This window comes from Vreelandella jeotgali Hwa (genome assembly GCF_000334215.1).
In the GTDB taxonomy this organism is placed as follows: domain Bacteria; phylum Pseudomonadota; class Gammaproteobacteria; order Pseudomonadales; family Halomonadaceae; genus Vreelandella; species Vreelandella jeotgali.
The window spans coordinates 1-113,901 of the sequence record NZ_AMQY01000014.1 but is presented as its reverse complement, the minus strand read 5'-3'; the positions used below and the strand labels follow the sequence as shown (position 1 = coordinate 113,901).

Genomic DNA, 113,901 nt, shown 5'->3' with positions numbered 1-113,901 from the left:
GACAGCGTGAGCATGTGCTCCAGGTGGATCGGCGAAAACGGGCTTTCTCGGGGGACCATGATCAGCTGCCGGCGCTCCTTGATCGCCACGTCGGCAGCGCGTTCGATCAGGTTATCGCTCGCGCCGGTAGCCACCGAAGATAGCGTGCCGGTGGAACACGGGCAGACAACCATCGCCGACGGCGCCCCCGAGCCCGACGCGACCGGCGCCATCCAGTCTTCCCGGCCGAAGCAGCGGATCTGGCCCTCGGCCGCGCCGCTGCGCTCCATCAACGCCCGGGCCAATCGCTCGGGGGCGGCGGGCAGAGTGACATCGGTCTCGGTGGCAATCACCATGTGCGCAGCCCGGGAGATCATCACCCAGACTTCGTGGCCGGCATCTACCAGCACGTCGACCAGACGCAGCGCATACTGCGCCCCCGACGCCCCGGTCAGCGCCACCGTCACCGGCGGCTTGAAAGTCGTCATCGCAGCTTACTCTCCGTACGTTGCGTCCTCGTGCGTTGCGTTCCCGTGCGTTACGTCACCATGCGTTGTGGCAAGGGCGTCGAGCAGGCGCTCGTGAATACCGCCAAAACTGCCGTTGGACATCACCACAATGCGATCTCCGGCGGCGGCTTCGCCAACGACCGCCGCGACCAGGGTTTCGATATCGCGGTGCAGGCTGGCCCCTGCGCCCTGGTCGGCCACCAGCGATTCAAGCGACCAGTCTAGCCCCGGCGGCTGATACCAGAAGGCGTAATCGGCGCTGGCAACGCTGTCATTCAGCCGCGCCTTGAGCGCGCCCAGCCGCATGGTGTTGGATCGCGGCTCGATCACCGCCAGCAGCCGACCCACAGGCGTTGCCGCCCGCAGCCCCTCCAGGGTGGCGGCAATCGCCGTGGGATGATGGGCAAAATCGTCGATCACCTGGATACCCGCCACCTCGCCGCGCACTTCCTGACGCCGCCGGGGGCTTTCAAAGCGGGACAGCGCCGCACAGCCCCGCGCCAGATCGACGCCGCAGGCGTGAGCCGCGGCGAGCGCGGCCAGGGCATTGCGGGCGTTGTATTCGCCGGTCAGCGACCATTCCACCACGGCGTCGGCGCCTGCATCGGTGGCGTGCGTTACGCGAAAACGGCTGGCATCGGCGTGTTCGAGCGCCAGCTGCCACTCGCCGGCGTTGGCTCCCGTGGCCCTGCCGAATCGCGCGACCGGCGTCCAGGCGCCCTGCTCCAGCACCCGTTCAAGCGCGGGCTGGCCGTCTGCTACCAGCAGCTTGCCGTTGCCCGGCACGGTACGCACCAGATGATGAAACTGCCGCTCGATCGCCGCCAGGTCGGGGAAAATATCCGCATGGTCATATTCGAGATTATTGAACACGGCGATGGTGGGCCGGTAGTGGACAAACTTGGAGCGCTTGTCGAAAAACGCCGTGTCGTATTCGTCGGCTTCTACCACAAAGGGCGCATCCGCGGCGCCGAGGCGCGCCGACACGCCGAAATTGCGCGGCACTCCGCCAATCAGGTAGCCGGGTTTCTGCCCCGCGCTTTCCAGCAGCCAGGCCAGCATGCTCGCGGTGGTGGTCTTGCCGTGGGTGCCCGCTACCGCCAGCACCTTTCGGCCGGCCAGCACATGCTCGCTGAGCCACTGGGCGCCGGAGGTATAGCGCAGCCCCCGATTGAGCAGCGCCTCGACTTCCGGGTTGCCCCGGGAAAGCGCGTTGCCCACGACGACAAGATCGGGCAGCGCCCCGGTGGCGGCATTCAGGTTGTCCGCCCCGTAGCCTTCCTGCAGCGCGATGCCGGCGGTTTCCAGCTGGGTGCTCATGGGCGGGTAGACGTTGGCGTCCGAGCCGCTGACCCGGTAGCCCATTTCCCGCGCCAGCAGCGCCAGGCTGCCCATGAAAGTGCCGCAAATCCCGATAATATGCATATGCATGCTGGTCACGCCCCCTGACAATGGCCGATGTGCGGCCGCTACCGCGCCGCGTATAAGCGACCCCAAAGCCTAGCACGACGCAGGCGCCGACTCACCCGGCTCATGTGACAAACGCCGCCGCCTGTTGCACGATGGCCGGCGTCCCGCTATTGGCAGCGTTTATTGACCGCCTCGACTTTTTCATCGATTTTTTTATCGACTTTTATCCGCTTTCAACAGCACCCAACACCCAACACCCAACACTCAAACCCAACGGCATCCAACAACACCGACTCAGGGAGTCCCATGCGCGTCATCATTCGTTATTTTTTCCGCGGCGTACGGCTTGTCCTCGCCCCCTTCATGATTCTTTCCGAAAAACTCTCCACGCCCGATGCGGTGAAGCGCACGGAAGCCGACCAGGCGGAAGTCGACAAGGCCTGCCAGCGGCTGGCGCTCTACCAGTTCCGCACCTGCCCGTTCTGCATCAAGGTACGCAAGGAAGTGGCCCGCCTGGGGCTGGACATCGAGCGCCGCGATACCCAGTTCGACCCGCAGCACAGGCAGGATCTTGAGGAAGGCGGCGGCCGGGTCAAGGTGCCCTGCCTGCGGATAGAAGGCGACGACGACAGCGTCGAGTGGCTATACGAATCCGACGATATCAATGCCTACCTGCACCGCCGTTTCGGCGCTGCCTGAGCCTCCACGGCCGGCAGACGCCGGCCGCCCTGCCGCGATCATTCAGCAGATGAATACCCCCTGTCATTATTTCGATTGTGCCCCTGTGGCCGACCGGCCAACAATCGACCTTCACCTCATCAGCATTCGCTGATGACGCGTCTTTACCCCAACGGGTATTGACCGCAAGCCAAAGCGACAATAACCAGTACCAACAATAACCCTCGGGGATCCTTGACCATGACTGTCATCCGCATGCCGCGCGTCAGGAAAACGCTGCTCGCCACGACCATTGCCGCTACCGTTGCCGGCGGTGGCCTGCTGGCCTCTACCGCTCAGGCCGACACAACCCTGCGCATGGCCTACGACGCCGATCCGGTCTCGCTGGATATTCACGAACAGCTGTCCGGCGGCATCATGCAGCTGTCGCATCTATTGTTTGACCCCCTGGTGCGCTGGGACCAGTCGCTCAATATCGAGCCGCGCCTGGCCAGCGACTGGGAGCAGGTGGACGACACCACCATGCACATGACGCTGCGCGACGATGTCACCTTTCACAGCGGTAACGCCTTTACCGCCAGGGACGTCGTCTGGACCATCGACCGCCTCAAGCGCAGCTCGGACTTCAAGGCCATTTTCGACCCCATCGAAAGCGCCAGCGTCGTCGACGAGCACACCGTCGAGATCAACACCGTCAAGCCCTACCCGCTGCTGCTGAACCTGGCGACCTACATCTTCCCCATGGACAGCGAGTTCTACTCGGGCGAGGCAAAAGACGGTGATCCGAAGGACGAAATCGTCAAGAACGGCAACTCCTGGGCCTCGACCCACGTCTCCGGTACCGGTCCCTACACCGTTACCGAACGCCAGCAGGGCGTACGCACCGAGTTTGCCCGCAACGCCGACTACTGGGACGAGGCCTCTCCGGGTAACGTCGACAAGCTGGTGCTCACGCCGATCAGCGAAAACGCGACCCGCGTCGCCGCGCTGCTTTCCGGCGATGTGGACTTCATCGCTCCGGTGCCGCCCAACGACCTGGAACGCGTGCGCGAAAGCGACGACGCCAAGCTGGTCACCATGTCCGGCACGCGCATCATCATGCTGCACATGAACCAGAAGCGCGTGGAAGCGTTTGAAGATCCCCGGGTGCGCAAGGCGTTCGCCTACGCGATCAACCAGGAAGGCATTGCCGACCGTCTGATGAAAGGCTTTGCCACACCGGCCGCGCAGATGTCGCCGGAAGGCTATGTGGGCCACGTCGACTCGCTCAATCCGCGTTACGACGTCGCCAAAGCCAAGGAGCTGATGGAAGAAGCCGGCTACGCCGACGGCTTCGAGATTTCCATGATGGCGCCCAACAACCGCTACGTGAACGACGCCCAGATCAGTCAGGCCGTGGCCGCCATGCTCGCACGCATCAACGTCGACGTGGACCTCAAGACGCTGCCCAAGGCGCAGTACTGGGGCGAATTTGACGACCGCGCGGCCGACATGATGCTGATTGGCTGGCACGCCGATACCGAGGACAGCGCCAACTTCCACGAGTACCTCACCGCCTGCCCGGATGCCGATACCGGCGCCGGCCAGTACAACGCCGGCAACTACTGCAACCCCGAGCTGGATAAGCTGGTCGCCGACGCCAACGAGGAAATCGACCTGGAAAAGCGCGCCGAGATGCTGCAGCAAGTCGAGCAGACGCTGTATGACGAGGCTGCTTTCGTGCCGCTGCACTGGCAGGACCTGGCCTGGGCATCCGCGCAGAACGCCGAGATCGAGCCGGTGCTCAACGTCATGAACTTCCCCTACCTGGGCGACCTGGTGGTCAACGACGACGCGGAGTAATCGCGCTCGCGCCCGACCGCCTACCGCTGCCACATACCGCTTGACGACGCGCCCAAACGGGCGCGTCGGTTCCCTGTTGCCGTTACAGGACACTTCCCATGATCGCTTTTCTGATCAAGCGTCTTTTTCACGCGCTGCTGGTGATGTTTGTCATCAGCATTATCGCCTTTGCCATTCAGGACAACCTCGGCGACCCGATCCAGCAGATGGTCGGCCAGTCGGTGCCCGAAAGCGAACGCGAGGCGCTGCGCGAGGAGCTGGGGCTGAACGACTCCTACCTCACCCAGTATCTCCGCTTTGCCGGCAATGCAGCGCGCTTTGACTTCGGCTACTCGTATATCTTCAACCAGCCCACCACCGAGGTTATCGCCCGCCACCTGCCGGCCACCCTGGAGCTGGTCGCGGCGTCGACCTTTCTGATCATTGCGCTGTCGATCCCCATCGGGGTGTACAGCGCGATCAAGCCCCGGGCCTGGCTGACGCGCTTTTTCATGAGCGTGTCCATCGTGGGCATATCGATCCCCGTGTTTCTCACCGCGATTGTGCTGATCCAGCTGTTTGCCATCGGCGTCAGCTGGGCGCCCTTCCCCGCGGATACCGGCTGGGGCGCCTGGCTCAACGACGTGGTTTCCACCGAGGGCGGCATGCCGGCCTACGGCCGCGGCGACCCGGTGCCCGTCTTCGGCACCTGGGAAACCAACTTTGCCAGCCTCGACGGCCTGACCTATCTGGTGCTGCCGGCAATTTCGCTGGCCTCGATCATGCTGCCGCTGTTCATCCGCCTGATCCGCGCGGAAATGCTCGAGGTATTGCAGTCCGAGTACGTCAAGTTTGCCCGGGCCAAGGGCATCTCCATGCGCCGCGTGTACTTTCTGCACGCGCTGAAAAACACCATGCTGCCGGTTATCACCGTCGGCGGGGTACAAATCGGCACCCTGGTGGCCTACACCATTCTCACCGAGAGGGTCTTTCAGTGGCCCGGCATGGGGCTGATGTTTCTGGACGCCATCCAGCGTTCCGACATCCCGCTGATCGTGACCTATCTGATGATCGTGGGCCTGATTTTCGTGATCACCAACACCCTGGTGGATCTGATTTACGGCCTGGTCAATCCCACCGTCAAACTCACAGGAAAGCCCGCATGAGCCAGCCGACTCCCGAGACTCAGGAAAGCGCCGTGCCGGCCCTGCCCGGCCGCTGGGAGCGCTTCCTCGACTCCTATCTGCTGTACAGCTTCAAGCGCGACGTGATTGCCCAGCTCAGCCTGCTGGTGTTCATCGCGCTGGTTGCCATTGCCGTCTTCGCGCCCTGGCTGGCGCCGATGAACCCCTACGATCTCGCCCAGATCGACATTCTCGCCTCGGAGCTGCCGCCCTTCTGGATCGACGGCAGCGACCCGGCCTACTGGCTGGGAACCGACGCCCAGGGCCGCGACATGCTCTCGACCATTCTCTACGGCGCCCGGGTATCGCTGGTGATCGGCTTTGGCGCCGTGGCGCTGCAGGCGATTCTCGGCGTCAGCTTCGGCCTCATGGCCGGCTACCTGGGCGGCCGCGTCGATGCCTTTCTCATGCGCCTGGCGGACATCCAGCTGTCGTTTTCCACGCTGATGGTGGCGATTATCGTCGGCGCGCTGGTCAAGGCGGTGTTCGGCGGCGCGGCCTTCAGCACCTACGCCGTACCGCTGCTGGTGATCATCATCGGCCTCGCCGAGTGGCCCCAGTATGCGCGCACCGTGCGCGCCTCGGTGCTCGCGGAGAAAAGCAAGGAATACGTCGACGCCGCCCGAGTCATGGGGCTCAGAAGCCGGCGCATCATGTTTCGTCATGTGCTGCCCAACACGCTGTCGCCGATTTTTGTCATCTCCACGGTGCAGATCGCCAACGCCATCATTTCCGAGGCCGCGCTGTCGTTTCTGGGGCTGGGCATGCCGGAAACCCACCCGTCGCTGGGCTCGCTGATCAAAGCCGGGTTCGACTACATCCAGTCCGGCTCCTGGTGGATCACGCTGATTCCCGGCGCGGTGCTGGTGGTGCTGGTGCTGTCGATCAACCTGCTGGGCGACTGGCTGCGCGATGTCATGAACCCGCGACTTTATAAAGGCTGAAAACACCATGGCACTGCTGGAAGTCAACCAACTGGATGTGCGCTTCGCCCTGCGCAAGGGCGATGTGCACGCCCTGCGCGACATCAACTTCACCCTGGAGCGCGGCGAACGCCTGGGTATCGTCGGCGAGTCCGGCGCGGGCAAGTCCGTGGCCGCCTTTTCGCTGTTGAACCTGATCGCCCAACCCGGATTTATCGCCGGCGGCGAGATCAATTTTGAAGGCAAAACGCTCAATACCATGAGCGAGCGCGGCCTGCGCAAGGTACGCGGCAACCGCATCTCGATGATCTTTCAGGATCCGATGATGACGCTCAACCCGGTGCTCTCGATTGGCGCCCAGATGGTAGAGTCGCTCAAGGCGCACCGGCGTATCAGCACACGCCGCGCCCGCGCCATCGCCCTGGAAAAGCTCCGCCAGGTGCAGATTCCCTCGCCGGAAACCCGGCTGGATCAGTACCCTCACGAGCTTTCCGGGGGCATGCGCCAGCGCATCATCATCGCCGTGGCGCTGCTGCTTGATCCGGATATCATCATTGCCGACGAGCCCACCACCGCGCTGGATGTGACCATCCAGGCGGAAATCATGTCGCTGCTGCTCAACCTCTGCGAGGAGCACAACGTGGGGCTGATTCTGATCACCCACGACCTCGGCGTGGTCAGCCAGGTCACCCAGCGCATGCTGGTGATGTACGCCGGCCGCGTGATCGAGCAGGGGCCCACCCGCGAGATCATCAACGATCCGCAGCACCCCTACACCCAGGGGCTGATCAATGCCCTGCCGCAGATGGCGACCCCGGGGGAAAAACTCAACCAGATTCGCGGCAGCATGCCGTCGTTGTCCAACCTGCCGGGCGGCTGCGCGTTCCACCCGCGCTGCGATTTCATCAAACGCGCCGACGGCCGTACCCGGCCGGCCTGCGTTGAGCAGGTGCCCGGATTTGTCAGCTCCGGCAACTGCCGGGTGGCCTGCCACATGGTGGCGGAAATGCAGGAAGATCGTCGCCTGAAGGAGGAAGAAAGCTCATGAATGCGCCGGCACAAAAAATCCCCGCGACAGACACCACGGATACCCTGCTGGAAATCCGCGATCTGGAAAAACGCTTTTCGCTGACCGGGGACTTTCTCGAACAGCTCAAGTTCAAGGGCGGCAAACTGGTGCGCCATCAGGAGCACGTCCACGCCATCAACGGCGTCAGCCTCGACATCCGGCGCGGCGAGGCGCTCTGTGTGGTGGGAGAATCCGGCTGCGGCAAGTCCACCGTGGCGCGGACGGTAATGGGATTGCTTTCGCCTTCCGCCGGCGAAATTCGCTACGACGGCACGCGCATCGACAACATGAGCACGCGTCAGCTGCTGTCGTATCGTCGCCGTATGCAAATGATCTTCCAGAACCCCTACGCCTCGCTCAACCCGCGCATGACCATCCAGCAAACGCTGGAAGAGCCGGTACGCCTGCACCATCCGGACTGGAACCGGCAGCAGGTCGTCGACCAGGTCGAACGCGTCATGGCCTCGGTGGGGATCGATCCGGACTGGGGCAAGCGCTTTGGCCACGAGTTTTCCGGCGGCCAACGCCAGCGTATCGCCATTGCCCGGGCGCTGGCGGTGGACCCCGAATTTATCGTCGCCGACGAGCCCATCTCGGCGCTGGACGTTTCCATCCAGGCGCAGGTGCTCAACCTGCTGACCGACGCCCAACAGGAACGCGGGCTGACGTATCTGTTCATCACCCACGACCTGGCCGTGGTCGAGCACTTCGGCACCCGGGTAGCGGTGATGTATCTGGGAACGGTATGCGAAGTCGCCGAAACCGCCACGCTGTTCGCCAATCCGCGTCATCCCTACACCCAGGCGCTGCTTTCGGCCATCCCCCGGCTCGACGACGACGGCCCCGACCATATCCGCCTCGATGGCGAAGTGCCCACGCCGGTCAACCTGCCCACGGGCTGCGTATTCCACGGCCGCTGCCCCTACGCCAACCAGCGCTGCAGGGAGGAAGTACCGACGCTGCAGACCCTGAATGACGGGGTGCGCGTGGCATGTCACGCTGTTGAAGAAGGCCGCCTGCCGGGGTAGCCGCCTCTCCGGGCGCACCCGGCAGGCAAGGGGCATCCCTGCCCCACACAAGGCACTTTCAACGGGCATACGCAAGGGGCATAACAGGCTATGGAAATTCGCTGGCTGGAAGACTTTATCGCTTTGGCCAGAACGCGACACTTCTCCCGCGCCGCTGACGAGCAGCATGTTACCCAGCCGACGTTTTCGCGGCGCATCAAGCTGCTGGAAGAAGAAATGGGCGTCACGCTGATCAATCGGCAAACGCTGCCGCTATCGCTGACGCCCGAAGGGGAGGAATTTCTCGCCCTGTGCGAAAAGATGACCGAAGGCGTGCGCCTGACCCGGGAGCGCATCCGCGATATCAGCAACGGCCGGGAACGCTGTATCAGCGTGGCCGCGCCGCAAAGCCTGCTGGCGCATTTTCTGCCCGACTGGCTTGCGGCGCTCGAGCAGGAAGGACACATACAGCCCTATCTGCGCGCCACCGGCTGGGCCGCCGCCGACTACTTCAAGGCGCTCAATCGCGGTGAATGCGACCTGGCGCTGTGCTACTGGCCGCTGGCGCGCTGCGACCTGGAGCTGGATAACAGCGCCTGTCGCTACCGCACCGTGGGCCACGAGCGCCTGATTCCGGTCGCCGCTCCCGGGCCCGACGGCCAGCCGCGCTTTGCGCTGCCGGCCAGCCGCCGGGCGCCGGTGCCGTGGTTTACCTACCCCCGGCGCGGGCTCTTGAGCACGGCTCTGGATGCCCACCTGGCACGCCTGCCCGAAGCGCCGGGGCTGGTCGCCAAAAGCGAGAGCCTGCATGCCGCCAGCATCAAGGAGCTGGTCACCCTGGGCTACGGCATCGGCTGGTTGCCCGAACGTACGGTGCGCCTGGCGCTGGACAGCGGCACCCTGACCCGGGCCGGTGATACGCGCTGGGACGTACCGCTGGCGCTACGCCTCTACCGCCACCAGCATCACTATCACGCCGAGATGGACAGACTCTGGAGCCAACTGTCCGAGCCTGTCACGCCGGCCTGAAACACCCCTGCAACCCCCAACGGAGCCCCTGATGCCCGATACGCTTCCCCGCCTCCAGCAGGCCCACCTCCAGCAGCTTCTGGCCGCTTACCGCGATCTCATGCAGCACCACGGGCTGGACGCCATCGCGCTGTACAGCGGCCACTCGCTGCCTCACTACGCTGACGACCAGCATCCCGAATTTCAGGCCGCCGGGCACTTCATCCACTGGGTACCGCTATGGGAAGCCCAGCACAGCTGGCTGATCATCACGGCGGACGCCAAACCGCGTCTGATGCTTCACGCGCCCACGGATTTCTGGCACCTGACGCCCGCGCTGCCCGACGAAGCCTGGGTCAGCGAACTGGATATCGAACTGGTCAACGAGCCGGCCACTCCCGCACTGACCGGCAACGTAGCGCTGGTGGGCAACGTCGAGGCCCTGGTCGAAAGCCCCGTGGCAGCGCCCCACGGCCACGCCAACCCGCCGGCGCTGGTGGCGGCGCTGGACGAGTTGCGGATGCACAAGAGCGCTTACGAAATCGCCTGCCTGCGCGAAGCCAACCGCCTTGCCGTGGCCGGCCACGAAGCCGCCCGCGCCGCCTTTGCCGGCGCCGGTGCCGAACTCGATGTGCAGCTGGCCTACCTCGGCGCCAGCCGCCAGCGGGAATCCCACGTGCCCTACGACAACATCGTCGGGCTCAATGAGCATGCCGGCGTGCTGCACTACCAGCATTATGACCTCGACGCCCCGGCCCAACGCCACAGCCTGCTGGTGGACGCCGGACGCCGCTATCGCGGCTACTGCGCCGACATCACCCGAACCGCCCCCGGCCCCGATGCGCCGGCCCCTTTCGCCGACCTGATCAGCGCCATGCACCAGCTCAAGGATTCGCTGGTCGCCGACATCGCCCCGGGCGTGGACTACCTTGAGCTGCACAGGGCGATGCACCACCGCCTGGGTGAGATCCTCGTCCGCCATGATCTCTATCGCGGCACTGCCGAAGACTGCGTGGAACGCGGCGTGACCCGGGCCTTCTGCCCGCACGGCCTGGGCCATTCACTGGGGCTTCAGGTGCACGACGTCGCCGGACTGAAACATCCCGACGGCACACCGGCGCCGGCGCCCGAAGACCACCCGGCGCTGCGTCTGACGCGCACGCTGACACCGGGCATGGTGGTGACCATCGAGCCGGGTCTGTACTTCATTCCCATGCTGCTCGATCCGCTGCGCGATACCCGGGCGCCGATCAACTGGACGCTGGTGGAACAGCTCCTGCCCTGCGGCGGTATTCGCATCGAAGACAACGTGGCGGTCACCGCTACCGGCTTTGATAACCTGACGCCCTGATGCGCGTCGATCCATTCATAAGGGCGCGAACTTTTTCCCTGGCCGCCTGTCACAAGAAGCGGTGCAGTACAACAAGGACGCCATGAGCGTTCCGTCCAGCTGCGACGAAGTCACCGTAACCCTCAAGCATGCCGGCGAAATGGACATCAGCGCCATGGGCCACAACTGGGTACTGGCCGACTCCGACGCCTACCAGGATATCGCCACCGCCGGCATGGGCGAAGGACTGGAAAACAACTACCTGCCCCAGGATGACGAGCGCATCATTGCCCACACCGACGTCGTCGGCGGCGGTGAAGAAAGCAGCGTGACGTTTTCCACCGAGGGTCTGGAAGATCGTGACCTGACCTTCTTCTGCACCTTCCCGGGTCACTACTCCGCGATGAACGGCAGCTTCACCGTCACGAAAGAAGACTAAAACGCCCTGGCGCTCGGGCCAGCCGCTCGAGCCAGCGTTTCAGCTACACGCCGGTCAGCCAACGCTGGCCGGCGTTTTTGTGTCACACGCCGCCGACTCAGGGTGCAGCCTGATATCGGACGTACGCGGCGTTACCCCTCCGCGCCCATCATCCGGCTTCCTGCATCACTTGAGGATAGCGCGCGGGCTTGAAGCGCAGCGTAATCAGCAGCATGGCGACAATGCCCGCGGCGAGCAGCGCCCAGGCGGGGATAAAGCTGCCGGTCATATCGCGCAGGGTTCCGCTGATCCACGGCGACATGGCGTTGAGCATAAAGCCGAAACCCTGCATGAACGCCGCCAGGCGCCCCGCCGCACGAGCATCGCGCAGGTGGTCCAGCGCCAGAATCAAGCCCAGCGAGAAGCACGCGCCCAGGCCAAAGCCACCGACGGCGTTCCACACCAGCGCCAGCGACTGCGGCATGAAGATAAAACCCAGATACCCTACCAGCTGAGCGGTCAGAGCCACTGCCAGCAAGCCGCGACGGTCAGCGGTTCCCTGACGCTGGGCGAGACTCGGCATCACCAGCGCGGCCAGCACCTGAAAAAGCGTCATCCATGCCAACAGCCGCCCACCGGCCAATTCACTCCAGCCCAGCTCGTGATAGTACTGGGGTAGCCAGGTCACCACGCTGGAATAGCCGGCATTGATCACCCCGAAGTAAAGCGCCAGCAGCCAGGCACGTTTGAGCCGCCGGGGGCGTACGCCGTCGATCGCCGCAGTATCCCGCTGCGGCGCGCTGTCACGGCGAAAAATAACCCACCACGCCACCAGGGTGATCAGCGCCGGCACCCACCAGATCCCCACGCCCAGCTGCCAGCCGCCGGATACGGCAAGCTGAGGGCTGATCCACGCCGACAGCCCGCCACCCGACATCAACGACGCCGAGTAGAGCCCCATCACCAGCGGCATGCGCGCCCCGAAGCGGCGCTTGACCAGCCCCGGCACCAGCGCCTGAATCAGGGCGATACCGGCACCGCCCAGCAGCGCGGTCGACAACAGCGTCATGCCCGTGCCGCTAACCTGACGCAGCGCGCAGGCTGCGCCAATAGCCACCAGAGACAGCATAATGCCCCGGCTTTCGCCCAGCAGACGCTGAAGCCGGCCGCTGGCCAGCGCCACGGCCCCCATGCACAAAAACGGCAGCGTGGTCAGCCAGGCGAGCACGCCGTAATCCAGCCCCGTCGAGGCACGAATGTTGTCCATCAGCGGGCTTGCCGAGGCCAGCAGCGGGCGCAGGTTCAACCCCAGCGCCATGATGAGCAACAGCCCGCCGATAAACTGCAGCGTCTCCGTATGGGCCGTTTTGTGGCTGACCGTGTTGTCCTCTGCCGTCATTATCGCCTCGTGGTGTCGTCGTTATGGTAGGAAAATGAAAGGGCTGGAAACCGAAGGGTGGAAACAGATGAGGTGGAAAAAGAAGGGATTGCAAAAAGAAGGGATCACAAAAAGGCCATACATTTAACACGCTAACGGGCGATATTGTATACAGAAACGGGCATCCACGACGCCGGGATAGCCCGTAATGCAACAAAAAAACGTGTCAGGCGGGCTTCAACAGCGCCAGGACGGCGTCGATATCCAGGTGCTGTTCAAGGCTAGCGGCCAGGCGATCCAACTCGCGCTCGGCGGCCTGGCCGCCGACAAGGCCATAATCGGCATCGCGCATCAGCCGCTGCAAATACGGCAGCGTGCCCAGCACCGGCTTTTGCGTATAGTCCTCCAGCCAGTCCAGCCCCGGGGTCAACAGGTCCATCGCTCCGCGAAAGCGGTTGACGATAAAGCCTCGGGTCCGGTTCCGCTCGGACTCGCTGAGCAGCGCCAGCGTCCCCACCAGCTGGGCAAATACCCCGCCGCGATCGATGTCGCCTACCAGCAGCACCGGACAGTCCACCGCTTCGGCAAAGCCCATGTTGGCGATATCGCCTTCGCGCAGGTTGATTTCCGCCGGGCTGCCGGCGCCTTCGACAATGATCACGTCAAAGCGCGCTGACAGCGCCCGCCAGGCGTCCATAACGCTTGCCCGAGCGGTACGTTTGAAGGCATCGCGGCGGGAGGAATGATAGCCCAGCGCGTCCATCTGCCCCTGGTCGCTACCGCGCAGGATCACCCGAGCACCCCGGTCGCTGGCGGGCTTCAACAGCACCGGGTTCATGTCGCTCTCGGGTTCAACGCCGGCAGCCAGCGCCTGTAGCGCCGTGGAGCGGCCGATTTCGCCGCCGTCTGCGATCGGGGTGCTGGTGCCGGCCATGTTCTGGGGTTTGAACGGCGCCACGGAGATGCCCCGCCGCCGGAGCACCCGGCAAAGCCCCGCCACCAGGGTGCTTTTTCCCGCATCCGAGGTGGTGCCCTGAATCATCAGTGTTGTCATGGCGCAGCGTTCCGGTTAACGGTCGAGAATTTCACGGATAATCCGATGAATCATGGCGTCTTCGGGATCGTCGTAGCCGCGGTTATCGTGGCCATCGTGGCGACGGCGCTCCTGACGATAGCGCGAGTCGCCGAGAATCTCGCGCAGGCGGGCTTTATGCTCGCGGGCAAGCTCGCGGTAGGCGCGACCGCGTTCCTTCTCCGATGCAAAGCGGCGTTCGTCGAAACGCCGATAATCGCGCTCCCGCCGGCGCTCGAAGCGTTCCAGCGAACGGCGCCGCTCGCGCTCCAGCTCACGGTCGTGATGCCTGTCGCGGTCATGGTGTCTGTTGTGGTCACGACGTCCCCGGTTGTCGTGGTGCCTTGCGCGGTTATGGTGCTGCCAGCCGCCGTCCTTGTCCGTCGCGCCGGAATAGCTGTCGGTCGCCCCGCTATAGCCGTCGTGATGATGACGATCGGCCTGCACGCCGGCGGCCCCCAGCATCAACACCAGCGACACCACGCTTGTCAGCTTCCACAGGGAATGTTGTTTCAGCATGATCAGGCTCTCCTTATGAACCACAGATTGACCATTGGAACCGCTGCCGGCTATTGCCACCTGCTGCGCAGGCTATCCGCCACAGCGACCCCCGACTACATTAAGCGATAGCGCTCACCAGCGGTGATCCCGGCCGCGAATTTCTCATTATCTGCGCAATAAGGGCGATGATGCCAGGCGCCTGGAGGCGACCCAGTGAAAACCTGAATTCAGGCACAGCACCATCTATTCACGACGCCTTTTCACGGCATCAGCATCTCGCAACAAAAAAGCGCCCCCGGGGGCGCTTTGGCGTTACATCAGCCGGCACTGCTCGATATATCGATCAGGCCTTGAGCACGTAGCGCAGGATTTCCACGACCTGGTCGGTGGTGGTGCACCAGGCCTGGGCGTCGGCGTCGACTTCCTTCAGCGGGTGGCCAATATCTTCGCTGTGCAGCGTGACATACGGCTTGGCCAGCGCGGCGCAGTAGCCGGCGTCAAAGGCGGCGTTCCACTGCTTGTACTGGTCGCCGAAGCGCACCACAACCAGATCGCTCTGCTCGATCATGGTGCGAGTGCGGATGGCGTTGATCTTGGACGACTGGTGGTCGCGCCAGAACTTCTTGTCTTCGGCGCCCAGATGGTCGCCGGCGGCGTCGCTGGCGTCGTGATCGGTAACCGGCGCGGTAAACACCACGTCCAGGTCGGCGGCTTCGGCGCCGCGCTGAATTTCATCGCGCCAGTCGGTATGAATCTCGCCGGAAAGATAAACGTAAAAGCTCATGGTGATCTCCTGCTGGTGGACACAAGCTGTGAGTCAGGTGACGCTCATCATAGCCTGGATTACCGTTATGGAAAATCCTTCCACAAATAACGACGGATCAAGACGTTCAGGCTCAGCCGTTCACCGGCACAAACACCGGCGCGCCGTCGACTTCCACTACCCTGAGCCGCTGGCGGTAGAGCGCCTCCAGCGCATCGGGCACCAGCATATCCCGCGCCTCGCCCCAGCAGGCCTCGCCGTCCGGATACAGCAGCAGCACGTGGCTGCACCAGCGGGCGGCCAGGTTCAAATCGTGCAGGCAGAGCATCAGCGCGCGCCCTGCCGCTGCCTGCTCGCGCATCAGCGCCATCACCGCGCTTTGGTGGTGCAGGTCCAGATGATTGGTGGGTTCATCCACCAGCCACAGCGCCGGATTTTGCGTCAGCAGCGTGGCCACGGCCACCCGCTGGCGCTCGCCGCCGGAGAGCGTGCTCACCAGTCGGTGCTTGAGATGTGCCACATCCAGTCGCTCCAGCGCGGCCCGCATGCGGCGTAAGTCCTCGGCGCTTTCCCGCTGCCAGTAGGATAAAAACGGATGCCGGCCAAGCATCGCGGTTTCTTCCACCGTTGCCGGAAAGCCGTCCACCCGCTCCTGAAACAAAAGCCCCAGCTTTTGCGCAATCCGGCGGCGGCGCAGCGTGTTGAGCGGCGTATCATCCAGAGCCACGCTGCCTGTACGGGGCGGATTCAGGCCGGCCAGGGTGTGCAACAGCGTGGTTTTCCCCGCACCGTTGGGGCCCAGCACGCCCCACACCTGCCCCGGCTGAACGCTTAAATTCAGCGGCCTGCCGCTCCGGCGGCCGGGCACGTCGATGACCAGATCGCGTGCATCAAGAACGCTCATTGCCCGCTCCGGTAGAGCAGAAAAAGAAACGTCGGCACGCCCAGCAGCGCGGTAATTACGCCCACCGGCAGCTGCTCGGGGGCGATCACCGTGCGCGCCAGGGTATCCGCCAGCAGTAGCAGCGTGCCGCCGGCCAGCGCGCAGGCGGGAAGGGTCAGGCGCTGGTCGTTGCCCAGCACCAGCCGCAGCATGTGCGGCACCACCAGCCCCACAAAGCCGATGCTGCCGGCCGTGCTTACCGCCACGGCGGTGAGCAGGCTGGCGATGGCGTAAATGCCCCACTCCAGCGGGCGGGCGTCAACGCCCAGCGCCGCGGCCTGCTGTGGCCCCCGCGCCAGCACGTTAAGGCTGCGCCCCAGCGGCAGAAGCCCGATGCAGGTCACCGCCAAAAGCGCCAGCGGCAAATTGGGCGCGCGGGCGTAGGAGAGATCGCCCATCAGCCAGTAGAGCATGCCCGGCAGTCGCTCGGCCGGCGTCATGGAAAGCATCAGCGTAATCATCGCGCCCCAGCCCGAGGCCACCACAATGCCGGTGAGCAGCAACCGCGTGGGCGCCCAGCCGCCGCGGCCGTGGGCGAGGCCAAAAACCAACAGCGTGGAAAACAGCGCCCCGCCGAAGGCGGAAGTGGACGCCAGCATGCCGCCCAGCCCCAGCATCATCGCGCCCAGCGCGCCAATGGCCGCGCCGCCGGAAATCCCCAGCACGTAGGGGTCGGCCAGCGGGTTACGCAGCAGCACCTGCATCAAGGCGCCGGCCACGGCCAAAAGCCCGCCCACGGCAAACGCCGAAAGCGCCCGCGGCAGACGCAACTCCAACACCATGGTGCGCGCCAGATTGTCGCCCTCACCCAGCGCAATCGCCCAGAGCTGCTCCAGCGAAATCGACGCACTGCCCACCCCCAGCGATACGCCAAGGGCGATAACGGCGCCAAGCGCAAGCAGCGCCAAAGGCAAACTCGCTTGAGCCCTCCAACGCATTACTCGGAGCCGCCCTCACGGGGCTGCTTGTTACGCGCCCGTTTTTGACGAGCCCGGTCAATACGCTCGCAGAGGCTTTGCGCGCCCTGCAAAAAGCGCGGGGTGGGCCGCACCAGCGGATCGGCGGGGACGGTGTAGAGGCTATCCTGCTCAACGGCGGCCAGGCTCTGATACTGCTGCCAGTGAGAAAGCCACTGATTGCGGGCGTTTTCGTCCGCATCGCTGCTACTGGTAATAATCACCTCGGGGTTGGCCGCGAGCACCGCCTCATCGTCGAGCCTCGGCACCAGCCGCGGCCGGTCACCGAACACGTTGACCCCGCCGCAGTCGGCAATCGCGCGGCCGATCAGATGCTCATCGTTGAGGCTCATCAGCGGCGCGTCCCACACCTGGTAGAAGGTGCGCACCGGCTCGCGCTCGGCGTAGCGTTCCTTGATCTCGGCCATGCCGGCAAGAAAGGTCTCCGCCTCTTGTTCGGCGGTCGCCTCGCTGCCGGCAAGGCGGCCCAGGCGCGTAAGGGCATCGGCCACGCCGTCGACCCTGCGCGGCTCGATGTAGAACACTTGGGTACCCAGCGACTCCAGCATTTCCAGCTGCTTGCCGGGGTTGCCGGTTTCCCAGCCGATCACCAGGTCGGGCTCGAGACCTACCAGCGCTTCCAGGTCGATGCGGTCGTAGTTGCCCACCGACGGCAGTTCTTGGGCGCGGGCCGGGTAGTCGCTGTGTTCCACCACGGCGACGACCTTGTCCCCCGCGCCGGCGGCAAAGGCAAGCTCGGTAGCGCCTGGGGAAAGCGCGACAATGCGTTCGGCCGGCGCCTCAAGGCAGACCTTGCGCTCCAGATCATCGACGGCGCAGGGCTGATCGCGCGCGCCGGCGAATACGCTTGACACGACGAGCGCAAGGGCCGCCGCTGCCAGCGGCCCTGCTCCGCGCCTCAACCGCTTACTGCGCACCGAAGCTCACGCTCAGGTAGGCGGCGCGGCCGGCGTTCAGATAGTCCTCGCCGTTGAAAAAGCGCGTGGTGGCATAGTCGTTGTCAAAGGCGTTGTCGACCGTAACGCGCGCCTGCCACATGGGGGCAAACTGCCAGCCGGCGCGCAGGTTGACGATACCGTAGCCGGCCAGGCGGTCGTCGTTGGCTTTATCGTCATAGCGATGGTTTTGCGCAATCCACGAACCGCCCACGGACCAGTCGCCCATCTCACGATCCAGGTCCAGACGCAGGCTCTCGCTGGCGCGGCCGGGCAGACGGTTGTCAGTGTCCTTGTCTTCCGGCTCCAGGTAATTCAGCGCCGCCTGGGCGGTCCAGCCGTCGACCTCAACGCCACTCGACAGCTCTGCGCCGCGGATACGCGCCTCGGGCGTGTTGACGGCGGACGTCTGGCCGGAAATCAGGTTATCGATCTCGGTCCGGTAAATCGCCGCGTCCCAGAACCAGCTCTGGTACTGGCCGCGCGCGCCCAGCTCAACGGTTTTGGAGGTTTCGGCTTCCAGGTCGGGGTTGCCGTAATCCGGGTAGTAGAGGTCGTTGAACGTCGGTGCCTTGAACGCCGTACCGTAGCTGGCGCGCAGGGTGTGATGATCATCCAGCGCGTAGCCCAGCGCCAGTCCGCCGGTGATTTCTTCGCCGTAGGCTTCGTTGTCGTCAAAACGCAGGCTGCCCTGTACGGTCAGCGGGGCAAAGTCCAGCAGCGCCTGGGTAAAAACCGCCTTGTTGTCGCGGCTTTCCACTTCGTAGGTGCCAAAGCCGGTATCGCTGTCTTCGACGCTGTCGTCGCGGTACTCGGCCCCGGCGATAAACTGATGAGCGCCCACGTCCAGGGTGTTTTCCCAGCGCGCGGTGCGGCTTTGGGTGCTGTATTCGCTGGGATAGGCGGGCGTTTCCGTTTCGTCCCGGGCTTCGCTGAGCGTCAAGCGGGTGCGGAAGCTCTCGGTGACGGCAAGCTCGCCGTACACGCCGCCTACCTGCTGCACATAGTCGGTATCCGCCTTCTCGCCGCTGTTATCAAACTCGGTGTTGCCCCGGGCGCGCAGCGCAAGCGCGCCGATTTCGGAGCCGTTGTGAAAGGTGTGCGATACCCGCGCCAGCGCCGAGGTGTTGTCGTAGGCCATGTCGTCGCCGCCGCGACGCACCGGCTGGCCGTCGGTGGCAAAGTGGCTGCCGGCAAAGCTATAGCGGGTGGTGCCGCCCTGCCCCGAATCGCTTTTACCGCTGATGCCGGCGCTGACGCGGCGAGTCCCGAACGAACCGCCGCCCACGGAAATACGCGGCTGGGGGCCGGTTTCTTCGCCCCGAGGCGTAAACAGCTGAATCACCCCGCCCACCGCATCGGCGCCGTAGAGGCTGCCGCGCGGGCCGCGGACGACCTCGGCGCGGTTGAACATGCGCGGGTCAAGATACTGGTAGCTCGGCGCGCCCAGAGTAGCCGAGCGCAGGCGGATGCCGTCGATCATGAACAGCGTCGAGCTGCTTGAGGTGCCGCGCAGATAAACGCTGCTGGTCTTGCCGAAGCTGCCGTTGGTTTTAACGTCGACCCCGGGCTGGCCGCGCAGCAGATCGGTCAGCTCCACCGGGTCCTGGCGGCGCAGCGTGGCTTCGTCAAGCACGGTGACCGAGGACAGGGTTTCATCGGCGGTGCGCGGCGCGCGGGTGGCGGTGACCACCACGGGATTGAGCCTATCGGCGGCGGGCGCCTGATCGGGTCGGTCGGCGGTAGTCTGCGCGGAAACGGCCAGCGGCAACGCGGCCAGACTGAAGGACGCCAGGGTTTTGCCGGCGCTGGAAATACGGTTGGACATGGGGAATCCCTTGCTCATCGTGCTCACCCGCACGGGTGTCATGGTTTTATGCCGGGCGATTCGATGGAGGGAGGAAGTGCAGAGGAGTCGGCGCAAACGCGCTCAGCCCGCCTGCCAGCGCCCACCGCGCCACGGCCTGTATGCCCGGCGCGCCACTTTATCGTGGGCCGGGTTGCTCAGGCCGGTCTCCGGGCTGACGAGCAAAAGGCGCTGGGCTCTATTTCGGGCAGCTGGCCTTTAGGCCGCCACGCCCTTCCCGCGCGCTTTTTCTGTATGACGCAACCTGTATGACAAAACACAGGAGGCCATAAACAGAAAAAAGCAGCGCAGTGGCTTGCGTGGCGGTTATCTCGATCACCGTTGCGGGGGCAGCGTCGGATTGGGCACCGACTTCCCGTTTCACCGCCGTAAAGCTATACGGCTGGCACCTGAGAGTGCGCGTAAGCTAGCAATTTGCGCGCCGTAACGCAACGCTGCCGGAAGTGGTACATGGGGCATCAGCCGAGGACAGGTTGGCGATCGCCGGCCTGTTTTCGGCTCTTTGTGGCCAGCAATCATTAACCCTTGAGCGCCATTACCAGGCCGTGGCGCACTTGCCACACGCGCTCGGCACAGGCGGCCGCGTCCTGGTTGAACCAGCCATTCATGTCGCGCAGGCGGCGCTGATCGGACTCTATCGGCACAATGCCCCGCCCTATTTCATGGCCGATGATAATCAGCGGCGCGGCATTAAACTGCGCGCCAAGGGCGTCGAGCTCCACCTGCCAGCGGCGGCGCAGAGCGTCGTCGTCATCGCTATGAGCAAGGGCGTCTTCCAGCCATTCCAGCACGCCGTAAAGTACCGTCGGCCTATCCGTCTGCACCCGAGCCGCCCCGTCGGCGAGCGCCTCACCGGGCACAAGCGATTGCCAGTGGGCATGCGGCCAGCGGGCGGCTACGGCGTCGCGCTTGCCGGCGCGGGCACCGCCGAGGAACAGCTGCACTGCCACGGGTCGCCTCCTTCAATGTTGGAATCATACGTCAGCTGCCAGCGCCGGCCTTCGGCCTGGCGCACGGTGGAATCCCAGAACGCCACCTTTTCAAAGCGCCGGCGCAGCTCGCGGATCACCCCGCCGTGGGCCACGGCCAGCACCTTGACCGTCTGGCCGCCTGACGGCCCCGCGCGGTCCATTTCGGCCGCCGCCTTGGCGACGTCGGCCAGCCAGGCGTTCAGCCGGGCGCGCAAGTCGGCGCCGTTCTCGCCGCCGGGGATGCGCTGCTCGCCGACGCTGTCGATCCAGGCGCGGTAGTCCGGCCGGTCCTTCAGCTCGTCGTAGGTCTTGCCTTCATAGTCACCGAAATCGAGCTCGCGCAGGCGCGGCTCCAGCGCGGGCGCAACGGCGCTTTTTTCCGCTGCGCCGGTCCATTCCAGCGTGCGGCGACAGCGGGTCAGATCGCTTGAGTGAATCAGCGTAAAGGTTTCGCGCTCAAGGCCGGTTCGCAGCCGCTCCAGCGCCGCCTCGGCCTCGGGGAACTTCAAGTCAATATCGCGCTGGCCCTGGTAGCGTCGCTCCAGGTTCCAGGCGGTTATGCCGTGGCGAACTGCCACCAGCTCCACAGACACAGCAGCAGCCATAGCTCTCCTCCTTCGATCAGGGCACCGGCCAAATCGCCGGTAATACCGCCAAACCAGCGCCGCACCATGTAGCGTGCGGCGAGAAAAAACAGCCCCGTGGCGGCAAGGGCTAGCCACACGCCGGGCCAGAACATGGCCGGCAACAGCGGCGCGGCCAGCGCCAGGGCGGCGTCTCTGGGCGTGAGCGACTGCTGCCAGGCGTGGGCCAGCCCGCCGGGTTTGGCGCTGGGGACAAGGGCCAGGGACGCCGCGCCGAGCCAGCGGCCCAGCGCCGGCACGGCGATCAGCCAGCCAGCGGGGGCACCGTGGGCTACCAGTGCCCAGAGCAGCACGCCCTTCCACGCCAGCAGGAAAAACAGCGCAAGCATGCCAAAGCTGCCCACCTGAGAATCCTGCATAATCGCAAAGCGGCGCTCCAGAGGCTGATTGCTGCCCAGGGCGTCGGCCATGTCCATCAGGCCGTCCAGGTGCAGCCCGCCGGAAAGCCCCACCCAGAGGCTGAGCAGCACCAGCGCAGCAAGCGGCGCAGGCGTAGCGGGAAACACCTGGCTTATGAGAAAGGCAGCGAGCGCCAGCACTCCGCCCAAAAGCGCGCCCACCAGCGGGTAGGCGCGCACCGCCCAGCGGCGGGTGTCAGGCGTCCAGGGGCAGGCCACCGGCACGGGAATGCGGGTTAAAAACTGCAGCGCGAGTATCAGCCCAAAGGCGGCGTTTTTCATCGGTGCGCGTCTCCTGAGCCGGCGTTTTCCGGTTTATATGCCGTACGGCACGCGGGCTTCCATTCAATGCACTGCCCTGCAACCACTTCCAGTACCGAGTCGGCGCGCCGGGCCACCAGCCGGTGCGCCCGCTGCAAAAAGGCTACGTAACGCCAGGTCTCAGGATCGTCGGGCAGCAGCGCTTCGTTGAGATCATTGGAGACGATAATCAGCGCCATCCCGCGCCGGCGGGCGCTTTCCAGGCAGCCGGACAAATCCGCCATCGCCTGCTCGGGCGTCGGCCGCATGGCATCAGCTTCCCGCGGATAAAGCACCTGGCTGGCCCATAGCGTTAAACAGTCAATCAGCGCCGCGCCGCCGTCGGGTACCTGAGCGATGGCCGAGGCAAGCGCGACCGGCGCTTCAAGGGTGACCCAGCCGTCGCCGCGCGAGCGCTGATGGCGCGCCACCCGCACGGCCATTTCATCGTCGCTGACTTTCGCCGTGGCGATATAATACGCCAGCCCTTCGCCTGCAGCATCGAGCACCGCCGCCTCGGCCACCGCACTTTTGCCCGAGCGCGCCCCGCCGCTAACGAAGACAGTCATCAAGCACCTTGAGCAGCCGGTTGTTGGCACGCTCATCGCGCAGAGCGAGGCGCAGCCAGCGGCCGTCCAGTCCGGCAAAGCCGTGGGTGTGGCGGGCGAGAATACCGCCACGCAGCAGACGCTCCAGCAGCACCTCGGCGTCGAACCCTTGCTCGCGTGCCTCAAGGGTCGGGCGCAGCAGAAAAAAGCACGTATTGCCGGGCACCACCTCAAGCCCTCGGCTTTCCAGCGCTTGCTGCATGCGCGGCCGCTCCGCCAATAGCCAGGCGTGGGTGCGCTCGGCAAAGTCGCTATCCGCCAGCAGCGGCACTACCAGCCCCGCCGCCAGCTGATTGACACTCCAGGGCGGCTGGCGGCTCGCCAGGGCGGTAACCGTCCTGGCGCTTGCCAGGGCGTAGCCCAGCCGCAGCCCCGGCAGGGTGTAAAACTTGGTCATCGACCGCAAGAGTATCAGGTTGGAGTGCGCCGCCAGCCGCGCCGGCAGCGCGCCTGCATCTTCATGGGCGGTCAGGTCGATAAAGGCCTCGTCGACGATTAACCGGCAGTCTGCCGAAGCCGCTCGCGCCAGCAACGCTTCTACTTCCGCCAGTGCCAACAAACCGCCGTCAGGGTTGTTGGGCCGGCAAAGAAATACCGCGTCGAGGCCGTCGAGAGGATCGGTAAGAGATATCTCGCGCACCTCGGCGCCTACGCCGGCAAGCGCTCGGGCGTACTCGTTGAAGGTGGGGGTGACGATCCCTGCGCGCCCGCCGGCGCAAAGCCCCGCGGCGAGAAAAATCGCCTCGCCGCCGCCGTTGGTAACAAGCACTTGTTCGACGTCTACGCCGTGGTAGGCAGCAATGGCCGCGCGCGCTTCCGCGTAGTCCACGTCCGGGTAGCGGGTAAGCTCGGTCACGTGGCGCTCAATCCAGGCCGGCACCCAGCCGGGCGGGCCCAGCGGATTGAGGTTGGCGCTGAAGTCCTCAAACGGGTGATCCAACGGCAGGCCGAAACGCGCTAAAAGCGCCGCAGCCTGCCCGCCGTGGCGGGGCCACTGGTTGTTTTTTTCCATTAGACGCCGCCTCCCGCTGGTATCAGCCACGTCACGGCGATCATCAGCGCCGCCGTTAGCGCAAAAAACCGCGCCCAGGCGTGGTGCATCAGGTTAATGGCGCGCTCAATATGCCGCGCATCGGGGGCTGCAATGGGCTCGCCAAGCGTGGCGCTTTGGGACACCACGCCCTGATAGCAACTCGCGCCGCCCAGCTGCACGCCCAGCCGGTACGCCACCGCGGCCTCGGGCCAGCCGGCATTGGGGCTGGCGTGCTTCGGGGCATCCTGACGCGTGCTACGCCAAGCGCGGCGGCTGCCCAGGCAGAAGCACAGCGCGGTGAGCCTCGCCGGCAGCCAGTTGGCGGCGTCGTCGAGTTTGGCGGCGGCGCGGCCAAAATTCTCGTGGCGCTGGGTACGGTAACCAATCATGGAGTCGAGGGTATTCACCGCCTTGTAGGCCAGCGCCAGCGGCGCACCGCCGATGAGCGCAAACAGCAGAGGCGCGGTAATGCCGTCGACGGTATTTTCGGCGACAGTTTCGATCGCGCCTCGGGCAGTGCCGGCGGCGTCAAGCGCCTGGGTATCGCGCCCCACCACTCGACCAAGCGCCGTTCGGGCGGCGGGCAAATCGCCCCGATCAAGAGGCTCCGCCACAGCGCGGCCGGCACCTGCCAGCCCCTTGATGGCCACGGCGGTCGAGATCAGCCACAGCTCGGCGGCAAGCCCCAGCCAGGGGTGAATCGCGCCCAGCACGCGGCAAATACCCCAGACCGCGGCGAACGTACCCGCCACCGTGATCAACACCGTCAGCCGCCCGCCCCAAAGCCGTGCGCGAACCGAGCCGCGGTTGAGTCGAGCCTCCAGCGCGCCAATCAGCCGCCCCATCAGCACCACCGGGTGCGGCAGGCGGCGCGGGTCGCCAACGATCAGGTCTACGCCAATGGCGGCGGCTACCAGCATGGTCAATGCCAACCCCGGCATCATGTTTGGCTCCCCGCGTTGTTCCCTGCCTGAAGCGATTCGCGCACCGTGCGATACACCGTGCGGCCGATAGCACGGCCAACCTCAGTGCCGGAGCCGGCGTAGGGCGTGGGCGCGCCGCGCTGGGTGGCGGCAATGCTCACGCAGTCGGTGGACGTGCCGGTGGCCGGCGTGTGGCTGTGGGTATCCATGACGTTTTCATCGCGCAGCGCGGCAACCCTGGCCTCGGTAACCGACAGGCAGGCGTTGACCATCGCTCCCGGCGTCAGATGGGCATCGAGAAACACAAAGACGTTGATGGTGCCGACGACCAGTCGCGGGTCAGCGCCGGTGGCGGTAATATCCACGGCGTTGCCGCTGCCCGCGGTAGCCAGCGCCAGCACAGCGCTGTCCCGCCCACCAAGCGGAGCGCTGTGCATCGCGGCGTGCTCAAGCGTCACCGCGGTCATCATCGCCACCGACTCAGCCGGATCAATCTCGCGGCCGGCCAGCCAGCGGGTCAGGTCATCTGCCGGCGCGTTGCCGGCGTAATCCTTGTCCACATGGAAATTGCAGAAGTCCCGCGCTGTCCCGGGCCCGCCGCCGATCAGCGCCGAGCTGAGCGTGGCAAGCGGGGCGTCGGCGCGCAGGTGGATACAGCCGGACTCGAAGCGCCCTTCAAGCCCGGCGCTAAAAGCCGGATGCATGATCGATCACCGCCGGTCGTCATCAATGCCCGCGTCACCAAACGTCGCCATCTGCCCGAGCATGGCGCAGGCGGCGTCCAGCAGCGGATACGCCAGCGTGGCTCCGGTGCCTTCACCCAGGCGCATGCCCAGACTCAGCAGCGGCTCGGCGTCAAGCGCTTTCAGCGCGACCCCGTGCCCCGGCTCCTCGCTGCGGTGGCCGAACACCAGGTAGCCGCGCACCGCCGGGCATAGCTCACACGCCAACAGCGCTGCCACGGTGGCGATAAAACCATCCACGATGCAGGGCACGCCCTTGGCCGCACCGGCCAGATAAGCGCCGGCCATGGCCCCCACTTCGAACCCGCCCAGGTCAGCCAGCACGCCCAGCGGGTCGTGGGCATCGCCTCGGCGCGCGGCCACGGCGCGCTCCACGATCCCCACCTTGTGCGCCAGAGCGATACTGCTGATGCCGGTGCCGTTGCCCACCAGCCCCGCGGCCGGGGAGCCGGCAAGAATGGACAGCATAGCGCTGGCAGCCGTGGTATTGGCGATGCCCATTTCACCGACCATCAGGCAGCGGCAGCCGGCCGCCAGCGCTTGCTGGGCGGAGTGCACGCCGGCGTTCAGCGAAGCGACGGCATCCTGACGGCTCATGGCGGGTGCATAGAGGATATTATCGGTGCCACGGCGTATTCGGGCGTGGGTTACCTCCGAAGCCTGTATCTCACCGGCAACGCCGACGTCCACTATCTCCAGCCGTGCTCCAATGCGCCGGGCAAAGACGTTGATGGCCGCGCCGCCGGCGGCAAAGTTGGCCACCATCTGCGCCGTCACTTCCTGACCGAAGGCCGATACGCCCTCGGCGGCCACGCCGTGATCGGCGGCAAACACAATCACGGCGGGCGGGCCGACGCCCGGCTGCGTTTGCCCGGTGATTTCGCTAAGCTGAACGGCCAGCGCTTCCAGCCGGCCCAGACTGCCCGGCGGTTTGGTCAACGTATCCAGATAGGCACGGGTTGCGTCTCCGGCCTGGCGATCCACGGGACCGATACGTTCCAACAGAGCCTTGAGCTCAGGCGCTTCAGACAAGGGGGGCATAGACGGCTCCGGCCAGGCGTTCAAACATGAATAACGAGCGCGATCATAGCAAAGCCTGAAGCCCGAAACCCAGCGGGTTCGACAATTACACGGCGCCTTGTTCCTTTACCCGGCTACTTTGCCTTCCCGGGCCACGTTGCCTTTCCGGGCCATCTTTTTCTCCCCAAGGCACCCTTTTCTTCCCGGGGCATTTTGCCTGCTCCGGTTTCGCGAGGTATGTATGTCTCACCAGCAGCGACAGGTCCTGAATACCACGGTTGCCGAGGTAACCGCGCGAATTCGCGACCGCTCCCACGACCGTCGGGCGCTTTATGAAGCGCGCATGGCCGAACAGCATCGGCGCGGCGTGCATCGCGGCACGCTATCGTGCGGCAACGTGGCCCACGGCTTTGCCGCCTGCGGCCCTGCCGACAAAAACGCGCTGAAGCTGATGAACGCCGCCAACATCGGAATTATTTCGGCGTATAACGACATGCTTTCGGCGCACCAGCCGCTGGCGACGTTTCCCGAGACGATCAAGGCCGCCGCTCAAAAGATGGGCTCTACCGCGCAGTTTGCTGCCGGCGTGCCGGCGATGTGCGACGGCGTCACCCAGGGCCAGCCGGGGATGGAGCTATCGCTGTTCTCCCGGGATGTTATTGCCATGTCCGCCGCCGTGGGGCTTGCGCACAATATGTTCGACGCCGCGCTGTACCTGGGCGTATGCGACAAGATCGTGCCGGGGCTGTTTATCGCCGCCGCGCGCTTTGGCCACCTGCCGGCGATGTTTGTGCCCGCCGGCCCCATGGAAAGCGGCCTGCCCAACAAGGAAAAGGCACGCATTCGCCAGCTGTACGCCGAAGGCCGGGTGGGCCGCGACGCGCTGCTGGAAGCCGAATCGGCGTCCTACCACAGCCCCGGCACCTGTACCTTTTACGGCACCGCCAACGCCAACCAGCTGATGATGGAAATGATGGGCCTGCATCTGCCGGGCACCTCGTTTATCAATCCGGGCACGCCCCTGCGCGAAGCGCTGACCGCGTTTGCCGCCGAGCAGGCCATTCGCAACAGCGAGCCCGGCGGAGAGTATCGCCCCTTCTACCGCCAGATCGACGCGCGCGCCATCGTCAACGCCGCGGTGGGACTGCTAGCCTCTGGTGGCTCGACCAACCACACCCTGCACCTGGTGGCGATGGCCGCAGCGGCGGGCATCACGCTGACCTGGGATGACGTCACCGCGCTGTCGGCGGTGACGCCGAGTCTGATGCGCGTCTATCCCAACGGCGAGGCCGACGTGAATCACTTTCATGCCGCCGGCGGCATGGGCTATCTGTTCCGCGAGCTTCTTGGCGCGGGGCTGTTACACGGCGATATCCCCACCGTTTTCGGCACCGATTTAACCGCCTACACCCGGGAGCCGAAGCTCAAAAACGGCGAGCTGGTATGGGAGGAAGGTGCAACCCAAAGCGGCAATACTAGCGTGCTGCGCGGCGTCGCCGAGCCCTTTGCGCCCACCGGCGGGCTGACGGTGCTTGACGGCAACCTGGGGCGCGGGGTGATCAAAACCTCCGCCGTGGCGCCCAAGCACCGCGTGGTTCAAGCACCGGTACGCGTGTTTCACGAACAGGAAGAGTTAACGGCCGCCTTTAACGCCGGCGAGCTGGATCGAGACGTGATTGCGGTAGTGCGCTTTCAGGGGCCACAGGCCAACGGCATGCCCGAGCTGCACCAGCTGACGCCGATTCTTGGCGTACTCCAGGATCGCGGCTTCAAGGTGGCGCTGGTAACCGACGGGCGGATGTCCGGCGCTTCCGGCAAGGTGCCGGCGGCGATTCATATCACACCGGAAGCACTTGACGGCGGCCCGCTTGCCCGGCTGCAAAACGGCGACGTCGTGCGGCTCGACGCCAACGCCGGGACGCTTAACGTCAACGTCGACGCCGCAGAGCTTGCCGCCCGCCCCGCCGCCACGGCGGAAATGACCGGCCATCAGGTCGGCCTGGGCCGCGAACTATTCAGCGGCTTTCGCCGGCTGGCCGGCCCCGGCGAGCTGGGCGCCAGCGTGTTTGGCGGGTTTGAAGATGATGATATAAAAGCCGAGAGCTGAAGCCATAGAAGATGGGGTACTTTGAGGGGGTTCTACGCTATGAATGGCGTAGGTAGCGTCCAGGGAAGGATTTACAGCGCCCCCTCAAAGTATCCTCAGCTTCTTTATATGCTCTGATTAGTGATGAAACCGCTCGGCGGCCTCTTCGGCGAGCTCACGAATGCAGTTCCAGTCTTCGGCGTCGATCAGCGCCTGCGGCGTAAGCCAGCTGCCGCCCACGCACATGACGTTGTCCAGCGCCAGATAGTCCGCCGCGTTATCCACGCTGATGCCGCCGGTGGGGCAAAAACGCGCCTCGGCCAGCGGCGCGCCGAACGCCTTGAGCGCGGCCACGCCGCCGCTGACTTCCGCGGGGAAAAACTTGAAACGCCGGTAGCCGTACTGCCAGCCGGTCATAACCTCGGAAACGCTGGACACGCCCGGCAGCATGGGCACCGCGCTTTCGATGCCGTAGCGGTAAAGCGCCTCGGTCGTACCCGGCGTTACCACAAAATCGGCCCCCACCTGCTCGGCCTGACGGTACTGGGCCGGCGTCAATACCGTGCCCACGCCGATGCTGACACCCGGCAGCGCCTCGCGGATACGCGCCACGGCGTCCAGCGTGCAGTCGCTGCGCAGCGCGACCTCCAGCACGGACAGTCCGCCGTCCACCAGCGCGCGGGCCACGGGCACGGCGTCTTCCAGCCGATCGATCGTCATCACCGGTATCACCTCGGCCTTGAGGCAGATGCTGTCGAGCTCGGCGGTGCGGGTTGAAGGCAGCTGTTTATCGATCATGAACGTCTCCCGTGACAAATCGGCGGCGGTTGTCCTGCGTACCGCCATGAAGATGCGCCGAGGCGCGATACCCATCAGGGTGCCCAGTAGATACTCAGCGGGCAAGCCAGGAAGGTACGAACGGGCTTATCGCGAACGTCGTCGCCCAGCATGGCGTGAGCCAGCACGGCGCGTTTGTGCTCGCCGGTGATATGCAGAAAATGCCGCCGCGCGCGGTGCAGGTAGTCCGCCGACAGGGTCATGCGCAGCTCGCTCCGGCCGGGGCTGCGCACCGCCACCAGCGGCTCGGCGGTGGCCAGCGCCAGCTCAAGCTCGGGGCTGTCGGCAAACAACGAGGCGGTATGGCCGTCGGCGCCCATGCCCAGCACCACCGCACTCGCCGGCCAGGGCACCCCGCACATGCGCGCCGACGCCTCGGCGACGCCCTCTTCCGGCGTACCGGCGGATGTTTTCAGGCCGACGAAGCGGGCACCGGCGGCGCAGTTTTGCAGCAGCGTCTCGCGCACCAGGCGAGCATTACTCGCGGGGTCGCTTTCCTCCACCCAGCGCTCATCGGCGAGCGTTACGTCCACATGGGTCCAGTCCAGCGGAAGGGTAGAAAGCGCACGCAAAAACGCCGCCGGGGTGCTGCCGCCGGAGACCACCAGCAGCACCCGCGATTGATGCTGCAAATCTTCCACCAGCGCCGCCGCCACGGCTTCGGCCAGCTGCCGAGCCAGCTGATCTCTGGAACTATTCATCTCCGGACTCCTCGTACCAGCTGCGGCCGTCCCGAGTCATCAGGGCGGCGGAAGCCACCGGCCCCCAGGAGCCGGCCGGGTAACGCCCGGGCGGAGTGTCCAGGTTCTGCCAGTGGTCCAGCAGCTGTTCGCACCAGCGCCAGGCGTGCTCGACTTCGTCGCGGCGCACAAACAGCGACTGGCGGCCTTTCATGACTTCCAGAAGCAGGCGCTCGTAGGCATCGGGAATTCGGGCTTCGGGAAAGGCGCTGTTGAAGTCCAGGTGCAGCGGCCCGGTACGCAGGCGCATGCCCTTCTCCAGGCCGCTGTCCTTGGTCAGCACCTGTAACGCGATGCCCTCGTCGGGCTGCAGCCGAATAATCAGCTTGTTGGACGCCAGGCAGCGCTGATCGGGGTCAAAAATATAGTGCGGCTGCCGGCGAAAGTGAATCACAATCCGGGAAAGCTTTTGCGGCAGGCGTTTGCCGGTGCGCAGATAAAACGGCACCCCGGCCCAGCGCCAGTTGGCGACCTCGGTTTTCAGCGCCACAAAGGTTTCGGTGTGGCTGTCGGAATCAGCGCCGGCTTCTTCCCGATACCCGGGCACCGGCCGGCCGTTGCACGTCCCCGCCCGATATTGGCCCCGTACGACATTGCGCGCCAGCGCCTCCGGCGTTAGCGGCCCGAGCGTCTTCAATACCTTGACCTTTTCATCGCGTATGGCGTCGGCGTCTAGGCTTGAAGGCGGGTCCATGGCCACCAGGCAGAGCAGCTGCAACAGATGGTTCTGCACCATATCGCGCAGCTGGCCGGCGCGATCAAAATAGCTCCAACGGCCGGCGATCCCCACCTCCTCGGCCACGGTAATTTCCACATGGGAAATATGGCTCTGATTCCACTGGTTGCCGAACAGCGGATTGGCAAAGCGCAGCGCCATCAGGTTCTGCACCGTTTCCTTGCCCAGATAATGGTCGATACGATAGATACGCGACTCGGGAAATACTGCCCCCAAGGCGTCGTTGACCGCGCGCGACGAGGCCAGGTCGTGCCCCACGGGCTTTTCCACCACGATGCGGTCGCGCTCACCCAGACTGTCGCTTTGCGCCAGGCCGGCGCAGATAGCGCCGTAAAGCCGCGCGCCCACGGCGGGATACACCACCAGCGGCCGCTCGCCCTGCTCCGCACGGCGCCACTCGGCCACGGCGGCATAGTCGGCGGATCGGGTAAAATCGATAACGCGATAGGCAAGGCGATCAAGAAAGCGGTTGCAGCTCTCGGCGTCGCGCTCGTCTTCCTTGAGCCCCGCTTCGAGAAAGCCGGCCACCCTTTCGCGCAAGACGGTAGTATCACCGTCGTGGTGCGACAGCGCGAGTATGCGGGTAGCGGGGTCCAGCAGCCCCTGGCGGTCCAGCTGGTAAAGCGCCGGCCAGAGCTTGCCACGGGCCAGGTCTCCCAGAGCGCCAAACAGCGCCAGGTCCACCGCATGGCCGGCGTCGCTGTAAGTGTCGCGGGTCAAGGTCATGGGCCTTCCTTTTGCCGACCGAAAAAACGTCGTAACGTCCCGAGCAACGTTTTAAGCTCGGCTACACCAGCGTAGCCGTGACCTGGTAGCCGGTAAATTTGCGCACATTGATCACGCCGGTATCCAGCATCAAATACTGCCCCTTTATGCCCTGAAGCACGCCGGTTATTCGCGGTTCCTTTTCCGGGTTGAGCGAAGCCACCTTGTGGGGGAAGGCTTTGACCGGATAGGTAAAGTCGGACGCCTCGGCGTCCAGCCGGCGGATGGCATCGGCGCCGTGGGTATCGCGCAGCGCCTCAAGCCCCGGTGCCAGCTGTTCCAGCAGCCGATCGCGCTCAGCGTAAAGGTTGAGCTCGTCAACGTCGCCCTTGAGCATGGCTCGCCAGTTGGTGCGATCGGAGACGATATCCTTGAACAGCACTTCTACCAGCCCGGCCTGCTGACGCGTGGCAACTTCGAGTATCGGCAGGCCCTGAATCGCTCCCTGGTCCAGCCAGCGGGTAGGCAGCTGAGTCTTGCGGGTAATGCCCACCTTGAGCCCGGACGCGTTCGCCAGGTACACCACGTGGGGCGTAAAGCAGTGGGTTTCGCCCCACTCGGGCTCGCGACAGGTGCCCTGATAATAGTGGCAAAGCTCGGGCTTGACGATGCACATATCGCAGCGAGCCAGGCGCTTGAAACACGGGTAGCAGTGCCCCTGGCCGTAGCTTTTGCGGGTAGCGCGACCGCAATGCACGCAATGAATCACCCCCTGCCAGGCAAGGCAAACAGGCGTGCCGATGCGGGCATTGAGGCCGACGTTCTGCCTGCCGACGCGCAAATGATAATCCACCTGCCCCCGAGCATCGACGGAGGCAGCCATTTTGCTCAACCCTCCGGTCAACCCCACCGTTTTGCTAGTGTTCACTCGTGGCGTCCCTGCCCAGCCCGGCCATTTCCGGAGAGACACCGCTGCCGTCGCTGCCGGCGCCGCAGGTACGCTGGTGTAAATAGCCGACGCGTTCCTCGTCGGGCACGTTGTTTTCCGCCTCGTAACGCATCATGGCTTCAAGACACAGCTTCTTCTGATCGGCGGTCAGGCGTCGGCCGTCCGGCCACTTGCCCAGCGCCACGCCCTGCTTGAGGCTTGCGTATATGGTTGGCGTCATTTGGCTGATCATTCTGTCGAAGGTCATGTCACTCATGGTATTTTGCCCCTATTCATGTAGCGTCTTTGTACGCGATCTACCTATACGATGCACGACACTTTATTCACAACGCTCTATTCACGACACTCCCTTCACGACATCCCTTTTACAACTCCCAACTCACAATATTCTATTCACGACGTCCAATTCGCAACACCCTGTTTACAGCCCCCCCCCTATTCACGGTATTCAGGGTGTTTGCCTGTCCATGGCTTTCTACCTGCGATTATCGCCCGCGCGCAGGCGCCGCGATGAGGCCAACCAGCCGGTAGCCAGCCCGACGACCAAACCGCCCAGGTGGGCTTCGTTGGCCACGTTACCAAAGCCGACGTGCTCGGCCAGGGCGGTCATGGTGAACACCATCCACCCCAGCATGAACACCACCAGCATGGTGGGAACGAAAAAACCGCTTTGCGGCATCCGCCGCGACATGATCCAGACATGCCCCAGCAGCGCATAGACCACGCCCGACATGCCGCCGAACAGTACCGTGCCGGTAGCGTACTGAGCCATATTGGCGCCGATGCCGGCAGCCAGCAGCAATGCCAGCATCCAGCGGCTACCCTGCAACAGCTCCACCTGGCGCCCGAAATACCAGACCCACATGAGATTGAAGATCAGGTGCATCCAGCCAAAATGCAGAAATGCCGGCGACAGCAGGCGCCACAGCTGGCCGCCGGCAAGCGTATCGCTCAGTGAACCGGGCACCAGCTGATCCCCGGCTATGCCCACCGGCACAATGGTTAGCTGTACCACCAGCCAATCGCCCAACAGCCCGATCAGGGCAAACACCAGGGCGCTGACGGCCAGAATGGTGGCGGTCACCGGCACGCGCTTCACAAGCGGCACGGCATCGGTCAGCCGTTGGCGCGGGGCAGACGGACGGGAGGGGCTATCCATCACCTCGCCACGCTTCCAGCGATTGACCACGTCTTCCAGCGCGGCATGCTGAGCCGGGTTGGCCAGCCAGAGCAGCTGGCCCTCGGCTTCCCGGGTAATGCGGTGGCCGATACGCTGCTGCCACAGGGCCTGACGCAGCGCACGGGTATCGGTCTCCTGGGGTAAAAGCATGACAGGTTGCATGGCAGTCTCTTTCTATTGGCCGCGCGGTGTATCCAGGGCGTGGGTATCGGAAGTTCGCTCAGAAAGCTCGCTCAGGAAAAGCGCTGTGTATGGACGACGTTACTCCCGGCCGGTTGAGATCACACAGGGTCGGCAGACGATGTTGGTGGGCAAGGACCTGCCCCGGGGAAAACCTGACGTCCAGACGAAAAAAACCGGCGGTGGTAGCCGCCGGATAAAGCAAGGGATCATTCAAGGGAACACCTACTCTGATAACCGACGGGGAGCAAAGTTCAATAGCGGTTTCAAAAAAATGTAAAGCTGTGTAAAAAGCGCCGCAGGCACTCATGCTTCGCCCCGCATCAGGCTCTCTTCGAGTGGGACACGGACCCAGACAAAGCGATCGGCGCTCAGGGTCTGTTCGCCGCTCCAGCGGTAGGCGACCAGGCGTCCGTATTTCACCGCGCTGTAATCCAGGCAGGCAATATTGTGCACCGGCAGCGAGGGGATGCCCTCACACCAATAGTGGCCGATAAACAGCGGGCACTGATCGCTGCCATAGTAACTCAGGCGACGGCGCTCGCCGGGTTCCAGCCGTCGCGATTCCAGCTCGCCCGGCAGGTTGTCCGGCTGAAATACCACATCGCCCCATACCACGGGTTCCCGGCTCCAGAAATGCGCTCGAAAGCTTTGGCGGGTAAAGCCATCGCCGGAATGAATGTCGATGCCTTCCGGCAGCGGAATATTGGCGCCCCGGGTCAGACGGTCAAGAATGCTGAACGCTTCGGTGGACGCGTCGGTGGATTCCTCCAGAAAGGCGTTGTCCATGCAGGCATCCGGGCGGCGCTGCAGCAGGCGGTCGATCAACTCATGGTCCCAGCAGGCGTGAACCACGCGAATGCCGTCGATATCCAGACAGAGCGGCAGGGTCTTGAACCAGGCCAGGGTATCTTCCCACTCGTTGGTGTAGTCGTAGTATTGATCCAGGGTGTCGCGAATCAGCCGGTTGTTGCGCGGCGTGTGTTCGCGCAGCCAGCGCTTGCCGCTGCCCACCGGAGCCGGGGTGGAATAGGTCAACGCGTTGTATTCATGGTTGCCCATGACGATATGCGCTTCGCCCTCTTCCACCATGCGGCGGGCGACGTTGACCGCCAGCCGGATACGCGGGCCACGATCGATCAGATCCCCCAGAAAGATCACCTTGCGCCGGGGATGACGATACACGCCGCCTCGGCGCTCATAGCCGAGTTTTTCCAGCAGCGTCACCAGGGTGGCACCGCAGCCGTGAACGTCGCCAATCAGGTCGTAGCCTTCAAGCCGTGGGCGGCCCTTGAAGGTATCAGGCATGCCTAGTCTCCCAGCCGATGGCTCCAACCCAGCTTGCTGCGCAGGACCTCATAGAAATTGTGGCCATGAGGATGCACCAGCTGTAAGCGTTGGGGTTTACGCCGAATAACCAGGACGTCATCGGGCTTGGCGACGGCGCGCGTCTGACCATCGCAGCTGATATGCGGATAGGTCAGGTTGGTTTCACCGATGTGAATGCGGATTTCACTGGCGGCATCCAGCACGATCGGGCGGCTGGAAAGCGTATGCGGAAACATGGGCACCAGCGTGACCACGTCAAGACACGGATGCATGATAGGGCCGCCGCCGGATAGCGCGTACGCCGTGGAGCCGGTGGGAGTGGCGATAATCAGGCCGTCGCTGCGCTGGCTATAGACAAACTGGTCGTCGACAAACAGTTCGAACTCGATCATGCGCACCGCTTTGCCCGGGTGCACCACCACTTCGTTCAGCGCCTCGCCATGCCCTACCGCCACGCCGTTGCGGTAGAGCTCGGCATCCAGCAGGAAACGCTCCTCACGCTCGAAATGACCGGCCAGCACCTCGCCGACCCGAGTCTCCAGCTCGTCGGGGGAAATATCGGTGAGAAACCCCAGGCGACCACGATTGACGCCCAGCAGCAGCGTGCCGGTTTCACACAGCGTGCGCGCCGCGCCCAGCAGGCTGCCATCGCCGCCGACGACAATCACCAGGTCGCACAGCTCGCCCAGCGCGCGCCGGCTGGTTTCCGCCAGGCCGTGCCCGGGCATCACCGTGGCGGTGCGATCCTCGATCACCACGCGATAGTCGCGCTCGCCAAGGTAGCGGATGAGACGCCAGAGGGAATCAATCACCTTGTGACTGCCCAGCCGGCCGATCAGGCCGATGGTGGCAAACGGCTGCGCGCCGGGGTCGGCGGACGGCGTGCCGGTAGCAGTAGCGGTATCAGTCATGGAAGCAACTCGTTGACATCGGCCTGCATTATGTCGACCCGGAGGGCCGCGGGCAAACCGGGCCCGTGCCTGACGCTGACAGCCGCGCCGAGCCGTCAGGCCACGGCGGCCTTGCGCGAACGGTGCAGCCGCTGATTGAGCCACAGCGAAGCGGCGATAATCGCGCCGCCGAGCGCCAGACGCAGCGGATCGGCATCACGGTTCCAGAGCAGCAGGTTCACCAGCAGCCCGGCGGGCACCAGGGCATTGTTCATGATCGCCAACGTGCCCGCGTTGACCTTGACGGCCCCGCGATTCCAGAGAAAGTAGCCACCCCCCGAGGCGACAATGCCCAGCCAGGCCAGCACCAGCCATTGCACCCCCGTGCGGGGCAGCGCCGAGGCATCGCCCAGTAGCCAGAAAGCCGGCAGCGCCACGGCCAGGGCGCCCAGGAAAAACCAGCCAAAAACGTTGTGCCAGGGCAGCGTAGCCGGCAGGGTCACCGCCAGCCGCCGATAGCCCACCTGGCCCAGGGCAAAGCACAGGTTGGCGCCCTGCACCACGGCAAAGCCCAGCCAGAAACCCGCGTCCACGCCGTCGTAACGAATAACCCCGGCCCCCATCACAGCCAGCGCCGCGGTCAAGAGGTACAGCGGCGTAAAGCGGCCAAACAGCAGGTCGTCGAGCAGGGCAATGTAGACCGGCGTCAACACGGTAAACAGCAGCACTTCGGGCACGGATAGCAGCAAAAACGACGTATAGAAAAACAGATACATTACGCCAAGCTGTAGCGCCCCGATAACCATGAGCGCAAGGCGCTTTTTGCCCTGCAGCCAGCGTGGCCGCAGCCACGGCAGGAAAACCAGGGCACCCAGCGTTACCCGCATGAGGACGGCAAAATAGCTGTCCACCTGACCGGCCAGATAGACGCCGATCAGTGAAAAGGAAAAGGCCCACAGAGCCGTCACCCCGACAAGATAGCCCAAGGTAAACCTCTTTTTATTAAAAAGTTTACCGAAGTATACCGGCCCGACGGAGCGAACCCAATAGGATCAGCGGCTGCGTAGCCAGATAAAGGCGTGGATCACCCCCGGGACCCAGAGCAGCAGAGTGAGCACCAGGCTGACCGCAACACGTTGGCTGCCGCCCCCGCTGAGCCCCACCGCAAGCGGCGGGCAGAACACCGCCAGGGCGGCGTGAGCGAAGCGCAGCACGGCCGGCTCCTCGATCACCGACACAGCGGCAGTGGCCGGCCCGGAGTTGGGGTTATTGCCCGGCGATGCTTCGTGGGCGGACGATGTATCGCGGGCCGGCGGCGTAAAGTGCTCTACCGCCGCGCTCGCCGGCCTGGCGTCAGCGCCGCCCTGCCCGGCGTCACGATCGTCGGCGGCCGGCGCCTGCTCCTGCTCGCGGTGGGTCTGTCGGTCGATCTTCTGCTCGATGGACGCCGAGTCATCGGCCAGCAGTTCGTGATAGCGCTCCCAGTCTTCCCAATCGTGTGGTGTCCCGGTAGTGGGCCGGTGCTGCCCGGCTTCGCGGGCGCGCTCCCAGGCCTTTTCTTCCAGGGTATTGGGCCGATCCGGGTCACGCCCCGAGGCAATGCCCTGGCGGCTCATGTATTCGCGTGCATCCATGAATGCCCTCCTGAGGATTCCAGTCGTTCCACGGGTAAAAACCGCGGAAATGAGCTATTTTATCATCAAGGTACGTTGAAGCTCGGCTATTCGCTACAGGCATCCAGCGCACCGGCGTTCAACCGGGCCGGAGGGTAACGGCAACTGACCGGGAGGATGCGAGTCGCTGAATAAGTTGAATAAGGGTTTTGACGATGACTTACCATGTGAAAGTGGTTACCTGAAAGCCAAAGTGGCTTCCTGAAAGCAGCAGGCAAGGAGGGTTCCATGAGCCAGACACAGCCGGATGTTATTCGCGATATCATGTCCCGGGATTGCTATCGGGTTTCGCCCGACACCTCGATCACCACCCTGGCCCGAGGGCTGACCCGGCATCGCCTGCCCGGCGCGCCGGTGGTCGATACCAACGACCGCCTGGTCGGCTTTATCTCCGAACAGGACGTTATCGGCCAGATACTGGACAGCGTTTACCACGACGGTGAGGCACCGCTGGTGGAAGAGCTGATGCGCAGCGACGTTCTCTGCGTGACGCCCGGGCAGTCAATCATCGACCTGGCCCAGCAGATGCTCGGGGCCAAGCCCAAGAACTACCCGGTGGTCGAGCAGGAACAGCTGGTGGGCATTGTCACCCGGCGGGATATTCTCACCGCGCTGCTGGAAACACGGCGCCGGTAAGCGCTGAACCGGTTCTTTCACGCTCGGCTTTTCGCTCCCCGGCTATCCCCGCAGTATCCGACCGGCCCGAAGCAGGGTCGGCCGGACAAAAAAACGCTGCCAGAAGGCAGCGTAAGCAAGGGATCGAAAACAGTAGCCAGTACAGCGAAGCGGGACATGATTGGGCACCGCTACTGCCATGCAGCCTGTACCGGATAGGACAGCGTGATGGAAAAAAGTTCACCGGCCGGACAAATTTTCTCCAACGGCAGATCCACGTATAATGTGCCCTGTGCAGCACGAGCCCTGTTTGACTCGTTTGCTACCAACCGTCATACATCATCCGGAGTCGCTTCATGGCGCTTTTTCTGCTGGTATTCGGCGTTTGTCTGCTGGTGACCGGCACCACGGTCGCCATTCTGCTCTCCACCGGCACCCCGCGTTACCGCACCGAGTCGCACCATCTGCTGGATGTGTTCGACAAGGCACTCGACAGCCAAATCAGCGAAACCGAGTGGAACGCCCTCATCGGCTACCCGATTCGCCACGATGAATACCTGGAAAGCGTACGCCGCCGGGCATCACGCCTGATGGAGGAAAACGGCCGCCGCTGGCAGCTTGCCCAGGGCAAGCCGCTGTTGAATACGCACGGTCAGTCGGAACTGCGGGCACTGCGCGACCACCTTTCCGCCCGCATGGCGCTGCGTCATTCCCATTCCTGACGCGTTATTGTTGGCGACCGGTTTCCGACGTTCTGCTTTCCCTGAATTCATGGAATAACTGCAACACCACCAAAACGCCGTATTGGCCGACAACAACAGAACCCGACAGAGGCCCCGGCCGAGCCGTCGTCAGCCAACAACCGCCGCCAGGCTATAACAGGCCCGGCAAACCGCCCGGCTATCGGGGCGTTGGCGTAATCGGTCTCCCGTACCGTGGAGGGCACACACCATGCACAGCACAATTCGCAAGCTGCCGCTGGATACCAATACCCGGCACCACGCTCACGATTTTCACCAGATCGTGATTACGCTGTGCGGCACCGCACGCTTTGAAATCGAAGGTCTCGGCGGGCACCTCGATGCCTACGCCGGCTGCATCGTGCCGGCCAACCATGAACACTACTATTCGGGCAATTCCGATAACCACCAGCTCATCATGGATCTGCCGCCCGAGGCGCCGGCGCTGTGCGGCGACCACCACGAACTCGCCGCCCTCTTCGATGCCCCGCGTTTTTTCAGCCTGGACAACGCCTTGCAGCACTACATGGCATTTCTGCAAAGCGAGGTCGGCGTTTCGGCGCTGGCGGGGGGCGATACCCTGCGCCACGACCGGCTTGCCGTCGCTTTTCTTGGCGCCCTGATGTCGCGGCTCGGGCCGGGGACGTTACAGCTGTCGGGGCGCCTGCAGCTGGCGCCGATCCAGCGCTATATCGACAGCCATCTGGCCGAGCCGCTGTGCGTGGCGGATCTCGCGAGCCTGGCCTGTTTGAGCGAGGCGCATTTCTCTACCCGCTTCCGCCGTCAGACCGGCCTTTCGCCCTGGCAGTACGTCCGTCGCCGGCGCCTGGACACGGCCCACCGGATGATACGGCAAAGTGCTCTACCGCTAACCGACATTGCTCTGCAAACCGGCTTTTCCAGTCAGAGCACGCTATCCCACGCCTTCCGCCGCTTTTTTGGCGTATCGCCGCGCACGCTGCGCTACCGAGCCCATACGCCGGCCTCCCATGACGGAATCGCTGGCAAGACACTTCAAACTCCACTAAAGTTTTAGGAAAGTCCGTGCATTCGGGGCTTACCAAGAAATGAACACGTTTTTCCCTGAAACGAACATACAAAAAGTGTCCCTGCGCCCTACATTCGAGGCAGCATAACGCTTAATCCCTGACTGGTTCCGTCTTTTTTCTGGGGGCTTCAATGCTCAACGCCAAGACACTACGCGATCCCGCCACCTGGCAAACCGATCTCGACACGCTGATGGAGCGCCTCAGCGATCACTATATTGTTGATGAAGAGCGTTTTGTTCACGAGCTCATCAAGCTGCTGGACGTCGATCGCGATGAATACGCCCGTATTGAAGCCGATACCGCCTCGCTGGTGCGCGACGTTCGCGAAATGGATACCGCTGTCGACACCATCGACGAACTGCTGCAGCAATACAGCCTGGACACCCACGAAGGGCTGATGCTGATGTGCCTGGCCGAAGCCATGCTGCGGATTCCCGACAAGGCCACGGCCGATGCGCTGATCGAGGACAAGCTGGGCCCCGCCGACTGGAATGCGCACGTGGGCCAGAGCGAATCCTGGATGGTCAACGCCTCAACCTGGGGGCTGCTGATGACCGGGCGCGTCCTCAAGATGGACCACCCCGAAGAAGGCCGGCCCGCGAGTTTTATCAACCGCATGGTCAATCGCATGGGCGAGCCGGTGATTCGCCACGCCATGGTGGAAGCCATGAAGATCATGGGCCGCCAGTTCGTGCTGGGCCGGGATATTGACGAGGCCCTCAAGCGCTCGAAGCCGCTGTTCGACAAGGGCTACACCTATTCCTACGACATGCTGGGCGAGGCGGCGCGCACCCGCGACGATGCACGGCGCTACTTCGACGACTACCAAAGAGCTATCGAACAGGTCGGCAAGGCACGCGGCAAACTGCATGCTTCGACGCCGGCACCGTCAATTTCGATCAAACTGTCGGCGCTACACCCGCGCTACGAGTTCGGCCGCCGTGAGCAGATTCTTGATGAGCTTGTGGAATCGGTGACGGCGCTGGTCAAAATCGCGCGCGAGCTTGACGTGGAGTTGACCATCGATGCCGAGGAAGTCGATCGCCTTGAGCTTTCGCTGGAAGTCTTCCGCGCCGTCTATGAAAGCGATGCCGTCAGGGGCTGGGGCCACTTCGGCCTGGTCGTTCAGGCGTATGCCAAGCGCGCGCTGCCGACACTGCACTACATCAACCGCCTGGCCGACCACCAGGGCGACGAGATTCCCCTGCGACTGGTCAAGGGCGCGTACTGGGACACCGAAATCAAGGCGTCGCAGCAGCTGGGTGTGGAAGGCTACCCGGTCTTCACGCGCAAGGCCTGCACCGACGTCGCCTTCCTCGCCTGCGTGCAGTTCCTGCTTTCCGGAGCCACCAATGGGCGTATCTTCCCGCAGTTTGCCACGCACAACGCCCACACGGTGATGGCGATTGTCGCCCAGGCCAATCAGTCCGGCCGCGCGTTTGAATTCCAGCGGCTGCACGGCATGGGCGAAGCACTCTACGACGCGGCACTGAAACGTGCGCCCGAGGGTACCTACTGCCGCATTTATGCGCCGGTCGGCGCCCACAAGGACCTGCTCCCCTACCTGGTGCGCCGGCTGCTGGAAAACGGCGCCAATTCCTCCTTCGTCCACCAGATCGTGGATCCCGATGTGCCGGTGGAATCGCTGTGCGAGCATCCCGTGGAGACGCTGGAAGCTCACGATACCCTGGCCAATCCGCGCATTGTGCTGCCCCAGCACCTTTATGGTCCGCGTCGACCCAACGCCCGAGGCGTCAATCTCAACATCCACAGCCACTTTTATCCGCTGATGGAGCGGATGGCCGGCTTCATGGAGACCACCTATACGGCCAAACCCCTGCTGGCTTTCGGCATCGACGACGACCCCGCCCAGACTCACGACGTGACCTGCCCCTTCGACCGGCGCCAGCGCCTGGGCAGCATCCAGTGGGTCACCCGCGACCAGACGGCCCAGGCGCTGGACGCCGCCTGGGCCGCCTTCCCCGGCTGGGATGCGACCCCGGTCGCCGAGCGCGCGGCGGTACTGCGCCGCTTCGCCGACCTGCTGGAATCGCACATGCCCGAGCTGATGACGCTATGCTCCCGGGAAGGCGGCAAGCTGCTGACCGACGGCGTGGACGAGATCAAGGAAGCCGTGGATTTCTGCCGCTACTACGCCATGCGCGCCGAAGACACCTTCGACGAGGCCATCGAACTGCCCGGCCCCACCGGCGAATCCAACACGCTGCAAATGGGCGGCAAGGGCGTTTTCGCCGCCATCAGCCCGTGGAATTTCCCGGTGGCGATTTTCTGCGGCCAGATGGTCGCCGCCGCGGTCGCGGGCAATACGGTGCTGGCCAAGCCCGCCGAGCAAACTTCGCTGATTGCCCACCGCGTGATGGAACTGCTGTATGCCGCCGGCATGCCGCGCAACGTCGTCCAGTTACTGCCCGGCGACGGCGCCAGCGTGGGCAGCGTGCTGACCGCCGACCCGCGCATTACCGGCGTTGCGTTTACCGGCGGCACCGATACCGCACAAACCATCAACCGCGCGCTGGCCGCTCGTGATAACGCCCCGCTGCCTACGCTGATTGCGGAAACCGGCGGCCTCAACGCCATGATCGTGGACTCCACCGCGCTGCCCGAACAGGTGGTGGTCGATGTTATTCATTCGGCGTTTCAGAGCGCGGGCCAGCGCTGTTCGGCGCTGCGCGTGCTGTATCTGCAGGACGACGTCGCCGACCGTATTCTCGAAATACTCGGCGGCGCCATGCAGGAATTGCACGTCGGCGACCCACGCGACCTGGGCACCGACGTGGGGCCGGTTATCGACGAAGACGCTCGAGAGCACCTTCAGGCGCATATCGACGCGCTGACCCGCGACGGCCGCCTGATCGCACAGACGCCGCTGGACCCCGAAACCACGCAGCATGGCACCTTTATCGCCCCGGCGGCGTTTGCCGTTGACGGCATCGATGCGCTGGACAGCGAAAAGTTCGGCCCCCTACTGCATGTCGTACGCTACAAGGCCGATGAGCTGGACAAGGTCATCGACAATATCAACGCCCGCGGCTATGGATTGACCTTTGGCGTCCACAGCCGCAACGCCTCTTTCGCCGAGGAAATTGCCCGCAGAATCCGCGCCGGTAACGTCTACATCAACCGCGATATTATCGGTGCTGTTGTCGGGGTACAGCCGTTTGGTGGCCAGGGGCTTTCGGGCACCGGGCCCAAGGCCGGCGGCCCCAACTACCTGCCGCGCTTTGCTTCGGAGAAAACCGTGACCAACAATACGGCAGCCCTGGGTGGCAACGCCTCTCTGTTGGCCATGGGCAACAGCTAGAATAAATTGACAACAAGCACAAAACTGGAGAGATCTTCATGGCTATTGGTGTCTGGATAAGCCTTATTGCTTATTTTGCCCTCATGCTCGGCATTGGTTTCTATGCCATGCGCGCTTCGACGTCGACGTCCGAGGGCTACATACTCGGTGGCCGCTCACTGAGCGCGCCGGTGGCAGCCCTGTCCGCCGGCGCGTCAGACATGAGCGGCTGGCTTCTGATGGGCCTGCCGGGGGCGATGTTTGTCTCCGGCTTCGGTTCCGCCTGGATCGGCATCGGCCTCTTTGTGGGGGCATTCGCCAACTGGATTCTGGTGGCGCCACGCCTTCGCGAACAGACGGTTCACTACGGTAATGCCATTACCATTCCGCAGTTTCTGTCCCATCGCTTTCCCACCCGGGCCATACCGCTCAGAACCGTATCGGCCATTGTGATCGTGATTTTTTTCGCGGTTTATACCGCCTCGGGGCTGGTTGCCGGCGGCAAGCTGTTTGAAAGTGCCTTTTCGGGCACTATCGACATCGGCGGCATGAGCGACTATTCGGCCGGTATCGTGATTACGCTGGGTATCGTACTGGCGTATTCGGTTGTGGGCGGCTTTCTGGCCGTGAGCATGACGGACTTTGTACAGGGCTGCATCATGATGCTGGCGCTGGTTATCATGCCTCTGGTGGTGCTCTTTGGCGAAGGCGGCGGGGGCTTCTCCCAGGCCTCGGAAATCCTCAACGAGACCGACCCCGCGCTGCTGTCCTGGACGGAAGGCCTGACGCTACTCGGCTGGCTATCGGCCGTTACCTGGGGGCTGGGGTACTTTGGCCAGCCGCACATCATCGTGCGCTTCATGGCCATACGCAACCTGAAGGATGTGCCGGCGGCCCGCAATATCGGCATGAGCTGGATGTTCATCTCGCTGGTCGGTGCCGGCTCCATGGCCATGCTGGGCCGTGCCTACGCCATCCGTAACGGCATGGACGTCGAGGACCCGGAAACCATCTTTATCATCCTCGCCGAGCTGCTGTTCCATCCGCTGATTACCGGCTTCCTCTACGCGGCTCTGCTGGCCGCTATCATGAGCACGATCTCCAGCCAGCTGCTGGTGGCTTCGTCCTCGCTGACCGAGGATTTCTATCGCCTCTTCCTGCGCAAGGAGGCCTCGGAGAAGGAAGCGGTCACCATCGGTCGTCTCAGTGTCGTGGTTGTAGGCCTGGTGGCGGCTACTATCGCCGCCAACCCCGATTCCCAGGTGCTGGGTCTGGTGAGTAACGCCTGGGCCGGCTTTGGCGCGGCCTTCGGCCCGCTGATCATTCTGTCGCTGATGTGGCCGCGCACCAACGGCGCCGGTGCCATCGCCGGCATGGTCGTGGGCGCCCTCACCGTTATCATCTGGATCTCGCTGGGGTGGAACGCGCAATTCATGGGAGGCCCCGGTATTTACGAAATCATGCCCGGCTTTGCCGCCTCGTTCATTGCCATTATGCTGGTCAGCAGCATGACCGCCGATGCGGGCGAGTACCAACATATCGAGCGCTAACCAACGCGCATGACACACCGCATCTAAAGGCTCCTTCGGGAGCCTTTTTTTATATCCCCACAGGCGTTTTTTTATGCCTTTGAGGGTAGAAGACCGATACCACTTGCGCTGGATCAATAATCGGCCCTGCCACGACTTTTATACTGTTGCCAATGATGAACGGCAAGCCGCCGCTTGCCGACAGCATACCGGCCATAACGCCGACCCTGTGGCAACCCAACCTGTTGAAAACGCAGAAGCTCTGGAGACATCAACCATGCGCAAGATCGCCCTTCCCACCCTACTCGCTGCCGGCATCGCTGCTGCCGCCGTCACGACCAGCACCCAGGCGTTTGCCTACGGTGCCGGGGACTTTTTCACCCGCGTAGGCGTTGCCAAGGTCGACCCCAAAAGCGACAACGGGGATATTCTGGGCGGAACAGACGTCAACGTCGACGATGAGTCGGGCTTTGCCTTTACCTTGGGCTATCGCTTCCACGATAAGCTCGGCGTCGAGCTGCTGGCCGCACTTCCGTTTGAGCACGACCTTCAGGTTGAAGGCGTAACCGGGGGCTCCACCAAGCACCTGCCGCCCACGCTGACCATGCAGTACTACCCGCTGGGCGGTACCGACGCTAGCGTTCAGCCTTACATCGGCGCCGGCCTCAACTACACGCGTTTCTCCGACGAAGAAACCGACATCGGCGCCTCGCTTGAACTGGACGATTCCTGGGGGGCTGCCGGCCAGCTGGGCGTTGACGTGCTGATCAATGACAACTGGGCCATCAACGCCGCCGCCTGGTACATCGATATCGATACCGATGCCAAGGTCGGCGGTGCTGACGCCGGCACGGTGGAAATCGACCCGGTCGTCGTCATGGGCGGTATCAGCTACCGCTTCTAGGCAGCTTTTTCAGGCCGGCGGGGGTCTTGCGGGGCCCCCCGCCCGAGCCATGAATGAACCTGCTGCCAACGCTTTTCTACACGCTCTCTCCTCAGCGTATTGTGCTGCCCACAACGTGGGCAGCTTTTTTAATGCCCGGAGATCAGCGAATCGATATGTTCAACGCGCTGCACGACCAGCAGCTGATCGCTGGCCCTGGCCCCTTCCTGCTGCAAAAAGGCCGACACCGCCGGTGCGACCTCGCACTTCTCCGGTAGCGCCCCGCCTTCCTCGATCGTCGACGACAGCCGCGCGATAAAAACGTAGCGCAGCCATTGCGGTAGCGACATGGTATCCACACAAAACGGCTGGGCGCTGGCAAACGCGGCCGGCGCCGGCGTCTCGACGCGCCAGAGTCCTGCCGCTTTCAGCGTGGCCTCGAGATCTTCCACCGCCTGTTGCAGTTCCTGATATATGCTCATGGGATCACCGTAACGCCTGAAAAGGCGCATTATCCTGCGCCGAGCCGGTCTTGCCAAGCACCGGACCAACAGCCGGCGTTGGGGCGCCATACAGCCAAACGGCTCGATACATCCAAACGGCTTCACACAGCCAAACGACTCCATATACCCAAACGACTCGCAGCGCGGTAAATATCCGGCCGGACGCTGCTGCCCGATTCACGGAAGCTATCCCCGATTCACAGAAAGTGTCCCCCGATTCACAGAAAACCTGCAAGACACTGTGGATAAACTCTGGATGGATGGCGCAAAGCGGGGTGATAGGGGCCGGCGGAAAAGTTGTTTATTTTTTAACCAGCTGGTCGAGCGGGCGTTCCCCTGGCTTCCTGCACCAGCGGGCCATCGTTACGCCCCCGAATTTTCCCGGCAACGGCTGACACCCGCCGGGCAGCAAGGTAAAGTACAGCCTCGCAATGCGGAAGGATGCCATGCAGCCGATTCAGACTCTTGACGACTTTTTTACCCGCAGCGGCGCTGACGTCGCCTTCTACCACATGGGCCGGCGTGTCACCCCCTGCGCCCGCGAGACGCTGGCGGCGTTCGAGCAAGGCAGTATGTCCTGGCCCGAACCCTGGCAGGGGCACGCGCGCCTGGCCGCGGTATTTCGCCTGGGCGACATGCCCGAGCCCGCCATCTGGTTTCTGAGCCTGCCGCTGGATGAGCAGGGCTACCTCTCCCCCAGCGAACGCGACGCCTTTATCCAGCGCCTGCTGGAAACCCTGGGGCAGAATGCCGGCCAGTCCCCGGACACCGACTCGAACGCCGTGGACAACCTGATGCAGGACAACCCGCTGGCGTTTACCCCGGACACGACCTTTCAGGCCGTACTCAACGCCCGCGCCAACCTGGCGACCGAACACCGCCCCAGCCAGTATCTGGCCGGCGTGGAAGCCTACATCGACGGTCGCCATGACGACTGGGAATCGCTGGGGCTTCAGGGCCTGGCCGATTACGCCATGCGCCTGGACGACGCCGGGCAGCAACGCCTGGCGCAGGCGCTGGAAAAGCTGCCCGCTGACGTGCTGCGCCCGCTTTGCTACTGCCTGGAACACCGGCCCTTGCAGCCGGCCCTGGTCGGCGCTCTCTGCCAGCGCGGCGAAGCGGCCGCCGGCGAGGGCGACGTGGAAACCTTCTGCGCCTGCATTCGCGCCGTTGGCAGCAGCGAGGATGAACGCGCCGGCGCCTGGTATGCCACCCTGCTGGCGGATGATGCCGCCTGCGGGCCGGATACCCTGGCCGCCATGGCCGGGCGCGGCTGGCCGCTGCTGGAAGACGGCGAGCGCCTGCCACGCTTTCTGTCGCGCCTGGCCGAGGACCCGCGCACCGGCTTCGGCGCGGTCATACGCGATCTGGCGCTGATTCCGCGCCTGCGGCTGCCGGTGATCACGCTGCTGCGCGATGCGCCCGACGGCTCACGCCTGCAACAGCGCCTCACCCAGCTGACGGGGCAGGCAGAGGAGCAGGCAAAATGAAGGTGTCGGTAAAGGAGACAGCCACGTGAAAGAGCTACCCTACCAGGCCAGAGCCGTGATCGGACGCCGGGAAATGGTGACGCTGCCCGAGCTCGACCTCTACCTGTGTTGCAAGGCCGATACGGGAGCGCGCACCTCGGTGCTGCACGCCGAAGACATCGAAAGGATCGACAGCGACGACCAGCCGCCTCAAGTGCGTTTTGTCACCCGTAGCGGCGGCGAGGAAAACGCGGCCCATCGCCTGACGCTGCCGCTGCACGACCGGCGCCGGGTCACCAGCACCAAAGGCCGCAGCGAATACCGCTACGTGATTCGCACCCTGCTGCAGCTGGGCGAGCTATCGTTTCCGGTGGAGCTCACGCTCACCGACCGGCGCCGGATGCGCCATCCCATGCTGCTGGGGCGCCGGGCCATGCGCCGCCTGCTGGTTGCGCCGGGGGCGTCGTTTCTGCACGGCGAGCCCTAGCGCTGCGCCCGCCGGGAGAGCGGGGAAAAATAATCCGGGGAGGGGTGGCCAAAGTCTGCCGCCAACGCCACAATCCGCGTCACCGAAGGAGGTAGACGCTCATGTTTCTCGATAATCGCCAGGTGGCGATGGACAGCGTACTCGAAGCGCTGGCTGACAGTATCGACTACTTTCAGGACAACATCGAACGCCTGCGCCCGTCGCTGCGCGATTGCCTGAAGCCGCTGTACGAAGAGCGTCTGGCACAGATGCGCAAACTGCAACGGCTGGCACGCAAACATCTCCGGATGCTGCCCCGCGACGCCGACGTGGAACGCGATGATTTCCTGTGGCTGTGGAGCCGGCTGAAAAGCTTTGTCGGCAACGATAGCCAGGTGCTGATCAACGAGTTGCTGGAGCAGGAACGAGTGCTGATGCAGGCGCTTTCGACCCTTTTCACCCACCCGCTACCCGACTCGGTGGAACCCGTGGTGGAAGACTGCATGAAAGACTGCCGTCGGCTTATTCGGGAGCTTTACGGCATGCAAAAACGTAAGGTGCGTCGCTAACGTCCGCTGCCGACGGCCAGTGCAGCATCGATCGCCGATTGCCGGAGCCGCTCCGGCAGGGTATCGAGTGTCATTACCGGTTCGGCAGGACCGAGAAAGTGCGGCTCGCGCCCCCAGAGGTACAGATCCCCCAGCGCTGCTACCCGCGCCAGGCTTTCTCTCAGTCTCAGGCGCCACTCTCCGTCTACCGCGCCCGCGCCGGCCACGCAGCCGCTGACCTGCATACCCAGCGCCCGGGCGATATACACCGCCCGGGGCAGATGCCAGCGCTGGGTAATCAGCAGCGCCTGATTGACCTGGAACACATCCCGGGCACGCGCCAGCGTATCGAAGGTGCTGAAACCGGCAAAGTCCATGGTCAGACGCTCGGAAGCGACGCCGCGCGCGCTGAGATCACGCCACATTTCACGCGGCTCGTTATACGCCCGGGTGCGGTTGTCACCCGACAACAGCAGATGATCGACCTGCCCGTCCTGCACCAGCTGTGCGGCGGTTTGCATCCGGGCATTGAAGTGCGGATTGCGGACGCCGGTGCGGGTCCAGCTCGACGTCCCGAAGACCACGCCAATACGCTGCGGCCGGCAATGTGACATCCCCGCCTCGATATACGGGGCGCTGCGCGCGAGCACCCAGAGGTTGCCGGCCACCCACACCAGAACGGCCAGCAGCAGGCAAGCGCCCAGCAACATCAGCAGCTGCCTGATCCCGCCCAGCAGCCGCTGCATTATCTGTCGTATCCTCTGCGGCACCCGTCAGCGGTGCCGGGGTTAAAACATGCCCAGTTCAAGTTTGGCCTCGTCGCTCATCATTTCCCGGCTCCAGGGCGGGCTGAACACGATCTCGGTATGCACCTTGTGAATCTGCGGCGCGCCCAGAATCTTGTTGCGCGCATCGGCAGCGATCACATCGCCCATGCCGCAACCCGGCGCGGTCAGCGTCATGCGGATGGTAACCATGCGCTCGCCGGTAATCAGGCGCTCGATACGGCAGCCGTAAACCAGCCCCAGCTCGACGATATCGACCGGGATTTCCGGATCAAAGCAGGTGCGCAGCTGATCCCAGACAAACTGCTCGATGGCCTCGTCGTCAGCGTCCTCGGCAAGCGTGGGCCGCGGCAACGCCTCCAGACCCAGCGCATCCAGATTGCTGCCCTCGATCAGGTACATCCGCCCTTCGAAGCCAACGCTGACCGAGCTGCCCTTGGCCTGCATCACGCTGACGACGCTGTCTTCCTCAAGGCTGACGGTATTGCCGAAAGGTATTACGATGGCGTCAACATCGCGCTGCAGCGGCAACGTCTGCCCCTTGTTCAGCCCGGCAATCTGATCGTTATCCATAGCGTTCCTTAACGTAGCATGCCGATAACGCGGTCAAGCGCGGCAATCAGTGTATCCACTTCTTCCAGGGTATTATACGCCGCAAAGGACGCCCGGCAGGTCGCTTCCACGCCAAAATGGTGCAGCAGCGGCTGAGCGCAATGATGGCCGGTGCGAATCGCCACCCCCAGCTGGTCAATCAGCAGGCCGATATCCTGGGCATGGGCACCGTCGACCACAAACGACAGCACACCGGCCTTGCCCGGTGCCGTGCCCAGAATCCGCATGCCATCGATCTCTTCAAGGCCCGAGGTAGCATGCGCGAGAAGCGTTTGCTCCCACTGGCCAATGGCCGCCAGGCCCACGCTCTGCACCCATTCCAGCGCGCGCCCCAGCGCGATCACCTCGGCAATGGCCGGCGTGCCGGCCTCGAACTTGTGCGGCACCTCGGCAAAGGTCGAGCCGGCAAACGAGACGGTGGCGATCATTTCACCGCCGCCCTGCCACGGAGGCATGGCTTCCAGCAGTTCGCGCTTGCCGTAAAGCACGCCCACGCCCGTGGGGCCGTAAACCTTGTGCCCGGAAAACGCGTAGAAGTCGGCATCCAGCGCCTGAACGTCCACCGGCTGGTGGGGAACGGCCTGAGCGCCGTCCACCAGAATCAGCGCCCCGGCCCGATGCGCCGCCGCCGCCATGTCGGCCACGGGATTGACAGTGCCAAACGCGTTGGAAACATGATTGACCGCCACCAGCCGGGTACGCTCGTTGAGCAGTGTGCGGTAGGCGGCCATATCCAGCGCGCCGTTATCGTCGACCGGGATCACCCTGAGCGTAAAGCCGATTTCCCGGGCCAGCAGCTGCCAGGGCACGATGTTGGAATGGTGCTCCAGCATCGACACCAGCACTTCGTCGCCGGGAGCCAGATTGGCGCGCCCCCAGCTGTTGGCCACCAGGTTGATGGCCTCGGTGGTGCCCCGGGTAAAAACCACCTGGCGGGCATCCGGGGCGTTCAAAAAACCGCGTACGCTTTCCCGGGTGCCTTCAAAGGCAGCGGTAGCCTCATCGGCCAGGGTATGCAGACCGCGGTGAATGTTGGCGTTGTAACGACTGTAATAGTCGTTGAACACGTCGATCACTGGCTGCGGGGTCTGGCTGGTGGCCGCGTTATCCAGATATACCAGCGCCTTGCCGTGCACCTGGCGTTCCAGTACGGGGAAGTCGCCACGCAGCCGCGTCAGGTCAAACGGTGGCTTGCTTGACGCCGCAGCTGACAACGGCTCGGCAGCGGTATGAGACATGAAGCACTCCTTTATGACATTCAGCCGGTGCGCCGGCGTGCCGAGCCCCGGGCGTACGTTGCCGGAATCACGGGTCAGTCGTTCAGCGCCGTGGAGGTTTCAACCAGTCCGGCCACGTTAAAGCGCTCGGGCAGTTTACCGGCAACCGCCAGCTCGACACGCTCGGCAATGGCATCCTGGGTGACGTTTTCCAGCACTTCACCGGCGAAAGCCAGGGTCAACAGCCCCCGAGCGGTTTGCTCGTCCAGCCCGCGGGTGCGCAGGACAAAGATGGCCTCTTCGTCCAGCTGGCCGGTGGTGGTGCCGTGGGAACACTTGACGTCGTCAGCGTAAATCTCGAGCTCGGGCTTGGCGTCAATATGCGCCCGATCGGAGAGCAGCAGGTTCTGGTTGCTCTGAAAGCCCTCGATCTGCTGGCTGTCGCGCTTGACATAGACACGGCCGTTGAACACGCCGCGGGCGCGGTCATCGAGAATACCCTTGTAATTCTCGTTGGAGAACGTCAGCGGCGCGTTGTGGTTCACCTTGGTGTGGTTATCCACATGCTGACGCCCCTGGCCAAAGAAGAGCCCGTTGAATACGGTTTCAGCGCCCTTCCCTTCCAGATCGCTAATCAGGTCGTTGCGCACCAGCGCGCCGCCCAGGTCGAGGTTATGCGACACGTAGCGGCTGTCGCGCTCCTGCTCCACATGAATACTGGCGATGTGGTAGTCGCCCAGCGGTGCTTCCTGAAGCTTGTAGTGCGTGAAAATGGCACCGCGTCCGAGGAACAGCTCGGCGACAACGTTGGTCAGGTTGCCGGCGCCCTCTTGCCCGGCGTGGTGCTCGATGAGCGTCGCCTCGCTGCGCCCGCCGGCCTCGACCAGCACGCGCGGGTGGCACATGGTCGGCTCGGCGTTTTCCCGGGAGAGAAACTGCAGCACGATGGGCTTTTCCACCACGCAGCCTCTGTCCAGGCGGATCACCGCGCCCTCTTCCATAAAGGCGGTATTGAGCGCGGCAAAAGGCGAAAACTCCACGCCGGTGAGCCGGCCCAGCGGGCCGCCCACGGCTTCGTGGTTATCCTCCAGCGCCCGCGAAAGCGGCAGCACCTGGACCCCGTCGGGCAGGTTTTCCAGCTCGGACAGCGCGGGAGCAAACACGCCGTCGACAAAGGTCAGGCGGTGAGCCTCGATCGGCAGCGTCAGCGCCGCCGCGCTGGCCGGCGAAAAGTCGGCGTTATCGGCCAGGGCAAAGTTGCCCTGAGCGATGCTGCGCACGTTGGTATATTTCCACTCTTCATCGCGAAGGGTGGGAAACCCCATCGCTTCAAAGCGGGCAGCGCCGGCCTGACGGCGCGCGGCAATCCAGGTGGGTTCCGAACCACGCCGGCTGTCCCTGGCCTTGAGAGTGTCCAGAAAAGTTTGCGTATCGCTCATGCCGCTGACTCCTCGATCCCTTCATAGCCGTGGGCTTCCAGCTGGCGGGCCAGTTCGGCGTCGCCGCTCTTGACGATCCGGCCGTCGACCAGAACATGCACGTGGTCGGGCACCACATAGTCGAGCAGGCGCTGGTAGTGGGTCACCAGCAGAATGGCGCGGTCGTCGTTACGCAGGCTGTTGACGCCGGCGGCGACAACGCGCATGGCGTCGATGTCGAGCCCCGAGTCGATTTCGTCGAGCATCGCCAGGCGCGGCTTCAGCACCAGCATCTGCAGGATTTCGTTGCGCTTTTTCTCGCCGCCGGAGAAGCCTTCGTTCACCGCGCGCTGGAGAAAGCTGGCGTCCATTTTCATGTAGGCGATCTGCTCCTTGATCAGCTTCATGAACTCCGGCGCGGGGATCTCGTCCTCACCGCGAGCGGCGCGCTGTGCGTTGAGCGCCGCCTTGAGCAAATAGACGTTTTTCACCCCGGGGATTTCCACCGGGTATTGAAAGCCCAGCAGCAGGCCGGCCCGGGCGCGGTCCTCGATCTCCATCTCCAGCACGTCCTGGCCATCGTAATGAATCGTGCCCTGGGTCACTTCATAGCCGTCCTTGCCCGCAATAACGGCGGACAGTGTGGACTTGCCCGCGCCGTTGGGGCCCATGATGGCGTGAACTTCGCCGGCGTTGATGGTCAGCGTAAGACCCTTGAGAATCTCGTTTCCCTCAACCGTGACGTGCAGATCGTTAACTTCGAGCATGTGGATACCTTTTACCAAGCAAATTACCAAACAAATAACGTGGACGGTGAACAATCATGGCGGGCAGGGCCCGCGGCCTATCAGCCGACTGCGCCTTCCAGGGTGACGTTGAGCAGGGCTTCGGCCTCCACCGCAAACTCCATGGGCAGCTCCTGGAACACGTCCTTGCAGAAGCCGTTGACGATCATGCTCACGGCATCTTCTTCGGAAATACCGCGGCTCTGGCAGTAAAACAGCTGATCTTCGCCGATCTTGGACGTGGTGGCTTCGTGCTCCACGGTCGCCGTGCTGTTGTTGATTTCCTGATAGGGGAAGGTGTGCGCGCCGCAGGTATCGCCAATCAGCAGCGAATCGCACTGGGTAAAGTTGCGTGCGCCCTTCGCCCGAGGGCCGGTCTTGACCAGACCGCGATAGGACTGGTCGCTGTTGCCGGCGGAAATCCCCTTGGACACGATGTAGGAACGGGTGCCCTCGCCGATGTGCACCATCTTGGTGCCGGTATCGGCCTGCTGGCGCCCGCCGGTGACCGCCACGGAATAGAACTCGCCGATGCTGTCCTTGCCGCGCAGCATGCAGGAGGGATACTTCCAGGTGATCGCCGAGCCGGTTTCCACCTGGGTCCAGCTGATGCGCGAACGCGCCCCGCGGCAGTCGCCGCGCTTGGTGACAAAGTTGTAAATGCCGCCGACGCCGTTTTCATCGCCGGGGTACCAGTTCTGCACCGTGGAATACTTGATGTAGGCGTCGTCCAGCGCTACCAGCTCGACCACCGCGGCGTGCAGCTGGTTTTCGTCGCGCTGGGGGGCGGTGCAGCCTTCCAGGTAGGAAACCTCGGCGCGATCCTCGCAGATGATCAGGGTGCGCTCGAACTGGCCGGTATTTTCCTGGTTGATGCGGAAATAGGTGGACAGTTCCATGGGGCATTTCACGCCCTTGGGCACAAACACGAAGGAGCCGTCGGTAAATACCGCCGAGTTGAGCGCGGCAAAATAGTTGTCGTTTTTGGGCACCACCGTGCCCAGGTATTGCTTGACCAGCTCCGGGTATTCCTGCACCGCTTCGGAGATGGAGCAGAAAATCACGCCTTCCTTCGCCAGGTCGTCCTTGAAGGTGGTAATCACCGACTCGGAGTCAAACACCGCATCCACGGCCACGCCGGCCAGGGCCGCGCGCTCGTGAAGCGGGATCCCGAGTTTTTCGTAGGTTTCGAGCAGCTTGGGGTCGACTTCGTCGAGGCTTTGCGGGCGATCCTCAGGGCGTTTGGGCGCGCTGAAATAGGAAATTTCCTGGTAGTCGATGGGCGGATAGTTCAGGTGCGCCCAGGACGGCTCCTTCATCTTGAGCCACTGGCGGTAGGCGTCCAGACGCCATTCGAGCATCCAGTCGGGTTCGCCCTTCTTCTTCGAGATGAAAGCGATGGTGTTCTCATCCAGCCCCGGCGGAAGCGTATCGCTTTCGATATCGGTAACAAAGCCGTCCTTGTACTCACGACGGACCAACTGTTCCATTTCTTCAGTTGCCATTGGTGATACCCTCCGGGCAATTGGGCGGCGAGGCCTGCTCGCCGGATACGTAATGGGAGGCGGCTTACGCCGTGGCCGCCGATAGACTGATACTTTGAATAGGCAGGCTTACCGGCATCTTGAGCGGTGCCGTATCGGCCAGGTGCGCCAGCGTCACGCTCTCCAGCAGGGTACGAATCGCCAGCGACACTCGCTGCCAGTTGTCGGCCACGCCGCAGGTATCCGCCAGCTCACAGTCGCCTTCGGCCTGGCTGCATTCGGTCATGGCGACCGGCCCCTCGATGGCCGCGATGATCTCGGCGGCGGTAATGCGCGACGCCGGCCGTGCCAGCTGGTAGCCGCCCTGGGCACCGCGCAGCGACGTCAGCAGGCCGGCGCGCACCAGCATCTTGAGCGTCTTGCGTACCGTGGGCGACGGCAGCTGAACGTCGGCCGCCAGGTCGGCAGCGGCGTGAGGCCTGTCCGGATATCGCGCAATCTGCGCCATGACCACGGCGGCGTAGTCGGTCAGCCGCGAAAGCTTGAGCATAGCGTTCTCCCCTTGCCGGCGTCGGCCTGACTCAGCCGGCCTCGAATTGGGTACCATTTTAGTCCTCTATGCAGGCGTTGTGAAGCCTTGCGGCCAAACCCGTGGATTTCATGCTCACATCCACGCATGTTCGACGCATTTACATACATAAACGACAATCATTTTCACTTGTTGCTCACAAAAAAGTCCGCCGACGCCGAGTGCCGACGGGCTTCAGGACCCGAGTTTCGAGGGTAGTGGACTCTATCCCAGCGGGGGCAGGACGCTAATCGCGCTTATAGGTGCCGATCAGCCGGCTCATGCCCAGCAGATGGGGCTCGACTTCCTTCAACAGCTCGACCAGGCTCAGGCCGTCGGGCAGCGAGGTCTGGCAGTCCAGCGCCAGCACCCAGAAGTAATAGTGGTGCTTGCCGTGACCTTCCGGGGGCATGGGGCCCTTGTAGCCGGTACCACCGGCGTCGTTCTGCCCCGCCGTACCCAGCCGGGTATTTTCTTCGAGCGACAGCGTATCGGCCGGCAGGTTGTAAAGCGTCCAGTGTACAAAGCCGTAGGTACCGTGCTGGATCAGCGGGGCATCCGGATCGTGACAGATGACCGCAAACCCCTGAGTGCCTTCGGGCGGGTTCTGCCAGGCCAGCGCCGGCGAGGCGTCGTCGCCTTCACCGGAGTACCGGGCGGGAATGTCACGGTGATGTTCAAACGCCGTGCTGGTGACTTCCAGATCTGACGGGGCAAATGCCATCTCAACCTCCTTGCAGTCGCATCATCTCGACGGCGCCGTTTGCCGGCGTCCGTCAGGCTTATCGGTTACCGTAACGGCAAGCCCCGCCGGCGGCAAGATGCGCTGGCGGGGCTCGTCGGTTTGACGCCGGCATGGGTAGCGGCGTTATTGCCGCCGGCGCCAGGCGCTACTTCAGGCGTTCGAACACTGTCGCCACGCCCTGGCCCATGCCGATACACATGGTCGCCAGACCCAGGCGGGTGTCACGCTGCTGCATGACGTTGAGAAGCGTGGTGGCAATCCGGGTGCCGGAGCAGCCCAGCGGGTGGCCCAACGCAATGGCGCCGCCGTTCAGGTTGACCTTGTCGTCCATGTCATCCAGCAGGCCCAGATCCTTGAGCACCGGCAGCCCCTGGGCGGCAAAGGCTTCGTTCAGCTCGACGGTCTGAATATCGTTGGCCGTTAGCCCTGCGGCTTTCAGCGCTTTTTGACTCGCCGGCACCGGGCCATAGCCCATGATGGAAGCATCGCAGCCGGCCACGCCGGTGGATACCACTTTGGCCATGGGCTCCAGCCCCAGCGACTGAGCCCGCTCGTAGCTCATCACCGCCATCGCCGAACCGCCAACGGATAGCGCCGAGGACGTCCCGGCGGTAACCGTCCCACCCTTGGGGTCGAACACCGGCTTGAGTTTGGCCATGTCTTCCAGGTTGGCATCGGCGCGAATCACCTCGTCGCGCTGAATCAGGGCCTTGACCCCGTCGGCATCGTGGCCCTCGACGCCGATAATCTCGTTGTCGAAGCGCCCCTGCTCCATGGCGGCCTGAGCGCGCTGGTGCGAACGCACGCCAAAGCGATCCTGATCTTCGCGGGTAATGCCGTGCATCTTGCCCAGCAGCTCGGCGGTCACGCCCATCATCATCGCGGCCTTGGCGGCGTACTTGCTGGCACCGGGGTTGACGTCAACGCCCTGGGTCATGGGCACATGCTCCATGTGCTCCACCCCGCCCACAAGGTAGACATCCCCCATGCCGGCCTTGATGTTGGCGCCGGCGATGTGCAAGGCGGACATCGACGAGCCGCACAGACGGTTGACCGTCTGAGCCGGCACGTTACGCGGAATGCCGGTCATGATCGCGGCGTTACGTGCGATGTTCATGGCCTGTTCCTGGGTCTGGTTGACGCAGCCCCAGATCACATCGTCAATCTCGGCCGGGGCCAGCCCGGGATTGCGCTCAAGCAGCGACTGCATGGTGGCCGCCGACAGGTTTTCGGCACGCACGTGGCGGAAAGCGCCGTTTTTGGCCTTGGCCATGGGGGTACGTACGGCGTCGACCACCACGATATCTCTCGGATTCAAACTCATCTTTCTCTCCCTTGCGCGGTGGCTTATTCGGCGGCGTAAAAACGGGCGTTTTCCTGCGCCATCTGACGCAGCTTGTCGGTCGGCGCGTAAAGCGGCCCCAGCTCGTCGGCCAGGCTATTGGCGAGCCGCACGAACTCGGCAACGCCCATGGCATCAATATAGCGCAGCGCCCCGCCGCGGAACGGTGGGAAACCGATGCCGTAAATCAGCGCCATGTCGGCCTCGGCCGGCGAGTCGACTATGCCATCTTCCAGGCAGCGCACGGTTTCCATGCACAGCGGCACCATCATGCGGGCGATGATGTCCTCGTCGGAAAGCGTGGACTGCCCCTGCACCACCTCGCTGAGCAATGCCGGCACCTGGTCATCGCTGACCTTCTGCGGCTTGCCCTTTTTGTCCTGCTCGTAGGCGTAGAAGCCCTTGGCGTTTTTCTGCCCCAGGCGGTCGTTGTCATACATGACCTGAATGGCGGTTTTGCTGTCCCGTGCCATACGCTCGGGAAAGCCTTCGGCCATGACCTCGTTGGCGTGCACGGCGGTATCCATGCCCACGACGTCGAGCAGATACGCCGGCCCCATCGGCCAGCCGAACTTTTCCATTACCTTGTCAACGTGCTGGAAATCCGCGCCCTGTTCTACCAGCTGGCTGAAGCCGCCGAAGTACGGAAAGAGCACGCGGTTGACCAGAAAACCGGGGCAGTCGTTGACCACAATCGGCGTTTTGCCCATGGCCCGGGCATACGCCACGGTCGCGGCCACGGCCGCATCGGAGGTCGCTTCGCCACGGATGACTTCCACCAGCGGCATGCGATGTACCGGGTTGAAGAAGTGCATGCCGCAGAAGTTTTCCGGACGCTTGAGATTCTGCGCCAGACGGTTGATGGAAATCGTCGAGGTATTGGAGGTCAGGATCGTGCCATCGTCGACCTGGCCTTCCACTTCGGCCAGCACCGCCCCCTTCACTTTGGGGTTCTCCACCACGGCTTCCACGACCAGATCCACGCCGTCAAAGTCGCCGTAGGAGAGCGTCGGGCGAATGTTGGTGAGCTTTTCGGCCATCTGCGCGGCGGTGAGCTTGTTGCGCTCGACCTGCTTGCCGAACAGCTTGCGGGCTTCCTGAAGCCCCAGCTCCACCGCATCGGCCTTGATGTCCTTCATCAGGATGGGCGTGCCTTTGGAAGCACTCTGGTACGCAATGCCGCCGCCCATGATACCGGCGCCAAGTACCGCGGTATGGGCGACGTCACCCGCCTGTTTGGCGTAGCTGCCGGCGCGTTTCTTGACCGCCTGATCGTTCATGAACAGGCCGACCAGGTTAAAGGCCACATCGTTTAGCGCCAGTTTGGCAAAGCTTTGCGCTTCGATTTGCTGGGCGCGTTCCCGGGTTTCGCCGGCGCCTTTCTGAATCACGTTGATGGCTTCCACCGGCGCGGGATAGTGCGGCCCGGCCTTGCCGGCGACAAAGCCCTTGCTGGTTTCAAACACCATCATCTGTTCGATGGCGTTGAGCTTGAGCGGGCCGGTTTTTTCCGCCCGCCGGGATGCCACGTCCAGCTCGCCGCGGCTGGCACGCTGAATCAGCGTGTGCGCTGCCGCGGCCAGCTCATCCACGGGCACCACGGCGTCGACCGCCCCGTTTTTCAGCGCCGCGTCGGCGCGGTTTTGCGTGCCGCCGGCAATCCACTCGATGGCGTTGTCGGCCCCCATGAGGCGTGGCAGACGCACGCAGCCACCCCAACCCGGCACGATACCCAGCTGGGTTTCGGGCAGGCCGATTTTGGCGCTGTCGGCCATGACGCGGAAATCCGCGGTCAGCGTAACTTCGCAGCCGCCCCCCAGCGCGAGGCCGTTAATCGCGGCAACCGTGGGGAACGGCAGGTCTTCGATAGCGTTGAAAATGTCGTGAACCCTGAGGTTCATTTCCACCAGATAGTCTTCGCCCTTGTCGAAGAAGCCGTGAAATTCGGTGATATCGGCGCCGACGATAAAGGCTTCCTTGTTGCTGGCAAGCACCAGCCCCTTGAGGCCGGTCTCCGCTTTCAGCGCGTCGACCGCTTCGCCCAGCTCGGTTACCGTCGCACCCGAAAGCGTATTGACCGACTCGCCCCGGGCGTCAAACGTCAGGGTGGCGATATCGCCATCGTCGCGCGCCACCGTGATGGCATTACCTTGATAGATCATCCGCGCCGCTCCACAAAGTCGTGATACAGGTCATAAAACCGATCGCTGTAAAACGGATCATGCAGGTCGTTCCAGCAACCGGCGACAAAAGCCAGTCAGAAAGCAGGTTATAACACCCGCTACAAAACGGGTCATATTCATACGACCGTTTGATAGCTTGACTCTGGTCGAGATAGCCAACCACGTCAAGCCCTCCCCGGTACCGAATCGCCAACCGATCCCGGGTTTCTGTTGCATTACGCCATCCGCGCGTTGACAATTTCACCATCTCGTTTTCTTCAGGTAGTTCGACACTCATGGCGACGTCACTCGGTTTTCGCATTGCCCGCCTTCCCCATCTCTGGCGTTCGATTCTGGATCGGCGTCTGGCTCCCCTGGGCCTGACTCAAACCCGCTGGGTCACGCTCTACCACCTCTGGCGCATGGGCGACGGGCAGCCACAGTGCGACCTGGCGCGCGCCATTGGCGTTGAGGCACCGTCGCTGGTGCGCACCCTGGGCCAGCTGGAAGAACAGGGGCTGATAGAACGCCGGGCCTGTGAAAGCGACCGGCGTACCAAGCGTCTTTATCTGACCGACGAGGCCATGCCGCTACTGGAAAAAATCGGCCGCGTGGCGGATGACGCCCGTCAGGAAATGCTCGACGGCCTCAGCGACGAGGACACCGCGCAGCTGGATCGCTGGCTGGCGGTTATCGAAAGCAACGGCCTGGCGCTGCAGGAGCGCGATACGCCCCGCCAGACCGACAGCTAACGCGATCCGGGCACGGCCAGAGGCCCGGCGCCCGGGCGGTCGGCATGCCCTTTCAGGCTGTCGCGCAGCGCTTCCGCGGTCTCGATACAGGGCGCAAAGCCCTCGGCCGTACCCGACTCCCACCACCATAGCGTGAGCGCCACTTCGCTGGACTGCACCACCAGCGCATCGTCCGGCAATCCGGTTGCCAGCTCTTCGAGCCGCTGCCGCGCGGCGTCCGGCAGGGGCCGCAAGGGCGCCACGCGAAAGCGCCACCCGGGAATAAAACGATCCAGCGCAGCGCTCGCCACGGCGTCACGCACCAGCATGAAATCCGGCCCGGGCTGATCGCCGGGGTAGCCCAGGCGATACGCCGGCATCCGCTCTTTGGTCAGGTGCAGCGGCGCTTCCCGGCTGACGATATTGACCCCCTTGTCCAGCGCCATACGGCGTAAACGACTGTGCCGGCGCTGCCCCCGGGTCGGCTTGAGCCACATGACCGGCGACATCGCCGTGAACATGATCCCGATAATGATCAACCACTCCATTGTCTCGCTTCTCCAACCGCGGCGGCCGGCGCGCGGGTCACCAGCGCCAGCCGTTGTGAAATCGCGCCACCCGGCCTAAAGTGGCGCCTGATGGACTTGCCCGGGGGCACTTTCCCCGGCATTCTCGAAGGCAGGTTTCCACACCGGCTTGCAGCGGCTTGTGCGCCCCGGGGCCACGGAATCCCGCCTACCGGCTTTTGCCCGGGGGCTCGGGCAACACCTTGACTTGGCGCACACACGCGCGTACCGATCCCGGTAACATTACCTGTCACGCATCACGCATTCACCACCGCGGAGGGACACATGAGCTACAACCATATTCTGGTGGCGGTCGACCTGACCAAGGATTCGCACAAGGTGCTCGAACGCGCCATGGTTATTGCCGAACGCAACGATCATGCCAGCATCTCGATCATGCACACCCTGGAGCCGCTGGGCTTTGCCTACGGCGGTGATATCCCCATGGACCTGACCAGCATTCAGGACCAGCTGGATGACCACGCGAAAAAACGCCTGGGAGAGATTGCCTCACCGCATGTGTCCGATGACAACCAGCACGTCGTGGTGGGCATGCCGGATACCGAAATTCATCGCTTTGCCGCCGATAACGATGTGGACCTGATCGTGGTGGGATCCCACGGGCGCCACGGCTTTGCCCTGCTGCTGGGCTCCACGTCCACCGGCGTACTGCACGGCGCCCAGTGCGATGTCCTGGCGGTGCGCGTCGGGCAGAAAGGCGAGGAAAGCGACGAATAGCCGCTGACAGACCCCGTCCCAAAGGCGCCCCGTGGGCGCCTTTTGTTGATGGATAATTGCCTTGCCCGATCTTGCGCCACCCCCTGCCTGTCTTCAGCGCTACGACTCGCCTTCGGCCATCGCCTCAAGCTCCATCCAGCGCTCCATGCGCGTTTCCAGCGTTTGCTGGGCTTCGCTTAGCGCCGTCAGTCCGGCCGCCACTTCATCAGCGTTCTGCTGATAAAACGCCGGGTCCCCCGCGGCTTCTTCCAGCTCGGCCACCTGTTCTTCCAGGCGCTCGATTTCGGCCGGCAGGCCTTCCAGCTCGAGCCGGAGTTTATACGTCAGTCTGGACGACTGCCTGTTGCCCGCCTTGCCGCTTTGAGCGGTGTTGGCCGCCGACTTCTTCGCCGCCGGCCCATCGGCGGATGCCGCCGAGCCCGGCTCCGCGACCGGCTCGGCCTGCTGGCGGGCGGCTCCCTCCCAGGGCGCCGGGGGCAGCTTGCCGCCCTGGCGTACCCAGTCGGTGTAGCCGCCGACGTATTCGCGCACCTGGCCTTCGCCTTCAAACGCCAGCACGCTGGTCACCACGTTATCCATGAAGGTCCGGTCGTGGGATACCAGCAGCAGCGTGCCGTCAAAGTCCAGCAGCAGCTCTTCCAAAAGCTCCAGGGTTTCCATGTCCAGATCGTTGGTGGGCTCGTCCAGCACCAGGACGTTGGCCGGCTGGGTGAACAGCCTGGCCAACAGCAGGCGATTGGACTCGCCGCCGGACAGCGCCCTGACCGGCTGGCGCACCCGCTCGGGGGTAAAGAGGAAATCCTGCAGGTAGCTCATCACATGGCGGTCCCTGCCGCCGACCGTGACGCGGTCGCTGCCCTGGGCGACGTTGTTGTAGACGGTTTCCTCGGGGTCAAGCCCGGCGCGCAGCTGGTCAAAATACGCCACGTTGAGGTTGGTGCCTCCTCGAACGCTGCCCGAATCGGGTTCAAGCTCGCCGAGCATGATCTTGAGCAGCGTGGTTTTGCCCGCGCCGTTACGCCCCAGAAAGCCGATACGGTCACCGCGCTGGACTTCCAGGCTGAAATCATCAATCAGGGTATCGTCGCCATAGCCGTGGCTCACGCGGTCAAGCTCCATGACCCGCTTGCCGGTGCGTTCTCCGCGGTCCACGCTCAGGTTTGCCGTTCCCTGGCGCTCGCGACGCTGTCCGCGTTCCGCGCGCATCTGCTGCAGTGCCCGCACGCGCCCCTCGTTACGAGTGCGCCGCGCCTTGATGCCCTGGCGTATCCAGGCTTCTTCCTGGGCGAGCTTTTTATCAAACTCGGCGTTCTCCCGGGCTTCCACTTCCAGCTCGTGCTCCTTGCGCGCCTGATAGGCCTCGTAGTTGCCTGGGTAGCGCTCCAGCTTGCCGCGGTCAAGTTCAAGGATGTGGGTCGCCAGACGCGACAGAAAGGCCCGGTCGTGGGTAATCAGCAGCACCGCGCCGTTAAAGGCCAGCAGCTGCTCTTCCAGCCAGGCGATGGTGTCCAGGTCCAGGTGGTTGGTGGGCTCATCAAGCAGCAGCAGATCGGGGTCGGCCACCAGCGCGCGAGCCAGCGCGACCCGCCGGCGCCAGCCGCCGGAAAGGGCGTTCATGTCAGCATCGGGCGGCAGCCCCAGGCGCGTCAGAATCACGTCGATGCGGTGATGGAACGACCAGCCGTCAATCGCCTCGATACGGGTATGCAGCGTGGCCATGCGGTCCATGTCGGGGTCGGCGGCGGTAATCAGATGATGATATTCCGACAGCAGCTCGCCGGCTTCCGGCAGGCCCTGGGCGACCATGTCAAAAATCGTCATGCCCGACGATTCCGGCAGCGTCTGGGAGAGTACGCCGACTTTCAGCCCCGGCGCGCGCCAGATGTTGCCGTCGTCGGCCTGGTTCTCTCCGGCCACCAGCTTCAACAGCGTTGACTTGCCCGTGCCGTTACGCCCTACCAGCGCCAGACGCTCGCCTTTTTCGATGGTCAGATCCGCATGGTCCAACAGGACATGGGTACCGTAAGCCAGCTGTAGCTGTTCGAGTCGTAACAATGTCACGCGGTTATCTCCTTCAATACCAATGTCAAAGCCAGTGTCAAAAGCGGTTTCAAAAACCGGGTTCAAAAGCCGGTTTCGAAATCAAGGCGGAACGCATGGGAGCCGCGCGGGGAACGCGCAGCGCCGTCAAACGCACCAGTGTAACCCATGCAGGGATCCAGGTGGTGGCTATCGCCGCACCGAACGCCAGAGGTTACACTCGTGCGCCAGCACCGGCCGGCCGCATCCGGCCGCTCACTCAACCCGCTATCCGAGGAGCTTCGCGTGGCCCACGCCTCTTTTGACGACGCGCTGCCCGACACCCTGCAGTTTCATGCCCCGGCTCCGCTGGTGGATATTGGCGCCAACCTGACCCACCGGAGCTTTGACCGCGACCGCGATGCCGTCATTCAACGTGCCCGCGCAGCCAACGTCACCCGGCTGATTCTTACCGGCACGGACCTGGCACACGCCCGCCAGGCTGCGGAGCTGGCCGAACGCCACCCCGGCCTGTACGCCACGGCCGGCGTTCACCCGCACGATGCCGATAACTGGACGCCGGGCATGGCGCGCGATATGGCATCGCTTTATGCACGCGACAGCATCGTCGCGGTCGGCGAGTGCGGGCTGGATTTCAATCGTAATTTTTCCACGCCGGCGGAGCAGGAGCACGCCTTCGAGGCCCAGCTGGCGCTCGCCATCGAGCACGACCTGCCGCTGTTTATCCACGAGCGCGACGCCGGGCGGCGCATGCGCGAGATGCTCGCCAGCTGGCGCGACGACATCGGCCAGGCGGTGATTCACTGCTTCACGGCGGACAGGGACACCCTGTACGGCTATCTCGATCTGGATCTGCACATCGGCCTGACCGGCTGGCTGTGCGACGAGCGCCGGGGCCACCACCTGCGTCCGCTGGTGGGCGATATTCCGCTACACCGCCTGATGGTGGAAACCGACTGCCCCTACCTGCTGCCGCGCAACCTGCCGGCCAAACTCAAGGGGCGGCGCCACGAGCCGGCCCTGCTGCCCTGGGTCGTGCGCGAAATCGCCCACTGGCGGGGTGTGCAGGAGGCGACGCTGGCCGCCGCGACCACGCAGACCGCCAGCGACTTCTTTCGCCTGCCGGCCGACGCCGAGCGGGCGCCATCCGCTGATCACATCGCCGACAACACGGCAACCGGAGGGCTTACCCATGACTGATATGCCGGGCTTCATTGCCATTGAAACCGGAGACGAGGAAGGCCTGCCGCTGGCCATTGCCTGGTCGCGTACCGACGGCAGCGTCAAGCACACCCTGATTCAGCCCGATGACAGCTGGATCGACGAAGAATCCGGGATTATGGGCGAATACAGCATCGAAGAGCTGGAAAGCCTCGGCGTCAGCCCGCTGGACGTGATCCGCGAGCTGGAAACCGATCATTTCAATGCCACGCTGTACACCAACGGCACCGGCGAGGACGAGCTGGCGCTGACGCGCCTCTTCGACACCTACGGGCTGGACCCCTTTGTGGAGCTGGCGCCGGCGGAGGTGCTCTACGACGACCTGAGCCCGGGCGACTGGCAGCGCGGTCGTGGCGACATGCTCAACGAACGCGGGCTGGAACCCATGCGCCCCGATGATGAAATCGACGCCATGCTGCACCTTCACCAGCGCCTTACCCAACCCTGACCGCAAGCAGGTCGCGCCCGGCGGCACAGGCCTGCTCCCGCGTCACCCGAGCGGCGTTGTCATCGGGCTGATAATAGCAGGCAAGCGCGCGATAAAACGCCGCCGCCCGGGCGGGCAGGCCTTCCGCCCAATAGCGCCGGGCGCGCTGGCACACCTTGTCGGCAAACGCATGGCGGTCCACCTCGGCGTCGCCGTCGAGGTTGTCGACGCTGACGTTGAACGATCGCCCGCAGGCCTCGGCAAACAGCGATTCCAGCGCCTGGGGCGCCACTTCCGCCTGCTCGAAGGCGTGCTGCTGCGCCTGGTTACGCCCGTCGGGCAGGTACCAATAGCCGTAGTCCTCGCGCTGACGCCGCGCGGCGCCGGCAATGCACCAGTGGCTGATTTCATGCAGCGCACTGGCGAAAAACCCTCGGGCAAAAATGATGCGGTGGTACGGCGTTTCGGCATCTGCCGGCAGGTAAATCGGCTCGTCCCCGCCGCGAATCAGGCGGGTGTGATAACGCTCGGCAAAGACGCCGTCGAACAGCGCGATAATATCGCCCAGCTGCCAGCGCTGGTCATGCGCCGCCCTGGCCGCTGCTTCCGTTTTAGATACTGCTTCCGTTGTATCTCTTGCTTCCGCGTGGTCCATTGTATCCCGTGCTTCCATCGTATCCCGTACTTCCAACTGATTGATGACGCCGGTGCGACATCGCGCGATGCCCGCCCCCGGCTGCTATCATAAGCGCTCGCCGATTGCGGCGCTTCTTTACCCCTCATCCACAGGAGACCGCCGTGAGCCGTATCGCTTCCCGGCTGACAACGTTTTACTGGCCGGAGACCCGCCAGCTCGCCAGCCTGGCGCTGCCCATCTGCGGCGCCCAGCTCGCTCAGGAAGGCATGAGCGTGGTGGACGTGATGATGACCGGGCACCAGAGTGCCACGGCGCTGGCCGCGGTGTCGGTAGGCTCAAGCCTGTGGGTGCCGCTGATGCTGTTCATGACCGGCACCATGATGGGGGTAACACCGATTGTCGCCCAGCTGTTGGGCGGCCGGCGCCATGCGGCCATTCGACCGGCGGTGCACCAGGCGCTGTGGGTGGCGTTGCTGCTGGGGCTGATCTCGGCCGGGCTATTGGGCTTTGCCGTCAGGCCGATTTTTGCCCTGATGCAGGTGCCGCCGGACGTCGCCGAAGCCGCGTCGGCCTACCTGGCGGCGCTGGCCCCGGGCATGCTGGGCGTGGCACTTTTTCAGGCGCTACGGGCCTTTTCCGACGGCATGAACCATACCCGCCCATCGCTGTGGATCAGCCTGATCGGCCTGGGCGTGAACATCCCCATCAACTACGTGTTGATCTACGGCGGTGATGGCCTGGTGGCGCTATTCGGCCACTGGCTGCCTGATTTTCTGCAGCAGCTGCCGGCGCTGGGCGCGGTCGGCTGCGGTATTGCCACGGCGGTATCGATGTGGACCATGGCCATCGCCCTCACCCTGTACACCCGCCTGGGCCACGCCTACCGCGCGGTCGAGCTGTGGCGCCGCCTGAGCTGGCCCAACTGGCGCGGGCTGCGCGAGCTAACGGCGGTCGGGTTGCCCATCGGCATTGCCATCTTTGTCGAGGTCACGCTATTTACCCTGATTGCCCTGTTCATCGCCAGCCTGGGCGAAATCACCATTTCCGCCCACCAGGTAGCGTTCAGCTATACCGGCATTCTGTTCATGCTGCCGCTGTCGTTAAGCATGGCGCTGACGGTGCGCGTGGGCAATACGCTGGGTCAGGGACGCCCGGAAATGGCGCGGAAGGTCGCCGGCAACGGCGTCGCCATCAGCCTGGTCACGGCGGCAATCAACAGCACGCTGCTGTGGGTTACCGGCCGCTGGGTGATTTCGTTGTATACCGACAACGCCGAGGTGCAGCAGCTGGCCGCCTCGCTGCTGACGCTGGCGGTGTTCTATCAGGTATCGGATTCGCTCCAGGCCAACCTCGCGGGCGCCCTGCGCGGCTACAAGGATACCCGCATCGTCATGCTGATTACCGTGCTTTCGTACTGGTGCGTCGGGCTCGGCGGGGGCTACTGGCTGGGCACTTACGGCGCCGGCCCCGTCAGCGGCCCGCTGGGCGTGCACGGCTACTGGATCGGGCTGATCGCCGGGCTGAGCACCGCCGCCGCCCTGCTGGGCTGGCGGCTACAGCGAATCAGCCGGACGCCCCGGAATCCGAGCGTCGCGGCCTGATAAGGCCGGCCGCCTGCCCCTGAACGGCGATACGCCGACAAAACGCCGGCAAGGCTTAACCTTCCTGTCAAGCTGTGCTATTGGTGAGATGAAGCGGCAATGCAGCATCCTGCCGACATCGAGACCACGCAGCACCAGGAGGGACATCATGGGCGCATCTGTGTCACCCCGCTCTGCCCAGGTCATCGATCTGGAAACGGTACGCCAGCGCCATCAGGCGCAACAACAGCTGGTCCGTCTGGCTCCCGAGCTCGACGGGCTGGAGATGCTCTACCAGCTGGATAACGATACGCAAACCTGCTACGGCATCAGCCTGCTGGCCTGGGGGCTCAATCAGGACGGCAGCGTCGTCGGCCTGGTGCCCTGGATGGATACGCTGACGCCCTGCCAACGTATCAGCCACCACGAAAACGGGCATTTCATCGGCTACCGCGATCCCGAAACCGAAGAGATTTTCACCGCGCCGCCCGAACACAAATACGACGAACTCACGGCGGCGGCCGCCTACTTTGAATACGAAACGTCGCAGAGCGTCACCCTCATCCAGCAGCTGCCGGATAATCTGGGCACCTACGCGTTGTGCATGGACCACCCGGGGACGCCCTGGCAAATGAAGCCGGTTCACGGCTGGTCGCTGTACAGCAACGGCCGCGTTGACGCCCTGCTGGCCGATGAAGACGAGGCCGGCATGGTGCCGATACTGCTCGGCGATGACTGTCTGTATAACGCTCGGTCACGCCACCCCGGGCTGTATTTCTTCCAGCGCCATATTGCCAACCGCATCATGGAGGAAGACCCGGCGACGCTGGAAGCGCTGTCGCTGATAACGGTGCCCGCGTCCCGGGGGTCGGTCAATCCGCCAGACGAATAAAGTAGCGCAGCACGTCGTCGGTTGTGTGCTGCGCGAACAGCTCATGGCCGAGAAACCCGCAGAAACGCGGCACGTCGCGGGTCGTCGCCGGGTCGGTGGCAACGACCTGCAGCACCTCGCCCGGCGCCATGTCACGCACCTTGTTGTGCATCAGCATGATCGGTTCCGGGCAATAGAGGCCGCAGGTATCCAGCAGCGCATCATGCTCGGGTAGTGTGTCACGGTCGGATAAAGTGTCAGTGGGATTGGTCGTCATGACTCCTCACAGCAATTCAGGGATAAACATGATAAAAATCATTATCGAACGGCGTATCATGCCGGGCCTGGAAGAAGAGTATACCCGAGCGGCGCAAGAGGCCATCCACGCATCGCGTCACGTCGAGGGTTTTATCAGCGGTGAAAGCCTGGTGGAACAGGGGCGCGCCGACCGTCGCCTGGTGGTCACCCAGTGGCGCAACCTCAGCGCCTGGAAAAGCTGGTACGCCAGCGATGCCCGGGCTGCCGCCATGCAGCACGTCTTCCCCCTGCTGACCGGCGACGAGACGATCCGGGCCTTTGTTCCCGGCGATGCCTGACCCGAAGCCCGCACCGCGATTCCCGGCGTCATCGCGGCGGCCCTTTTACCCCGGCGGCTCCGGCTCTTAGTCGTCGTCGAGCCGCCGAACGTGCACCGTGACTTCTTCGCGGTCGTGGTAGAGGTGACGACACGCCACCGTTGCCCTGACGCCGGCTTCGTCCAGCGAGCGCTCCAGCGCATCCAGGCCCTGCTGCACTGTTTCCCAGCGCTGCTTCATGGGTAATTTCAGATTGAATATCGCTTCGCGGCACCAGCGGTTTACCAGCCAGCGCTCCATCATCGCCAGCACCCGCGACGGCTTGTCGACTATATCGCATACCAGCCAGTCCAGACGCCGGGGCGGTTCCCAGACAAAGCCGTCGGCGGCCAGATGCTCTACCTGCCCGGTCGCCATCAACGCCTTGTCCATGGGGCCATTATCTATCGCGTAAACGTGCATACCGCGCTGCACCAGCTGCCATGTCCAGCCGCCGGGCGCCGCGCCCAGGTCCGCCGCCTGCATACCGTCTGCCAGCCGTTCGTCCCATTCATCCGACGGGACAAACTCGTGCCAGGCCTCCTCCAGCTTGAGCGTCGAACGGCTGGGAGCTCGGGCGGGAAAACGCAGCCGGCGGATGCCGCCCACCAGTTCGCTGCGATTGCCGGGAAAGCTCATGCCCGGCTGTACCGCTTCACCCGATATCCATAACAGGTGCAGCCGCCGCCCTCCGGCCTTGCGTCGCAGGGCACCGTGCTTTTTGAGTTTATGCTGCAGCGGCCGAGTCAGCGCTTTGGCAAGGCGCGCAAGCGTTTTGCCCTCGTTGGTATCCGGGGTCTCATGCCAGATGCTTTCAAAGCTCCAGCCCGCCTCGTCAATACGTTCGGCCACCGGCCCCAGACGATCCTCACGGGATAGCGTCAGCGCCGGCAGCGCCACCAGGCTTTGCCGGGCAAATACCAGCCGGTTGAGCGGCACCGCACGCTGCAAGGTATTGATGCTTGCGCCATCGGTGCGTGTAATAGCTGCCCGGCCCTCTCCCGTATGGCCCTCGACGGCGATGCCGTGGCGGGCCGCATGGGCTTCAAGCTCTGCCAGCGCATCGCGCTCGAAGCCATGCCGGCAGTACACCAGCCACGTTGCCGGAACCTTCTGCTCCACCTGTTTACCTCGCATTGCATGACACGTTAAGGGGAATACGCGGCGTTATCCTAGCACGCCTGCCGTGATGGAATGACCCGGGCCCGGCTGCCGGTTTTGCCGCCCTGCTTTTTGCCGTCGGGCTTTCCCCACCACGTTTTCACAGCCACTTTTCACCGCCACGTTTTTCACCGCTGCGCGATCCGGTGGAGAGGTACGGTTTTGCAGCCGTTCTTTGGTCGTAAAAGCGGCCTTTTCCTCAAAACCGATTGACGCATAGGGTATGCACCAAGCGCATATTGCGGTTTAATGGGGCGTTTTCTTCATTTCTACACCCATCTACCCGAGGTCATATCAGCATGGTTGATAACAACACGGACCATAACAATGCGGACCACAACACGCCCGATACCCCGGACAATCATCGCCACCTGGAAACCTATGTCCACGACACCCTGACCAGCCTGAAGCACAGCAGCCCGGCACAAACCGAGTTCTACCAGGCGGCCGAAGAGGTGCTGGAATGCCTGCGCCCGCTGTTCAAGCGCTGCCCGCACTACCTGGAACACAACATTATCGAGCGCATCGTGGAGCCCGAGCGCCAGATCATGTTCCGCATCTGCTGGGCGGACGACAACGGCAAGGCCCAGGTCAACAAGGGCTACCGCGTCCAGTTCAACTCGGCGCTGGGGCCGTACAAGGGCGGGCTGCGCTTCCACCCCAGCGTGACCTCGGGCACCATCAAGTTTCTGGGCTTTGAGCAGATTTTCAAAAACGCGCTCACCGGCCTGCCGCTGGGCGGCGGCAAGGGCGGCTCCAACTTTGACCCCAAGGGCAAATCGGATGCCGAAATCATGCGTTTCTGCCAGGCGTACATGACCGAGCTGTACCGCCATATCGGCCCGACCCAGGACGTTCCCGCCGGTGACATCGGCGTGGGGGCGCGCGAAGTCGGCTATCTCTACGGCCAATACAAGCGCATCACCGGCCGTTACGAAGGCATCCTGACCGGCAAGGGGCTGGAATGGGGCGGCTCCATCGGGCGCAAGGAAGCTACCGGCTACGGCGCCGTCTACTTCGCCCAGAATATGCTGAAAGCCCGCCGGGAAACCATCGAAGGCAAGACCTGCCTGGTCTCCGGCGCCGGCAACGTGGCCATCTATACCATTGAAAAACTGCTGGAGCTGGGCGCCAAACCGATCACCTGCTCGGATTCCGGCGGCACCCTGCATGATCCCGAGGGCATTGACCTGGCGCTGCTCAAGGACATCAAGGAAGTCAAGCGTACATCGCTGGAAGACTATCTGACGGCGCGCCCGGATGCCCGCTATATCACCGCGGCCGACTATCCCGGCGAGGAAGGCCACGCCGTCTGGCATATCAAGGCCGATATCGCCTTCCCCTGCGCCACCCAGAACGAGCTTACTGCCGTGGACGCCGAAGCACTGCTGAAAAACGGCGTCGACTGCGTCAGCGAAGGCGCCAACATGCCTTCCACGGCGGATGCCATCAACCGCTTCCTCGACGCGGGTATCGCCTACGGCCCGGGCAAGGCGGCCAATGCCGGCGGCGTTGCCACCAGCCAGCTGGAAATGGCGCAAAACAACAGCATGGAACAGTGGCCGCTGGAAAAGGTCGACGACAAGCTCAAGGCCATCATGGCCGACATCCACGAGCAGTGTGCCGAGACCGCTGCCGAGTTTGATGAGCCCACCAACCTGGTGCTGGGGGCCAATATCGCCGGCTTCCGCCGGGTCGCCGATGCCATGATCGATCACGGCATTGTCTGATGCCCTGACGGCACAGAGCGCGTAACGGCTCTCTGAGTCCGGTACTTTTTTCAGTACCTTTTTCAGTACTTTCTTAACCCCTTTCTTCAGCCCTTTCCCGGTTCGCACGGGGGAAGGGCTGTTTTGGGTGAAGGACTGCTTTTGAGGAAGGGCTGTTTTTTGGTGAAGGCGTGTTTTTTAGCGGCACGCCAACCTGTTAGCGACTCGCCCGGTTAATTGAGGCTAACGACCATAGCTCGGGCCGGGCTATATCAGCCGGCTGATATCCCGAGCCTCCCAGTGGGGGAAATGCTTGCGCACCAGGGCGTTCAGGTCGCGCTCGAAGGCGGCCCAGTCGGTGGTGCCCGCAGCGGCACTGTCGCCCTCTTCCAGCGCACCACGAATCATGCCCGCGCCGACGGTGACGTTGGTTAACCGGTCGATGACGATAAAGCTGCCGGTGCCCGGGCTCTGGCGGTAGTCGTCCACGGGAATCGCCGCGGTCAGCTCCACCTCGCAGCGGGCAATGGTGTTGAGCTCCAGCGAATCGGCCGCGTGGTGTTCCAGCGTATTGACGTCGACCTGGTAGTCAATCGCGCGCACCTGGCCGGAAAGATCCCGGGTCGCGAGCTTGAAGTCGTAAAGCCGGCCCGGCGTCAGGGCGTCTTCGTGCATCCACACGATGTCGGCGGCAAAGGCGTTGGACAGCGGCACGTCTTCGTCCGCCGCGACGATCCAGTCGCCCCGGGAGATGTCGATCTCGTCGTCCAACGTCAGGGTAATCGCCTGGCCCGGATAGGCCGCTTCCAGATCGCCGTCAAAGGTCGCCACGCGCTCGACGCTGGCGGTCTTGCCCGAGGGCAGCGCCTTGACCTGCTGGCCCGGGCGCACGATGCCGGCAGCGAGCGTACCGCAGTAGCCGCGAAAATCGAGGTTCGGGCGGTTGACGTACTGCACCGGCAGACGCAGCTGGGAGAGGTTGCGATCGCGGACGAACTCGATGTTTTCCAGCATCGACATCAGCGTTGCGCCGTCGTGACCCCGCGCCGGGTCAAAGTACCAGGGCGTATGCTCGCTTTCGTTGACCACGTTGTCGCCGGCCAGCGCGGAAAGCGGCACAAAACGAATGTCGGGGGCGTTGAGCTGTTCGGCAAACGCCCGGTAATCGGCGACGATCTCGTTAAACCGCGCCTCGGCGTAGTCCACCAGGTCCATCTTGTTGACCGCAATCACCAGGTGTTCGATACCCACCAGGTCGGCAATGAAGCTGTGGCGGCGGGTTTGCGTCTGCACGCCGTGGCGGGCGTCGATCAGAATCACCGCCAGGCTGGCGGTGGACGCGCCGGTGGCCATGTTGCGGGTGTACTGCTCGTGCCCCGGGGTATCGGCGATAATAAACTTGCGCTTGTCGGTGGAGAAAAACCGATAGGCAACGTCAATAGTGATGCCCTGTTCGCGCTCGGACTGCAGGCCGTCGACCAGCAGCGCTAGGTCGACATCGTCGCCGGTGGTGCCGCTGGTTTTCGACGCCTGGGTAATCGCCGCGAGCTGATCTTCGAAGATCATTTGCGAGTCGTGCAGCAGCCGCCCGATCAGGGTGGACTTGCCGTCGTCGACGCTGCCGCAGGTGATAAAGCGCAGCAGGTCCTTGTTTTCGTGCTCGTGCAGGTACTGCTCGATATTGTCTTCTATCAGTGCTGACTGGTGTGCCATGAAACCGCTCCCCGTTAAAAGTAGCCTTCGCGCTTTTTCTTCTCCATCGAGCCGGTTTGGTCCCGGTCAATGGCGCGCCCGCTGCGCTCCGACGTTTTGGTCAGCAGCATTTCCTGAATAATCTCGGGAAGCGTCGCCGCTTTGGACGCCACCGCGCCGGTCAGCGGGTAGCAGCCCAGGGTTCTAAAGCGCACCGACTTTTCTTCGGGGACCTCGCCCGGCTCCAGCGGCAGGCGGTCGTCGTCGACCATGATGTCCATGCCGTCGCGCTCGACCACCGGACGCGGCGCGGCGTAGTACAGCGGCACGATGTCGATGTTTTCCAGATAGATGTACTGCCAGATATCCAGCTCGGTCCAGTTGGACAGCGGGAACACGCGGATCGACTCACCCTGGTTGACCCTGGCGTTGTAGATGTTCCACAGCTCGGGGCGCTGTTTTTTGGGGTCCCAGCGGTGGTATTTGTCGCGGAACGAGTACACCCGTTCCTTGGCACGGGTGGCTTCTTCATCGCGCCGCGCGCCGCCGAAGGCCGCATCGAAGCCGTGCTTAGTCAGCGCCTGCTTGAGCGCCTGGGTTTTCATGATGTCGGTGTACTTGGCGCTGCCGTGGTCAAACGGGTTGATGTTGGCCGCGCGGCCTTCCTCGTTGGTGTGGACAATCAGGTCCATGCCGGCTTTTTCCGCCATGTGGTCGCGAAACTCGATCATTTCGCGGAATTTCCAGGTGGTGTCGACGTGCATCAGCGGAAACGGCGGCGTGCCCGGGTAGAAGGCCTTGCGCGCCAGGTGCAGCATCACCGAGGAATCCTTGCCGATGGAGTACATCATCACCGGATTGGCGAACTCGGCCGCCACTTCGCGGATGATATGGATGGATTCGGCTTCCAGCTGCTTGAGGTGCGTCAGCCGGGCAGCGCTGAGGGTATCGGCTGCCGGATCGGCGCTCGCGGAAAGAGCGGATGTCTGGGTCATGTGCCACTGCCTCACGGGAAGAAAACGACGCGCAGCCCCGAACGCCATCGGCCCGCAGGGCGTGACGTGGCAGGCGCGCTATGGCAAGGCAGATTACCCCGAACACACCAATAACCCAAAAGAATGTATAACTATCTTTTTATAACGCAGATAGCGACATGGCCGACGCCATCCGGCAATCGCCCGGGCAGGATCGCCCTGCCGCGTTAGTCTCGAGGCCCCACGCTCACCCGCTTGACCCTGGTAGCCAAGGGCTGGCTGTCCAGTGTCAGCACCCGGTAGCCGGGGCGAGCCTCGGCATCAACGGCAAAGTGGGTAGCGCCGGGAAGAAACTGATCCGCCGCTGCCGGGCAGCCGTACACGCCGACCGCGTGCCCACTGCTGTCGGTCAGCGTAGTGGCAAACGCCTGGTGCGCGTGGCCGAACACCACCGCCTGGACTCGGTCATGGCCGTCAAGAAGGCGCCAGAAGGCGTCGCGGTCTTCAAGGCCGATGGCATCCATCCAGTCGGTGCCCACCACAACCGGCGGATGGTGCATGGCGATCAGCGTGGGGCGCTCAAGCCGTTCCAGCTGACGCTTAAGCGCATCAAGTCTTTCGCGGCCCAGCCTGCCCTGGGGCTCGCCGGGCACTTGCGTATTGAGCAGCAGCATTTGCCAGTCGCCGAGCTCTACCGCTTCCACCAGCGGGCGCTCGGCGGCCATGAGATCCAGCCGATCGTGGTTGCCGGGCAGCCAGTGCCAGGGGCACGGCAGCGTATCGAACAGCCGCACCGCAGCGGCGTAGGACGCCGGCGTTTCGTCCTGGCTGATATCGCCGGTGACAACCACCGCATCCGGCCGCTCGGCGGTCACCGCAGCCACCACGGCTTCCAGACGGGCATGGGGCACGCCGGTGCGCGAGCGTGTGGCGGGGTCGGCGTGGAGATGGGTATCGGTAATCTGGATCAGTTTCATGGGCAGGGGGTCATCAAGAGGAGCGGCTATAAGAGGTGCCGCTATCGTTTACGGCGTTTCAGCAACAAAGGCGCTGCGCCCGTGGGCCAGGCCGTGAGCGAGCCATTCGCCGAGAAAACGATTGAGCTGGAGCTTTTCGTCGGGCTGGTGCATGCGCGGATTGGGGTAGCGGTAGCGCCCGCTGAAGTGGCGCTCGCGCTGAAAATCCATGACCTCGGCCATGCGCACGTCGTGGTAAAGGTGCACGCGCATGCGGGGCTGCTCGACCACGCGATCCAGCGGGCCGCTCTGGCTCACCTCTACCAGGGTGGTATAGGGCGCGTTCTGCTGAATAAACAGACGCAGCGTCAAGGCGCTGTCTGCATGAGCCGACTCGGCTTCTACCGGCTCGGGCTCATCGCCCAGGCCGATATCGCGCTGCTGGCCCTCTTGCATGTTGCCGACCAGGCGCAGCAGACGCACGTAGTTGGCGCTGCATTCGCCCTGCAGCGTTTTCAAATCGGTAACGTAGGCATTGCGGGCCATGTAGGCTCCTGCTGGATCAACCACGGATCATGATGACGGGAGAATCAACCTCACGAGGCCGCCGGCGTGCCCAATCGGCGCGCGTGTTCGGGCAACGCCCGCAGCGAGGCGCGCTGACCGGCCAGCCAGTGCATACCGATCAGCGTCATGGCGTTATCCAGCCGCCCGGCCTGCATGAGCTCCCACGCATCGGCGAAGGGTACCACATGCACGCGGATATCCTCGTGCTCATCGGCCACGCCGTGAATACCGCCCAGGTCACCGGCATCCACCAGCGCGCAGAACAGCGTTACCCGCTCATTGCAGGCACCGGGGCTGGGATAGTAGCTGTGCAGCCGCATCAGCTCGTGAACGCTGCAGCCGGCTTCTTCCCGGGCTTCACGACGCGCCACGTCTTCTTCGGTTTCGTCGCTGTCCATCAACCCCGCCACCAGCTCCAGCTTCCACGGCGAGGCATCGTCAACGGCGCCGACGCGGAACTGTTCGATAAACACCAGCGAATCCAGCGCGACATCGTACATGAACACGCCCACCGCGCCGTGGCGGCAATGCAGCTCGCGGCGCATGGGCTCGCTCCAGCCGCCTTCGAACAGGCGGTGGCGCAGGGTCAGCGCTTCAACGTGGAAAAATCCCTGCTGAATAACGTCGCGCGAGGCGATGTCAACGTCGTCACGAGTAAACGGCGGCGTCAGCAGGGATTCAGCGGATAACAATGCCATGAGGGGGCACTCCCGGCCTGAAAAACCGCCCCATTATCGGGGCAGAAGGCCGGGAATGCCAACGCTGTTCACACACCAGAGCCAAACCGGGTACCGGAATCAAACCACTCACCAGTCTCGGACGGCGCGCTCCGGCGGGGCGATCAGGCAGGTTAATCCAGAGCGAGGAAAACAGGCCCAGGGACCGAACAGACTCAAAGGCTATCGAGCAGCTCCCGGGCATCCTCGCGCAGCGATTCGTCCGACGCCTCCCGCGCCTCGCGCGCGGTGCCGTTGACGGCTTTGCGGGCGTGCTCGCGGGCTTCTTCGCGCCGGCCCTCTTCGTCCAGAAAGCTGGCGTAATAATAGTTGACGTCGATGCCGTCGGGACGGATTTCCAGCGCGCGCTGGAACATACGGTCGGCCTTATCGCTGTCGCCAAAGGCAATCAGCCCGCCCGGCACGCGATGATAGAGCACGCCCAGCGTCACATACGCCGAGCCGTTGTTGCCTTCCGGGTCGATCTCAATCGCGCGTTCCAGCGACTTGCGCGCCGCCTTGGCATCGCCCAGCGCCCCCAGCCCGCCGCGTTCGCCGGCATAGGAGGCCAGCACCAGCCCTTTCCACACCAGCAGCTCGGCGTTGTCGGGTTGCTTTTCGGCCAATGCCCGGGCGTCATCGGCCAACTCGCTCAGCGCCGCTTCGCGCTCGTCTTCGGGGGCTTCGGCAAGGACGTATTCCACGCGGTTTTGTAACGCAAACAAGTCGCTGGTTTCATCGCCATGGGCGACACCGGCCCACGCCATCGATGCCAGCGTTACGGCACCGGCCAGGGTCGTGGTCATTGCCATCCGACGGATAACGGGTTGACGCATCGGAACGCTCCTGTTTGGTGTTGTCTTTATCATGCTGTCTCGTTTTGAATAGCCGGGTACTCTGTGGTCCACGGCCCTGGAGCCCAATGTAACGAACGTTTGAATGAATCGCCAGCCGGTTTCGGGATTCCGCTCGTCATCCGGCTATTCCAGGGGGCCGCCCGACCCTTCCAACCCGGGTTGCCGTTTTTTCACGCAACGAGGATGACATGAAAGGCAGAAACATGACGCGCTGGCGCGACCCGGCGAAGGACCCGCGCCAGGAAGCCAAAAGCAACGTGATCACCGCCGAGGGAGCCGAGCGCCTGCGCGGCATACTCGATCATCTTTCGCGGGTGAAGCGCCCGGCGCTTTCCGCCAAGGTAGGCGAAGCCGCCGCCCAGGGCGACCGCTCGGAAAACGCCGACTACACCTACAACAAGAAAGAGCTTGGCCGGGTGCTGGGCCGCATCCGCTATCTCACCAAACGTCTTGACGAGCTACAGGTGGTGGACCGCCTGCCGGCCAATACCCACAGGGTATACTTCGGCGCCTTTGTCGAACTCGAAGACGATGACGGCGAAACGCTCGCGCTGCGTATTGTCGGCCACGACGAAACCGACACCTCAAAGCGCTGGATCAGCGTCGACGCGCCGCTGGCGCGCGCCCTGCTGGGCAAGGCCGTTGACGATGACGTCACCGTGGCGGCCCCCGGCGGCGAGCAACACTACATCGTTACCGGCATCCGTTATTCGCCGGTCGCGTAATGCGCCGACGCCGTCAATGGGCCAGTCTCGTTGCCCGAGCATCCTCCCACCGCTCGTGCTGATGTGACTGCCGTCGAGCGGTCATGCCTTAAAGCATTTTTAATGCTATTTATATGAGAAATTCGTATAAAATCCCGCCGGTGCTTTTCAGCCCCCATTGAACGGGGGTTTTCGCCTATATCTTGATCCATATCAACTCCCGACGTGACCGGGGTGTGGCAAAACGCCGCTTTCCGGCCGGTTTTTGGCTGATCAATAATGCGCCCTCTGCGGTTAAAGCCGCTGCGTTTGAGCCGTTTTCCCTCCCTTTTGCGGCACAGACGTACTGGCTTTACCTGCGGCCTACGCCGGGCGGCGCGTTCCTCCATGCCGCCAGGCACTGATGTTATCCAACGTCGGCTCCGGCTGCGTTATACAGCGTTGGCCACAATTTTCGGCAGGCTTTACCCCATAAATTAGCTTGCTAATAATTAGCCGACCAACGCTGTCCTGGTGCCCGTGGCGTATGCCACCGGCCATCAGGCTATGGGTCCGTGAGTGTCTGGATATAGTGTTTGAGGACAATGTTTGAGAACAGTCTTTGGGGACAGTGTTTGAAGACACAGGAGAACGCGCGCCCTGTTCACTCTCACGAGGTCGCAAGATGAGAAGAAAGAGCTTTACGCGCGCCATCGGCTTTTTGCTGCTGGCGACGCTGCCGCTGCTGCTGGCGGGATGCGGATCGGCGCTGCTGGATTCCAGCGGGCAGGTCGGCCAGGAGCAGACGCGACTGATCCTCACCGCCTTCGGCCTGATGCTGATCGTGGTGATTCCGGTGATCGGCATGACGCTGTGGTTTGCCTTGCGCTACCGCCGGAGCAACAAAAACGCGGTCTACCGGCCCGAGTGGTCGCACTCCACCGCCATCGAGATCGTGGTGTGGCTGGTGCCCTGCGTCATCATCGCCATTCTGGCAACGCTGACGTGGAAAACCTCCCACAGCCTGGACCCGCACAAGGCGCTGGAAAGCGACGCCGAGCCCATGGAAATCCAGGCCGTTTCGCTGGACTGGAAGTGGCTGTTTATCTATCCCGATGAAGGCATTGCCACGGTCAACGAGGTGGCCTTTCCCGAGGATGTGCCGGTGCGCTTTCGCGTGACATCCGGCTCGGTGATGAACTCGTTTTTCATTCCGCGTCTGGGCAGCCAGATCTACGCCATGGCGGGCATGGACAACGACGTCAACCTGATCGCCGATGAAACCGGCACCTACCCCGGGCGCTCGACCAACTACAGCGGCTCGGGTTTCTCCGGCATGACGTTCGATGCCCGCGTCACGTCCCAGGATGACTTTGACGACTGGGTCGCCAACGTCCGCGAGTCAGAGCGTTCGCTGACGTTCCCCAAGGAATACGATCAGCTGGCCAGCCCCTCCCGGGAGGTACCGGTGACGTATTTCTCCGAGATATCGCCCCACCTCTATCAGGACATCGTGCAGAGCTTTCATACCGGCCGCAACGCGGATAGCGAGCCCGGACATGACGGCAAAACGACGATCAACGCGGAGGCAGCGGAGTAAACCATGTTCGGCAACCTGTTCGGAAAACTCGGCCCGGAATCGATTCCCGTCCACGAACCCATCATCATGGGCACCGTCGCGGTTATCGCGGTGGTGGCAGCACTGCTGCTGGGCGCGATTACCTACTTCAGAAAATGACAGTACCTGTGGTCGGAATGGATCACCTCCGTCGACCACAAGAAACTCGGCATCATGTACTTTGTCGTCGCGCTGGTCATGCTGGTGCGTGGCTTCTCCGATGCCATCATGATGCGCAGCCAGCAGGCGCTGGCCGCCGGCGGCGCCGAAGGGTTCCTGCCGCCCCACCACTATGATCAGATCTTTACCGCCCACGGCGTAATCATGATCTTCTTTGTCGCCATGCCCATGGTCATCGGTCTGATGAACCTGATCGTGCCGCTGCAAATCGGCGCGCGCGACGTGGCCTTCCCGTTTCTCAACAACCTCAGCTTCTGGCTGTTCGCCGCCGGGGTGGTGCTGGTCAACCTGTCGCTGTTCATCGGCGAATTTGCCCAAACCGGCTGGCTGGCCTACGCGCCGCTATCGGAGCTCAAATACAGCCCCGATGTGGGGGTCGACTACTGGATATGGGCGTTACAGATATCGGGGATCGGTACCACGCTGACCGGTATCAACTTCTTCGTGACCATTCTCAAGATGCGCACCAAGGGCATGACGATGTTTCGCATGCCGGTGTTCACCTGGACATCGCTGTGCGCCAACGTGCTGATCATCGCGTCGTTCCCGATTCTCACCGCGACCATTGCGATGCTCACTCTGGATCGCTACTTCGGCATGCACTTCTTCACCAATGACTTTGGCGGCAACATGATGATGTACGTCAATCTCATCTGGGCGTGGGGGCATCCCGAGGTCTATATCCTGATCCTGCCGGCCTTTGGCGTCTTCTCCGAGGTTACCGCGACCTTCTCGCGCAAGCGGCTGTTCGGCTACACCACCATGGTGTGGGCGACGGTGTGCATCACCGTGCTGTCGTTTATCGTCTGGCTGCACCACTTCTTCACCATGGGCGCCGGCGCCAACGTCAACGCCTTCTTCGGCATTGCCACGATGATCATCGCCATCCCCACCGGGGTGAAGATCTTCAACTGGCTGTTCACAATGTTCCGCGGCAGCATCCAGTTCACCTCGCCGGTGCTGTGGACGCTGGGCTTCATCGTCACCTTCACCCTGGGCGGCATGACCGGCGTGATGCTCGCGGTCCCCGGCGCCAACTTTGTGCTGCACAACAGCCTGTTCGTCATCGCCCACTTCCACAACGTCATCATCGGCGGCGTGGTCTTTGGCATGATGGCCGGCCTGACCTACTGGTTCCCCAAGGCGTTCGGCTTCACCCTGGACGAGACCTGGGGTAAACGCTCCTTCTGGTGCTGGATCATCGGCTTCTACATGGCGTTCATGCCGCTCTATGTGCTGAGCTTCTTCGGCGCCGCGCGGCGCATGCAGTCCTACGCCAATAGCGACTGGCAGCCGCTGATGATTCTTGCCTGGGTGGGTGCCGTGATCATCATGGCGGGCATTGCCTGCACCGTGATTCAGCTGTACGTCAGCGTGCGCGACCGCAAGCAGCGCCTCGACGTCAGCGGCGACCCCTGGGATGCGCGGACGCTGGAATGGTCAACGTCGTCTCCGGCACCGTTCTACAACTTCGCCCACCTGCCGACCGTCAACGGCATCGACAGCTACTGGGACGACAAGCAACAAAACGGCGCCGATGCCCTGCTCAGCGACGGGCCCTACGAAGATATCCACATGCCCAAAAACACCGTGGCCGGGCCGGTCATGGGCATTTTGAGCATTGGCCTGGGCTTTGCCCTGATCTGGCATATCTGGTGGCTGGCTATCGTCAGCGGTGCGGGCATTTTCGTGGCCTTTATGCTGCGCGTGTTCAACGACGATATCGATTACCACGTTCCCGCCGCCGAGGTGGAACGCACCGAGCGCGAACACCGCGAGCGCTTCCAGCGTCGCGATGAACTCGAGCCCATCAACCGAGTGGAGGTGCGGGCATAATGGCAACGCAAACCATGAACAACCCGGATACCCCAACCGCCGACCATCACGAACATCACGACGATGGCAGCACCCGGGTTTTCGGCTTCTGGGTCTATCTGATGAGCGACCTGGTGATCTTCGGCTCGCTGTTCGCCACCTACGCCGTGCTCTCCGGGGGCACGGCCGGCGGCCCGTCGGGCAAGGATATTTTCGAGCTGCCCTTTGTGCTGGTCGAGACCTTCCTGCTGCTGTTCTCGAGCTTTACCTACGGCATGGGCGTGCTCGCGATGAACGACAACCGCGTCGGCCGGGTAAAAGCCTGGCTGGGCATCACCCTGCTGCTGGGCGCGGGCTTTGTGGGCATGGAGCTTTACGAGTTCCACCATCTGATTGTCGAAGGCTTCGGCCCCGATCGCAGCGCCTTTCTCACCGGGTTCTTTACCCTGGTGGGCACCCACGGCCTGCACGTCAGCTTCGGACTGCTCTGGATTCTGATCATGCTGATTCAGCTTTCCACTCGGGGCCTGACGCCGATGACGCGCCCGCGGATCATGTGCCTGAGCCTGTTCTGGCACTTTCTGGATATCGTCTGGATCTGCGTTTTCTCCTTCGTCTACCTGTTGGGAGTGCTGTGATATGAGCGATTCACATACCGCACCGGGCGGCGCCAGCCACGGCAGCGTCAGGACCTATGTCACCGGGCTGATTCTGTCGCTGGTGCTGACGGTGATTCCGTTTGCCGCGGTGATGAGCGGCGCCTTTGACACCGGCACCACGGTGCTGATCGTGGTGGCCATGGCGGTGGCTCAGATTCTGGTGCAGCTGGTGATGTTCATGCACATGAACACCCACTCCGACGAAGGCTGGAACCTGACGTCGTTTATTTTCACGCTCACTATACTGGCTCTGGTCGTGGGAGGTTCGCTGTGGATCATGCACCACTTGCAGCTCAACATGATGATCGGCTAGTGCAAACGCCGAGCCGATTTCAGGACTACGTCACCCTGACCAAGCCGGGGATTATCGGCGGCAACGTCATCTCGGTGATGGGCGGCTTCTTTCTTGCCGCCCGGGGCGATTTCGATGCGCTGCTGTTCATTGCCACCTTGGTGGGTCTTGGCCTGGTCATTGCCTCGGGGTGCGCGTACAACAACGTCATCGACCGCGATATCGACGCGCTCATGCGCCGTACCCAAAGCCGCCCGCTGGTACAGGGGCGGATCACCCCGGCGGCGACGCTGGTGTTCGCTACTCTGTTGGGAGTCGGCGGCTTCGGCCTGCTGGCGCTGGGCACCAACGCGCTGACCGTCGGGCTTGCCGCCTTCGGCTTTGCGATTTATGTGGGGGCCTACAGCCTCTACATGAAGCGCCACTCGGAGTTTGGCACCCTGATTGGCAGTCTCTCCGGCGCGGTGCCGCCGGTGGTGGGCTACTGCGCGGTCAGCGGGCAGTTTGATGCCGGCGCGATGACGCTGTTGGCGATATTCTGCCTGTGGCAGATGCCGCACTCCTACGCCATTGCCATCTTCCGCCGGGAAGACTACCGCGCGGCGTCGATTCCGGTGCTGCCGGTGGTGCGCGGCATCGAGACCGCCAAGCACTACATCCTCGGCTATATTCTCGCCTTTGTGGTGGCCACGCTGACGCTGAGCCTGGCCGGCTACGCCGGGGTGGGCTACTTCACCGTGGCGCTGGCGATGGGCGTGTACTGGCTGTATCTGGGGCTGGAAGGTTACCGCGCCCGCGACGACGAGAAGTGGGCCAAGCAGGTCTTTGGCTTTTCCATCCTCACTATCACTGCGCTTAGCGTGATGATGTCGGTGGATTCAAGCCTGGTGCCCAACGTGGCGCTGTGGACTACGCTGTAATCCACCGCTAACGCCACCCACGCAAAACCGCGCGACCCGTCTCGGGGCCGTGCGGTTTTTTTATAGATCTCTAGCGACGTTGACCGCGGGTTACCGCGCCGGCGCTTGATACACACGGAACCGGCGGTTGTCGGCGAGCACGTCGAACCCGCCGAAGGCGTGCTTTAGCGGGTCGGCATAGGGCAGAAAAGCGTTGGCCACCAGCACCAGCCGCCCGCCCCGGGTCAGCCAGCCGGCCGCTTCGCTGATCAAGCGTCCGGCCGGGCCGTAGTTGATCTCGCGCTGCTGGTGGAACGGCGGGTTGCTGACGATGAAGTCAAAACGCTCGCCCTCATCCAGCGCGGCATACACATCGCTGGCCAGCACCCGGCCTTTCAGGCCGTTGGCGGCCAGGGTTTCGCGTGTCGCGTCCACGGCAAAATGATTCACGTCCACCGCCGTCACGTCGTGGCCCCGGCGCGCCAGCCAGGCGCTGATAATGCCGTCGCCGCTGCCCACGTCGAGCACCTTCAGCGGTGTGCGGGGCAATGCGGCTTCCAGCGCTTCGAGCAGCAGCGCGGTGCCTTCGTCGACCTTGCCGTGGCCGAAAACCCCCGGATGACTCACCAGGGTCATGCCGTCGGCCTCGAAGCGCTCCCGGCTGGCGGGCGCCGAGGACGCATCAGGCGAGCGGGTTTGGGTCACAAACAGCGAGCAGCGGCGAGCGCCGTCGCGTTTCGCCGATGTCTGCCCGCGCTCGGCGAGCATCTTCGGCGCCCGGCGAATACCGCCGTGGTTCTCCCCCACGATCATCAGCGGCGTCCCCTCGGGCAGGGTGCGGTTCAGCCAGTCCAGCCACCAGCCCGCCAGTTTCAGCGCCTTGGGCCAGAACAGCACCGCCGCCGGCACCGCCTCAAGAGCTGGGTCAAGCGGAGACGCAGCGGGCCTGTCAGCCGAGCGCCAGCGCTCAAGCGTGGCCTCGTCGGCGCTGATGGCGTGGGTGGCAGCGCGCAACAGCCAGGGGTCGTCGGGAGGTTCAACGGCGCAGAAGCCGGCAAAGTCCGGGTCATCGGCGAAGGCGTCGCGTTCGAGTAATTGGCAGCTGGGCGTCCGGGCACTCATGGAAAGGTCTCTTGGGTGGAGGGTTTACGCAGGGTATACAGCAGGTAACGGCCCAGCCGCCAGTGCGGCTCGGCGCGGCAGTAGGCACGCTCCAGAGCCAGCAGCCTGGCCTGGTCGGCGTCATCGACCACCGGCTCGCGCAGGTAGTCCTGGAACAGGCGAATACCCGCCGCGGCGTCGATCTCGAGCCCGGCCGTTTCGGCAAAGCGTTCGATGTCGGCGTGGGTCAGCGGCGACACCGGCGTCAGACGCTTGCCCTTGCCCCAGCCTTCCAGGCGGTCATCCAGCGCCTTTTGCCGATTGCCCTTGATCACGTTGGCAAAGCGCAGCGCGTCGCGGTTGAACACCATCAGGCTCAGCTGCCCGCCAGGCGCCAGCAGCCGGCTCAGGGTCAACAGCGCGGCCTCCGGGTCACCCAGCCATTCCAGCACGGCGTGGCAGATGACCAGCGGCCAGGGGCCGGGGGCTTCGCTCTCCAGCGTTTGAAGCGGCGCCTGTAAACAGGCAATGCGATCGGCAACGGGCTCGGCTGCCAGCTCGCGGCGGGCGTAATCGAGCATATCGGCGGACGGCTCGGCAAGCGTGACCGGATGGCCACGCCGGGCCAGCCAGACGGTCTGCTGGCCCAGGCCGCCGCCGACGTCCAGCGCCGGCTGGCCGGTAAGCCCAAGCATGTCGGGCAACAGCTCGTCCAACAGCGTCAGGCGCAACGCTCCCCGCGGCGCGTTATACAGCGAGCGGGCAAACTTTTCCGCCATGCCGTCAAAGTAGCGGTCACCGTCGGGCGTCAGTTCGGAGGCGGAAGCATGGAATGTCACGCGGGGCAAACTCGATAGCCGGTAGCAGGAAAACAGCCGCCCGGCCGGCGCAGGCTTCAACCCGATGCGCCGACGTCGCGGGTGCAACATGGTAACGCAATTATTCGTACCGGGCAGCGGCCGCACGGAGCAAAATCGACCCGTTGTTGGTAAACGGCTGCCTCCGGTTTTGCTAGACTGTCGACACGACAGTCTGTTGGCAAGCAACCCCACACCCGCGAGGAGGCAAGGTGAGCTACCCGATTGCGCTCAAACGCGTTTACGCGCCTATCGAGCCCGATGACGGGGCCCGAGTGCTGGTCGACCGCCTCTGGCCCAGGGGCAAGGTGCGGGAAACGCTGGCGCTGAGCGCCTGGCACCCGGAAACCGCTCCCCCGGCAGCGCTGCGGCGCCAATATCAGCGCGACCGGCGCAGCGACGCCTCGCTGATCACACGCTATCAGCTGGAACTGCTGAACAACCCGACACTGCTGCTACCGCTGATGCGCTTCGCGCGTAGCGGCCGGCTCACGCTATTGACCACCGGCCGGCGCATTGAAGATTCTCATCTTCCGGTACTGCGTGATAGCCTATTGAATGCGCTTGAGCAAGAGGATGCCGACGACCGCGAGCCGCCCGCCTCACCTCCCTGCTACGCCCGTGACTTCGAGACACCCGGCGGTCAGCCCTATTGAAAGCAGCAGTCAGGAAAGATCGCTCCGCGCGGCCGGACGCAAGGCACCTCATCAGAGTGACAACGTAACGAGGACAAGGATGGCAACCACCAACAATGCCCACGACGGCACCATGCCGCCTGTACAGGATGAGGCCGGCGCTGACGACATGATTCAGCGTATTGGCCAGCTCACGCGCTCGCTGCGCGAGAGCATGAAAGAGCTGGGGCTTGATCAGCAAATCGAGCAGGCGGCGCAGGCCATTCCCGATGCCAACGACCGTCTGCGCTATGTGGCTGCCATGACCGAACAGGCCGCCGAACGCTCGCTCAACGCCGTGGAGCGCGCCCAGCCCAGCCAGAACAAGCTGGAAAGCGAAAGCCAGGCGCTGCTGGCCCGCTGGAATGACCCCGAAACTCTCGCCGCCGGCGCCGATGCGCACAAAAAGCTGTTTGATGATACTCGGCATTTTCTTGCCGAACAGGTGCCTGCCCATACCGGCACGACACAGAAAGAGCTGCTGGAAGTCATGATGGCGCAGGACTTTCAGGACCTCACCGGCCAGGTCATCAAGAAGATGATGGACGTGATCCGTCAGATTGAAAACGAGCTGGTGCAGGTCCTCATGGATAACGTCCCCAACGTGACCGAGGGCACCCGCCAGGAAGACGAGCGCGACGAACACGCCAAGCTGCGCAACGGCCCGCAGATGGATACCGCGAAAAACGGTGTCGTCAGCGATCAGGATCAGGTCGATGACCTGCTCGACGACCTGGGCTTTTGATCCCGGGTTTTCAAGCCTCTCCTTCAGGCAGATATCGCCGGCTCATGCAGCCGGCACCCTCGGCGATGCGCCGGGCAGAGACACAAGCCGACCGCTGACGCCCGCGGCACGGCAGCACCCCGTCAGCCGGAATCCGCCGCGCCTTTAGCCCCTGATCAGCGCATGGTTTTCAGCGCCGTGGCCCAGCGTCCGATCATCTCGACCAGGGTTTGCGCGCTTTGCGTGTGCATATCGGTGGGGTGGAATACGCCATCGTGCAAATGTTCGCCGACCATGGGGATCAGCACCTGCTGTTTTACCGGCACCATTTCCATGGTGCTAACGGTGTGCCTGGCGGTTTCCACCGCGCGGATGCCGCCGGAAATCCCGCCGTAGCTCACAAAGCCCGCGGGCTTGAAGTTCCACTCCTTGTAGAGGTAGTCCAGCGCGTTGAAAAACGTCGGCGGCGCGGTGTGGTTGTACTCCGGCAGCACAAAGACAAAGGCATCCGACTGCTCGACGATCTCCGACCAGCGCCGGGTGTGAGCGTGCTCGTAATCCTGCAGCATCGGGTGGCGCGGCTCATCGTAAAGCGGCAGGTCGATCTCTTTCAGGTCGGCCACTGCCACCTCAAGGTGGGGCGCGTGCTCTTTGGCATAACCTTCAAACCAGTCGGCCACGGCCTTGCCCACGCGGCCCGGGCGGGTGCTGGTAATCACAATCGTCAGTTTCATTGAGTCGCCTTTTTTGGAGGGGGGAGAAAGTTACGCGCCGCGCACGCCACGCCCGGGCAGCCGTTCGCGGTCGTGGGGGCGTTCAAGGTCAAGCACCGGCCCTTTGGGCACAATGCCGTTGGGGTTAATGCTCGCGTGGCTCAGGTAATAGTGGCGCTGGATGTGGTCAAAATCGACCGTCTCCCTGATGCCCGGCCACTGATACAGCTCGCGCAGGTAGTTCGACAGATTCGGGTAGTCCTCGATCCGGCGCAGGTTGCATTTGAAATGCCCGTGATAGACGGCGTTAAAGCGTATCAGCGTGGTAAACAGGCGAATATCCGCCTCGGTCAGCCACTCACCGGCCAGGTAGCGCTGCTCGCCAAGCCTTGCTTCCATGCGATCAAGCGCGGCAAAAAGCGCCTCGACATGACGCTCGTAAACGCCCTGCTCGGTGGCAAAGCCGGCCTTGTAGACGCCGTTATTGATGTGCTCGTAGACGTCAGCGTTGACGGCATCGATGGTCTCGCGCAAATCTTCCGGGTAGAAATCCAGCCGGTTGCCGGTGAGCTCGTCAAATGCCGAGTTCAGCATACGCACCAGATCCGCCGACTCGTTGTTGACGATGCGCCCGTCGCGCTTGTCCCACAGCGCCGGCACCGTTACCCGCCCGGTGTACTCGGGGTCGGCCAGGGTGTAGAGCTGATGATGATAGTCAACGCCGTTGACCGCATCGCCGCTGGAGCCTTCCGCTACGTTATACGTCCAGCCCTTCTCGCGCATCAGCGGACTGGTATGCGACACGCCGATCAGCCCTTCCAGCCCCTTCAGCTTGCGCATGATCAGCGCGCGGTGCGCCCAGGGGCAGGCCAGCGAAACATACAGATGAAAACGATCCGCCTCGGCGGCCACGCCCGGATGGCCATCTGCCGTGGGCCTGCCGTCAGCGGTCACCCAGTCGCGCAGCTGGGCGGACTCGCGGACAAACTCGCCGCCGTGTTTGGCGGTGTCGTAGCCCTGATCGTGCCATTCACCGTTGATCAACAAACCCATGCCGGCCTCCTGTCGTAGCGTTTCATATCGTGCTCTGCCGTTTACCTACCCTCGGCCTCTCGCGTTTCCCCCCCTGATCGCTATTCAGATAACCTTGGGCAGTGACAAGCCCCGCAAGGAGAAAGCGCATGCATCAACATATCGAGTGGGACGCACCGGGGGCGCAAAGCGTTACAGCGTACTATGCCCAACACCCCGAGAACTACAGCGAACCGCACCGTGGCAGTATTGTGTCCGGGCATTATCAGGGCGCCAATGTGCGCGTGAAAGTGGAAGCCTACAAGGATTCGGTGAGTATCGGCGAAGTGGCTGCCATCATTGATACCCGGGGCAAACGCTTCAAGCAGCTGGGCAAAATAAGCCTGGGCGACATGGTGCGCCTGCCCGATGACGAGCGCGCCTTTGAAATGATGGACAACACGCCCTTCGATGATGGGGATTAGCGAGTGCCGACGCCTTGTCGCGCAGCAGCCATAACGTGCGCGACGTTTTTCATCATGCGATATCTACGCTATTTGCTGACAGCACATAGCATCTCAGCAGGCTGGCGTGGCAAATGCCATCACCTCGGCCAGGGTATATTTACCCAGCGCCAGCTGGATAACGCGATCCAGCCCCAGCGCCACGCCGCTGCCTTCGGGCAGGCCGTGGTCCAGCGCGGCGACCAGCCGCATATCGACGTCGACTTCGTCAAAACCCAACTCGCGGCGCTCGGCGTTGTCGGCCTCAAAGCGCGCCTGCTGTTCGGCGGCGTCCGTTAGCTCATCGTAGCCGTTGGCCAGCTCCACACCCTGGAAGTACAGCTCAAAGCGCGAAGCGACTTCATCGCCGTAGGCGTCTACGTGGCGGCGAGCAAGAGCCGCCTGGCTGGCCGGGTAGTCGACCACCGCTACCAGTTTGCCCTGGCACTTCTCACCCGGCGCTTTTCCCTGCTCGGCGTCTCCCCAGCCAAGGTTCGGCTCAATCACAAAGCTCATCAGCAGGTCGAGGCAGGTGTCCCGGGGCTCATCATCCAGCGCGCCCTCGGGCATAGAGCCGCGCTCTTCGGCGAGACGGCGCAGCCGCACGAGCGGCACGCTGAACGGGTCGATCTCGAGCTGATCGTAAAACAGCTCGCGGTAGGCGTAGCAGCGAAGCGGCGTCTGCCCGTCGGGCAGGACGGATTCAGGCAGCAGCTTCCGAATCAGCGCGGCGGTTTCCTCCATCAGCGCCGCCAGGCCCATACCCGGCCGATACCATTCGAGCATGGTGAACTCGATATTGTGCCGCCGCCCGACCTCGCCGTCGCGAAAGCTTTTGGCCAGCTGGTAGATCGGCCCGCTGCCGGCTGCCAGCAGACGCTTCATGTGGAACTCGGGGGAGGTGCGCAGCCACAGGCGCTGACGCCCGGCAGCGGTATGCGCCAGGCTCGAAAGCGACGCCAGATGGACATCGGTGCTGCCGCCCTGGCCGAGCACTGGGGTTTCCACTTCCAGCACGTTGCGCTCGGCAAAAAAGGCCCGCACCCGGGTCATCAGCCGAGCGCGGGCATGTAGCGTGGCCATATCAGCTGTGGGCTGCCAGGCCGACTCGGTATGAGGGGGACGCATCAGGCGCGAGAGACGTAGGACCCGGTACGGGTATCGACCTTGAGCACTTCGCCTTCGTTGATAAACAGCGGGACGTTCACTACCGCGCCGGACGACAGCGTGGCCGGCTTGGAGCCGCCCTGGGCGGTATCGCCCTTGAGACCCGGATCGGTCTGGGTAACTTCCAGCTCGATGAAATTGGGCGGCGTGACCTGGATGGCATTGTCGTTCCACAGCGTCACGGTGTAGGGCGCCTGCTCCTTGAGCCACTTCTCATCGTCGCCCAGCGCTCGCTTCTCGACCGCGTACTGCTCGAAGGAGCCGTCGGTCTGCATGAAGTACCACATGTCGCCGTCGGTGTAGAGATACTCCATCTCCAGCTCCATGACGTCCGCGCCTTCCAGCGAATCGCCGGACTTGAAAGTGCGCTCCCAGACACGACCGGTCATCAGGTTGCGCAGCTTCACCCGGTTGAAGGCCTGCCCTTTGCCCGGCTTGACCAGCTCGTTGGAGACGATGGAGCACGGATCGCCGTCGAGCATTACCTTCAGCCCGCCCTTGAATTCGTTGGTAGAATGATTGGCCATAGTGCCTCGCATTGCGTTGTCAAAAAGTGAGTCGAAAGCGTCAGCGCGCATTCTAACCCGAAGGAGGGCTTTTTGCAGGACACCACCTTGATCGTCAAAGACAGCGCCGGCTGGAAGCGCCAGCTCTCCCGGGCGGTGCGCGACCCGCTGGAACTGTGCCGCCGCCTTGCGCTTGACGAAAGCCTGCTGCCCGGCGCCAAAGGCGGCCACGCGCTGTTCGAGACCTGCGTGCCCGAGGCGTTTTTAGCCCGCATCACGCCGGCCGACGCCAGCGACCCGCTGCTGCGCCAGGTGCTGCCGCTGAGCGAAGAAACCCGCGCGGTGTCCGGCTTTATCGACGACCCGCTGGAAGAGGCCGAGCAGCGCCCGGCTCGGGGGCTGATTCATAAATACCACGGCCGGGTGCTGCTGATCGCCAGCCCCACCTGCGCGGTGAACTGCCGCTACTGCTTTCGTCGCCACTTCCCCTACGCCGACAACGCGCCCTCCCGCGCCCAGTGGCTGGAAGCGCTCGACTATCTGCGCGACGACGACTCCATCCGCGAGGCGATTTTCTCCGGCGGCGACCCGCTGGCGGCCAATGATAAACAGCTGGCCTGGCTGGTCGACGAGCTTGAAGGCATCGCGCATATCAAGCGGCTGCGGATTCACACGCGGCTGCCGGTAGTCATCCCCGACCGCGTCGACGACGCCCTGCTCGCCTGGCTTTCCGCCACCCGGCTGCAAACGGTGATGGTGTTGCATATCAACCACGCCAACGAAATCGACGCGGCGGTCGTCAACGCCTGCGCGCGGCTGCAAAAAGCGGGCGTGACGATTTTGAACCAGAGCGTCATATTGCGCGGGGTGAACGACAGCGTAGCGGCGCTTGAAGCGCTTTCCGAGCGGCTTTTCGAGGCGCGCATTCTGCCCTACTACCTGCACGTGCTCGACCCGGTGGCGGGGGCGGCGCACTTTGACGTCAGCGACGACGAGGCCCGCGAGCTGGTGGACAAACTGCGCGAGCGCCTGCCGGGCTTTTTAATGCCCAGGCTCGTCCGCGAGATCCCCGGCGCGCCGAGCAAAACGCCGCTGTAAGAGGTTTAGCTCTTCCCCGCCTACGCGCTTTTTCTTCGCGTTTTCTGTCTCCGCAACATACAAAACCGGCGCTCGCAGGCGCCGGTCATGTGAAACAGGAGGAAGAAAGAAGCGTCAGGCAAGCGTTGCCGAGGTGACATTGGCCGCCGGCGCCCGAGTGGAATGCTCGCGGTTGATGGCGCTGAGCACGCCTTTCATGGAGGCGCTGGTGATGCTCTCGTCAATGCCCACGCCAAATACGGCGCTGTCGCCCACGCGCACCTGAACATAGGCGACCGCTTCGGCATCAGCGCCCTGCCCGCGCGAGTGCTCGTGGTAGTCGATGATTTCCACGTCGTGGCCGGCGCTTGAAAGCGCCTGCACAAAGGCCGCCAGCGGGCCGTTACCCTCGCCCTTGAGCATTTTGCGCTCGCCGTTCAGATCGACCGTGGCCTCCAGGTTCACCCGGGGGCTATCCGGCTCCGAAGACAGGCGATGGCTGGCGAGTACAAAGGGCGCCGTGCGTTCCAGATACTCGTCGCTGAACGCCTGGTAGATCATCTGCGAGGTGATCTCACGCCCGGTGCGCTCGGCGACTTCCTGCACCACCTGGCTGAACTCCATCGACAGCCGGCGCGGCAGCACTACACCGTGTTCTTCCTCCAGCAGGTAGGAAACACCGCCCTTGCCCGACTGGCTGTTAACGCGGATTACCGCCTCGTAGCTGCGGCCCACGTCCAGCGGATCGATGGGCAGATACGGCACGGCCCAGGGCGCGTCGGGATGTTCGCGGTGCTCGTTCATGCCCTTCTTGATCGCGTCCTGGTGCGAACCGGAGAAAGCCGTGAACACCAGATCGCCGACGTAGGGATGGCGCGGGTGGACCGGGAGCTGGTTGCAGTGCTCCACCTCGCGCATGATCGGGGTGATGTTGGAGAAATCCAGCGCCGGATGAACACCCTGGGTATAGAGGTTCATGGCCATGGTAACCAGATCGACGTTGCCGGTACGCTCGCCGTTGCCGAACAGCGTGCCCTCCACGCGGTCGGCGCCGGCCATCAGCCCCAGCTCGGCGGCAGCCACGGCCGTGCCGCGATCGTTGTGCGGGTGCAGGCTGATCACCATCGCCTCGCGGTGGTTGACTTCGCGGCAGAACCATTCGATCTGGTCGGCGTAGTTGTTCGGCGTGGCGCATTCCAGCGTGGCCGGCAGGTTGACGGTCATGCGGTGCTGCGTTGTGGGCTGGTAAACCTCGGTGACCGCGTTGACAATCTCGACGGCAAAATCCATCTCGGTGGTGGAAAACAGCTCCGGCGAGTATTGGAAGGTCCAGTTCGTTTCCGGCGCGGCGTTCATGGCGTCGCGGATCTGCCGGGTGGCTTCCCGGGCGATATTGATGCAGTCCTGCTGGTCGACGTTGAAGACCACCCGGCGGAATACCGGATCGGTGGCGTTATAGACGTGGACGATGGCGTTTTTCGCGCCCTTGAGCGCCTCGAAGCTACGCTCGATCAGGTGCGGGCGCGCCTGGGTGAGTACCTGAATGGATACATCGTCGGGGACCTTGTCCTGCTCGATCAGGCCGCGCACGAAATCAAAGTCGGTCTGCGAGGCCGACGGAAAGCCCACCTCGATCTGCTTGAAGCCGATATTGACCAGCATGTCGAAAAAACGCTGCTTGCGCTCCTGGTCCATGGGATCAATCAGCGCCTGGTTGCCGTCGCGCAGATCGACGCTGGCCCAGATCGGCGGGGTGTCGATACGCTGCGACGGCCACTGGCGATCGGGTAGGTCCACGGCGGTGAAGGGACGATATTTTTGCGCGGGATCAGACAACATCATGGCAACTCTCCTGAACGGTGAAGAAACGCGGTGAAGGGGAAAACGGATGGCCGGGACACCGGAATACCCACGTAAAACGCCCCTTCACCTCGGGGGATGAAGGGGCGCATAAAAAAGGGGTGCCGGCAAAACGGACGCGGAAAAACCGCGCGAAGCTTGAAACGGCTACCATCGCTGTACCGGCAACTATCTCGGTGCCGGCAATGCGACCTGACAAGCGGACGCTGCGACAGCATAAGCGGAAAGAATCTGAACATCTGAATCCCATAACAACCTCACAACCTGTCAAAAAACCAACGACGATGCCGGCGAACACGATGCCCGCAGCATTGCCCGACCCTGAGTGCTCAGAGGCGGGCGAGTAGTAGTCGTAGATCTCGTACAGGAAGCGTCATGGGAGTCAACATACCTATAGCCAATCAGCCATGCAGGCGTTTGTCAATCATTGTGCCGCGAGATGGGACGACAACACGCAACGGCCGGCCCGCAGCCGATAAAATGCGGCAGCATTGCCAAACCCCTGCTAGGGTGACAATTAAACTTCACAATAGCGGCGCAGCTGGTAGCCTTGACGGTTTGCGCAATAACGCGCCGCCCGATCCTTTTCGGTTCAGGATACGTGGCCGCCCCGGTTTCCTGCGCTCGGATTGCCTGAACCCAGGTTTCAGCGGTCATCCGGAACCCGATCAACTGCTGGATTAACGCCAATGATACTGCTGTGGATAGCCCTACTGCCACTTTTCGGCGTGTTGGCGCCTTTGCTGAGCGTTCGACACGGACGCGCTGCCTGCACCCTTGCCACGGCCCTGCTGCCGGGTATCGCGCTGGCGCTGACGCTGGCGCAGATACCCGCGCTGGCCGACGGTCAGGCGCTGCGCTTCAGCGCCAGCTGGCTGCCGCAGCTGGGGCTGGATCTGGCGCTGCGCCTGGACGGCCTGACGCTGTTGTTCAATCTGCTGATTCTGGGGATCGGGCTGCTGATCCTGCTGTACGCGCATTTTTATCTTGACCAAAGCGAGCCGGTGGGGCGTTTTTATGCCTTCATGGTGCTGTTCATGGCGTCCATGGTGGGCATCGCCATGGCCGACAACCTGATTCTGCTATGGCTCTACTGGGAGCTCACCAGCCTGGCGTCGTTTTTGCTGATCGGCTTCTGGACCACCCAGAGTGCGGCGCGCAAGGGCGCGCGCATGGCGCTGACCGTCACCGGGGCCGGCGGGCTTGCGCTGCTGGCCGGGGTGCTGCTGCTGGGACAAATCGCCGGCAGTTTTGACATGGACGTGGTGCTGTCCAGCGGCGAAGCCATCGCCGCCGACCCACGCTATCCGGCGATGCTGGTGCTGGTGTTGCTCGGCGCCTTTACCAAGTCGGCGCAGTTTCCGTTCCAGTTCTGGCTCCCCCACGCCATGGCTGCGCCCACGCCGGTGTCGGCTTACCTGCATTCGGCGACCATGGTCAAGGCGGGTATCTTCCTCATGGCGCGGCTGCATCCGGCGCTCGGCGGCACCCCGCTGTGGACCGTGCTGGTGGCACTGACCGGTACCGTCACGCTGCTCTACGGCGCCTGGTTTGCGCTGTTCAAGACCGATCTCAAGGGCATTCTGGCGTTTTCCACCGTCAGCCATCTGGGGCTTGTCACCGTGCTGCTGGGGATCGGCAGCCCCATGGCCATCGTTGGCGCACTGTTTCATATCCTCAACCACGCCACCTTCAAGGCGGCGCTGTTCATGAGCGCCGGCATTATCGATCACGAAACCGGGACCCGCGAGCTCAAGTATCTGGGCGGCTTACGCAAGGGCATGCCGGTCATGGCCGTACTCACCTCGGTGGCTGCGGCGGCCATGGCGGGTGTGCCGCTGCTCAACGGCTTTTTATCCAAGGAAATGCTGTTTGCCGAGACGCTCAACACGCCGATTCTCGCCGGCCTGAGCTGGACGATGCCGGTGCTGGCCGCGTTGGGTGGCGTGCTCTCGGTCGCCTATTCGCTGCGCCTGGCCCACGCGGTGTTTTTCAAGCCGCCGCGCAGAATGCCGCCACGACACCCCCATGAGCCGCCGCGGCTGATGCGCGCGCCGGTCGAGCTGCTGGTTACTCTCTGCGTACTGGTGGGCCTGTTTCCGGCATTGTTGGCCGGTGGCCTGGTGGATCTGGCCACTCAGGCGGCACTGGGCGGCGCATCGCCGGATTTCCACCTGGCTATCTGGCACGGCTTCAACGTGCCGCTGGCGATGAGCGCCGTGGCGCTCGCCGGCGGCGGCCTGATGTACTGGCGCCATGCCGACATGCGTCGCTTCGTTACCCAGTTCAAGGGGCTCGACGCCCGCTTTGTGTTTGAACGCGGCGTGCAGTCCTGCATCAAGGCGTCGGAGCGCAGCCTGACCTGGTTTGAAGGCAACTCGCTCCAGCGCTATATGGCGTGTCTGCTCATGGCGGCGGTCGTCGCCGGCGTGATGGGGCTGGCGAAAATCGCCCCGCTGACCGGAGAAGCGGGCAACCAGCCGATCGATGGCGTAGCGCTGTTCGGCACGGCCATGCTGATTTTTGGCGGCATCGCCACCGCCGCGATTCATCGCTTTCGCCTGGTATCGCTGCTGATGCTGTCCATCGTGGGCCTGTTTGTGGCGCTGACGTTTGCGCGCTTCTCGGCGCCGGACCTGGCGCTGACCCAACTATCGGTGGAAGTCGTGACCATGATCCTGTTGATGCTGGCGCTGTTCTTTCTGCCCCAGCGTACCCCGCGCGAATCGGGCCCCATGCGCAACGTCCGCGATATTCTGCTGTCCAGCGCTCTGGGGCTGGTGATTGCCAGCCTCAACTATGCGGTGATGACCCGGGGCGGCGTCTCCATTTCGGATTTCTTTATCAACCACAGCGTGCCCGGTGGCGGCGGCCACAACGTGGTCAACGTCATCCTCGTGGACTTTCGCGGCTTTGATACGCTGGGGGAAATTACCGTGCTGGCGCTGGCCGGGCTGGCGATTTTCAAGCTGCTCAACCGGCTGCGCCTGTTCATGCCCCACAGCGATGCGGAGGGGCGCGTCTGGTCGCCGGATCGCTACCCGGCCATCCTCACGTCGATTTCCATGGCGCTGCTGCCGCTGGCCCTGCTGGTTTCGGTCTTCATCTTTTTACGCGGCCACAACCAGCCGGGCGGCGGCTTTATCGCCGGGCTGATTACCGCCGTGGCGTTGATTCTGCTGTATATGGCGCGCGGCGTGGACTGGGCCCAGCAGCGTCTGGACTTCCCCTTTCAGCCGGTGGCTGTGGCCGGTGTGGCTACCGCTACGCTGACCGGCGTAGGCAGCTGGCTGTTTGGCCAACCGTTTTTAACCTCGGCGTTCGGGCATTTTTCGCTGCCGCTGATCGGCGAGCTGGAGCTGGCCACCGCCCTGCTCTTTGACCTGGGCGTGTATCTTGCCGTGGTCGGCGCCACGCTGATGATTCTGGCCAACCTGGGCAAGGTGACAACTCCCCACCGCCCGGTGATCGAATCGCGGGATAACAATCGTGGCAAGGCCGCGTCTGCCGCCAACAAGGAGAATGGTTAATGGAAGCGCTTTACGCCATCAGTACCGGCACCCTGACGGCCTGCGGCCTCTATCTGACCCTGCGCGGGCGGACCTTTCCCGTGGTGGTGGGGCTGACGCTACTGTCCTATGCGGTCAACCTCTTTCTGTTTTCCATGGGCAACCTGACCACTCACGGCGCGGCCATTGTCAACGGAACCGGGGATTACGCCGACCCGCTGCCGCAGGCGCTGGTGCTGACGGCCATCGTGATCGGCTTCGCCATGACGGCGTTTGTGGTAATTCTGGCCATGCGTGCACGCAGCGAAATGGGCAACGACCACGTAGACGGCAAAAAGGATGACCACGAATGACTCAGCACCTGATTATCCTGCCGGTGGTGCTCCCGCTGGTGGCCGGCATTGTGCTGCTTTATCGGCGTCTGGGGCGTCTCAGCCAGACCAAGCGTCTGATCAGCGTGGTGACGACCGTGCTGCTGTTGCCCATCTCGGCGGCGCTGGTGATGCAGGCCTCGAGCGGCGACGTGACCTATTACGCGCTGGGCAGCTGGCAGCCGCCGTTCGGCATCGTGCTGGTGCTGGACCGCCTGTCGGCGTTGATGCTGCTGGTCACCGCGATCCTCGCCGTAGGCTCGGTGGTTTATGCCTGCGGCGGCGACGATGAAAAGGGCAGCAACTTTCACGGCCTGTTTCAGTGGCAGCTGATGGGGCTTAACGGCGCCTTTCTGACCGGGGATCTGTTCAACCTCTTCGTCTTTTTCGAAGTCCTGCTGCTGGCCTCCTACGCGCTGCTGCTCCACGGCGGGGGCAAGGCGAAAATCCAGGCCAGCGTGCACTACGTGGTGCTCAACATCGCCGGGTCATCGCTGTTTCTGATTGCGGCCGGCGTGCTCTACGGCGCCACCGGCACGCTCAATATGGCCGACATGGCCGAACGCATTGCGCAACTTCCCGCCGAGCGCGAAGGGCTGGTGACGGCCGGCGCGCTGCTCCTGCTGGTGGTTTTCGGCCTGAAAGCGGCCATGCTGCCGCTGTACTTCTGGCTGCCGCGAACTTATGGCTATGCGCCGGCCCCCGTTGCCGCGCTGTTTGCGATCATGACCAAGGTGGGCATCTACGCCATTCTCCGCGTGTACATGCTGATGTTCAGCGACCATGCCGGCGCCCTGGCGGCGCTGGAACAGCCCTGGGTCTGGTGGCTGGCACTGGCGACCCTGGTAATGGCCAGCATGGGGGTGCTGGCCGCGCGCGACCTGCGCCTGCTGGTGGCCTATCTGATTCTGGTATCGGTGGGCACGCTGCTGGCGGGTATCGGCATGCGCTCTCCCGAGGCCGTCTCGGCGCTGCTTTACTATCTGATTCACACCACCCTGGTCACCGGCGGGCTCTTCCTGCTGGCCGCGATGATCGGTACCCAGCGAGGCAAGGCCGGCACCCGGCTGGCCAAGGGCCGGCCGATGGCCGAAGGCGGCGGTCTGGCGCTGCTGTTCTTTATCGGGGCCATTGCCGTTGCCGGGCTGCCGCCGCTGTCCGGCGCGCTGGGCAAGGCGTTGCTGCTTAACGCTGCCGAAGGCAGCCAGCGGCTGTGGCTATGGCCGCTGCTCTTGCTCTCGGGTCTGGCGGCGCTGGTGGCACTCTCCCGCGCCGGCTCTACCATGTTCTGGGCCAGCCATCGCGGTACGCCCGGAGGTGATCCGCTGCCCCGCCCGCAGTGGGTCGGGGTCATCTGGCTGGTCGCCGCGGCGCCGATCCTGCTGATGCTATTTGCCGGCCCGGTGAGCGACTATACCCACGCCACGGCAGAACAGCTGGCCAACCCCGAGGCGCTGATCGAGACGCTGCTGCCGGCAACAGGAGATGCGCCATGATTCGACCTCGTCGCTGGTTGCCCACGCCGGTACTGTCGCTGCTGCTGCTGGCGGTATGGCTGCTGCTCGCCCACAGCATCGCCCCGGGCCAGATCCTGCTGGGCGGGATTCTGGCGGTTGTGATTCCGCTGGTGACCTACCGCTTCTGGGATGCCCCGCTGCGTATCCACCGGCCCTGGCTGTTACTCCGCTTTTTGATACGGGTAATCGGCGACATCATTGTGGCCAACTTTGAAGTCGCCTACCTGATCATCAACTTTCGCCGCTCGATGCGTCCGCACTTCATCGAATATCCGCTGATGCTGGAAGAACGCTTCACCATCACCCTGCTGGCCAGCACCATCACGCTCACGCCCGGCACCGTATCGGCCAACCTGCGCATGGACGGCCAGTCGCTGCTGATTCACGCGCTGGATGTGGACGATCCCGATGCGCTGGTCGCGCAGATTCGGCAACGCTACGAGCAGCCGCTCAAGGAGATATACGAATGCTGAGTATTGCGCTTCCCGTTACTCTGGCGCTGGTGATCATGGCATTGCTGATGAATCTTTACCGGCTGACGGTTGGCCCCACCCTACCCGACCGGGTCATGGCGCTGGATACCATGTACGTCAACTCCATCGCCCTGATCGTGCTGCTGGGGTTCTGGCTGCAGGACAAGACCTACTTTGAAGCCGCACTGCTTATCGCCATGCTGGGCTTTATCAGTACGGTGGCGGTGTGCAAGTACATTCTGCGGGGAGACATCATCGAATGACGTTTATTGATACTCTCGCGGCCATTCTGCTGATTGTCGGTGGCGCCTTTGCGTTTACCGGCTCGCTGGGAATGGTCGTGCTCCGGGACTTCTACATGCGCCTGCACGGGCCGACCAAGGTCACCACCCTGGGCATCGGCTGCATGCTGATCGCTTCCATGCTGTATTTCTGGCGCCTGGACGGCGTGATCAGCATCCAGGAAATGCTGATCACGCTGTTTTTGTTCATCACCGCCCCGGTCAGCGCGCACCTGCTGGCCAAGACCGGCCTGCACATGCGGCTCAAGCGGGCGGACAAGACCCGAGGCGACCCGCTGGAACTGCGTCAGGAAGAAGTCGGCGACAAGCCGGTGCCGCACCCGGACCACAGCCGCAGCTAGTTGGCGGGGTTCGCATATCCGCACGTTTTGCCAAAGTCGCATAACCTTATAAAGCAAAAATGCTTATCGTGTGACGAGGGAGGCCTGTCCGAAAGCTCCAATCCGAATCCCGCCATTCGCGCAGGCCGCTGAATTCCTCGGACACGCGAGACATCGCGCATGATTAAACAACAAGAACTACCGGCGCTGTTTACCGGCATGATGGCCACTTTCGCCGGCATCGGCGTAGCCCGCTTTGCCTACACGCCGCTATTGCCGGCGATTATTCAGGCCGACTGGTTCAGCGCCAGCCAGGCAGCCTATCTGGGCGCTGCCAACCTGCTGGGCTACCTGCTGGGCGCTCTCGCCGGCCACCCGCTTTCCGAACGCTATGCCACCCGCCCGCTGTTCGGCCTGTGCTTTGCCGGCATTGCGCTGAGCTTTCTGCTCTGCGCCTGGCCCAACCTGTTCAGCTGGTTTTTTCTCTGGCGGCTGGTCTCGGGCATTGCCGGGGGCATCCTGGTGGTCGTGGGGCCGTCCATTGCGCTGACTGCGACGCCGCCGGCACGACGTACCGGTGTGGGCACCCTGGTGTTTACCGGCATCGGCCTGGGCAGTCTGGTCTCCGCGCTGATTGTGCCGCTGTTGCTCGCCGTCAGCCTGACGGCAACCTGGCTGGCGCTGGGCATTCTGCTGATTGCCGCCGGCCTGTTTTGCCGCAGCAATCTTGCCAAACTGGACGGCGCCCCGGCCGCCGAACCGCAAGCCACCGACGACGCCGAGTTGGACGCGTCGCCGGTGGAGCCTGCACAGCCGCTGCCCACAGGAAAGCCCGAAAGCATGAAGCGGCCCGCCGGACTGGCACTGGTGATCACGCTGGTAATGATGGCCTATGCGCTGGACGCCATCGGCTTTGTGCCGCATACCGTCTTCTGGGTCGATTACCTGGCCCGGGAAAAGGCGCTGGGCGCCCACGCGGCGTCGCTGCAGTGGGCCATTTTCGGCATGGGCGCGGTCTCCGGGCCTTTTATTGTCAGCTGGCTGGCCAGGCATCTGGGCTGGCACCGGGGGCTGGTGCTGGCGTTTTTGACCAAGTCCACGGCGGTCGCGCTGCCGCTGTTGTCGGTGGCCTTTTTCAGCCGCTCGGCGTCATCGTTCATGGTCGGTGCGATGATCCCCGGCATCGTGGCCCTGACGTCGGGGCGCCTGGCGGAGCTCGCCGGCCCGGCCGACCACAAGCGGCTATGGGGGCAGGCCACGGCGACCTTTGCCGCCGCCCAGGCGGTGTCCGGCTACGGCATGTCGGCGCTGTATGACGCCTGGAACACCTATACGCCGCTTTACGCCATTGGCAGCGCGGTACTCGCCAGCGGCCTGCTGCTGGCCCTGCTCAGCCAGGTCGCCTACCGGCGGCAGCCCGACCCTGCCTGACCCGATAGTTCAGTGCTCGGCACGGGCGTGGTCGGCATGGCCCAACAGGTACAGAACAGCGTCCAGCCCCAGGGTCGTAATCGCCTGGCTGGCCTGTTCGCGCACCACGGGCTTGGCGCGAAAGGCGATACCCAGGCCGGCGCGGGCGAGCATGGTCAGGTCGTTGGCACCGTCGCCCACGGCGACGGTCTGGCTTGGGGAAAGCCCCTGGCGCGCGGCGATGTCTTCCAGCAGCCGGGCCTTGTGCGCGGCATCCACAATCGGCTCGCGCACCTCGCCGGTCACCCGGCCGTTGTTGATGATCAGCTCGTTGGCGTGGACTTCGTCAAAGCCGAGTCGCTGCTGCAGGTGCCGAGCGAAGTAGCTGAATCCGCCGGAGATAATCGCCGTGCGATAGCCGTAGCACTTGAGGCCGTCCATCAGCGTTTCCAGCCCGTCCATCAACGGCAGGTGAGCGGCAATGTCGGCGAGAACGGCTTCGTCCAACCCCTCGAGTTTGGCCATGCGCGCGCGAAAACTCTGCTGAAAATCGAGTTCGCCGCGCATGGCGCGCTCGGTCACCGCGGCGACGTCATCGCCCACGCCGTGGCGGCGCGCCAACTCGTCGATGACTTCGGTTTTGATCAGCGTCGAGTCCATGTCAAAACACACCAGCCGGCGATGCCCGCGCCATTCATCCGCCGCCTGTATGGCAACGTCGACGTCTTCCCGATTGCCCAGCGCCAACGCATCGCGACGCAGCGTTTCGACGTTGACCTCGCCGTCCGCCAGCGCCTGGCCGCCCAGCTCGATCGCCAGGCACGCCGCATGGCCCGGCGCGGGCTCAGCATCCTGATCGGTGAGCCAGCGATGCGCCGAGGCGTGCAGATCAAAGCGCTGAATCAGTGCTGTTACCCGATCGAGCAGCGTCGCCGGCAGCGTTTCCCCCAGCAGGGTCAGGACCAATGCGTTGTGGCTCATGCGTTTGTCTCTTTATTCATGATTCGCCGTGCTATGGCCCGGCGTTAGTCGGATTTGGCCGGCAGCGTTTCCAGGCGATCGACGCGCTGCAGGCCGCGGGGCAGCTTGCTGCCGCGACGCCCGCGCTCGCCGCCATAGTAATCAAGATCGGCCGGTTTCAGCGTCAGCTTGCGCTTGCCGGCGTGGGCCACCAGGGCATCGCCTTCCGCGAGGATGGCGATATCGCGGACAAATTCTTCGCGCCGCGCCGCTCGGGCGCCGGGAATATCCAGCATCCTGATGCCCTTGCCCTTGGCCATGGCGGGCAGCTGGTCGAGCGCAAACAGCAATAACCGCCCTTCGTTGGAGATCACCGCCACTCGGCAGCTGTCGCTCTCCTCATCGGCTTCACTGCAGGGCAGCATCACCGGGGGTAGCACGTTACAGCCCCGTGGCAGGGTCAAAACGGCCTTACCGGCGCGGTTTTTGCCGGTCATATCGCCAAGCGTGGTGATAAAGCCGTAGCCGCCGTCAGACGCCAATAAAAAGCGCTGGTCGGGCGGCGCCAGCATGACACCCGCCATCTGCGCGCCGGCGGCGACGTTGACGCGCCCGGTCACCGGTTCACCCTGCCCCCGGGCACCGGGCAAATTGTGAGCCGCCAGTGTATAGGCGCGGCCGGTATCGTCCAGCAGCACCAGCGGCTGGTTGGTTTTACCCCGGGCGGCCAGGTGGAAGCGGTCGCCGGCCTTGAAGGAAAGCCCCACGGGGTCGATCTCGTGGCCCTTGGCGGCGCGAATCCAGCCCTTTTCGGAGAGCACCACGGTGACCGGGTCGGCGCCCAACAGCTCCACTTCCGACAGCGCCCTGGCTTCCCCGCGCTCGATCAGCGGTGAACAACGCGAGTCGCCGTGCTCCTTGCCCGCCGCGCGGATTTCCTTTTCGATCAGCGTAGTCAGCCGCGCCTCGCTGCCCAGCAGAGTATGGAGACGCTTGCGTTCCTTCTCCAGCTCGTCCTGCTCGCCGCGAATTTTCATCTCTTCGAGTTTGGCGAGGTGGCGCAAGCGCAGTTCCAGAATGGCCTCGGCCTGACGCTCGGACAGATCAAACGCGGCGACCAGCGCCGGCTTGGGCGCGTCTTCCTCGCGGATAATGCGGATCACCTCATCGAGATTGAGGTAGGCGGCCAGCAGCCCTTCCAGCAGGTGCAGGCGATCTTCCACCTTGCCCAGCCGGTGTTCCAGCCGACGGCGCACCGTGGCCCGGCGAAAGGTCAGCCATTGCCCCAGCAATTCCGGCAGCGGCATTACCTGGGGGCGGCCGTCCAGGCCGATGACGTTGAAGTTGACGCGGACGTTCTTTTCCAGATCGGTGGTGGCGAACAGGTGCGCCATCAGGGCGTCCACGTCGACCCTGGCGGAACGCGGTTCGATCACCAGCCGCGTGGGCTCTTCGTGGGTGGATTCGTCGCGCAGGTCGGCGACCATGGGCAGCTTTTTGGCCTGCATCTGCCCGGCGATCTGCTCCAGCACCCGGGCACCACTGACCTGATACGGCAGCGCGGTTATCACCACGTTGGCGCTCTCGCGGGCGAAACAGGCGCGCATTTTTACCGAGCCGCGGCCGGCTTCGTAGAGCTTGCGCAGGTCCGCCCGGGGCGTAATGATCTCTGCCGCAGTGGGAAAATCCGGCGCGGGCAGGTAGTCCATCAGGTCGGTGGTGGTCGCTTGCGGATGGCGCAGCAGACGGCAGGTTGCCTCGACGACTTCGCCCACGTTGTGGGGAGGAATATCGGTGGCCATGCCCACGGCAATACCGGTGCCGCCGTTGAGCAGCAGATGCGGCAGCCGCGCCGGCAGCACCTCGGGCTCCTGCATGGTGCCGTCAAAATTGGGCGTCCAGTCCACGGTGCCCTGCCCCAGTTCGGCGAGCAGCACGTCGGCAAACTTTGCCAGCCGGGCTTCGGTGTAGCGCATGGCGGCAAACGATTTGGGGTCGTCGGGGCTGCCCCAGTTGCCCTGGCCGTCCACCAGCGGATAGCGGTAGGAAAACGGCTGGGCCATGAGCACCATGGCTTCGTAACAGGCGCTATCACCGTGGGGATGAAACTTGCCCAGCACGTCGCCCACGGTGCGCGCGGACTTCTTGTGTTTGGCGCTGGCCGACAGCGACAGCTCGCGCATGGCGTAAACAATGCGCCGCTGCACGGGTTTCATGCCGTCGCCGATGTGCGGCAGTGCCCGGTCCAGAATCACGTACATCGAGTAGTCGAGGTAGGCTTTTTCGGTATAGTCGCGCAGGGAAAGGCGCTCGACGTCGCCTTCCGCCACGGCAATATCCATGCTCATCAATGGGCCTCTTGTCAAAACCGGTCGTCGCCGGTGCTTATACATCTACCTCGGCGAGGTTGCCGTAGTGTTCCAGCCATTCCTTGCGGTCGGACGCGCGCTTTTTCGCCAGCAGCATGTCCAGCATCTGCTCGCTGCCGTCGCCTTCGCTGCGGGTCAGCTGTACCAGCCGTCGGGTGTCCGCCGCCATGGTGGTTTCGCGCAGCTGCAGCGGGCTCATTTCCCCCAGCCCCTTGAAGCGCTGGACGTTGGGCGTCCCGCGCTTTTTCGCCAGCCGTTTGAGGATTGCGTCTTTCTCGCTTTCATCCAGGGCGTAATGCACTTCCTTGCCCAGATCAATGCGGTAGAGCGGCGGCATGGCCACAAAGATATGCCCGGCATCGACCAGGCTGGGGAAGTGACGCACAAACAGCGCGCACAGCAGCGTGGCGATATGCAGGCCGTCGGAGTCGGCATCGGCAAGAATACAGATTTTGTGATAGCGCAGCCGTTCCAGGTTGGCACTGCCGGGATCGGCGCCGATGGCCACGGCGATATCGTGAACCTCCCGGGAGCTGTAGATATCCTGCGACTCCACCTCCCAGGTGTTCAGGATCTTGCCCCGCAGCGGCATGATGGCCTGGGTTTCGCGGTTGCGCGCCTGCTTGGCACTACCGCCGGCGCTGTCGCCCTCGACCAGAAACAACTCGCTCCGGGCCGGATCCTGGCCGGCGCAGTCGGCCAGCTTGCCGGGCAGCGCCGGGCCGGAAGTGACCTTTTTGCGCGCTACCTTTTTGGCCTTCTTCTGGCGGCGCTGGGCGGCGTTGATCACCAGTTCGGCCAGCGCCTCGCCGGCGTCTACATGGCGATTCAGCCACAGCGAGAAGGCATCCTTGACCACGCCGGAAACAAACGCCGACACCGCCCGGGAAGACAGACGTTCCTTGGTCTGGCCGGAAAACTGCGGGTCGAGCATCTTCACCGAGAGCACAAAGGCGGCGCGTTCCCAAAGGTCATCGGCGGTCAGCTTGATCCCTTTCGGCAACAGGCTGTGAAACTCGCAGAATTCGCGCAGGGCGTCCAGCAGCCCCGAGCGAAAGCCGTTGATATGGGTGCCGCCCAGCGGGGTGGGGATCAGGTTGACGTAGGACTCCACCAGCGTCTCGCCACCTTCGGGCAGCCACTGGATGGCCCAGTCAACGCCGTGCTCGTCGTCGCTGAAGTGGCCCAGAAACGGCTCGGCGGGCAGCACCTCAAAGCCATCGGTGGCTTCGACCAGGTAATCGCGCAGGCCATCGGCATACTGCCAGATACTTTGCGTGCCGTCGGGCTCGATCAACGTCACTTCAAGCCCCGGGCAGAGTACCGCCTTGGCGCGCAGCAGGTGCTTCATCCGCCCTACCGCGAGTTTGGGGCTGTCGAAATAGCTCTCGTCCGGCCAGAAACGCAGCAGCGTGCCGCTGGCGCGCTTTGGCGCCTTGCCCAGCAGCGCCAACTCTTCCACTTTCTGCCCGAACTCAAAGGCCATCGCGTGGCGCGCACCGTCGCGGGTCACTTCCATTTCCAGCCGGCGCGACAGCGCGTTGACCACCGACACCCCGACCCCGTGCAGCCCGCCGGAAAAGCGGTAGCTGGAGGCGGAAAACTTGCCCCCGGAATGCAGCCGGGTCAGGATCAGCTCGACGCCGGAAACGCCGTGCTCGGGATGGGTATCAATGGGCATCCCGCGGCCGTCATCGGACACCTCGATGCCGCCGTCTGCCAGCAGCGCCACCCTGACCTTTCTGGCGTACCCGGCCAGCGCTTCGTCGACGCTGTTGTCGATGACTTCCTGCGCCAGGTGATTGGGTCGTGACGTATCGGTATACATGCCGGGACGTTTGCGCACCGGCTCGAGCCCGGAAAGGACTTCGATCGAGCTGGCAGCGTAGGGCGAAGCATCAAACTGGGACATAGGGTCGGAATTTCCTGAACAGTAAAGCAAGCTGCGCGCGGAAACGGCGTCATGCCTGAGCTGCATGTCACGGCAGAAACCGTCAATGTCCCTGTCGGGCACAGAGCATCGAACAGACATGGCCGGGCACGCAAGATGGCGCAGAAGCTGTATGTTACATCAATATCTGTACATTAACACATAACGAGGTCACGGCTGCTCAACCGACGCCCGAAAGGCGTCCATCAGACCGCGCGTGGACGCATCCATGCCGTCGGAGGCAACGTCGCCTTCGAGCATCTGCTGGGTCTGCCCGGCTATCCTTTTCCCGAGCTCCACGCCCCACTGGTCGAAGGGATTGATGCCCCAGATCGTTGCCTGAACAAACACCTTGTGCTCGTAAAGGGCAATCAGCGACCCCAGCGTTTCCGGCGTCAGGCGGTCGAGCAGTACCGTGGTGGAAGGCTGGTTACCGCGGTAGCGTTTGTGCGCCGGGCGCGGAGTATCGTCGGCAATGGCGTCATCGCCCAGCATCAACAGCCGCGACTGGGCAAAGCAGTTGGCCAGCGTCAGCCGGTGCTGAGACTGCAACAGCCGGCGGGTATCGCGGTCTTCAACGTCGTCATAGCGCGACAGCGGCGCAATGAAGTCGCACTCCACCGGCTGGGTGCCCTGATGCAACAGCTGGTAGAACGCGTGCTGGGCGTTGGGCCCTAGCTGGCCCCAGAGCACCGGGCAGGTGGCGTAATTCGCAAATGCGCCGTCACGGGTGACCGACTTGCCGTTGGACTCCATTTCCAGCTGCTCCAGATAGGCGGAAAAATACTCCAGCCGACCATCGTAGGGCAAAATCGAGTGGGCGCGTATGTCCAGAAAGTTGACGTTCCAGATACCGGCAAGCGCCAGCATCACCGGCGCGTTGTCGCCAAGCGGCGTCCGGGCAAAATGGTCGTCCATGGCGTGCGCCCCGGCCAGCAGGCGGCGGAAGTTGGCCATCCCAATCACCAGCGCAATGGGCAGCCCGATGGTGCCCCAAAGCGAATAGCGGCCGCCGACCCATTCCCAGAAGCGCAGCTGGTGCGCCGGCGCGATGCCCCAGCGGGTCATCCTCTCCGGGCTCGCCGAAACCCCGATAAAGTGCTGGCGAATCACCAGTTCCGGGCTGATGGGCGTTGCCCCCTGGCGTGTCAGGCGCGAGAGCAACCAGTCCCGGGCCGTCTCCGCGTTGGTCAGCGTATCCACGGTGGTAAACGACTTCGACGACAGCACAAACAGCGTGGTTTCGGGGTCCAGACGACTCAGATAGTCCACCAGCTGAGAGCCGTCCATCGTCGAGGCAAAATGCACCTTGAGCGGATGAATGGCGGCCGGGGTAAAGTCTGCCAGCGCGTGCGTGACCATTTGCGGGCCCAGATCAGAGCCGCCAACGCCCAGGTTAATCACGCGCTGAATGGGCTTGCCGGTGGCCCCGCGCCACTGGCCGGCGTGCAGCCGTTCGACCAGCGCCGCCATCTGCTCAAGGCTTTGATGGACCTCGGCCACCACGTCTTCACCTTCAACATTGAGCGTGGCATCGGCCGGAAGACGCAGCGCGGTATGCAGCGCCGGACGATCTTCGCTGGTGTTGACCCGCCGGCCGCTGAGCAGCCCGTCGATGGCGTCGGGCACGCCCGCTTCGCGAGCCAACGCCAGCAGATGCGTTAACGTATCACCATCCCAGCGCTGCTTGGACAGGTCCAGCGTCAGCCCTGCCACTCGGCGGCTAAAGCGCGTAAAGCGCTGATTATTTTGATCTTCATCAAAAAGACGCGAAACGTGGCGCTGCCGATGCACCTCGGCGTGGCGCTCAAGCGCCTGCCAGGCGGGCAGCGTATCGGGCGTCGGGGATGTCGCATTGGCCATACTGGCCCTCTCCTTGTGGCACTGCGTGACGGCATGGGGCCTGTTCGGCTCATGGCGGGGCGCGTAAACTGTAGCCCCGCTTTTTGCGGATTGCCGTTTTTTCGCGGACTCTCTGCTACCTGCTACAGATCGTTTTTACGGATCGGCCTGCCCCATGAGTGATGCATCTTACCGTGACGCTATCTTTTCGACACCCCTTGACCGGGTGGCGCAGTTCTCCTTCGACGAAAAAGTCGTGGCGTGCTTTCCCGACATGATCCGCCGTTCCGTGCCCGGTTACGGCCAGGTGCTGGGCATGCTGGGGCTAATTGCCGAGCGCCACCTGCGCCACGGCGCTCGCGTATACGATCTGGGCTGCTCGCTGGGCGCCGGCGGGCTGGCGCTGGCCGGTGCCCTGCCGCCGGATGCCTTCGACTACCTGGGGCTGGATGTTTCGCCGGCCATGGCCGAGCGCGCCCGCGAGACCTTTGCCGCGGAGTGCCCCGAGCACGCCATGCAGGTAACGGTCGCCGATATCCGCGAGGTGGAATACGTCCCGGCGGGGATGATCGTGCTTAACTTCACCCTGCAATTTTTACCGCCGGAAGACCGCGACGCCCTGATGCAGAGGCTCTATCAGGCGCTGGAACCCGGCGGCGTGCTGGTACTCTCGGAAAAAACCGTGGACGCCGACGAATACGACAACGCCTGGCGGGTGGAGCGCTATCACGACTTCAAGCGCGCCAACGGCTACAGCGACATGGAAATCAGCCAAAAGCGCAACGCGCTGGAAAACGTGCTGGTGCCGGACACGCTTGAAGCTCACCACGCCCGCCTGGAGCGCTCGGGCTTCGACCGCTCGATGACGTGGTTTCAGTACCTTAACTTCGCGTCCATGATCGCCTTCAAGGAGGGCTGAATGGCATCAGCAACGACCATACCCGACGATCAACGCGTGCTGTACCAGGCGTTTTTGGACCAGGGGCTGACAACATGGCTGGCAAGGCTGCCCGAGCAGCTGGAAAAAGGGCTGGACCGTCGCCGTCACGGCGACCTGCCCATGTGGGAAAAGGCCGTGGCCAAGCTGCCCGACTTACCCGCCGAGCGTGAGGTCACACTGGACGCCGATAGCATAAGCGTCGATATCGACCTCAACGACAGCCGCCGGCGCCAGTGCGAAAACCTGCTGAAAAAACTCATGCCCTGGCGCAAGGGGCCGTTTTCTCTTGGCGGTATCGAGATCGATACCGAATGGCGTTCGGACTGGAAATGGCAGCGCGTCGCTCCTCACCTCAGCCCGCTCAAGGGCCGTAAAGTGCTCGACGTGGGCGGCGGGAGCGGCTACCACGCCTGGCGCATGGCGGGCGCCGGTGCCGACTTTTCCCTGGTGATCGACCCTTCACCGCGCTTTTACTGGCAGTTTCAGGCGCTGCGCCACTTTATCGGCGACGCCGACGGCGGGCGAACGCACTTTCTGCCCGTGGGCATCGAGGACATGCCGGAAAAGCTCGGTTTCTTCGACACGGTGTTTTCCATGGGTGTGCTTTACCACCGCCCGTCGCCGCTGGAGCATATTCAACAGCTAAAAGACGCCCTCACCCCCGGCGGTGAGCTGGTACTGGAAACCCTGGTTGTGGAAGGCGACGAAAATACCGTCATGCTACCCGGGGATCGCTACGCGGCGATGCCCAACGTCTACTTTCTGCCGTCTTCCCCGGCGCTGTGCCAGTGGCTCGAACGCTGCGGCCTCGAAAACGTCCGCGTGGTAGACGAAGCGAAGACCACGCTCGACGAACAGCGGACTACCGAGTGGATGATCTATCAGTCGCTCGCCGATTTTCTCGATCCGCAGGATAACACTCGCACCCGGGAGGGTTATCCGGCCCCACGCCGTGCCGTGGTTATCGCCCGGAAGCCCTAGCCAAAGACGCCGTATTCATATTCTTCACATAAAACCCGCCCACACAAAAACCCGGCACTCGGCCGGGTTCTCTGCACTGTACGTGCCTGACGATGACCTACTCTCGCATGGGGAGACCCCACACTACCATCGGCGCTGGGCGGTTTCACGGCTGAGTTCGGCATGGGTTCAGGTGGTTCCCGCCCGCTATGGTCGTCAGGCATGACCGGTCGTATATCAAGCTGCTGTGACACGTCTCGCGTATCCGACGGTGTTGCGTCTCTCGTTGTCCTGCGACCCGACCCCTTGGGTGTTATAGGGGCAAGCCTCACGGGCCATTAGTACCGGTTAGCTCAACGCCTTGCAGCGCGTCCACACCCGGCCTATCAACCAGCTCGTCTTGCTGGGCCCTTCAGGAGGCTCACGGCCTCGGGGATGTCTCATCTTGAAGGGGGCTTCCCGCTTAGATGCTTTCAGCGGTTATCCCGTCCGCACTTAGCTACCCGGCAATGCCACTGGCGTGACAACCGGAACACCAGAGGTGCGTCCACTCCGGTCCTCTCGTACTAGGAGCAGCCCTTCGCAAACATCCTGCGCCCACGGCAGATAGGGACCGAACTGTCTCACGACGTTCTAAACCCAGCTCGCGTACCACTTTAAATGGCGAACAGCCATACCCTTGGGACCGACTTCAGCCCCAGGATGTGATGAGCCGACATCGAGGTGCCAAACACCGCCGTCGATGTGAACTCTTGGGCGGTATCAGCCTGTTATCCCCGGAGTACCTTTTATCCGTTGAGCGATGGCCCTTCCATGCAGAACCACCGGATCACTAGAACCTGCTTTCGCACCTGCTCGACGTGTCTGTCTCGCAGTCAAGCACCCTTGTGCTCTTGCACTCACTGCACGATGTCCAACCGTGCTGAGGGTACCTTCGTGCTCCTCCGTTACACTTTGGGAGGGAGACCGCCCCAGTCAAACTACCCACCACACACGGTCCTCGATCCGGATCACGGATCGGAGTGAGAACGCCCATGATGCCGGGCTGGTATTTCAAGGGTGGCTCCCCCCGGTCTGGCGACCGGGGTTCCATGCCTCCCAGCTATCCTACACAGGCATCATCAGCGTCCAGTGTGAAGCTATAGTAAAGGTTCACGGGGTCTTTCCGTCTGGCCGCGGGTACACCGCATCTTCACGGCGATTTCAATTTCACTGAGTCTCGGGTGGAGACAGCGTGGCCGTCATTGCGCCGTTCGTGCAGGTCGGAACTTACCCGACAAGGAATTTCGCTACCTTAGGACCGTTATAGTTACGGCCGCCGTTTACCGGGGCTTCGATCAAGCGCGTCGCCGGAGCTAACGCCATCACTTAACCTTCCGGCACCGGGCAGGCGTCACACCCTATACGTCCGCTTGCGCGTTGGCAGAGTGCTGTGTTTTTAGTAAACAGTTGCAGCCACCTGGTATCTTCGACCGCCTTCCGCTCGACCCGCGAGGGGCGTCACGGCGTGGCGGCGTGCCTTCTCCCGAAGTTACGGCACCATTTTGCCTAGTTCCTTCACCCGAGTTGTCTCAAGCGCCTGGGGATTCTCACCCTGACCACCTGTGTTGGTTTGGGGTACGGTCGCACTGTATGTAGAGCTTAGAGGCTTTTCCCGGAAGCGTGGCATCAATGACTTCAACACCGGAGTGTCTTCGTCTCGTGTCTCGGCCCGGGAGAACCGGATTTGCCTGATTCTCCAGCCTACGCACTTTCACCGGGACAACCGTCGCCCGGCTCACCTAGCCTTCTTCGTTCCCCCATCGCCATACAGTCCGGTACGGGAATATTGACCCGTTTCCCATCGACTACGCCTTTCGGCCTCGCCTTAGGGGCCGACTCACTCTGCTCCGATTAGCGTCGAACAGAAACCCTGGGTCTTCCGGCGAGGGCGTTTTTCACGCCCTTTATCGTTACTCATGTCAGCATTCGCACTCGTGATACCTCCAGCGGACTTCTCAATCCACCTTCGTCGGCGTACACGACGCTCCTCTACCACGCATCCGACGGATGCGTCCGTAGCTTCGGTAACCGGTTTAGCCCCGTTACATCTTCCGCGCAGGCCGATTCGACCAGTGAGCTATTACGCTTTCTTTAAAGGATGGCTGCTTCTAAGCCAACCTCCTGGCTGTCTGAACCTTCCCACTTCGTTTCCCACTGAACCGGTATTTGGGGACCTTAGCTGACGGTTTGGGTTGTTGCCCTTTCCACAGTGGACGTTAGCACCCACTGTGTGTCTCCCACGCTCGCACTCACCGGTATTCGGAGTTTGCCTCGGGTTGGTAAGTCGGGATGACCCCCTAGCCGAAACAGTGCTCTACCCCCGGCGGTGATACGTGAGGCGCTACCTAAATAGCTTTCGAGGAGAACCAGCTATCTCCGGGCTTGATTAGCCTTTCACTCCGACCCACAGCTCATCCCCTCATTTTTCAACATAAGTGGGTTCGAGCCTCCAGTTGCTGTTACGCAACCTTCACTCTGGCCATGGGTAGATCGCCCGGTTTCGGGTCTATTGCCGGCAACTGTGCGCCCTGTTAAGACTCGCTTTCGCTACGCCTCCCCTCGTCGGTTAAGCTCGCTACAGACAATAAGTCGCTGACCCATTATACAAAAGGTACGCGGTCA

The 113,901-nt window shown here is 63.5% G+C and carries 106 protein-coding genes, 2 rRNA genes, 2 pseudogenes and 1 riboswitch (1 of these 111 only partly in view); of the genes and pseudogenes, 46 read left to right on the top strand and 64 right to left on the bottom strand.

The window, feature by feature from the left end; genetic code table 11:
• Together C793_RS0106555 and mpl are read right to left on the bottom strand one after the other, a co-directional pair.
• A protein-coding gene (locus tag C793_RS0106555; RefSeq protein ID WP_017430143.1) for a flavin prenyltransferase UbiX crosses the window boundary here: on the bottom strand, window positions 1-467 show its 5' portion. It extends 172 nt beyond the left edge of the window; the window shows 467 of its 639 coding nt (coding positions 1-467); it begins with the start codon at window positions 465-467; the stop codon falls past the left edge of the window.
• A 6-nt stretch (window positions 468-473) separates the two neighbouring features.
• Complete coding sequence (gene mpl, locus C793_RS13605) at window positions 474-1,919, bottom strand: UDP-N-acetylmuramate:L-alanyl-gamma-D-glutamyl-meso-diaminopimelate ligase (RefSeq protein ID WP_017430142.1); 1,446 nt, start codon at window positions 1,917-1,919, stop codon at window positions 474-476.
• A 285-nt stretch (window positions 1,920-2,204) separates the two neighbouring features.
• On the opposite strand from mpl, the gene C793_RS0106545 reads away from it, so the two are divergent.
• From C793_RS0106545 to azu, 9 genes are all read left to right on the top strand, one after another.
• On the top strand, window positions 2,205-2,597 hold the full coding sequence (locus C793_RS0106545) for a glutaredoxin family protein (protein WP_017430141.1): 393 nt from the start codon (window positions 2,205-2,207) through the stop codon (window positions 2,595-2,597).
• Between the two features lie 219 nt (window positions 2,598-2,816).
• Window positions 2,817-4,418: an ABC transporter substrate-binding protein gene (locus C793_RS0106540; protein WP_017430140.1), complete on the top strand. Its 1,602-nt coding sequence runs from the start codon at window positions 2,817-2,819 to the stop codon at window positions 4,416-4,418.
• A 98-nt stretch (window positions 4,419-4,516) separates the two neighbouring features.
• On the top strand, window positions 4,517-5,563 hold the full coding sequence (locus C793_RS0106535; protein ID WP_017430139.1) for an ABC transporter permease: 1,047 nt from the start codon (window positions 4,517-4,519) through the stop codon (window positions 5,561-5,563).
• A complete protein-coding gene (locus tag C793_RS0106530; protein WP_017430138.1) occupies window positions 5,560-6,525 on the top strand; it encodes an ABC transporter permease in 966 nt (321 codons plus the stop codon). The genes C793_RS0106535 and C793_RS0106530 overlap by 4 nt, the downstream gene beginning before the upstream one ends.
• 7 nt (window positions 6,526-6,532) lie before the next feature.
• Window positions 6,533-7,552 carry an ABC transporter ATP-binding protein gene (locus tag C793_RS0106525; RefSeq protein WP_017430137.1) on the top strand — a complete coding sequence of 340 codons (1,020 nt, stop codon included), beginning with the start codon at window positions 6,533-6,535 and terminating at the stop codon, window positions 7,550-7,552.
• A complete protein-coding gene (locus C793_RS0106520; protein ID WP_017430136.1) occupies window positions 7,549-8,601 on the top strand; it encodes an ABC transporter ATP-binding protein in 1,053 nt (350 codons plus the stop codon). The genes C793_RS0106525 and C793_RS0106520 overlap by 4 nt, the downstream gene beginning before the upstream one ends.
• A 90-nt stretch (window positions 8,602-8,691) precedes the next feature.
• Complete coding sequence (locus tag C793_RS0106515; RefSeq protein WP_017430135.1) at window positions 8,692-9,609, top strand: LysR family transcriptional regulator; 918 nt, start codon at window positions 8,692-8,694, stop codon at window positions 9,607-9,609.
• A 31-nt stretch (window positions 9,610-9,640) separates the two neighbouring features.
• The gene (pepQ, locus tag C793_RS0106510) at window positions 9,641-10,939 is read left to right on the top strand and encodes a Xaa-Pro dipeptidase (protein ID WP_017430134.1); all 1,299 of its coding nucleotides are present in this window, start codon (window positions 9,641-9,643) and stop codon (window positions 10,937-10,939) included.
• Window positions 10,940-11,000: 61 nt separating this feature from the next.
• Window positions 11,001-11,357 carry an azurin gene (gene azu, locus C793_RS13600; protein ID WP_281103807.1) on the top strand — a complete coding sequence of 119 codons (357 nt, stop codon included), beginning with the start codon at window positions 11,001-11,003 and terminating at the stop codon, window positions 11,355-11,357.
• 148 nt (window positions 11,358-11,505) lie between these two features.
• Here azu and C793_RS0106500 read toward each other — a convergent pair whose 3' ends face one another.
• From C793_RS0106500 to cobT, 16 genes and pseudogenes are all read right to left on the bottom strand, one after another.
• Window positions 11,506-12,735, bottom strand: coding sequence for a CynX/NimT family MFS transporter (locus tag C793_RS0106500; RefSeq protein ID WP_017430132.1), 1,230 nt, complete (start codon window positions 12,733-12,735; stop codon window positions 11,506-11,508).
• 301 nt (window positions 12,736-13,036) lie between these two features.
• A pseudogene (locus C793_RS13595) lies at window positions 13,037-13,768 on the bottom strand (cobyric acid synthase); the annotation flags it as partial.
• Window positions 13,769-13,783: 15 nt separating this feature from the next.
• Window positions 13,784-14,305, bottom strand: coding sequence for a hypothetical protein (locus tag C793_RS0106490; RefSeq protein ID WP_026106153.1), 522 nt, complete (start codon window positions 14,303-14,305; stop codon window positions 13,784-13,786).
• A gap of 325 nt (window positions 14,306-14,630) precedes the next feature.
• Entirely contained in the window at window positions 14,631-15,071 is a 441-nt protein-coding gene (locus C793_RS0106485; RefSeq protein WP_017430130.1) for a YtoQ family protein, read from the bottom strand.
• A gap of 112 nt (window positions 15,072-15,183) precedes the next feature.
• Window positions 15,184-15,954 carry an ABC transporter ATP-binding protein gene (locus tag C793_RS0106480; RefSeq protein ID WP_017430129.1) on the bottom strand — a complete coding sequence of 257 codons (771 nt, stop codon included), beginning with the start codon at window positions 15,952-15,954 and terminating at the stop codon, window positions 15,184-15,186.
• A complete protein-coding gene (locus C793_RS0106475; protein WP_026106152.1) occupies window positions 15,951-16,931 on the bottom strand; it encodes a FecCD family ABC transporter permease in 981 nt (326 codons plus the stop codon). Before C793_RS0106475 ends, C793_RS0106480 begins: the two co-directional genes overlap by 4 nt.
• Entirely contained in the window at window positions 16,931-17,824 is an 894-nt protein-coding gene (locus C793_RS13590) for a cobalamin-binding protein (protein WP_017430127.1), read from the bottom strand. Before C793_RS13590 ends, C793_RS0106475 begins: the two co-directional genes overlap by 1 nt.
• 52 nt (window positions 17,825-17,876) lie before the next feature.
• Window positions 17,877-19,733 carry a TonB-dependent receptor domain-containing protein gene (locus tag C793_RS0106465; RefSeq protein ID WP_017430126.1) on the bottom strand — a complete coding sequence of 619 codons (1,857 nt, stop codon included), beginning with the start codon at window positions 19,731-19,733 and terminating at the stop codon, window positions 17,877-17,879.
• Between the two features lie 162 nt (window positions 19,734-19,895).
• A riboswitch (cobalamin riboswitch) is annotated at window positions 19,896-20,180 on the bottom strand.
• Window positions 20,181-20,290: 110 nt separating this feature from the next.
• Window positions 20,291-20,722 (bottom strand): bifunctional adenosylcobinamide kinase/adenosylcobinamide-phosphate guanylyltransferase, encoded by a 432-nt coding sequence (locus C793_RS0106460; protein ID WP_340139664.1) that lies wholly within the window; start codon window positions 20,720-20,722, stop codon window positions 20,291-20,293.
• On the bottom strand, window positions 20,668-21,348 hold the full coding sequence (locus tag C793_RS0106455; protein WP_026106151.1) for a histidine phosphatase family protein: 681 nt from the start codon (window positions 21,346-21,348) through the stop codon (window positions 20,668-20,670). The genes C793_RS0106460 and C793_RS0106455 overlap by 55 nt, the downstream gene beginning before the upstream one ends.
• The gene (gene cobS / locus C793_RS0106450) at window positions 21,300-22,067 is read right to left on the bottom strand and encodes an adenosylcobinamide-GDP ribazoletransferase (protein ID WP_017430123.1); all 768 of its coding nucleotides are present in this window, start codon (window positions 22,065-22,067) and stop codon (window positions 21,300-21,302) included. Before cobS ends, C793_RS0106455 begins: the two co-directional genes overlap by 49 nt.
• A complete protein-coding gene (locus tag C793_RS0106445) occupies window positions 22,064-22,654 on the bottom strand; it encodes a bifunctional adenosylcobinamide kinase/adenosylcobinamide-phosphate guanylyltransferase (protein WP_017430122.1) in 591 nt (196 codons plus the stop codon). Before C793_RS0106445 ends, cobS begins: the two co-directional genes overlap by 4 nt.
• Window positions 22,638-23,705: a threonine-phosphate decarboxylase CobD gene (gene cobD, locus C793_RS0106440; RefSeq protein ID WP_017430121.1), complete on the bottom strand. Its 1,068-nt coding sequence runs from the start codon at window positions 23,703-23,705 to the stop codon at window positions 22,638-22,640. The genes C793_RS0106445 and cobD overlap by 17 nt, the downstream gene beginning before the upstream one ends.
• Window positions 23,705-24,670 carry an adenosylcobinamide-phosphate synthase CbiB gene (gene cbiB, locus C793_RS13585; protein ID WP_017430120.1) on the bottom strand — a complete coding sequence of 322 codons (966 nt, stop codon included), beginning with the start codon at window positions 24,668-24,670 and terminating at the stop codon, window positions 23,705-23,707. The genes cobD and cbiB overlap by 1 nt, the downstream gene beginning before the upstream one ends.
• Window positions 24,667-25,353 carry an adenosylcobinamide amidohydrolase gene (locus C793_RS0106430; protein ID WP_017430119.1) on the bottom strand — a complete coding sequence of 229 codons (687 nt, stop codon included), beginning with the start codon at window positions 25,351-25,353 and terminating at the stop codon, window positions 24,667-24,669. Before C793_RS0106430 ends, cbiB begins: the two co-directional genes overlap by 4 nt.
• 6 nt (window positions 25,354-25,359) lie before the next feature.
• The gene (cobT, locus tag C793_RS0106425; protein ID WP_017430118.1) at window positions 25,360-26,433 is read right to left on the bottom strand and encodes a nicotinate-nucleotide--dimethylbenzimidazole phosphoribosyltransferase; all 1,074 of its coding nucleotides are present in this window, start codon (window positions 26,431-26,433) and stop codon (window positions 25,360-25,362) included.
• Window positions 26,434-26,653: 220 nt separating this feature from the next.
• On the opposite strand from cobT, the gene edd reads away from it, so the two are divergent.
• Entirely contained in the window at window positions 26,654-28,519 is a 1,866-nt protein-coding gene (edd, locus tag C793_RS0106420; protein WP_017430117.1) for a phosphogluconate dehydratase, read from the top strand.
• A 117-nt stretch (window positions 28,520-28,636) separates the two neighbouring features.
• On the opposite strand, the gene C793_RS0106415 is transcribed toward edd, so the two are convergent.
• The 10 genes from C793_RS0106415 to C793_RS0106370 all read right to left on the bottom strand — a co-directional run bounded on the left by C793_RS0106415 (window position 28,637) and on the right by C793_RS0106370 (window position 37,678).
• Window positions 28,637-29,296 (bottom strand): bifunctional 4-hydroxy-2-oxoglutarate aldolase/2-dehydro-3-deoxy-phosphogluconate aldolase, encoded by a 660-nt coding sequence (locus tag C793_RS0106415; protein WP_017430116.1) that lies wholly within the window; start codon window positions 29,294-29,296, stop codon window positions 28,637-28,639.
• 74 nt (window positions 29,297-29,370) lie between these two features.
• Window positions 29,371-30,036 (bottom strand): 6-phosphogluconolactonase, encoded by a 666-nt coding sequence (gene pgl, locus C793_RS0106410; protein WP_017430115.1) that lies wholly within the window; start codon window positions 30,034-30,036, stop codon window positions 29,371-29,373.
• On the bottom strand, window positions 30,029-31,537 hold the full coding sequence (gene zwf, locus C793_RS0106405; protein WP_017430114.1) for a glucose-6-phosphate dehydrogenase: 1,509 nt from the start codon (window positions 31,535-31,537) through the stop codon (window positions 30,029-30,031). The genes pgl and zwf overlap by 8 nt, the downstream gene beginning before the upstream one ends.
• A 61-nt stretch (window positions 31,538-31,598) precedes the next feature.
• Window positions 31,599-32,399, bottom strand: a complete 801-nt coding sequence (locus C793_RS0106400) for a DUF2797 domain-containing protein (RefSeq protein WP_017430113.1) — start codon at window positions 32,397-32,399, stop codon at window positions 31,599-31,601.
• A gap of 34 nt (window positions 32,400-32,433) precedes the next feature.
• Window positions 32,434-32,721, bottom strand: coding sequence for a YeaC family protein (locus C793_RS0106395; protein ID WP_026106149.1), 288 nt, complete (start codon window positions 32,719-32,721; stop codon window positions 32,434-32,436).
• 219 nt (window positions 32,722-32,940) lie between these two features.
• Window positions 32,941-33,807, bottom strand: a complete 867-nt coding sequence (locus tag C793_RS0106390; RefSeq protein ID WP_017430111.1) for a rhomboid family intramembrane serine protease — start codon at window positions 33,805-33,807, stop codon at window positions 32,941-32,943.
• 324 nt (window positions 33,808-34,131) lie between these two features.
• Entirely contained in the window at window positions 34,132-35,133 is a 1,002-nt protein-coding gene (locus C793_RS0106385; RefSeq protein WP_017430110.1) for a metallophosphoesterase, read from the bottom strand.
• Between the two features lie 2 nt (window positions 35,134-35,135).
• Complete coding sequence (locus tag C793_RS0106380; protein WP_017430109.1) at window positions 35,136-36,065, bottom strand: NAD(+) kinase; 930 nt, start codon at window positions 36,063-36,065, stop codon at window positions 35,136-35,138.
• Between the two features lie 95 nt (window positions 36,066-36,160).
• The gene (locus C793_RS0106375) at window positions 36,161-37,030 is read right to left on the bottom strand and encodes a carboxylate/amino acid/amine transporter (RefSeq protein WP_017430108.1); all 870 of its coding nucleotides are present in this window, start codon (window positions 37,028-37,030) and stop codon (window positions 36,161-36,163) included.
• Between the two features lie 66 nt (window positions 37,031-37,096).
• Complete coding sequence (locus C793_RS0106370) at window positions 37,097-37,678, bottom strand: YqaE/Pmp3 family membrane protein (RefSeq protein WP_017430107.1); 582 nt, start codon at window positions 37,676-37,678, stop codon at window positions 37,097-37,099.
• Between the two features lie 267 nt (window positions 37,679-37,945).
• On the opposite strand from C793_RS0106370, the gene C793_RS0106365 reads away from it, so the two are divergent.
• From C793_RS0106365 to C793_RS0106340, 6 genes are all read left to right on the top strand, one after another.
• A complete protein-coding gene (locus tag C793_RS0106365) occupies window positions 37,946-38,353 on the top strand; it encodes a CBS domain-containing protein (protein ID WP_017430106.1) in 408 nt (135 codons plus the stop codon).
• A gap of 335 nt (window positions 38,354-38,688) precedes the next feature.
• Window positions 38,689-39,054, top strand: coding sequence for a hypothetical protein (locus C793_RS0106360; protein ID WP_017430105.1), 366 nt, complete (start codon window positions 38,689-38,691; stop codon window positions 39,052-39,054).
• Window positions 39,055-39,283: 229 nt separating this feature from the next.
• A complete protein-coding gene (locus C793_RS0106355) occupies window positions 39,284-40,108 on the top strand; it encodes an AraC family transcriptional regulator (protein ID WP_017430104.1) in 825 nt (274 codons plus the stop codon).
• A gap of 143 nt (window positions 40,109-40,251) precedes the next feature.
• Window positions 40,252-43,443 carry a bifunctional proline dehydrogenase/L-glutamate gamma-semialdehyde dehydrogenase PutA gene (gene putA, locus C793_RS0106350; RefSeq protein ID WP_017430103.1) on the top strand — a complete coding sequence of 1,064 codons (3,192 nt, stop codon included), beginning with the start codon at window positions 40,252-40,254 and terminating at the stop codon, window positions 43,441-43,443.
• A gap of 38 nt (window positions 43,444-43,481) precedes the next feature.
• Window positions 43,482-44,972 carry a sodium/proline symporter PutP gene (gene putP, locus C793_RS0106345; RefSeq protein WP_017430102.1) on the top strand — a complete coding sequence of 497 codons (1,491 nt, stop codon included), beginning with the start codon at window positions 43,482-43,484 and terminating at the stop codon, window positions 44,970-44,972.
• Between the two features lie 256 nt (window positions 44,973-45,228).
• Window positions 45,229-45,855, top strand: a complete 627-nt coding sequence (locus C793_RS0106340) for an OmpW/AlkL family protein (RefSeq protein ID WP_017430101.1) — start codon at window positions 45,229-45,231, stop codon at window positions 45,853-45,855.
• A 128-nt stretch (window positions 45,856-45,983) separates the two neighbouring features.
• Here the strand turns inward: C793_RS0106340 and C793_RS0106335 are convergent, their stop codons facing one another.
• The gene (locus tag C793_RS0106335) at window positions 45,984-46,316 is read right to left on the bottom strand and encodes a YqcC family protein (protein WP_017430100.1); all 333 of its coding nucleotides are present in this window, start codon (window positions 46,314-46,316) and stop codon (window positions 45,984-45,986) included.
• Between the two features lie 467 nt (window positions 46,317-46,783).
• On the opposite strand from C793_RS0106335, the gene C793_RS0106330 reads away from it, so the two are divergent.
• The 3 genes from C793_RS0106330 (at window position 46,784) to C793_RS0106320 (ending at window position 48,841) form a co-directional block, all read left to right on the top strand.
• Window positions 46,784-47,827 carry a DUF3549 family protein gene (locus C793_RS0106330; protein WP_017430099.1) on the top strand — a complete coding sequence of 348 codons (1,044 nt, stop codon included), beginning with the start codon at window positions 46,784-46,786 and terminating at the stop codon, window positions 47,825-47,827.
• Window positions 47,828-47,852: 25 nt separating this feature from the next.
• Window positions 47,853-48,293, top strand: a complete 441-nt coding sequence (locus C793_RS0106325; RefSeq protein WP_017430098.1) for an ATP-dependent zinc protease family protein — start codon at window positions 47,853-47,855, stop codon at window positions 48,291-48,293.
• Between the two features lie 101 nt (window positions 48,294-48,394).
• Window positions 48,395-48,841, top strand: coding sequence for a hypothetical protein (locus C793_RS0106320; RefSeq protein ID WP_017430097.1), 447 nt, complete (start codon window positions 48,395-48,397; stop codon window positions 48,839-48,841).
• On the opposite strand, the gene C793_RS0106315 is transcribed toward C793_RS0106320, so the two are convergent.
• From C793_RS0106315 to C793_RS14460, 11 genes are all read right to left on the bottom strand, one after another.
• Window positions 48,838-49,566: a SanA/YdcF family protein gene (locus C793_RS0106315; RefSeq protein ID WP_017430096.1), complete on the bottom strand. Its 729-nt coding sequence runs from the start codon at window positions 49,564-49,566 to the stop codon at window positions 48,838-48,840. The genes C793_RS0106320 and C793_RS0106315 overlap by 4 nt on opposite strands.
• Before the next feature lie 42 nt (window positions 49,567-49,608).
• A complete protein-coding gene (sufT, locus tag C793_RS0106310) occupies window positions 49,609-50,178 on the bottom strand; it encodes a putative Fe-S cluster assembly protein SufT (protein ID WP_017430095.1) in 570 nt (189 codons plus the stop codon).
• An 8-nt stretch (window positions 50,179-50,186) separates the two neighbouring features.
• A complete protein-coding gene (locus tag C793_RS0106305; protein WP_017430094.1) occupies window positions 50,187-51,455 on the bottom strand; it encodes a cysteine desulfurase in 1,269 nt (422 codons plus the stop codon).
• Window positions 51,456-51,529: 74 nt separating this feature from the next.
• Window positions 51,530-52,873 carry a Fe-S cluster assembly protein SufD gene (gene sufD, locus C793_RS0106300; protein WP_017430093.1) on the bottom strand — a complete coding sequence of 448 codons (1,344 nt, stop codon included), beginning with the start codon at window positions 52,871-52,873 and terminating at the stop codon, window positions 51,530-51,532.
• Complete coding sequence (sufC, locus tag C793_RS0106295; RefSeq protein ID WP_017430092.1) at window positions 52,870-53,619, bottom strand: Fe-S cluster assembly ATPase SufC; 750 nt, start codon at window positions 53,617-53,619, stop codon at window positions 52,870-52,872. The genes sufD and sufC overlap by 4 nt, the downstream gene beginning before the upstream one ends.
• Window positions 53,620-53,699: 80 nt before the next feature.
• Complete coding sequence (sufB, locus tag C793_RS0106290; RefSeq protein ID WP_017430091.1) at window positions 53,700-55,142, bottom strand: Fe-S cluster assembly protein SufB; 1,443 nt, start codon at window positions 55,140-55,142, stop codon at window positions 53,700-53,702.
• Window positions 55,143-55,206: 64 nt separating this feature from the next.
• The gene (locus C793_RS0106285) at window positions 55,207-55,671 is read right to left on the bottom strand and encodes an SUF system Fe-S cluster assembly regulator (protein WP_017430090.1); all 465 of its coding nucleotides are present in this window, start codon (window positions 55,669-55,671) and stop codon (window positions 55,207-55,209) included.
• A gap of 265 nt (window positions 55,672-55,936) precedes the next feature.
• Window positions 55,937-56,413 carry a YbhB/YbcL family Raf kinase inhibitor-like protein gene (locus tag C793_RS0106280; RefSeq protein WP_017430089.1) on the bottom strand — a complete coding sequence of 159 codons (477 nt, stop codon included), beginning with the start codon at window positions 56,411-56,413 and terminating at the stop codon, window positions 55,937-55,939.
• 166 nt (window positions 56,414-56,579) lie between these two features.
• Window positions 56,580-57,758, bottom strand: coding sequence for an acetyl-CoA C-acyltransferase FadA (gene fadA / locus C793_RS0106275; protein ID WP_017430088.1), 1,179 nt, complete (start codon window positions 57,756-57,758; stop codon window positions 56,580-56,582).
• Between the two features lie 23 nt (window positions 57,759-57,781).
• Window positions 57,782-59,938, bottom strand: a complete 2,157-nt coding sequence (gene fadB / locus C793_RS0106270; protein WP_017430087.1) for a fatty acid oxidation complex subunit alpha FadB — start codon at window positions 59,936-59,938, stop codon at window positions 57,782-57,784.
• Window positions 59,922-60,236, bottom strand: coding sequence for a hypothetical protein (locus C793_RS14460; protein WP_156804942.1), 315 nt, complete (start codon window positions 60,234-60,236; stop codon window positions 59,922-59,924). The genes fadB and C793_RS14460 overlap by 17 nt, the downstream gene beginning before the upstream one ends.
• Between C793_RS14460 and slyA the strand changes: the two genes are divergently transcribed.
• Window positions 60,235-60,690, top strand: coding sequence for a transcriptional regulator SlyA (gene slyA, locus C793_RS0106265; protein ID WP_017430086.1), 456 nt, complete (start codon window positions 60,235-60,237; stop codon window positions 60,688-60,690). The genes C793_RS14460 and slyA overlap by 2 nt on opposite strands.
• Here slyA and C793_RS0106260 read toward each other — a convergent pair.
• Entirely contained in the window at window positions 60,687-61,217 is a 531-nt protein-coding gene (locus C793_RS0106260) for a hypothetical protein (RefSeq protein WP_017430085.1), read from the bottom strand. The genes slyA and C793_RS0106260 overlap by 4 nt on opposite strands.
• Before the next feature lie 303 nt (window positions 61,218-61,520).
• Here C793_RS0106260 and C793_RS0106255 point away from each other — a divergent pair, with 303 nt between their 5' ends.
• A complete protein-coding gene (locus C793_RS0106255) occupies window positions 61,521-61,973 on the top strand; it encodes a universal stress protein (RefSeq protein ID WP_017430084.1) in 453 nt (150 codons plus the stop codon).
• 99 nt (window positions 61,974-62,072) lie between these two features.
• Here C793_RS0106255 and C793_RS0106250 read toward each other — a convergent pair whose 3' ends face one another.
• Window positions 62,073-64,034 (bottom strand): ATP-binding cassette domain-containing protein, encoded by a 1,962-nt coding sequence (locus tag C793_RS0106250; protein ID WP_017430083.1) that lies wholly within the window; start codon window positions 64,032-64,034, stop codon window positions 62,073-62,075.
• Between the two features lie 264 nt (window positions 64,035-64,298).
• Between C793_RS0106250 and C793_RS0106245 the strand changes: the two genes are divergently transcribed.
• Window positions 64,299-65,213: a TatD family hydrolase gene (locus C793_RS0106245; protein ID WP_017430082.1), complete on the top strand. Its 915-nt coding sequence runs from the start codon at window positions 64,299-64,301 to the stop codon at window positions 65,211-65,213.
• Complete coding sequence (locus C793_RS0106240) at window positions 65,206-65,682, top strand: hypothetical protein (protein ID WP_017430081.1); 477 nt, start codon at window positions 65,206-65,208, stop codon at window positions 65,680-65,682. The genes C793_RS0106245 and C793_RS0106240 overlap by 8 nt, the downstream gene beginning before the upstream one ends.
• Here the strand turns inward: C793_RS0106240 and C793_RS0106235 are convergent.
• A complete protein-coding gene (locus C793_RS0106235; RefSeq protein ID WP_017430080.1) occupies window positions 65,669-66,316 on the bottom strand; it encodes an elongation factor P hydroxylase in 648 nt (215 codons plus the stop codon). The genes C793_RS0106240 and C793_RS0106235 overlap by 14 nt on opposite strands.
• Window positions 66,317-66,459: 143 nt before the next feature.
• Here C793_RS0106235 and C793_RS0106230 point away from each other — a divergent pair, with 143 nt between their 5' ends.
• Complete coding sequence (locus C793_RS0106230) at window positions 66,460-67,899, top strand: MATE family efflux transporter (protein ID WP_017430079.1); 1,440 nt, start codon at window positions 66,460-66,462, stop codon at window positions 67,897-67,899.
• A gap of 148 nt (window positions 67,900-68,047) precedes the next feature.
• The gene (locus tag C793_RS0106225; RefSeq protein ID WP_017430078.1) at window positions 68,048-68,770 is read left to right on the top strand and encodes a hypothetical protein; all 723 of its coding nucleotides are present in this window, start codon (window positions 68,048-68,050) and stop codon (window positions 68,768-68,770) included.
• On the opposite strand, the gene tusA is transcribed toward C793_RS0106225, so the two are convergent.
• The gene (gene tusA, locus C793_RS0106220) at window positions 68,751-69,026 is read right to left on the bottom strand and encodes a sulfurtransferase TusA (protein ID WP_017430077.1); all 276 of its coding nucleotides are present in this window, start codon (window positions 69,024-69,026) and stop codon (window positions 68,751-68,753) included. The genes C793_RS0106225 and tusA overlap by 20 nt on opposite strands.
• A 28-nt stretch (window positions 69,027-69,054) precedes the next feature.
• Between tusA and C793_RS0106215 the strand changes: the two genes are divergently transcribed.
• A complete protein-coding gene (locus C793_RS0106215) occupies window positions 69,055-69,345 on the top strand; it encodes an antibiotic biosynthesis monooxygenase family protein (RefSeq protein WP_017430076.1) in 291 nt (96 codons plus the stop codon).
• Window positions 69,346-69,411: 66 nt separating this feature from the next.
• Here C793_RS0106215 and rlmM read toward each other — a convergent pair whose 3' ends face one another.
• On the bottom strand, window positions 69,412-70,500 hold the full coding sequence (gene rlmM / locus C793_RS0106210; RefSeq protein ID WP_017430075.1) for a 23S rRNA (cytidine(2498)-2'-O)-methyltransferase RlmM: 1,089 nt from the start codon (window positions 70,498-70,500) through the stop codon (window positions 69,412-69,414).
• 323 nt (window positions 70,501-70,823) lie between these two features.
• On the opposite strand from rlmM, the gene gdhA reads away from it, so the two are divergent.
• Window positions 70,824-72,254: an NADP-specific glutamate dehydrogenase gene (gene gdhA / locus C793_RS0106205; RefSeq protein WP_017430074.1), complete on the top strand. Its 1,431-nt coding sequence runs from the start codon at window positions 70,824-70,826 to the stop codon at window positions 72,252-72,254.
• A 246-nt stretch (window positions 72,255-72,500) separates the two neighbouring features.
• Here the strand turns inward: gdhA and cysN are convergent, their stop codons facing one another.
• The 6 genes from cysN to C793_RS0106175 form a co-directional block, all read right to left on the bottom strand.
• Entirely contained in the window at window positions 72,501-73,946 is a 1,446-nt protein-coding gene (cysN, locus tag C793_RS0106200) for a sulfate adenylyltransferase subunit CysN (RefSeq protein ID WP_017430073.1), read from the bottom strand.
• Between the two features lie 14 nt (window positions 73,947-73,960).
• Window positions 73,961-74,920, bottom strand: a complete 960-nt coding sequence (gene cysD / locus C793_RS0106195; protein WP_017430072.1) for a sulfate adenylyltransferase subunit CysD — start codon at window positions 74,918-74,920, stop codon at window positions 73,961-73,963.
• Between the two features lie 206 nt (window positions 74,921-75,126).
• Complete coding sequence (locus C793_RS0106190; protein WP_017430071.1) at window positions 75,127-75,876, bottom strand: phosphodiesterase; 750 nt, start codon at window positions 75,874-75,876, stop codon at window positions 75,127-75,129.
• A gap of 48 nt (window positions 75,877-75,924) precedes the next feature.
• Window positions 75,925-76,401 carry a DUF1249 domain-containing protein gene (locus C793_RS0106185; RefSeq protein ID WP_017430070.1) on the bottom strand — a complete coding sequence of 159 codons (477 nt, stop codon included), beginning with the start codon at window positions 76,399-76,401 and terminating at the stop codon, window positions 75,925-75,927.
• 50 nt (window positions 76,402-76,451) lie between these two features.
• Complete coding sequence (locus tag C793_RS0106180; protein ID WP_017430069.1) at window positions 76,452-77,120, bottom strand: NUDIX domain-containing protein; 669 nt, start codon at window positions 77,118-77,120, stop codon at window positions 76,452-76,454.
• 194 nt (window positions 77,121-77,314) lie between these two features.
• On the bottom strand, window positions 77,315-77,974 hold the full coding sequence (locus C793_RS0106175) for a TRAP transporter TatT component family protein (protein ID WP_026106145.1): 660 nt from the start codon (window positions 77,972-77,974) through the stop codon (window positions 77,315-77,317).
• 209 nt (window positions 77,975-78,183) lie between these two features.
• Here C793_RS0106175 and greB point away from each other — a divergent pair, with 209 nt between their 5' ends.
• The 6 genes and pseudogenes from greB (at window position 78,184) to cyoE (ending at window position 84,162) form a co-directional block, all read left to right on the top strand.
• Entirely contained in the window at window positions 78,184-78,720 is a 537-nt protein-coding gene (gene greB, locus C793_RS0106170; protein WP_017430067.1) for a transcription elongation factor GreB, read from the top strand.
• A 643-nt stretch (window positions 78,721-79,363) separates the two neighbouring features.
• The gene (gene cyoA / locus C793_RS0106165) at window positions 79,364-80,278 is read left to right on the top strand and encodes a ubiquinol oxidase subunit II (protein WP_017430066.1); all 915 of its coding nucleotides are present in this window, start codon (window positions 79,364-79,366) and stop codon (window positions 80,276-80,278) included.
• Window positions 80,279-80,293: 15 nt separating this feature from the next.
• Window positions 80,294-82,312 (top strand): annotated as a pseudogene (gene cyoB / locus C793_RS13580) (cytochrome o ubiquinol oxidase subunit I).
• Window positions 82,312-82,929 (top strand): cytochrome o ubiquinol oxidase subunit III, encoded by a 618-nt coding sequence (locus C793_RS0106155; protein WP_017430063.1) that lies wholly within the window; start codon window positions 82,312-82,314, stop codon window positions 82,927-82,929. Before cyoB ends, C793_RS0106155 begins: the two are co-directional and overlap by 1 nt.
• A 1-nt stretch (window position 82,930) precedes the next feature.
• Window positions 82,931-83,263: a cytochrome o ubiquinol oxidase subunit IV gene (gene cyoD, locus C793_RS0106150; protein ID WP_017430062.1), complete on the top strand. Its 333-nt coding sequence runs from the start codon at window positions 82,931-82,933 to the stop codon at window positions 83,261-83,263.
• Window positions 83,263-84,162 carry a heme o synthase gene (gene cyoE, locus C793_RS0106145; RefSeq protein ID WP_017430061.1) on the top strand — a complete coding sequence of 300 codons (900 nt, stop codon included), beginning with the start codon at window positions 83,263-83,265 and terminating at the stop codon, window positions 84,160-84,162. Before cyoD ends, cyoE begins: the two co-directional genes overlap by 1 nt.
• 90 nt (window positions 84,163-84,252) lie before the next feature.
• Here the strand turns inward: cyoE and C793_RS0106140 are convergent, their stop codons facing one another.
• Window positions 84,253-85,263 carry a methyltransferase gene (locus C793_RS0106140; RefSeq protein ID WP_017430060.1) on the bottom strand — a complete coding sequence of 337 codons (1,011 nt, stop codon included), beginning with the start codon at window positions 85,261-85,263 and terminating at the stop codon, window positions 84,253-84,255.
• A complete protein-coding gene (locus C793_RS0106135; protein WP_017430059.1) occupies window positions 85,260-86,081 on the bottom strand; it encodes a methyltransferase domain-containing protein in 822 nt (273 codons plus the stop codon). The genes C793_RS0106140 and C793_RS0106135 overlap by 4 nt, the downstream gene beginning before the upstream one ends.
• A gap of 230 nt (window positions 86,082-86,311) precedes the next feature.
• On the opposite strand from C793_RS0106135, the gene C793_RS0106130 reads away from it, so the two are divergent.
• The gene (locus C793_RS0106130; RefSeq protein WP_017430058.1) at window positions 86,312-86,755 is read left to right on the top strand and encodes a DUF488 domain-containing protein; all 444 of its coding nucleotides are present in this window, start codon (window positions 86,312-86,314) and stop codon (window positions 86,753-86,755) included.
• 79 nt (window positions 86,756-86,834) lie between these two features.
• Entirely contained in the window at window positions 86,835-87,518 is a 684-nt protein-coding gene (gene cheZ / locus C793_RS0106125; protein ID WP_017430057.1) for a protein phosphatase CheZ, read from the top strand.
• A 155-nt stretch (window positions 87,519-87,673) separates the two neighbouring features.
• On the opposite strand, the gene C793_RS0106120 is transcribed toward cheZ, so the two are convergent.
• The gene (locus tag C793_RS0106120; protein WP_017430056.1) at window positions 87,674-88,231 is read right to left on the bottom strand and encodes an NADPH-dependent FMN reductase; all 558 of its coding nucleotides are present in this window, start codon (window positions 88,229-88,231) and stop codon (window positions 87,674-87,676) included.
• 30 nt (window positions 88,232-88,261) lie between these two features.
• Window positions 88,262-89,263, bottom strand: a complete 1,002-nt coding sequence (locus tag C793_RS0106115) for a glutathione S-transferase family protein (RefSeq protein ID WP_017430055.1) — start codon at window positions 89,261-89,263, stop codon at window positions 88,262-88,264.
• 128 nt (window positions 89,264-89,391) lie between these two features.
• On the opposite strand from C793_RS0106115, the gene C793_RS0106110 reads away from it, so the two are divergent.
• Window positions 89,392-89,706, top strand: a complete 315-nt coding sequence (locus tag C793_RS0106110) for a hypothetical protein (RefSeq protein ID WP_017430054.1) — start codon at window positions 89,392-89,394, stop codon at window positions 89,704-89,706.
• A 93-nt stretch (window positions 89,707-89,799) separates the two neighbouring features.
• On the opposite strand, the gene epmA is transcribed toward C793_RS0106110, so the two are convergent.
• Both epmA and efp read right to left on the bottom strand, forming a co-directional pair.
• Window positions 89,800-90,852 carry an EF-P lysine aminoacylase EpmA gene (gene epmA / locus C793_RS0106105; RefSeq protein ID WP_051038346.1) on the bottom strand — a complete coding sequence of 351 codons (1,053 nt, stop codon included), beginning with the start codon at window positions 90,850-90,852 and terminating at the stop codon, window positions 89,800-89,802.
• On the bottom strand, window positions 90,852-91,418 hold the full coding sequence (efp, locus tag C793_RS0106100) for an elongation factor P (RefSeq protein ID WP_017430052.1): 567 nt from the start codon (window positions 91,416-91,418) through the stop codon (window positions 90,852-90,854). The genes epmA and efp overlap by 1 nt, the downstream gene beginning before the upstream one ends.
• Before the next feature lie 72 nt (window positions 91,419-91,490).
• On the opposite strand from efp, the gene epmB reads away from it, so the two are divergent.
• The gene (gene epmB, locus C793_RS0106095) at window positions 91,491-92,495 is read left to right on the top strand and encodes an EF-P beta-lysylation protein EpmB (protein WP_017430051.1); all 1,005 of its coding nucleotides are present in this window, start codon (window positions 91,491-91,493) and stop codon (window positions 92,493-92,495) included.
• A 114-nt stretch (window positions 92,496-92,609) separates the two neighbouring features.
• Here epmB and leuA read toward each other — a convergent pair whose 3' ends face one another.
• Window positions 92,610-94,316 (bottom strand): 2-isopropylmalate synthase, encoded by a 1,707-nt coding sequence (leuA, locus tag C793_RS0106090; protein WP_017430050.1) that lies wholly within the window; start codon window positions 94,314-94,316, stop codon window positions 92,610-92,612.
• 707 nt (window positions 94,317-95,023) lie between these two features.
• Here leuA and C793_RS0106085 point away from each other — a divergent pair.
• From C793_RS0106085 to C793_RS0106055, 7 genes are all read left to right on the top strand, one after another.
• Complete coding sequence (locus C793_RS0106085; RefSeq protein ID WP_017430049.1) at window positions 95,024-97,864, top strand: monovalent cation/H+ antiporter subunit A; 2,841 nt, start codon at window positions 95,024-95,026, stop codon at window positions 97,862-97,864.
• Window positions 97,864-98,196: a Na+/H+ antiporter subunit C gene (locus tag C793_RS0106080; protein WP_017430048.1), complete on the top strand. Its 333-nt coding sequence runs from the start codon at window positions 97,864-97,866 to the stop codon at window positions 98,194-98,196. The genes C793_RS0106085 and C793_RS0106080 overlap by 1 nt, the downstream gene beginning before the upstream one ends.
• Window positions 98,193-99,710 (top strand): monovalent cation/H+ antiporter subunit D, encoded by a 1,518-nt coding sequence (locus C793_RS0106075; RefSeq protein ID WP_017430047.1) that lies wholly within the window; start codon window positions 98,193-98,195, stop codon window positions 99,708-99,710. Before C793_RS0106080 ends, C793_RS0106075 begins: the two co-directional genes overlap by 4 nt.
• The gene (locus C793_RS0106070) at window positions 99,707-100,204 is read left to right on the top strand and encodes a Na+/H+ antiporter subunit E (protein WP_017430046.1); all 498 of its coding nucleotides are present in this window, start codon (window positions 99,707-99,709) and stop codon (window positions 100,202-100,204) included. Before C793_RS0106075 ends, C793_RS0106070 begins: the two co-directional genes overlap by 4 nt.
• The gene (locus tag C793_RS0106065; protein ID WP_017430045.1) at window positions 100,198-100,467 is read left to right on the top strand and encodes a K+/H+ antiporter subunit F; all 270 of its coding nucleotides are present in this window, start codon (window positions 100,198-100,200) and stop codon (window positions 100,465-100,467) included. Before C793_RS0106070 ends, C793_RS0106065 begins: the two co-directional genes overlap by 7 nt.
• On the top strand, window positions 100,464-100,847 hold the full coding sequence (locus tag C793_RS0106060) for a Na+/H+ antiporter subunit G (protein WP_017430044.1): 384 nt from the start codon (window positions 100,464-100,466) through the stop codon (window positions 100,845-100,847). Before C793_RS0106065 ends, C793_RS0106060 begins: the two co-directional genes overlap by 4 nt.
• A gap of 159 nt (window positions 100,848-101,006) precedes the next feature.
• Entirely contained in the window at window positions 101,007-102,257 is a 1,251-nt protein-coding gene (locus C793_RS0106055; RefSeq protein WP_017430043.1) for a YbfB/YjiJ family MFS transporter, read from the top strand.
• A 9-nt stretch (window positions 102,258-102,266) separates the two neighbouring features.
• Here the strand turns inward: C793_RS0106055 and serB are convergent, their stop codons facing one another.
• From serB to pgi, 4 genes are all read right to left on the bottom strand, one after another.
• Entirely contained in the window at window positions 102,267-103,217 is a 951-nt protein-coding gene (gene serB, locus C793_RS0106050) for a phosphoserine phosphatase SerB (RefSeq protein ID WP_017430042.1), read from the bottom strand.
• 44 nt (window positions 103,218-103,261) lie between these two features.
• A complete protein-coding gene (gene parC, locus C793_RS0106045) occupies window positions 103,262-105,544 on the bottom strand; it encodes a DNA topoisomerase IV subunit A (protein WP_017430041.1) in 2,283 nt (760 codons plus the stop codon).
• Window positions 105,545-105,581: 37 nt separating this feature from the next.
• Entirely contained in the window at window positions 105,582-107,477 is a 1,896-nt protein-coding gene (gene parE / locus C793_RS0106040) for a DNA topoisomerase IV subunit B (RefSeq protein ID WP_017430040.1), read from the bottom strand.
• A gap of 189 nt (window positions 107,478-107,666) precedes the next feature.
• A complete protein-coding gene (pgi, locus tag C793_RS0106035; RefSeq protein WP_017430039.1) occupies window positions 107,667-109,358 on the bottom strand; it encodes a glucose-6-phosphate isomerase in 1,692 nt (563 codons plus the stop codon).
• A 154-nt stretch (window positions 109,359-109,512) separates the two neighbouring features.
• Here pgi and cmoA point away from each other — a divergent pair, with 154 nt between their 5' ends.
• Together cmoA and cmoB are read left to right on the top strand one after the other, a co-directional pair.
• Entirely contained in the window at window positions 109,513-110,256 is a 744-nt protein-coding gene (gene cmoA, locus C793_RS0106030) for a carboxy-S-adenosyl-L-methionine synthase CmoA (protein ID WP_017430038.1), read from the top strand.
• Window positions 110,257-111,258 carry a tRNA 5-methoxyuridine(34)/uridine 5-oxyacetic acid(34) synthase CmoB gene (cmoB, locus tag C793_RS0106025; protein ID WP_017430037.1) on the top strand — a complete coding sequence of 334 codons (1,002 nt, stop codon included), beginning with the start codon at window positions 110,257-110,259 and terminating at the stop codon, window positions 111,256-111,258.
• An 84-nt stretch (window positions 111,259-111,342) separates the two neighbouring features.
• On the opposite strand, the gene rrf is transcribed toward cmoB, so the two are convergent.
• Together rrf and C793_RS0106015 are read right to left on the bottom strand one after the other, a co-directional pair.
• Window positions 111,343-111,458 (bottom strand): 5S ribosomal RNA (rrf, locus tag C793_RS0106020).
• 96 nt (window positions 111,459-111,554) lie between these two features.
• Window positions 111,555-113,901 (bottom strand): 23S ribosomal RNA (locus tag C793_RS0106015); the annotation flags it as partial.

Coding starts and splice junctions, on each gene's coding strand:
- cobT (WP_017430118.1), bottom strand. CDS start 26,433: ATGCCCCCCTTGTCTGAAGCGCCTGAGCTCAAGGCTCTGTTGGAACGT.
- C793_RS0106240 (WP_017430081.1), top strand. CDS start 65,206: ATGACTGATATGCCGGGCTTCATTGCCATTGAAACCGGAGACGAGGAA.
- C793_RS0106320 (WP_017430097.1), top strand. CDS start 48,395: ATGTTTCTCGATAATCGCCAGGTGGCGATGGACAGCGTACTCGAAGCG.
- C793_RS0106215 (WP_017430076.1), top strand. CDS start 69,055: ATGATAAAAATCATTATCGAACGGCGTATCATGCCGGGCCTGGAAGAA.
- C793_RS0106085 (WP_017430049.1), top strand. CDS start 95,024: ATGATACTGCTGTGGATAGCCCTACTGCCACTTTTCGGCGTGTTGGCG.
- cbiB (WP_017430120.1), bottom strand. CDS start 24,670: ATGATGCCGGGGTTGGCATTGACCATGCTGGTAGCCGCCGCCATTGGC.
- C793_RS0106430 (WP_017430119.1), bottom strand. CDS start 25,353: ATGCATCCGGCTTTTAGCGCCGGGCTTGAAGGGCGCTTCGAGTCCGGC.
- C793_RS0106465 (WP_017430126.1), bottom strand. CDS start 19,733: ATGTCCAACCGTATTTCCAGCGCCGGCAAAACCCTGGCGTCCTTCAGT.
- greB (WP_017430067.1), top strand. CDS start 78,184: ATGAAAGGCAGAAACATGACGCGCTGGCGCGACCCGGCGAAGGACCCG.
- slyA (WP_017430086.1), top strand. CDS start 60,235: ATGGCGACGTCACTCGGTTTTCGCATTGCCCGCCTTCCCCATCTCTGG.
- C793_RS0106335 (WP_017430100.1), bottom strand. CDS start 46,316: ATGAGCATATATCAGGAACTGCAACAGGCGGTGGAAGATCTCGAGGCC.
- C793_RS0106185 (WP_017430070.1), bottom strand. CDS start 76,401: ATGGCCCGCAATGCCTACGTTACCGATTTGAAAACGCTGCAGGGCGAA.
- fadA (WP_017430088.1), bottom strand. CDS start 57,758: ATGAGTTTGAATCCGAGAGATATCGTGGTGGTCGACGCCGTACGTACC.
- C793_RS0106485 (WP_017430130.1), bottom strand. CDS start 15,071: ATGAGCTTTTACGTTTATCTTTCCGGCGAGATTCATACCGACTGGCGC.
- C793_RS0106525 (WP_017430137.1), top strand. CDS start 6,533: ATGGCACTGCTGGAAGTCAACCAACTGGATGTGCGCTTCGCCCTGCGC.
- parC (WP_017430041.1), bottom strand. CDS start 105,544: ATGAGCATGGATATTGCCGTGGCGGAAGGCGACGTCGAGCGCCTTTCC.
- efp (WP_017430052.1), bottom strand. CDS start 91,418: ATGGCCAATCATTCTACCAACGAATTCAAGGGCGGGCTGAAGGTAATG.
- cyoD (WP_017430062.1), top strand. CDS start 82,931: ATGAGCGATTCACATACCGCACCGGGCGGCGCCAGCCACGGCAGCGTC.
- C793_RS0106330 (WP_017430099.1), top strand. CDS start 46,784: ATGCAGCCGATTCAGACTCTTGACGACTTTTTTACCCGCAGCGGCGCT.
- C793_RS0106115 (WP_017430055.1), bottom strand. CDS start 89,263: ATGGGTTTGTTGATCAACGGTGAATGGCACGATCAGGGCTACGACACC.
- cyoA (WP_017430066.1), top strand. CDS start 79,364: ATGAGAAGAAAGAGCTTTACGCGCGCCATCGGCTTTTTGCTGCTGGCG.
- C793_RS0106385 (WP_017430110.1), bottom strand. CDS start 35,133: ATGCCTGATACCTTCAAGGGCCGCCCACGGCTTGAAGGCTACGACCTG.
- sufD (WP_017430093.1), bottom strand. CDS start 52,873: ATGAGCGATACGCAAACTTTTCTGGACACTCTCAAGGCCAGGGACAGC.
- pgi (WP_017430039.1), bottom strand. CDS start 109,358: ATGGCCAATGCGACATCCCCGACGCCCGATACGCTGCCCGCCTGGCAG.
- cobS (WP_017430123.1), bottom strand. CDS start 22,067: ATGAAAAACGCCGCCTTTGGGCTGATACTCGCGCTGCAGTTTTTAACC.
- C793_RS0106260 (WP_017430085.1), bottom strand. CDS start 61,217: ATGGAGTGGTTGATCATTATCGGGATCATGTTCACGGCGATGTCGCCG.
- cheZ (WP_017430057.1), top strand. CDS start 86,835: ATGGCAACCACCAACAATGCCCACGACGGCACCATGCCGCCTGTACAG.
- C793_RS0106190 (WP_017430071.1), bottom strand. CDS start 75,876: ATGAAACTGATCCAGATTACCGATACCCATCTCCACGCCGACCCCGCC.
- C793_RS0106280 (WP_017430089.1), bottom strand. CDS start 56,413: ATGGCATTTGCCCCGTCAGATCTGGAAGTCACCAGCACGGCGTTTGAA.
- mpl (WP_017430142.1), bottom strand. CDS start 1,919: ATGCATATGCATATTATCGGGATTTGCGGCACTTTCATGGGCAGCCTG.
- C793_RS0106305 (WP_017430094.1), bottom strand. CDS start 51,455: ATGTCTCATACCGCTGCCGAGCCGTTGTCAGCTGCGGCGTCAAGCAAG.
- cobD (WP_017430121.1), bottom strand. CDS start 23,705: ATGGAAAAAAACAACCAGTGGCCCCGCCACGGCGGGCAGGCTGCGGCG.
- C793_RS0106175 (WP_026106145.1), bottom strand. CDS start 77,974: ATGCGTCAACCCGTTATCCGTCGGATGGCAATGACCACGACCCTGGCC.
- C793_RS0106225 (WP_017430078.1), top strand. CDS start 68,048: ATGGGCGCATCTGTGTCACCCCGCTCTGCCCAGGTCATCGATCTGGAA.
- C793_RS0106110 (WP_017430054.1), top strand. CDS start 89,392: ATGCATCAACATATCGAGTGGGACGCACCGGGGGCGCAAAGCGTTACA.
- C793_RS0106055 (WP_017430043.1), top strand. CDS start 101,007: ATGATTAAACAACAAGAACTACCGGCGCTGTTTACCGGCATGATGGCC.
- C793_RS0106315 (WP_017430096.1), bottom strand. CDS start 49,566: ATGCAGCGGCTGCTGGGCGGGATCAGGCAGCTGCTGATGTTGCTGGGC.
- C793_RS0106400 (WP_017430113.1), bottom strand. CDS start 32,399: ATGGCTGCCTCCGTCGATGCTCGGGGGCAGGTGGATTATCATTTGCGC.
- cysD (WP_017430072.1), bottom strand. CDS start 74,920: ATGACCCAGACATCCGCTCTTTCCGCGAGCGCCGATCCGGCAGCCGAT.
- C793_RS0106480 (WP_017430129.1), bottom strand. CDS start 15,954: ATGAGCGTTCTTGATGCACGCGATCTGGTCATCGACGTGCCCGGCCGC.
- C793_RS0106530 (WP_017430138.1), top strand. CDS start 5,560: ATGAGCCAGCCGACTCCCGAGACTCAGGAAAGCGCCGTGCCGGCCCTG.
- C793_RS0106380 (WP_017430109.1), bottom strand. CDS start 36,065: ATGACTGATACCGCTACTGCTACCGGCACGCCGTCCGCCGACCCCGGC.
- C793_RS0106180 (WP_017430069.1), bottom strand. CDS start 77,120: ATGGCATTGTTATCCGCTGAATCCCTGCTGACGCCGCCGTTTACTCGT.
- C793_RS0106515 (WP_017430135.1), top strand. CDS start 8,692: ATGGAAATTCGCTGGCTGGAAGACTTTATCGCTTTGGCCAGAACGCGA.
- C793_RS0106235 (WP_017430080.1), bottom strand. CDS start 66,316: ATGGACCACGCGGAAGCAAGAGATACAACGGAAGCAGTATCTAAAACG.
- cmoA (WP_017430038.1), top strand. CDS start 109,513: ATGAGTGATGCATCTTACCGTGACGCTATCTTTTCGACACCCCTTGAC.
- parE (WP_017430040.1), bottom strand. CDS start 107,477: ATGTCCCAGTTTGATGCTTCGCCCTACGCTGCCAGCTCGATCGAAGTC.
- C793_RS0106140 (WP_017430060.1), bottom strand. CDS start 85,263: ATGAGTGCCCGGACGCCCAGCTGCCAATTACTCGAACGCGACGCCTTC.
- C793_RS0106445 (WP_017430122.1), bottom strand. CDS start 22,654: ATGACTGTCTTCGTTAGCGGCGGGGCGCGCTCGGGCAAAAGTGCGGTG.
- C793_RS0106490 (WP_026106153.1), bottom strand. CDS start 14,305: ATGCTGAAACAACATTCCCTGTGGAAGCTGACAAGCGTGGTGTCGCTG.
- C793_RS0106285 (WP_017430090.1), bottom strand. CDS start 55,671: ATGCTCAAGCTTTCGCGGCTGACCGACTACGCCGCCGTGGTCATGGCG.
- C793_RS0106500 (WP_017430132.1), bottom strand. CDS start 12,735: ATGACGGCAGAGGACAACACGGTCAGCCACAAAACGGCCCATACGGAG.
- C793_RS0106255 (WP_017430084.1), top strand. CDS start 61,521: ATGAGCTACAACCATATTCTGGTGGCGGTCGACCTGACCAAGGATTCG.
- pepQ (WP_017430134.1), top strand. CDS start 9,641: ATGCCCGATACGCTTCCCCGCCTCCAGCAGGCCCACCTCCAGCAGCTT.
- C793_RS0106365 (WP_017430106.1), top strand. CDS start 37,946: ATGAGCCAGACACAGCCGGATGTTATTCGCGATATCATGTCCCGGGAT.
- zwf (WP_017430114.1), bottom strand. CDS start 31,537: ATGACCTTGACCCGCGACACTTACAGCGACGCCGGCCATGCGGTGGAC.
- C793_RS0106390 (WP_017430111.1), bottom strand. CDS start 33,807: ATGCAACCTGTCATGCTTTTACCCCAGGAGACCGATACCCGTGCGCTG.
- C793_RS0106540 (WP_017430140.1), top strand. CDS start 2,817: ATGACTGTCATCCGCATGCCGCGCGTCAGGAAAACGCTGCTCGCCACG.
- putP (WP_017430102.1), top strand. CDS start 43,482: ATGGCTATTGGTGTCTGGATAAGCCTTATTGCTTATTTTGCCCTCATG.
- C793_RS0106340 (WP_017430101.1), top strand. CDS start 45,229: ATGCGCAAGATCGCCCTTCCCACCCTACTCGCTGCCGGCATCGCTGCT.
- C793_RS0106360 (WP_017430105.1), top strand. CDS start 38,689: ATGGCGCTTTTTCTGCTGGTATTCGGCGTTTGTCTGCTGGTGACCGGC.
- C793_RS0106120 (WP_017430056.1), bottom strand. CDS start 88,231: ATGAAACTGACGATTGTGATTACCAGCACCCGCCCGGGCCGCGTGGGC.
- putA (WP_017430103.1), top strand. CDS start 40,252: ATGCTCAACGCCAAGACACTACGCGATCCCGCCACCTGGCAAACCGAT.
- C793_RS0106535 (WP_017430139.1), top strand. CDS start 4,517: ATGATCGCTTTTCTGATCAAGCGTCTTTTTCACGCGCTGCTGGTGATG.
- C793_RS0106455 (WP_026106151.1), bottom strand. CDS start 21,348: ATGGCTGCTGCTGTGTCTGTGGAGCTGGTGGCAGTTCGCCACGGCATA.
- C793_RS0106395 (WP_026106149.1), bottom strand. CDS start 32,721: ATGAGTGACATGACCTTCGACAGAATGATCAGCCAAATGACGCCAACC.
- C793_RS0106355 (WP_017430104.1), top strand. CDS start 39,284: ATGCACAGCACAATTCGCAAGCTGCCGCTGGATACCAATACCCGGCAC.
- C793_RS0106520 (WP_017430136.1), top strand. CDS start 7,549: ATGAATGCGCCGGCACAAAAAATCCCCGCGACAGACACCACGGATACC.
- cysN (WP_017430073.1), bottom strand. CDS start 73,946: ATGGCACACCAGTCAGCACTGATAGAAGACAATATCGAGCAGTACCTG.
- C793_RS14460 (WP_156804942.1), bottom strand. CDS start 60,236: ATGAGTGTCGAACTACCTGAAGAAAACGAGATGGTGAAATTGTCAACG.
- cmoB (WP_017430037.1), top strand. CDS start 110,257: ATGGCATCAGCAACGACCATACCCGACGATCAACGCGTGCTGTACCAG.
- pgl (WP_017430115.1), bottom strand. CDS start 30,036: ATGAATAGTTCCAGAGATCAGCTGGCTCGGCAGCTGGCCGAAGCCGTG.
- C793_RS0106475 (WP_026106152.1), bottom strand. CDS start 16,931: ATGCGTTGGAGGGCTCAAGCGAGTTTGCCTTTGGCGCTGCTTGCGCTT.
- C793_RS0106070 (WP_017430046.1), top strand. CDS start 99,707: ATGATTCGACCTCGTCGCTGGTTGCCCACGCCGGTACTGTCGCTGCTG.
- epmA (WP_051038346.1), bottom strand. CDS start 90,852: ATGCGTCCCCCTCATACCGAGTCGGCCTGGCAGCCCACAGCTGATATG.
- sufT (WP_017430095.1), bottom strand. CDS start 50,178: ATGGATAACGATCAGATTGCCGGGCTGAACAAGGGGCAGACGTTGCCG.
- C793_RS0106065 (WP_017430045.1), top strand. CDS start 100,198: ATGCTGAGTATTGCGCTTCCCGTTACTCTGGCGCTGGTGATCATGGCA.
- C793_RS0106155 (WP_017430063.1), top strand. CDS start 82,312: ATGGCAACGCAAACCATGAACAACCCGGATACCCCAACCGCCGACCAT.
- C793_RS0106415 (WP_017430116.1), bottom strand. CDS start 29,296: ATGATCGATAAACAGCTGCCTTCAACCCGCACCGCCGAGCTCGACAGC.
- leuA (WP_017430050.1), bottom strand. CDS start 94,316: ATGATGTTGTCTGATCCCGCGCAAAAATATCGTCCCTTCACCGCCGTG.
- C793_RS0106370 (WP_017430107.1), bottom strand. CDS start 37,678: ATGGATGCACGCGAATACATGAGCCGCCAGGGCATTGCCTCGGGGCGT.
- serB (WP_017430042.1), bottom strand. CDS start 103,217: ATGAGCCACAACGCATTGGTCCTGACCCTGCTGGGGGAAACGCTGCCG.
- sufC (WP_017430092.1), bottom strand. CDS start 53,619: ATGCTCGAAGTTAACGATCTGCACGTCACGGTTGAGGGAAACGAGATT.
- tusA (WP_017430077.1), bottom strand. CDS start 69,026: ATGACGACCAATCCCACTGACACTTTATCCGACCGTGACACACTACCC.
- sufB (WP_017430091.1), bottom strand. CDS start 55,142: ATGGCAACTGAAGAAATGGAACAGTTGGTCCGTCGTGAGTACAAGGAC.
- C793_RS0106080 (WP_017430048.1), top strand. CDS start 97,864: ATGGAAGCGCTTTACGCCATCAGTACCGGCACCCTGACGGCCTGCGGC.
- fadB (WP_017430087.1), bottom strand. CDS start 59,938: ATGATCTATCAAGGTAATGCCATCACGGTGGCGCGCGACGATGGCGAT.
- edd (WP_017430117.1), top strand. CDS start 26,654: ATGTCTCACCAGCAGCGACAGGTCCTGAATACCACGGTTGCCGAGGTA.
- C793_RS0106545 (WP_017430141.1), top strand. CDS start 2,205: ATGCGCGTCATCATTCGTTATTTTTTCCGCGGCGTACGGCTTGTCCTC.
- C793_RS0106060 (WP_017430044.1), top strand. CDS start 100,464: ATGACGTTTATTGATACTCTCGCGGCCATTCTGCTGATTGTCGGTGGC.
- rlmM (WP_017430075.1), bottom strand. CDS start 70,500: ATGCGAGGTAAACAGGTGGAGCAGAAGGTTCCGGCAACGTGGCTGGTG.
- gdhA (WP_017430074.1), top strand. CDS start 70,824: ATGGTTGATAACAACACGGACCATAACAATGCGGACCACAACACGCCC.
- C793_RS0106075 (WP_017430047.1), top strand. CDS start 98,193: ATGACTCAGCACCTGATTATCCTGCCGGTGGTGCTCCCGCTGGTGGCC.